Annotated in this window: 105 protein-coding genes (1 of these 105 running past the window's edge); 54 read left to right on the forward strand and 51 right to left on the reverse strand. The window is 71.2% G+C overall.

Going from position 1 to position 114,746, the window contains the following annotated elements; genetic code table 11:
- Positions 1-163 precede the first annotated feature (163 nt).
- The 3 genes from AB0C19_RS22535 to mfd all read right to left on the reverse strand — a co-directional run bounded on the left by AB0C19_RS22535 (position 164) and on the right by mfd (position 5,655).
- Positions 164-1,150: a nucleoside triphosphate pyrophosphohydrolase gene (locus tag AB0C19_RS22535; protein ID WP_357188315.1), complete on the reverse strand. Its 987-nt coding sequence runs from the start codon at positions 1,148-1,150 to the stop codon at positions 164-166.
- A gap of 2 nt (positions 1,151-1,152) precedes the next feature.
- Positions 1,153-1,905 carry a hypothetical protein gene (locus AB0C19_RS22540; protein WP_357188317.1) on the reverse strand — a complete coding sequence of 251 codons (753 nt, stop codon included), beginning with the start codon at positions 1,903-1,905 and terminating at the stop codon, positions 1,153-1,155.
- A 117-nt stretch (positions 1,906-2,022) separates the two neighbouring features.
- Positions 2,023-5,655 (reverse strand): transcription-repair coupling factor, encoded by a 3,633-nt coding sequence (gene mfd / locus AB0C19_RS22545; protein ID WP_357188319.1) that lies wholly within the window; start codon positions 5,653-5,655, stop codon positions 2,023-2,025.
- Between the two features lie 289 nt (positions 5,656-5,944).
- Between mfd and AB0C19_RS22550 the strand changes: the two genes are divergently transcribed.
- Together AB0C19_RS22550 and AB0C19_RS22555 are read left to right on the forward strand one after the other, a co-directional pair.
- Entirely contained in the window at positions 5,945-6,859 is a 915-nt protein-coding gene (locus AB0C19_RS22550; protein WP_357188320.1) for a cyclase family protein, read from the forward strand.
- A complete protein-coding gene (locus AB0C19_RS22555; protein WP_357188322.1) occupies positions 6,859-7,794 on the forward strand; it encodes an AraC family transcriptional regulator in 936 nt (311 codons plus the stop codon). The genes AB0C19_RS22550 and AB0C19_RS22555 overlap by 1 nt, the downstream gene beginning before the upstream one ends.
- Before the next feature lie 248 nt (positions 7,795-8,042).
- Here the strand turns inward: AB0C19_RS22555 and AB0C19_RS22560 are convergent, their stop codons facing one another.
- Together AB0C19_RS22560 and AB0C19_RS22565 are read right to left on the reverse strand one after the other, a co-directional pair.
- Entirely contained in the window at positions 8,043-8,693 is a 651-nt protein-coding gene (locus tag AB0C19_RS22560; protein WP_357188505.1) for a response regulator transcription factor, read from the reverse strand.
- A 5-nt stretch (positions 8,694-8,698) separates the two neighbouring features.
- Positions 8,699-9,934, reverse strand: a complete 1,236-nt coding sequence (locus tag AB0C19_RS22565; protein WP_357188324.1) for a sensor domain-containing protein — start codon at positions 9,932-9,934, stop codon at positions 8,699-8,701.
- Positions 9,935-10,141: 207 nt separating this feature from the next.
- On the opposite strand from AB0C19_RS22565, the gene AB0C19_RS22570 reads away from it, so the two are divergent.
- From AB0C19_RS22570 to ppc, 3 genes are all read left to right on the forward strand, one after another.
- A complete protein-coding gene (locus tag AB0C19_RS22570) occupies positions 10,142-11,314 on the forward strand; it encodes a serine hydrolase domain-containing protein (protein ID WP_357188325.1) in 1,173 nt (390 codons plus the stop codon).
- Between the two features lie 73 nt (positions 11,315-11,387).
- Positions 11,388-12,440: a hypothetical protein gene (locus tag AB0C19_RS22575; RefSeq protein ID WP_357188327.1), complete on the forward strand. Its 1,053-nt coding sequence runs from the start codon at positions 11,388-11,390 to the stop codon at positions 12,438-12,440.
- 129 nt (positions 12,441-12,569) lie between these two features.
- A complete protein-coding gene (gene ppc, locus AB0C19_RS22580) occupies positions 12,570-15,356 on the forward strand; it encodes a phosphoenolpyruvate carboxylase (RefSeq protein WP_357188329.1) in 2,787 nt (928 codons plus the stop codon).
- A gap of 68 nt (positions 15,357-15,424) precedes the next feature.
- On the opposite strand, the gene AB0C19_RS22585 is transcribed toward ppc, so the two are convergent.
- A complete protein-coding gene (locus AB0C19_RS22585; RefSeq protein WP_357188331.1) occupies positions 15,425-16,243 on the reverse strand; it encodes a hypothetical protein in 819 nt (272 codons plus the stop codon).
- 54 nt (positions 16,244-16,297) lie between these two features.
- Between AB0C19_RS22585 and AB0C19_RS22590 the strand changes: the two genes are divergently transcribed.
- Positions 16,298-17,461, forward strand: a complete 1,164-nt coding sequence (locus tag AB0C19_RS22590; protein ID WP_357188333.1) for a DNA recombination protein RmuC — start codon at positions 16,298-16,300, stop codon at positions 17,459-17,461.
- Between the two features lie 149 nt (positions 17,462-17,610).
- Complete coding sequence (locus tag AB0C19_RS22595) at positions 17,611-20,907, forward strand: S8 family serine peptidase (RefSeq protein ID WP_357188335.1); 3,297 nt, start codon at positions 17,611-17,613, stop codon at positions 20,905-20,907.
- A 73-nt stretch (positions 20,908-20,980) separates the two neighbouring features.
- Here AB0C19_RS22595 and AB0C19_RS22600 read toward each other — a convergent pair whose 3' ends face one another.
- The gene (locus AB0C19_RS22600) at positions 20,981-21,415 is read right to left on the reverse strand and encodes a hypothetical protein (RefSeq protein WP_357188336.1); all 435 of its coding nucleotides are present in this window, start codon (positions 21,413-21,415) and stop codon (positions 20,981-20,983) included.
- Between the two features lie 41 nt (positions 21,416-21,456).
- Positions 21,457-22,443, reverse strand: a complete 987-nt coding sequence (locus AB0C19_RS22605; RefSeq protein WP_357188338.1) for a 4-hydroxy-3-methylbut-2-enyl diphosphate reductase — start codon at positions 22,441-22,443, stop codon at positions 21,457-21,459.
- Between the two features lie 174 nt (positions 22,444-22,617).
- Here AB0C19_RS22605 and xseA point away from each other — a divergent pair, with 174 nt between their 5' ends.
- Together xseA and AB0C19_RS22615 are read left to right on the forward strand one after the other, a co-directional pair.
- Positions 22,618-23,865, forward strand: a complete 1,248-nt coding sequence (gene xseA, locus AB0C19_RS22610; RefSeq protein ID WP_357188507.1) for an exodeoxyribonuclease VII large subunit — start codon at positions 22,618-22,620, stop codon at positions 23,863-23,865.
- Between the two features lie 45 nt (positions 23,866-23,910).
- The gene (locus tag AB0C19_RS22615; protein WP_030328827.1) at positions 23,911-24,132 is read left to right on the forward strand and encodes an exodeoxyribonuclease VII small subunit; all 222 of its coding nucleotides are present in this window, start codon (positions 23,911-23,913) and stop codon (positions 24,130-24,132) included.
- 43 nt (positions 24,133-24,175) lie between these two features.
- Here AB0C19_RS22615 and AB0C19_RS22620 read toward each other — a convergent pair whose 3' ends face one another.
- The 3 genes from AB0C19_RS22620 to AB0C19_RS22630 are packed head-to-tail and all read right to left on the reverse strand — an operon-like array spanning position 24,176 to position 25,873.
- Positions 24,176-25,021, reverse strand: coding sequence for a hypothetical protein (locus AB0C19_RS22620; protein WP_357188340.1), 846 nt, complete (start codon positions 25,019-25,021; stop codon positions 24,176-24,178).
- Positions 25,022-25,039: 18 nt separating this feature from the next.
- Positions 25,040-25,171, reverse strand: a complete 132-nt coding sequence (locus tag AB0C19_RS22625; RefSeq protein ID WP_357188342.1) for a hypothetical protein — start codon at positions 25,169-25,171, stop codon at positions 25,040-25,042.
- Between the two features lie 54 nt (positions 25,172-25,225).
- Positions 25,226-25,873 carry a DUF4245 domain-containing protein gene (locus tag AB0C19_RS22630; protein ID WP_357188344.1) on the reverse strand — a complete coding sequence of 216 codons (648 nt, stop codon included), beginning with the start codon at positions 25,871-25,873 and terminating at the stop codon, positions 25,226-25,228.
- Between the two features lie 159 nt (positions 25,874-26,032).
- Between AB0C19_RS22630 and glpX the strand changes: the two genes are divergently transcribed.
- Positions 26,033-27,064: a class II fructose-bisphosphatase gene (gene glpX, locus AB0C19_RS22635; protein WP_091394313.1), complete on the forward strand. Its 1,032-nt coding sequence runs from the start codon at positions 26,033-26,035 to the stop codon at positions 27,062-27,064.
- On the forward strand, positions 27,061-28,047 hold the full coding sequence (locus tag AB0C19_RS22640) for a DMT family transporter (protein ID WP_357188346.1): 987 nt from the start codon (positions 27,061-27,063) through the stop codon (positions 28,045-28,047). The genes glpX and AB0C19_RS22640 overlap by 4 nt, the downstream gene beginning before the upstream one ends.
- Before the next feature lie 53 nt (positions 28,048-28,100).
- On the opposite strand, the gene AB0C19_RS22645 is transcribed toward AB0C19_RS22640, so the two are convergent.
- The 6 genes from AB0C19_RS22645 to AB0C19_RS22670 all read right to left on the reverse strand — a co-directional run bounded on the left by AB0C19_RS22645 (position 28,101) and on the right by AB0C19_RS22670 (position 33,433).
- Positions 28,101-29,069, reverse strand: coding sequence for an NAD(P)/FAD-dependent oxidoreductase (locus tag AB0C19_RS22645; protein WP_357188509.1), 969 nt, complete (start codon positions 29,067-29,069; stop codon positions 28,101-28,103).
- A 106-nt stretch (positions 29,070-29,175) separates the two neighbouring features.
- The gene (locus AB0C19_RS22650; RefSeq protein ID WP_357188348.1) at positions 29,176-29,829 is read right to left on the reverse strand and encodes a rhomboid family intramembrane serine protease; all 654 of its coding nucleotides are present in this window, start codon (positions 29,827-29,829) and stop codon (positions 29,176-29,178) included.
- Between the two features lie 106 nt (positions 29,830-29,935).
- On the reverse strand, positions 29,936-30,613 hold the full coding sequence (locus AB0C19_RS22655; protein ID WP_238684420.1) for a lytic transglycosylase domain-containing protein: 678 nt from the start codon (positions 30,611-30,613) through the stop codon (positions 29,936-29,938).
- Positions 30,614-30,891: 278 nt separating this feature from the next.
- Entirely contained in the window at positions 30,892-32,307 is a 1,416-nt protein-coding gene (locus AB0C19_RS22660; protein WP_357188351.1) for a PhoH family protein, read from the reverse strand.
- Between the two features lie 414 nt (positions 32,308-32,721).
- Positions 32,722-33,057, reverse strand: coding sequence for a hypothetical protein (locus AB0C19_RS22665; RefSeq protein WP_091394339.1), 336 nt, complete (start codon positions 33,055-33,057; stop codon positions 32,722-32,724).
- A gap of 31 nt (positions 33,058-33,088) precedes the next feature.
- Positions 33,089-33,433, reverse strand: coding sequence for a hypothetical protein (locus tag AB0C19_RS22670; protein ID WP_145786311.1), 345 nt, complete (start codon positions 33,431-33,433; stop codon positions 33,089-33,091).
- Positions 33,434-33,697: 264 nt separating this feature from the next.
- On the opposite strand from AB0C19_RS22670, the gene AB0C19_RS22675 reads away from it, so the two are divergent.
- The 3 genes from AB0C19_RS22675 (at position 33,698) to otsB (ending at position 35,549) form a co-directional block, all read left to right on the forward strand.
- Entirely contained in the window at positions 33,698-34,141 is a 444-nt protein-coding gene (locus AB0C19_RS22675) for an XRE family transcriptional regulator (RefSeq protein WP_357188353.1), read from the forward strand.
- A gap of 162 nt (positions 34,142-34,303) precedes the next feature.
- Positions 34,304-34,657 (forward strand): hypothetical protein, encoded by a 354-nt coding sequence (locus tag AB0C19_RS22680; RefSeq protein WP_210784414.1) that lies wholly within the window; start codon positions 34,304-34,306, stop codon positions 34,655-34,657.
- 67 nt (positions 34,658-34,724) lie between these two features.
- On the forward strand, positions 34,725-35,549 hold the full coding sequence (gene otsB, locus AB0C19_RS22685; protein WP_357188356.1) for a trehalose-phosphatase: 825 nt from the start codon (positions 34,725-34,727) through the stop codon (positions 35,547-35,549).
- A 42-nt stretch (positions 35,550-35,591) separates the two neighbouring features.
- On the opposite strand, the gene AB0C19_RS22690 is transcribed toward otsB, so the two are convergent.
- From AB0C19_RS22690 to AB0C19_RS22705, 4 genes are all read right to left on the reverse strand, one after another.
- A complete protein-coding gene (locus AB0C19_RS22690) occupies positions 35,592-36,362 on the reverse strand; it encodes an isoprenyl transferase (protein ID WP_091394347.1) in 771 nt (256 codons plus the stop codon).
- Positions 36,363-36,393: 31 nt separating this feature from the next.
- Complete coding sequence (locus AB0C19_RS22695; protein WP_210784416.1) at positions 36,394-37,536, reverse strand: geranylgeranyl reductase family protein; 1,143 nt, start codon at positions 37,534-37,536, stop codon at positions 36,394-36,396.
- Positions 37,537-37,768: 232 nt separating this feature from the next.
- Positions 37,769-38,626 (reverse strand): hypothetical protein, encoded by an 858-nt coding sequence (locus tag AB0C19_RS22700; RefSeq protein ID WP_357188359.1) that lies wholly within the window; start codon positions 38,624-38,626, stop codon positions 37,769-37,771.
- Between the two features lie 37 nt (positions 38,627-38,663).
- Positions 38,664-40,508, reverse strand: coding sequence for a phosphoenolpyruvate carboxykinase (GTP) (locus AB0C19_RS22705; RefSeq protein WP_357188361.1), 1,845 nt, complete (start codon positions 40,506-40,508; stop codon positions 38,664-38,666).
- A gap of 427 nt (positions 40,509-40,935) precedes the next feature.
- Here AB0C19_RS22705 and AB0C19_RS22710 point away from each other — a divergent pair, with 427 nt between their 5' ends.
- The 3 genes from AB0C19_RS22710 to AB0C19_RS22720 all read left to right on the forward strand — a co-directional run bounded on the left by AB0C19_RS22710 (position 40,936) and on the right by AB0C19_RS22720 (position 42,923).
- On the forward strand, positions 40,936-41,484 hold the full coding sequence (locus AB0C19_RS22710) for a GtrA family protein (RefSeq protein ID WP_357188362.1): 549 nt from the start codon (positions 40,936-40,938) through the stop codon (positions 41,482-41,484).
- 63 nt (positions 41,485-41,547) lie between these two features.
- Positions 41,548-42,255, forward strand: coding sequence for a GtrA family protein (locus AB0C19_RS22715; RefSeq protein WP_238684427.1), 708 nt, complete (start codon positions 41,548-41,550; stop codon positions 42,253-42,255).
- Entirely contained in the window at positions 42,252-42,923 is a 672-nt protein-coding gene (locus AB0C19_RS22720) for a MaoC/PaaZ C-terminal domain-containing protein (protein WP_357188364.1), read from the forward strand. The genes AB0C19_RS22715 and AB0C19_RS22720 overlap by 4 nt, the downstream gene beginning before the upstream one ends.
- Positions 42,924-42,966: 43 nt before the next feature.
- Here AB0C19_RS22720 and AB0C19_RS22725 read toward each other — a convergent pair whose 3' ends face one another.
- Both AB0C19_RS22725 and AB0C19_RS22730 read right to left on the reverse strand, forming a co-directional pair.
- Positions 42,967-43,539, reverse strand: coding sequence for a PH domain-containing protein (locus AB0C19_RS22725; protein WP_238684429.1), 573 nt, complete (start codon positions 43,537-43,539; stop codon positions 42,967-42,969).
- 108 nt (positions 43,540-43,647) lie between these two features.
- Positions 43,648-44,523, reverse strand: coding sequence for a biotin--[acetyl-CoA-carboxylase] ligase (locus AB0C19_RS22730; RefSeq protein ID WP_357188366.1), 876 nt, complete (start codon positions 44,521-44,523; stop codon positions 43,648-43,650).
- A gap of 84 nt (positions 44,524-44,607) precedes the next feature.
- Between AB0C19_RS22730 and AB0C19_RS22735 the strand changes: the two genes are divergently transcribed.
- On the forward strand, positions 44,608-46,191 hold the full coding sequence (locus AB0C19_RS22735) for an acyl-CoA carboxylase subunit beta (protein WP_357188368.1): 1,584 nt from the start codon (positions 44,608-44,610) through the stop codon (positions 46,189-46,191).
- 140 nt (positions 46,192-46,331) lie between these two features.
- Here the strand turns inward: AB0C19_RS22735 and AB0C19_RS22740 are convergent, their stop codons facing one another.
- From AB0C19_RS22740 to AB0C19_RS22755, 4 genes are all read right to left on the reverse strand, one after another.
- Entirely contained in the window at positions 46,332-47,201 is an 870-nt protein-coding gene (locus tag AB0C19_RS22740) for a hypothetical protein (protein WP_357188370.1), read from the reverse strand.
- Entirely contained in the window at positions 47,194-47,694 is a 501-nt protein-coding gene (locus AB0C19_RS22745; RefSeq protein WP_357188372.1) for a SigE family RNA polymerase sigma factor, read from the reverse strand. Before AB0C19_RS22745 ends, AB0C19_RS22740 begins: the two co-directional genes overlap by 8 nt.
- 61 nt (positions 47,695-47,755) lie before the next feature.
- A complete protein-coding gene (locus tag AB0C19_RS22750; protein ID WP_357188373.1) occupies positions 47,756-48,739 on the reverse strand; it encodes a 2-dehydropantoate 2-reductase N-terminal domain-containing protein in 984 nt (327 codons plus the stop codon).
- A 161-nt stretch (positions 48,740-48,900) separates the two neighbouring features.
- On the reverse strand, positions 48,901-49,644 hold the full coding sequence (locus tag AB0C19_RS22755) for a M50 family metallopeptidase (protein ID WP_357188375.1): 744 nt from the start codon (positions 49,642-49,644) through the stop codon (positions 48,901-48,903).
- Between the two features lie 101 nt (positions 49,645-49,745).
- Here AB0C19_RS22755 and AB0C19_RS22760 point away from each other — a divergent pair, with 101 nt between their 5' ends.
- Both AB0C19_RS22760 and AB0C19_RS22765 read left to right on the forward strand, forming a co-directional pair.
- Complete coding sequence (locus tag AB0C19_RS22760; protein WP_357188377.1) at positions 49,746-50,297, forward strand: Uma2 family endonuclease; 552 nt, start codon at positions 49,746-49,748, stop codon at positions 50,295-50,297.
- 126 nt (positions 50,298-50,423) lie between these two features.
- The gene (locus tag AB0C19_RS22765) at positions 50,424-51,176 is read left to right on the forward strand and encodes a GH25 family lysozyme (RefSeq protein ID WP_091394392.1); all 753 of its coding nucleotides are present in this window, start codon (positions 50,424-50,426) and stop codon (positions 51,174-51,176) included.
- Positions 51,177-51,260: 84 nt separating this feature from the next.
- Here the strand turns inward: AB0C19_RS22765 and AB0C19_RS22770 are convergent, their stop codons facing one another.
- Positions 51,261-51,488, reverse strand: coding sequence for a hypothetical protein (locus AB0C19_RS22770; RefSeq protein WP_238684435.1), 228 nt, complete (start codon positions 51,486-51,488; stop codon positions 51,261-51,263).
- 65 nt (positions 51,489-51,553) lie between these two features.
- Positions 51,554-53,566: a serine/threonine-protein kinase gene (locus AB0C19_RS22775; protein WP_357188380.1), complete on the reverse strand. Its 2,013-nt coding sequence runs from the start codon at positions 53,564-53,566 to the stop codon at positions 51,554-51,556.
- Positions 53,567-53,656: 90 nt separating this feature from the next.
- On the opposite strand from AB0C19_RS22775, the gene AB0C19_RS22780 reads away from it, so the two are divergent.
- From AB0C19_RS22780 to AB0C19_RS22800, 5 genes are all read left to right on the forward strand, one after another.
- Entirely contained in the window at positions 53,657-53,851 is a 195-nt protein-coding gene (locus AB0C19_RS22780; RefSeq protein WP_357188382.1) for an acyl-CoA carboxylase subunit epsilon, read from the forward strand.
- Between the two features lie 91 nt (positions 53,852-53,942).
- Positions 53,943-54,401 carry a hypothetical protein gene (locus AB0C19_RS22785; RefSeq protein WP_357188384.1) on the forward strand — a complete coding sequence of 153 codons (459 nt, stop codon included), beginning with the start codon at positions 53,943-53,945 and terminating at the stop codon, positions 54,399-54,401.
- A gap of 1,414 nt (positions 54,402-55,815) precedes the next feature.
- Positions 55,816-56,949: a S8 family serine peptidase gene (locus tag AB0C19_RS22790; RefSeq protein WP_357188386.1), complete on the forward strand. Its 1,134-nt coding sequence runs from the start codon at positions 55,816-55,818 to the stop codon at positions 56,947-56,949.
- A 135-nt stretch (positions 56,950-57,084) separates the two neighbouring features.
- Positions 57,085-57,753, forward strand: a complete 669-nt coding sequence (locus AB0C19_RS22795; protein WP_357188388.1) for a Maf family protein — start codon at positions 57,085-57,087, stop codon at positions 57,751-57,753.
- A complete protein-coding gene (locus AB0C19_RS22800; protein ID WP_357188390.1) occupies positions 57,750-58,403 on the forward strand; it encodes an O-methyltransferase in 654 nt (217 codons plus the stop codon). Before AB0C19_RS22795 ends, AB0C19_RS22800 begins: the two co-directional genes overlap by 4 nt.
- Before the next feature lie 97 nt (positions 58,404-58,500).
- Here the strand turns inward: AB0C19_RS22800 and AB0C19_RS22805 are convergent, their stop codons facing one another.
- The 3 genes from AB0C19_RS22805 to AB0C19_RS22815 all read right to left on the reverse strand — a co-directional run bounded on the left by AB0C19_RS22805 (position 58,501) and on the right by AB0C19_RS22815 (position 60,967).
- Positions 58,501-59,256: an ABC transporter permease gene (locus AB0C19_RS22805; RefSeq protein WP_124823257.1), complete on the reverse strand. Its 756-nt coding sequence runs from the start codon at positions 59,254-59,256 to the stop codon at positions 58,501-58,503.
- 18 nt (positions 59,257-59,274) lie between these two features.
- A complete protein-coding gene (locus tag AB0C19_RS22810) occupies positions 59,275-60,234 on the reverse strand; it encodes an ATP-binding cassette domain-containing protein (RefSeq protein WP_357188393.1) in 960 nt (319 codons plus the stop codon).
- Between the two features lie 121 nt (positions 60,235-60,355).
- On the reverse strand, positions 60,356-60,967 hold the full coding sequence (locus AB0C19_RS22815) for a PadR family transcriptional regulator (RefSeq protein WP_357188511.1): 612 nt from the start codon (positions 60,965-60,967) through the stop codon (positions 60,356-60,358).
- A 150-nt stretch (positions 60,968-61,117) separates the two neighbouring features.
- Here AB0C19_RS22815 and AB0C19_RS22820 point away from each other — a divergent pair, with 150 nt between their 5' ends.
- Positions 61,118-62,866, forward strand: a complete 1,749-nt coding sequence (locus AB0C19_RS22820) for a biotin carboxylase N-terminal domain-containing protein (protein WP_357188395.1) — start codon at positions 61,118-61,120, stop codon at positions 62,864-62,866.
- Positions 62,867-62,881: 15 nt separating this feature from the next.
- Here the strand turns inward: AB0C19_RS22820 and AB0C19_RS22825 are convergent, their stop codons facing one another.
- Complete coding sequence (locus tag AB0C19_RS22825; protein WP_357188397.1) at positions 62,882-63,775, reverse strand: LysR family transcriptional regulator ArgP; 894 nt, start codon at positions 63,773-63,775, stop codon at positions 62,882-62,884.
- 70 nt (positions 63,776-63,845) lie between these two features.
- On the opposite strand from AB0C19_RS22825, the gene AB0C19_RS22830 reads away from it, so the two are divergent.
- Together AB0C19_RS22830 and AB0C19_RS22835 are read left to right on the forward strand one after the other, a co-directional pair.
- The gene (locus AB0C19_RS22830; protein WP_357188399.1) at positions 63,846-64,442 is read left to right on the forward strand and encodes a LysE/ArgO family amino acid transporter; all 597 of its coding nucleotides are present in this window, start codon (positions 63,846-63,848) and stop codon (positions 64,440-64,442) included.
- A 159-nt stretch (positions 64,443-64,601) separates the two neighbouring features.
- On the forward strand, positions 64,602-66,041 hold the full coding sequence (locus tag AB0C19_RS22835; RefSeq protein ID WP_357188401.1) for a GuaB1 family IMP dehydrogenase-related protein: 1,440 nt from the start codon (positions 64,602-64,604) through the stop codon (positions 66,039-66,041).
- A gap of 141 nt (positions 66,042-66,182) precedes the next feature.
- On the opposite strand, the gene AB0C19_RS22840 is transcribed toward AB0C19_RS22835, so the two are convergent.
- Positions 66,183-66,740, reverse strand: a complete 558-nt coding sequence (locus tag AB0C19_RS22840) for a TetR/AcrR family transcriptional regulator (protein WP_357188403.1) — start codon at positions 66,738-66,740, stop codon at positions 66,183-66,185.
- Between the two features lie 83 nt (positions 66,741-66,823).
- Between AB0C19_RS22840 and AB0C19_RS22845 the strand changes: the two genes are divergently transcribed.
- From AB0C19_RS22845 to AB0C19_RS22860, 4 genes are all read left to right on the forward strand, one after another.
- Positions 66,824-67,270 carry a DoxX family protein gene (locus AB0C19_RS22845; RefSeq protein ID WP_357188405.1) on the forward strand — a complete coding sequence of 149 codons (447 nt, stop codon included), beginning with the start codon at positions 66,824-66,826 and terminating at the stop codon, positions 67,268-67,270.
- 25 nt (positions 67,271-67,295) lie between these two features.
- Positions 67,296-67,778, forward strand: a complete 483-nt coding sequence (locus AB0C19_RS22850; RefSeq protein ID WP_124861988.1) for a MarR family transcriptional regulator — start codon at positions 67,296-67,298, stop codon at positions 67,776-67,778.
- Positions 67,772-69,505, forward strand: a complete 1,734-nt coding sequence (locus AB0C19_RS22855) for an ABC transporter ATP-binding protein (protein WP_357188408.1) — start codon at positions 67,772-67,774, stop codon at positions 69,503-69,505. Before AB0C19_RS22850 ends, AB0C19_RS22855 begins: the two co-directional genes overlap by 7 nt.
- A 188-nt stretch (positions 69,506-69,693) precedes the next feature.
- Positions 69,694-71,607, forward strand: coding sequence for an ABC transporter ATP-binding protein (locus AB0C19_RS22860; RefSeq protein ID WP_357188513.1), 1,914 nt, complete (start codon positions 69,694-69,696; stop codon positions 71,605-71,607).
- 39 nt (positions 71,608-71,646) lie between these two features.
- On the opposite strand, the gene thrS is transcribed toward AB0C19_RS22860, so the two are convergent.
- A complete protein-coding gene (gene thrS / locus AB0C19_RS22865) occupies positions 71,647-72,864 on the reverse strand; it encodes a threonine--tRNA ligase (RefSeq protein WP_330439739.1) in 1,218 nt (405 codons plus the stop codon).
- A gap of 508 nt (positions 72,865-73,372) precedes the next feature.
- Between thrS and AB0C19_RS22870 the strand changes: the two genes are divergently transcribed.
- The 4 genes from AB0C19_RS22870 (at position 73,373) to AB0C19_RS22885 (ending at position 75,517) form a co-directional block, all read left to right on the forward strand.
- Positions 73,373-74,002 carry a DedA family protein gene (locus tag AB0C19_RS22870; protein WP_357188411.1) on the forward strand — a complete coding sequence of 210 codons (630 nt, stop codon included), beginning with the start codon at positions 73,373-73,375 and terminating at the stop codon, positions 74,000-74,002.
- 44 nt (positions 74,003-74,046) lie between these two features.
- Positions 74,047-74,415: a type II toxin-antitoxin system RelE/ParE family toxin gene (locus tag AB0C19_RS22875; protein ID WP_357188412.1), complete on the forward strand. Its 369-nt coding sequence runs from the start codon at positions 74,047-74,049 to the stop codon at positions 74,413-74,415.
- The gene (locus tag AB0C19_RS22880) at positions 74,412-74,744 is read left to right on the forward strand and encodes a helix-turn-helix transcriptional regulator (RefSeq protein ID WP_357188414.1); all 333 of its coding nucleotides are present in this window, start codon (positions 74,412-74,414) and stop codon (positions 74,742-74,744) included. The genes AB0C19_RS22875 and AB0C19_RS22880 overlap by 4 nt, the downstream gene beginning before the upstream one ends.
- Positions 74,745-74,896: 152 nt before the next feature.
- Positions 74,897-75,517 carry a DUF998 domain-containing protein gene (locus AB0C19_RS22885; protein WP_357188416.1) on the forward strand — a complete coding sequence of 207 codons (621 nt, stop codon included), beginning with the start codon at positions 74,897-74,899 and terminating at the stop codon, positions 75,515-75,517.
- Here the strand turns inward: AB0C19_RS22885 and AB0C19_RS22890 are convergent.
- Entirely contained in the window at positions 75,495-76,898 is a 1,404-nt protein-coding gene (locus AB0C19_RS22890; protein ID WP_091394456.1) for an NAD(P)H-quinone dehydrogenase, read from the reverse strand. The two genes, AB0C19_RS22885 and AB0C19_RS22890, sit on opposite strands and share 23 nt — an antisense overlap.
- A 106-nt stretch (positions 76,899-77,004) precedes the next feature.
- On the opposite strand from AB0C19_RS22890, the gene AB0C19_RS22895 reads away from it, so the two are divergent.
- The gene (locus tag AB0C19_RS22895; RefSeq protein WP_357188419.1) at positions 77,005-77,460 is read left to right on the forward strand and encodes a gamma-glutamylcyclotransferase; all 456 of its coding nucleotides are present in this window, start codon (positions 77,005-77,007) and stop codon (positions 77,458-77,460) included.
- Positions 77,461-77,535: 75 nt separating this feature from the next.
- Here the strand turns inward: AB0C19_RS22895 and AB0C19_RS22900 are convergent, their stop codons facing one another.
- The 4 genes from AB0C19_RS22900 to AB0C19_RS22915 all read right to left on the reverse strand — a co-directional run bounded on the left by AB0C19_RS22900 (position 77,536) and on the right by AB0C19_RS22915 (position 81,026).
- Positions 77,536-78,495, reverse strand: coding sequence for a GNAT family N-acetyltransferase (locus AB0C19_RS22900; RefSeq protein ID WP_357188421.1), 960 nt, complete (start codon positions 78,493-78,495; stop codon positions 77,536-77,538).
- A 62-nt stretch (positions 78,496-78,557) separates the two neighbouring features.
- The gene (locus AB0C19_RS22905; RefSeq protein WP_357188423.1) at positions 78,558-79,292 is read right to left on the reverse strand and encodes a hypothetical protein; all 735 of its coding nucleotides are present in this window, start codon (positions 79,290-79,292) and stop codon (positions 78,558-78,560) included.
- A gap of 104 nt (positions 79,293-79,396) precedes the next feature.
- Entirely contained in the window at positions 79,397-80,389 is a 993-nt protein-coding gene (locus tag AB0C19_RS22910; protein ID WP_357188425.1) for a hypothetical protein, read from the reverse strand.
- A 4-nt stretch (positions 80,390-80,393) separates the two neighbouring features.
- Positions 80,394-81,026: an MBL fold metallo-hydrolase gene (locus AB0C19_RS22915; RefSeq protein WP_357188427.1), complete on the reverse strand. Its 633-nt coding sequence runs from the start codon at positions 81,024-81,026 to the stop codon at positions 80,394-80,396.
- Between the two features lie 93 nt (positions 81,027-81,119).
- On the opposite strand from AB0C19_RS22915, the gene AB0C19_RS22920 reads away from it, so the two are divergent.
- Positions 81,120-82,082, forward strand: coding sequence for a DUF4349 domain-containing protein (locus AB0C19_RS22920; protein WP_357188429.1), 963 nt, complete (start codon positions 81,120-81,122; stop codon positions 82,080-82,082).
- Here AB0C19_RS22920 and AB0C19_RS22925 read toward each other — a convergent pair.
- Together AB0C19_RS22925 and AB0C19_RS22930 are read right to left on the reverse strand one after the other, a co-directional pair.
- A complete protein-coding gene (locus AB0C19_RS22925; RefSeq protein ID WP_357188431.1) occupies positions 82,039-83,298 on the reverse strand; it encodes an amidohydrolase in 1,260 nt (419 codons plus the stop codon). The two genes, AB0C19_RS22920 and AB0C19_RS22925, sit on opposite strands and share 44 nt — an antisense overlap.
- A 457-nt stretch (positions 83,299-83,755) precedes the next feature.
- The gene (locus AB0C19_RS22930; protein ID WP_357188434.1) at positions 83,756-85,339 is read right to left on the reverse strand and encodes a methylmalonyl-CoA mutase family protein; all 1,584 of its coding nucleotides are present in this window, start codon (positions 85,337-85,339) and stop codon (positions 83,756-83,758) included.
- A gap of 206 nt (positions 85,340-85,545) precedes the next feature.
- On the opposite strand from AB0C19_RS22930, the gene AB0C19_RS22935 reads away from it, so the two are divergent.
- On the forward strand, positions 85,546-87,612 hold the full coding sequence (locus AB0C19_RS22935) for a protein kinase (protein WP_357188436.1): 2,067 nt from the start codon (positions 85,546-85,548) through the stop codon (positions 87,610-87,612).
- A 49-nt stretch (positions 87,613-87,661) separates the two neighbouring features.
- Complete coding sequence (locus AB0C19_RS22940) at positions 87,662-89,329, forward strand: phospho-sugar mutase (RefSeq protein ID WP_357188438.1); 1,668 nt, start codon at positions 87,662-87,664, stop codon at positions 89,327-89,329.
- Between the two features lie 13 nt (positions 89,330-89,342).
- On the opposite strand, the gene AB0C19_RS22945 is transcribed toward AB0C19_RS22940, so the two are convergent.
- Entirely contained in the window at positions 89,343-90,020 is a 678-nt protein-coding gene (locus AB0C19_RS22945) for a GPP34 family phosphoprotein (protein WP_238684464.1), read from the reverse strand.
- 72 nt (positions 90,021-90,092) lie between these two features.
- Positions 90,093-90,725, reverse strand: coding sequence for a uracil phosphoribosyltransferase (gene upp, locus AB0C19_RS22950; protein ID WP_210784459.1), 633 nt, complete (start codon positions 90,723-90,725; stop codon positions 90,093-90,095).
- Between the two features lie 133 nt (positions 90,726-90,858).
- Between upp and deoC the strand changes: the two genes are divergently transcribed.
- From deoC to AB0C19_RS23000, 10 genes are all read left to right on the forward strand, one after another.
- Complete coding sequence (deoC, locus tag AB0C19_RS22955) at positions 90,859-91,818, forward strand: deoxyribose-phosphate aldolase (protein ID WP_357188441.1); 960 nt, start codon at positions 90,859-90,861, stop codon at positions 91,816-91,818.
- A 6-nt stretch (positions 91,819-91,824) separates the two neighbouring features.
- Complete coding sequence (locus AB0C19_RS22960; protein WP_357188443.1) at positions 91,825-93,255, forward strand: aldehyde dehydrogenase family protein; 1,431 nt, start codon at positions 91,825-91,827, stop codon at positions 93,253-93,255.
- Entirely contained in the window at positions 93,248-94,072 is an 825-nt protein-coding gene (locus AB0C19_RS22965; protein WP_357188445.1) for an aldehyde dehydrogenase family protein, read from the forward strand. The genes AB0C19_RS22960 and AB0C19_RS22965 overlap by 8 nt, the downstream gene beginning before the upstream one ends.
- 307 nt (positions 94,073-94,379) lie before the next feature.
- On the forward strand, positions 94,380-94,853 hold the full coding sequence (locus tag AB0C19_RS22970; RefSeq protein WP_357188447.1) for a BlaI/MecI/CopY family transcriptional regulator: 474 nt from the start codon (positions 94,380-94,382) through the stop codon (positions 94,851-94,853).
- Between the two features lie 10 nt (positions 94,854-94,863).
- The gene (locus AB0C19_RS22975) at positions 94,864-95,769 is read left to right on the forward strand and encodes a M56 family metallopeptidase (RefSeq protein WP_350862213.1); all 906 of its coding nucleotides are present in this window, start codon (positions 94,864-94,866) and stop codon (positions 95,767-95,769) included.
- Positions 95,770-96,092: 323 nt separating this feature from the next.
- Entirely contained in the window at positions 96,093-97,346 is a 1,254-nt protein-coding gene (locus AB0C19_RS22980; RefSeq protein ID WP_357188450.1) for a cytochrome ubiquinol oxidase subunit I, read from the forward strand.
- Between the two features lie 10 nt (positions 97,347-97,356).
- Complete coding sequence (locus AB0C19_RS22985) at positions 97,357-98,364, forward strand: cytochrome d ubiquinol oxidase subunit II (protein WP_357188452.1); 1,008 nt, start codon at positions 97,357-97,359, stop codon at positions 98,362-98,364.
- Positions 98,361-100,037 (forward strand): thiol reductant ABC exporter subunit CydD, encoded by a 1,677-nt coding sequence (gene cydD / locus AB0C19_RS22990; RefSeq protein WP_357188454.1) that lies wholly within the window; start codon positions 98,361-98,363, stop codon positions 100,035-100,037. Before AB0C19_RS22985 ends, cydD begins: the two co-directional genes overlap by 4 nt.
- Complete coding sequence (cydC, locus tag AB0C19_RS22995) at positions 100,034-101,809, forward strand: thiol reductant ABC exporter subunit CydC (RefSeq protein WP_357188456.1); 1,776 nt, start codon at positions 100,034-100,036, stop codon at positions 101,807-101,809. Before cydD ends, cydC begins: the two co-directional genes overlap by 4 nt.
- A gap of 69 nt (positions 101,810-101,878) precedes the next feature.
- Positions 101,879-102,553, forward strand: coding sequence for a permease prefix domain 1-containing protein (locus tag AB0C19_RS23000; protein WP_357188458.1), 675 nt, complete (start codon positions 101,879-101,881; stop codon positions 102,551-102,553).
- A 21-nt stretch (positions 102,554-102,574) separates the two neighbouring features.
- Here AB0C19_RS23000 and AB0C19_RS23005 read toward each other — a convergent pair whose 3' ends face one another.
- Positions 102,575-102,913: a helix-turn-helix transcriptional regulator gene (locus AB0C19_RS23005; protein ID WP_238684472.1), complete on the reverse strand. Its 339-nt coding sequence runs from the start codon at positions 102,911-102,913 to the stop codon at positions 102,575-102,577.
- 160 nt (positions 102,914-103,073) lie between these two features.
- On the opposite strand from AB0C19_RS23005, the gene AB0C19_RS23010 reads away from it, so the two are divergent.
- Both AB0C19_RS23010 and AB0C19_RS23015 read left to right on the forward strand, forming a co-directional pair.
- Positions 103,074-104,021 carry a DNA primase gene (locus tag AB0C19_RS23010; RefSeq protein ID WP_357188460.1) on the forward strand — a complete coding sequence of 316 codons (948 nt, stop codon included), beginning with the start codon at positions 103,074-103,076 and terminating at the stop codon, positions 104,019-104,021.
- A gap of 38 nt (positions 104,022-104,059) precedes the next feature.
- On the forward strand, positions 104,060-106,525 hold the full coding sequence (locus AB0C19_RS23015; protein ID WP_357188515.1) for a transposase: 2,466 nt from the start codon (positions 104,060-104,062) through the stop codon (positions 106,523-106,525).
- A gap of 271 nt (positions 106,526-106,796) precedes the next feature.
- Here the strand turns inward: AB0C19_RS23015 and AB0C19_RS23020 are convergent, their stop codons facing one another.
- From AB0C19_RS23020 to AB0C19_RS23035, 4 genes are all read right to left on the reverse strand, one after another.
- Complete coding sequence (locus tag AB0C19_RS23020; RefSeq protein ID WP_007455465.1) at positions 106,797-107,390, reverse strand: ATP/GTP-binding protein; 594 nt, start codon at positions 107,388-107,390, stop codon at positions 106,797-106,799.
- A 1-nt stretch (position 107,391) separates the two neighbouring features.
- Positions 107,392-107,766: a DUF742 domain-containing protein gene (locus AB0C19_RS23025; protein ID WP_124820399.1), complete on the reverse strand. Its 375-nt coding sequence runs from the start codon at positions 107,764-107,766 to the stop codon at positions 107,392-107,394.
- Positions 107,767-107,864: 98 nt separating this feature from the next.
- Positions 107,865-108,269, reverse strand: coding sequence for a roadblock/LC7 domain-containing protein (locus AB0C19_RS23030; RefSeq protein WP_030329023.1), 405 nt, complete (start codon positions 108,267-108,269; stop codon positions 107,865-107,867).
- Positions 108,266-111,925, reverse strand: coding sequence for a nitrate- and nitrite sensing domain-containing protein (locus AB0C19_RS23035; protein ID WP_357188463.1), 3,660 nt, complete (start codon positions 111,923-111,925; stop codon positions 108,266-108,268). The genes AB0C19_RS23030 and AB0C19_RS23035 overlap by 4 nt, the downstream gene beginning before the upstream one ends.
- 502 nt (positions 111,926-112,427) lie before the next feature.
- Here AB0C19_RS23035 and AB0C19_RS23040 point away from each other — a divergent pair.
- Complete coding sequence (locus tag AB0C19_RS23040) at positions 112,428-112,721, forward strand: hypothetical protein (protein WP_357188465.1); 294 nt, start codon at positions 112,428-112,430, stop codon at positions 112,719-112,721.
- 2 nt (positions 112,722-112,723) lie between these two features.
- On the opposite strand, the gene AB0C19_RS23045 is transcribed toward AB0C19_RS23040, so the two are convergent.
- The gene (locus AB0C19_RS23045) at positions 112,724-113,797 is read right to left on the reverse strand and encodes an adenosine deaminase (protein ID WP_357188467.1); all 1,074 of its coding nucleotides are present in this window, start codon (positions 113,795-113,797) and stop codon (positions 112,724-112,726) included.
- A 52-nt stretch (positions 113,798-113,849) separates the two neighbouring features.
- Positions 113,850-114,272, reverse strand: coding sequence for a PPOX class F420-dependent oxidoreductase (locus AB0C19_RS23050; RefSeq protein ID WP_357188469.1), 423 nt, complete (start codon positions 114,270-114,272; stop codon positions 113,850-113,852).
- Positions 114,273-114,329: 57 nt separating this feature from the next.
- Here AB0C19_RS23050 and AB0C19_RS23055 point away from each other — a divergent pair, with 57 nt between their 5' ends.
- A protein-coding gene (locus AB0C19_RS23055; RefSeq protein ID WP_238683578.1) for a MarR family transcriptional regulator crosses the window boundary here: on the forward strand, positions 114,330-114,746 show its 5' portion. The gene runs 72 nt beyond the window's last position; only the first 417 of its 489 coding nucleotides appear in the window; it begins with the start codon at positions 114,330-114,332; its stop codon lies off the right edge, out of view.

The raw sequence follows: 114,746 nt of genomic DNA on the forward strand, positions 1-114,746 counted from the left end.
CCCCGCCCGCCCGCCCGCGCCCCTCCGGCCCCGCCCGCCCGCGCCCCCCCCCGGCCCGCCCCGCCCCGCCCCGCCCCGCCCCGCCCCGCCCCGCCCCGACACGGTCGGGTTGATCAAGAGGTTTGCGTCACGCACGAGCCGAGTTCTGACGCAAACTTCTTGATCAGCGCGGGCTGGTGGGTGGGGGTTCGACGTGGCGGATGGCTTCGGCGTGGGCCAGGGTGGTGCGGCGGAGAGCTGCTTCGGGGTCGATGCCCGCCTCGCGGGCTGCCGCCACCGTTGCCAGCAGGTCTGCGCCCAGCCTTGCCTCGGCATCCGCCTGGGTGTCGGCCGGTGGGAGTGGGACGTCGATGCCCCTGCGAGCGGCGCGATCCAGGATCTGCGTTGCCAAGGCCAGCGCGGGCTGGCTCAGGGCCACGCCGTCCAACGCCGAGTGCCGTGCCTTCTCCGCGCGCTTGATCCGCTCCCAGTTCTCGGTGATCTCCTCCAGGGTGCCCGCCTCGGCACCGGCGAAGACGTGCGGATTACGCCGGATCATCTTGTCGACCAGACCACCGGCCACGTCGTCGATGGTCCACCGCTCGTCCTCGGGCAACTCCTCGGCGAGCCGCGCGTGCAGCACGACCTGCAACAACACGTCGCCCAACTCCTCGCGCAAAGCGTCGGTGTCGTCGGCCCTGATGGCGTCGTACGCCTCGTAGCTCTCCTCCAGCAGGTAACCGGCGAGGCTGCGGTGCGTCTGCGCCCGCTTCCACGGGTCGCCACCCGGAGAGGCCAGTCGATCCAGCACGGCCACCGCGTCGAGCAGCCGGGCACCCGGCGGATCCCACGAGCCGTACATCAGCTCCATCTCGGCCAACCCCGGTTGCCGGGCCAGCCGCAGACCCAACTCCCGGGCCAGCGCCTCGTCACCCGCCGGACCGGCCAGCCACACCACGGTGCCGTGTGCCGCCACCGCGTCCAGCAACAGCTGCGTCGCCGGGCCGTCCACCACAGTGACCTCGGCGCCCGCCTGGCGCACGGCCGTGGTCAACTCGCTGTCCGCGCCGGTCAACACCGGGTGCTGGCGTACGACGTCCCACGCCGCGGCCGTCAACAGGCCGGCGGGCAACCGGGGTGAGGTGACCAGGAGGACGATCCGTGCGGTCATGCTCAGCTGGCCGTGCCCTCGGCCTCCGGCGTCCCGGTCGGCCCCTCCGGGGTGGAAATGTCGGTGACCGCGTCGGAGCCCGGCTCACCCAACGGCACACTCACAGCGGGTGCGTCACCGGAGAAGCTGAGCAGCGGGAACTCAAGCGGACGGTACCGAGGGCTGACTGTGACGTCGTAACGACCGACCGCCTCGGCGAGGATCCTCTTGGTCGCCAGCGCGCCGCGTAGCTGCTCGCCGTCGAGCTGCTGGGCGGCGTCGGCATCAGTCACCTCGGCGGGGATCTTGCCGGCCGCACGCCCGGCGGCGATCACGTCGGCGATCTCTTCCTTGGTCGGCTCGACCGGCTCGGCCGGCAAGCCGGACAGGCACGTGAAGAGCTTCGCCACCTCCCGCACGTGCCCGGTCTCCGGGTCGAGACCGAGCTGCTGGGCGGCCTGGTCGGCCGCCACCTGGCCGCGCGGCTGGTAGTTCTTCTCGGCGGAGAGCTTCTCGCACACCTTGGTCAGCACCATGGTCCGAACCACGTCGGCCACCTTGGGCAGGGTCGGTTGCGGCGCCGCGGGCTGCGCACTGGCGGATGACTCCGGCGCCGGGTTCTTCGTCCGCAGGTCCTTCATTGCGGTGGAAACCTGAACGTCGGTGATGCGCTGGTCACCGATGTAAGCGGCGATACCAGGCTCAGCACGGCAACCGGAGAGGGCGACGAGGCCGAGCGCCACAGTGGCGACGGCGGCAAGACGGCGAGCACGCATAGCCGTCACTCTCTCACGCCGTCACCCGGGGTTGTGACACCCCCCACCTTCGCCCAACCCACGACCAGGGACGGCGTCGACGCGCGACCCGTCCCTGGTCGAGAGCACGCCGCCGGCTCAGGCGCTCGCGGCGACGGTCAGTGGGGCTGGAGCACCGAGCACATCGGAGAGCAGTTGCGCGCACCACTGGAGCAGCGCCTGGTCACGCAGCGGCTCGCCACCGATCCGACGGGTGCTCGGTCGGGGGACGCTGACCTGGTCGGTGGCCTGCTTGTAGACGGCATCCGGGTGGTAGCGCTTGAGCCGCATCTGCTTCGAGTCCGGTAGGGGCAGCGGGCCGAACCGAACATGCTTGCCCTGCACGGACACGTCGCTCAGGCCGTAGCGGCGGGCCAGCAGACGGAAACGGGCCACCTCCACCAGGTTCTGCACCGGGGCCGGCGGCTCGCCGTACCGGTCGGTCATCTCGGCGATCACCTCACCCAGCCGCTCCTCGTCGCGCGCCTCGGCGAGCTTGCGGTACATCTCCAGGCGCAGCCGCTCCACGCTCACGTAGTCGTGTGGCAGGTGCGCGTCGACCGGCAGGTCGATCTTGACGTCGGTCTCCTCCTCCGGCCGCTCACCCTTGAACGCGGAGACCGCCTCGCCGACCATCCGCACGTACAGGTCGAAGCCGACGCCCTCGATGTGCCCGGACTGCTCGCCACCGAGCAGGTTGCCGGCGCCCCGGATCTCCAGGTCCTTCATCGCCACATACATGCCGGCGCCCAACTCGGTGTGCTGGGCGATTGTCGCCAACCGCTCGTGGGCGTGCTCGGTGAGCGGCTTCTCCGGCGGGTAGAGGAAGTAGGCGTACGCCCGCTCCCGGCCCCGGCCGACCCGGCCCCGGATCTGGTGCAGCTGGGCCAGGCCGAGCAGGTCGGCCCGCTCCACGATCAGCGTGTTGGCGTTCGGGATGTCGATGCCCGACTCGACGATCGTGGTGCAGACCAGGACGTCGAACTCCTTTTCCCAGAAGCCGACCATGACCTTCTCCAGGGCGTCCTCGCCCATCTGGCCGTGCGCCACAGCGACCCGCGCCTCCGGCACCAGCTCCCGCAGCCGCCGCGCCGCCCGGTCGATCGACTCGACCCGGTTGTGCAGGTAGAAGACCTGCCCGTCGCGGAGCAGCTCACGGTGGATGGACGCGGCCACCTGCCGGTCGTCCTGCGCGCCGACGAAGGTGAGCACCGGGTGCCGTTCCTCCGGCGGGGTGGCGATGGTGGACATCTCCCGGATGCCGGTGATCGCCATCTCCAGTGTGCGCGGAATCGGGGTGGCCGACATGCTGAGCACGTCGACCGACGCGCGCAGCGTCTTCAGGTGCTCCTTGTGCTCGACACCGAAGCGCTGCTCCTCGTCGACGATCACCAGACCCAGCTGCTTGAAGCGGGTCGCCGTCTGCAACAGCCGGTGCGTACCGATGACGATGTCGACGGTGCCATCGGCAACCATCTCCAGCGTCCGCTCGGTCTCCTTGGCCGTCTGGAACCGGGACAGCTGCCGGATCTGGACCGGGAACTGGCTCATCCGCTCGGCGAACGTGTTGTAGTGCTGCTGAACCAGCAGGGTGGTCGGCACCAGCACCGCCACCTGCTTACCGTCCTGCACCGCCTTGAACGCCGCCCGGACCGCGATCTCGGTCTTGCCGTAGCCGACATCACCGCAGATCAGCCGGTCCATCGGGACGGTCTGCTCCATGTCCCGCTTGACCTCGTCGATCGCGGCGAGCTGGTCCGGCGTCTCCTGCCAGGGGAAGGCGTCCTCCAGCTCGCGCTGCCACGGGGTGTCCGGGCCGAACGAGTGGCCCTTGGACGCCTTGCGGGCGGCGTAGAGCTGGATGAGCTGCGCGGCGATCTCCCGGACCGCCTTGCGGGCTCGAGCCTTGGACTTCTGCCAGTCCGAGCCGCCCATCTTGTGCAGGGTCGGCTGCTCGCCGCCCACGTAGCGGGAGAGCTGGTCGAGCTGGTCGGTCGGAACGAACAACCGGTCGCCGGGCTGGCCCCGCTTGCTGGCCGCGTACTCGATGACGAGGTATTCCCGGCTGGCGCCGTTGACGGTGCGCTGCACCAGCTCGACGTAACGGCCGATGCCGTGCTGCTCGTGCACCACGTGGTCACCGGTCTTCAACTCCAGCGGGTCGATGGTGTTGCGCCGCCGGCTCGGCATCTTGCGCATGTCCCGCGTCGAGGTGCCCCGACCGCCTGTCACGTCATTGCCGGTGAGCAGCACGAAGCGGGACGCCTCGTCGACGAACCCACTGCTCAGCGCACCACAGGTGACCACCAGCTCGCCGGGGACGGGCGCGGTCGGCACCTCCTCGGTCAACCGGGCACCCAGGCCGGCGTCGCGCAGCACCTCCACCGCCCGCTGGGCGGGGCCGTGCCCCTCGAAGACCAGCGCGATCGACCAGCCCTCACCGGCCCAGCGCTTGAGGTCCTCGACGACCCGCGAGGTCTCGCCGTGATAGAGCGGCGCCGGTTGGGCGGACAGGGTGACCGCGATGGCGTCGTCCGGAGTGACGGCGGCCGACTCGGGCGCGTCCTCCCAGGGCTGCCGCGCCTCGGCCGTCTCCCCCTCGACCAACCCGAACGGGGACAGCGTCCACCACGGCTGGCCGAGCTTGCCGGCGGCGGCGCGTACCTCGCCGAGGGTGCGGAAGGCGGCAGCGCCGACGTCCACCGGGGCCTGGCCGCCGACCGCGGCGGCGGCCCAGCTGGCCTGCAAGAACTCCTCCGACGTACGCACCAGGTCGTGCGCCCGCGTGCGGATCCGCTCCGGGTCGCAGAGCAGGACGTGGGTGCCGGCGGGCATGGCGTCCAGCAGCAACTCCAGTGAGTCGGGGCCGACCAGCACCGGGGCCAGCGACTCCATCCCCTCCACCGGGATGCCCTCGGCCAGCTTGTCGAGGATCTCGGCCAGCTCGGGGTGCTGCTCGGCGAGCGCGGCGGCCCGGTCGCGGACCGCCGGGGTGAGCAGCAGCTCGCGACAGGGCGGCGCCCAGAGCAGCGGAACCTGCTCGATGGTCCGCTGGTCGGCGACGGCGAAGGTGCGGATCTCCTCCACCTCGTCGCCCCAGAACTCGACCCGCGACGGGTGCTCGTCGGTGGGCGGGAAGACGTCCAGGATGCCGCCGCGCACGGCGAACTCGCCGCGCTTGGTGACCAGGTCGACCCGGGCGTACGCCATGTCGGTCAGCCGGCGGGCGACCTCTTCCAGGTCCGCCTCCTCGCCGGCGGCGAGCTGCACCGGCTCCAGATCACCGAGCCCTTTGAGCTGCGGTTGGAGCAGCGAGCGGACCGGGGCCACCACCACTCGCAGTGGCCCGGTGCCGCCGTGCGCGTCGGTCGCCTCCGGGTGCGCCAGCCGGCGCAGCACGGCCAGCCGTCGGCCGACCGTGTCGGAGCGGGGGGACAGCCGCTCGTGCGGCAGCGTCTCCCAGGAGGGGAAGACCACCACCTGCTCGGCCGGCAGCAACCCGCCCAGCGCGGAGGCCAGGTCGTCGGCCTCGCGGGTGGTGGCGGTCACCGCCAGCACCGGTCGCCCGGCGCCGTCGTTGTCAGCGGCGACCGCCGCGACGGCGAACGGGCGCAGCGCCGCCGGGGCGGTGATGTCGAGGCCGTCGACCTGGGCGGCACCGGAGCGCGCCAGGTCACGCGCCCGGGTCAGCCCGGGGTCGGCCAGGGCGGCGGTGAACAGACCGGTGAGCAAGGGAATCCTTCCCGGGGAGTCGACGCACACGACGGCGGCCCCTCGTCCAGCGGGACGGGGGGGCACGACAACAAGCCTAGCCCCGTCGACCGACAGTCACCCCCTTCCGCCCAGGTCCGCGCCGCGCGCGTCACCCCTTGTCCCGGCGAGATCGTGCTCGATCCAGGATGTAGTGGCCTCATCGACGCAGCGAGGCCACTACATCCTGGATGTTGCGCGATCTTGGGATCGAGCCCGGCCGCCGCCAGGGGATCTTGACCGGCGTCGGTAGGCGTGGTCGGGTTTCGGTATGGGTGAGCAGTGGAGGGCACAGTTCGACGCGGAGGTGAGCTTCGCCAACGGCGGCGGGCTGCGTACCGAGGGGTTCCGGCTGGACATCCCCGGTCGGGAGATCACCGACGACGACCTGGCGGCGTTGTTCGTCCGGCATCTCGGGCTACTGATGGTCGCCGACGTACGGATCAGCGCCAAGACGATCATCGAGGAGCCGCACAAGGGCGGCCGGGGTGTCGCGGTCGACGAGTCCGGCGCCGGTCGTCGGCTGGTCGAGCTGAGCCACGTGATCAGCGACGGGATGACAACCCTGCCGGGTTGGCCGGGGCCCCGGATCACCGACTGGCTGACCTTCGCGGCATCCCGTGAGCGGTACGCCCCGGGCACCGAGTTCCACGTGGCCCGAATCGACATGATCGCCAACACCGGCACGTACCTGGACACGCCCGCCCACCGGTGGGCCGGGCGGGACGACCTGACCGGAGTGTCGCTGGACCGGCTCGCCGACCTACCGGGGGTGGTGGTCCGGGTGCCGGCCGGCGTCCGCGCGGTGGACCGGCTGATGCTGGCCCCGTACGAGGTGGCCGGGCGGGCGGTGTTGCTGCACACCGGGTGGGACACGCACTTCGGCACCGAGCGGTACAGCGCGCCGGAAGCGCCGTACCTGACCGGGGACGCCGCCCAGGCGCTTGTCGACGCGGGGGCGGCCCTGGTCGGCATCGACTCGATCAACATCGACGACATGAGCCCGGCGGCCGACGGCGTACGCCCCGCGCACAGCGCGCTGCTCGCCGCCGGCATCCCGATCGTCGAGCACCTGACCGGCCTGGACACGTTGCCGCCGAACGGGTTCCGGTTCACCGCGGCCCCGCCGATGGTGGCCGGCATGGGCACCTTTCCGGTTCGCGCCTTCGCCACCGTCAACCCCTGATGCCCGCCGAGGGAACTGGCAGTGATCCGCGTCGCCGCACCACGCCCGCCCAGTGGCGGGTGTTGGGGCACCCGGACCGGATGCTGATTTACCAGGTGCGGTGCATCGTGGAGAACCACGGCTGGACGGAGTCCGTCGCCGAGGACCGCCACAAGGTCATCTTGGGGCGGTCCGGCGTGTACCGCCGTCGGCTCAACGGCGTGGTCGAGCTTTCCGATGCCACGTCCGTGCTGCTCACCCGCCCCGGCGACGAGATGGCCGTGGCGCACCCGTTCGGCTGTGGCGACTCGTACACCTGCATCGAGATCGATCCGACCGTGCTGGCGGACCGGACGGACGCGGCGAGCTGGGTGGACCGGGGCGGTTGGTCCGGGACCTCGGACGCCGCACTGGACCTGGCGCACCGACTACTGGTGGCCGACTTCCGGCGCGGGCTGGACGGGTTCGAGATGGCCGAGCGGCTGCACCGCTTCCTGGCTCGCCTGCTGCACCAGAGCCCTCTCAGCACCGACGACGTGGGCGGCGAGATCGATCGGGCCGTACGTCGGCGACCGGCGACGCTGGCAGCGCACCGCCGGCTGGCCGACCGCGCTCGGGAGGTGCTGGCGAACTCCAGCTTCACCCTCGGATTGGACGAGGTCGCCCGCGAGGTCGGCAGCTCCCCGCACCATCTCAGTCGGGTGTTCCAGCGGATGACCGGCAGCAGCCTGACCGCCTACCGGAACCGGCTACGGGTACGGGAGGTGCTGGACACCCTCGCCGAGCCCGGCGGCCGTCCGCTCGGTGCGCTCGCCAGCGACTACGGCTTCGCCGACCAGGCGCACCTGACCCGGGTGGTCCGGGAGCAGGTGGGCCACCCGCCGGCCCGGCTGCGCCGGCTGCTCACCCCGGTCGACGAAGGCCCGATCGGATCGGCGTCACCGCACGTGGAGTGACCCTGGGGGAGGACGCGCGTCTGCTTGACCGTGCGGCCTCCCCCGGCTCGGGCCGCCTGCGGGCTCGGCCGGGGCATCGGGCCTCCCCGAAAAGGTCCGCGTACCCCGCTCCGCTGCCCGTCCTCGTCGGCGGCGTCCGGATCGACATGAACCATCGTCGGGTCGCCGCGTTCCGCAGTCTTGAAGAAAATTGCTCAAACCGGCCCGGTCCCGCGTGGATCCGAGCAGCCTCGGTCGACAGCGACGCGTCAGCTCCCGGACTGGAGGTAACGCAACACCGCGAGGACCCGACGGTGGTCGGTCTCGGTGGGCGGCAGACCGAGCTTGCCGAAGATGCTGGTGATGTGCTTCTCCACCGCCCCCACGCTGAGGAACAGCGTCGACGCGATCGCCGCGTTCGAGCGCCCCTCGGCCATCAGGGCCAGCACGGTCCGTTCCCGCTCGGAGAGGCCGGCCAGCTCCCCGGGGCCCCGGGCCGCGCCGAGCAGCTGCGTCACCACCTCCGGATCGAGCACGGTCGCGCCGCCGGCGACGCGGGTGAGCGCGTCGACGAACTCGCCGACCTCGGCCACCCGGTCCTTCAGCAGGTAACCGACGCCTCCGGCCCCGCCGGCGAGCAACTGCGCCGCGTACCGGGTCTCCACGTACTGGGAGAAGAGCAGCACCGGCGTACCGGGATGGGCGGCGCGTACGGCGAGCGCGGCCCGCAGCCCTTCGTCGGTGTACGTCGGCGGCATCCGGATGTCGATCACCGCGACGTCGGGCCGGTGCTCGTGCACGGCGGCCCGCAGCGCCTCCGGGTCGCCCACCGCGGCGAGCACCTGGTGCCCTCGATCGACGAGCAGGTAGCTGAGCCCGTCGCGAAGGATCCCGGAGTCCTCGGCGATGACCACGCGCAGGCCGGTCATATCCGCACCGGGAGTTCCAGGGTGACAAGCGTCGGCCCGCCGTGTGGGCTGTCGATCCGCATCGTGCCGTCCACGGTACGGGCCCGGTCGCGCAGCCCGGCCAGCCCGCCGCCGGGCAGCGCGTGAGTCGTCGAACCGAGCGTGGCACCGCCGCCGCCGTCGTCTCCGACCTGCACCCGCAGCAGACCGTCGTGTTGACGTACCTCGACGGTGGCCCCCTGGGCCGTGGCGTGTTTCGCGACGTTGGTGAGCAGCTCGGCGACGCAGTAGTAGACGATCGTCTCGACGGCTGGTGATGGCCGGTCGCGCACCTCGACCCGCAACTGGACGGGTACGGCGCCCCGCGCCACGAGGGTGCCCAGCGCCGCCTCCAGACCGTTGTCGAGCATCGGTGGATGGATGCCCCGGGTCAGGTCACGAAGGTCGGTGATTGCGATTTTCGCGTCCCGGTGGGCGGTCTCCACGAGCGCCCTGGCCTCCGGCGCAGCGTCAACGGAGAGCTTCTCCTTGGCCAGACCGAGTTTCATGGCCAGGGCGACCAGTTGTGCCTGGGTGCCGTCGTGCAGGTCGCGCTCGATGCGGCGCAGCAGCGCGGCGGCGTCGTCCACGGCCAGCGCACGGGCCTCTTCGAGGTCGTCGACCCGCTCGTCGAGGCTGGTCGGGCCGAGCAGGCCACGGATCAGCAGCCCGTCCAGGAGCAGGATCAGACTCAGCAGCCCACGGCCGACGAGAAGCATCCCGGCACCGATCGCCGCCAGCAGGAACGACTTCGGCCAGGTGTCGAAGAAGAAGTCCCCGAGTTGCAGGGCGACCCGGTGCGACCACCAGAGCGGATGGCTGAGCAGGAACAACGGGTAGCAGAGGAAGGCCGCGATCACCGCCGTCGCGACCACTGTCACCGGCAGCTTCACGATCAGGTACGCCAGTGCCCGCCAACCCGTGGCGTCACCGAGGCCGCTGCGCACGTACCCCACTGGACCGGGTCGTCGTCGGACCGGACGGGGGCCCGCGACCCGCAGCCCCAGCGTGGCCCGGGCCAACACGCGGTGCAGCCAGCCCCAACCGCGCGCGCCGAGGACGCCGGAGGACAGCAGCGGCAGGCCGAGCAGCGTCAGCGCGAGCGTGCCGCCGACAACCACCGTGAGGAGGGCGTACGCGAAGCCGACGACCGCCAGCGGCAGGCTGGCCAGCACGTAGCCGACCTGGTTGCGGAGCTGCCGGAGACTCGTCACCTGATCCTCCCGACCGTGCCGGACGACACCGTCCCGGCAGCGAGTGTTCCGGCTCAGCATGCCCGGGTGCGGGCCGTCCGCCCAGCCGGGAGACCCGCCGCGATCCGTCGGGTTAACCCCACCGGATCGGCGGGAGAGCCGCATGTCGCTGCGCCCCGCCCGCCGGCAGGGTCGACGGGAACAACAGTTTCGTCGATTGGAGCAATCATGTCGCGTCTGCTCTGGGCCGTGCTGGTGTCGGCCGGCACGTTGGTCGCCACCCTCGCCGTCCCAGCCCTGCCAGCACGTGCCGAGCATTCCGGGCCGGAACGCCGCGCGCTGGCCGCCGCGCTCGATCAACTGGTCGCGGACGGCTTCCCCGCCGCGGTGGCCTACGGCCGGGTGGACGACCGACGGTGGCAGGTGGCGGCGGGAGTCGCCGATCGGAATACCGGGGCTCGGGCCCGACCGGACGACCGGTTTCGGATCGCCAGCAACACCAAGGCCTTCGTGTCGACGGTGCTGCTGCAACTGGTGGGTGAGGGCCGGCTGACCCTCGACGACCCGGTCGAGCGCTGGCTGCCGGGGGTCGTCCGGGGTAACGGCAACGACGGTTCGACGATCACGGTCCGGCAGTTGCTCAACCACACCAGCGGCATCTGGGACCCGACCGGGCAACGGAGCTTCTGGGCCCCCTACCTCGACGAGCACGACTGGGATCGGGTGATCCCGCCCCGCACGGTGATCGCCGCGGCGATGGCACACCGGCCGGACTTCGCCCCCGGCACCTCGTGGGGCTACTCGAACACCAACTATCTGCTGGCTGGCCTGGTGATCGAGGCGGTCACCGGCCGGGGCGCGGCGAACGAGGTACGGCGGAGGATCATCGGGCCGCTTGGCCTGAGTCAGACCTCTTTCCCGGTCATCGACCCGGAGATCCATGGCCGGCACCTGCACGGCTACGACCTGACCGGCCGGGATGTGACCACGTTCAGCCCGTCGTACGACTGGACCGCCGGGGCGATGATCTCGACGACGGCTGACCTGGCGCGGTTTCATCGGGCGCTGTTCGGCGGGCGGCTGCTCGCGCCGGCTCAGCAGCGGGAGTTGGAGACCGTGGTGCCGATGGACGACTCGCCGGCCGGGTACGGGTACGGCCTGGGCGTGCAGCGGATGACTGTGCCGTGCCCGACCGGCCCCACGCCGGTGTGGATGACCGACGGCGGCGGGCCGGGCTTCACCAGCATCGCGGTGACCAGCCCGGACGACTCCCGGCAGCTCGTCCTCGCCGGCAACGTCTACGACATCGACCGGGACGTCCGGGGGCAGGTTCCGGTGCCGGCGAGCGGGGGTGCGCTGGCCGCCCTGCAGTCGGTTCTCTGCGCCGACGACGTGCGCTGAGTCCGGCGGACCGCAGGGCGACGGCCAATCGGTTCCGCCCTGCGGTCCCCAAAACGGACCATAAGCTAATAAAGTGGACAAAGAATCGCAGGGCACGGCCCGCGACTGGGCGCCTCGCAGCATCGGACTGCTCATCGGCACTCTCGTGCTGGCCACGGCGTTCATCGCGGCCTACGTCGGCGCGTTGCACCAGCCCACACCCCGCGACCTGCCGATCGGCGTCGCCTCCGGCGACCAACGCGCCCGGACGACGCTCGACGCCGTGCGCGGCCAGACCACAATCCTCAAACCCATCGAGTACGACGACCCGAGCGCCGCCGAGCACGGGCTGCTCAGCCGAGCGGTGTACGCCGTGCTCAGCACCGGACCCGACAACGGTCTGCTCCTCACCGTGGCGAGCGCCTCCGGCCCCTCCGCCACCAGCGCGATCAAGGAGGTCCTCGGCACCGCCACCAGCCGCACCGGCACCCCGCTACAGATCGTCGACAAGGTGCCGGTCCCCTCGGCCGACCCGCGCGGGGTGGTGCCCTTCTACCTGAACGTCGGGTACGTGCTCGGCGGCTACCTCGCCTCGACAGTGCTGGGGATATCCGCCGGCACCACCCCGCGTACGGCGCGCCGGGCCGGACTGCGCATCGCCTCCCTGGCGGTGTACAGCGTGCTGCTCGGCATCGCCGGCGCGGTCGTGGTCGGACCCGTCCTGGACATCTGGCACCACGACGTGCCGACGATCGCCGCCATCGGCGCGCTCGCCGTCTTCGCCGCCGCCATGTTCGCCAGCGCCATTCAGGGCTGGCTCGGCGTCGCGGGCACCGCGCTGGTCATCCTGCTGCTGGTGGTGCTCGGCAACCCGGGCTCCGGCGGCATCTACGCGCCCGAGTTCCTGCCCGGGGTGCTGCGCGGTATGCACCGCTGGAACATCCCCGGGCTCGCCAACGACCTGACCAAGGCCGCCGTGTACTTCGACTGGCGATCGGCCGGCTGGCCGGCTTCCGCCCTCGGAATCTGGACGGTGCTCGGCGGGCTCGGACTGGTCAGCGCGAGCCTGGTCCGGGGTCGCCGGGCCGCCTCCTCCGGCTCTGGAACGACCCGCTCCGGCCCCTCGCCGGACCGCGACGGTGGTTGAGATCACCCCGGAAAACAGCCTCCCGAGGGCAGTGGATCACCAGGGGGCCCTCCAGACATCCTCTGCGCGCGGATACCATCCAGTAAGTCGGACAGCGCTGTCCTTCGTATCCACGTAAGGGAGCGCATCGTGACCGACCAGCACGACCATGACGGCCCGGACGCCGCACTGCGCGCCGACATTCGCCGACTCGGCACCCTGCTCGGCCAGACCCTGGCCCGCCAGGAGGGTCGCCCGCTGCTCGACCTCGTCGAGGAGATCCGCGCCCAGGTTCGCTCCGACGCCCCCGCTGCCGCCCAGCGCCTCGGCGGGCTCGACGTGACCACCGGCACCAAGTTGGCTCGCGCCTTCTCCACCTACTTCCACCTGGCCAACATCACCGAGCAGGTGCACCGTGCGCGGGACCTGCGCCGCCGCCGCGCGGTGCAGGGCGGCTGGCTGGACCAGGCCGCCAAGATGATCGCCGAGCGCGGGGTGCCGGCCGAGGAGATCGCCAACGCGGCGCGCCGGCTGGCGGTGCGACCGGTCTTCACCGCGCACCCGACCGAGGCAGCCCGGCGCTCGATCCTGTCCAAGCTTCGGGCGATCGCCGACGAGTTGGACACCGAGACCGCCAACGCGATCCTCTACGGCGCCAGCGACGAGGGCCCGGCCAACCGCCGGCTGGCCGAGTTGTTGGACCTGATGTGGCAGACCGACGAGCTGCGGCTCGACCGGCCGGACCCGACCGACGAGGCCCGCAACGCCATCTACTACCTGCGCGACCTGTACGCCGAGGCCGCCCCGCAGGTGCTCGACGACCTGGCCGACACGTTGCGCACGCTCGGTGTGGAGACCTCACCGACGGCCCGGCCGCTGAGCTTCGGCACCTGGATCGGCGGCGACCGCGACGGCAACCCGTTCGTCACCCCGGCGGTCACCCGCGAGGTGCTGACCATTCAGCACGAGCACGGCATCGCGGCAACCGAGAAGGCGATGGACCACCTGATCAACGAGGTCTCGGTGTCGCGCCGGCTGCGTGGGGTGTCCCTGGACCTCTCCGCCAGCCTCGCCGCCGACCTTGACGCGCTGCCCGAGGTGGCGCAACGCTTCCGCCGGGTCAACGCGGAGGAGCCGTACCGGCTCAAGGCGCGCTGCGTGAAGGCGAAGCTCGCCAACACCCGGCTGAGGTTGCGCCAGGGCACCGCGCACGTACCGGGCCGGGACTACCGGGGCTCCGCCGAGCTGATCGCCGACCTGGACCTGCTGCGCGCCTCGCTGGCCCGCAACTCCGGGCAGCTCACCGCGGTCGGCCGGCTGGCCTCCACCATCCGTACGGTCTCCGCGTTCGGCCTGCACCTGGCCACCATGGACGTCCGGGAGCACGCCGAGGCGCACCACGCGGTGCTCGCGCAGCTCTACGAGGCGGTCGGCGAGGTCTCCGACTACCCGGCGTTGACCCGGCTGGAACGCACCAAGCTGCTCGCCGACGAGCTGACCGGTCGCCGTCCGCTGTCGACAGCGGACACCTCGCTGTCCGAGCCGACCCGCAAGACGTTCGACGTGTTCAGCACCATCCGGGAGGCGCAGGACCGGTTCGGCGCCGAGGTGATCGAGTCGTACATCATCTCGATGACCCTGGGTGTCGACGACGTGCTGGCCGCCGTGGTGCTGGCCCGCGAGGCCGGCCTGGTGGACGTGCACAGCGGGCGGGCCCGGGTCGGGTTCGTGCCGCTCCTGGAGACCCCGGCCGAGCTGAACTCCGGCGGCGAACTCCTCGACGAGCTGCTGTCGCTGCCCGCGTACCGGGCGCTGGTGACGGCCCGGGGTGACGTGCAGGAGGTCATGCTCGGCTACTCCGACTCGAACAAGGAAGCAGGAATCACCACCAGCCAGTGGTCGATCCACCGGGCGCAGCGCGCGCTGCGCGACGTGGCCGCCCGGCACGGTGTGCACCTGCGGCTCTTCCACGGTCGGGGCGGCACTGTCGGGCGCGGTGGCGGGCCGACGCACGAGGCGATCCTGGCGCAGCCGTACGGCACCATGGACGGCGCGATCAAGGTGACCGAGCAGGGCGAGGTGATCTCCGACAAGTACACCCTGCCCTCGCTGGCCCGGGAGAACCTGGAGCTCACCCTCGCCGCGGTGCTCCAGGCGACCCTGCTGCACACCGCGCCCCGGCAGCCGGCCGAGATGTTGGAGCGCTGGGACGCGACGATGGACGTGGTCTCCGAGTCGGCGTTCCGGTCCTACCGTTCGCTCGTCGAGGACCCGGACCTGCCCGCGTACTTCTGGGCGTCCACCCCCACCGAGCTGCTCGGCGCGCTGAACATCGGCTCCCGGCCGGCGAAGCGCCCGAACACCGGCGCCGGGCTCTCCGGGCTGCGGGCCATCCCGTGGGTGTTCGGCTGGACGCAGACCCGGCAGATCGTGCCGGGCTGGTTCGGCGTCGGCTCCGGGCTGGCCGCCGCCCGCGAGGCCGGTCTCGCCGACGTCCTGGCCGAGATGCACCGCAACTGGCACTTCTTCCGCACGTTCCTGTCGAACGTCGAGATGATGTTGACCAAGACCGACCTGAGCATCGCCCGCCGGTACGTCGAGACGCTGGTGCCGAAGAAGCTGCACCCGATCTTCGAGCAGATCGAGCAGGAGTACGAGCTGACCAAGCGGGAGGTGCTGGCGGTGACCGCCTCACCGGCCCTGCTGGAGAACTCGCCGGTGCTCCAGCGGACGCTGGCCGTCCGCGACACCTACCTGGAGCCGCTGCACCATCTCCAGGTGGCGCTGCTGCGGCAGTACCGGGAGTCGGGGGCCGCCGGGCGAGCGATAGCCACCGCACCGGGCGGCCGACGCGCACCGAGCGACGGCACCGCCCTGGAAAGGGCGCTGCTCACGACTGTGAACGGCATCGCCGCCGGGATGCGCAACACCGGCTGATCGACTGGTACGAAAAACGGGCCCCGGTCGCTGCGACCGGGGCCCGTTCCCGTAGGAATGAACGACGGTCAGAAGTCGCCGCCCCCGAAATCGCCGCCGCCGAAGTCGCCGCCGCCGAAGCCACCACCGCCGAAGTCCCCACCGGCGTAGTCGCCACCACCGACGTCCCCACCCTGGTCGCCACCGCCGAAGTCGCCGCCCTGGTCGCCGCCGTCGCCGCCCTGGTCGACACCGTCACCGAAGCCCTCCTGGTAACCGGCGTCGTAGCCGTACCCCGGGTCGGCGAAGGCGGGCGAGAAGAGCGCGTCGGCGATCAGGATGCCGCCGAGCACACCAGCACCGGCACCCAACGCCGTCTTCCACCAGGGCGTCGAATACCAGCCGGCGGGCACCGGTCGACCCTGATAACGCCCACCGGGGTAGTAGTAGGGCGTTTCCCGGCCGGGCTGCGGCCCGGCCCGGAAGGTCTGCCCCTGCACATCGACCTCGCGCTCCTTGGTGAGCTGCCCCACACCGCGGGCGGCGGCCAGTGTCGGCACCTCGGGGCCCGGATCGATGCCCAGCGCCGTACGTGCCGCCCGGATGTACGCCAAACCCTCCAGCGCGGTCTCCCGGGCCAGCCCGAACTGGTGCGGCGTGGACGCCTGCTCCAGCTGGGAGCCCGCCGCGTTGTACCGCTCACCAGCGTCGGCCAGCGCCTGTCGTACCGCTGGGTCGTCGCCCTGCAGGTTCATCAACTGGCCGCCGAGACGCTCGTACCACCGCTGCGCCTCCGCGCGGGCGTCGCCGAGCTCGGTGCGCCGACGGGCACCGGCCTGAGCGCGGACGAGCGCGGCGACGCCCAGCGCGCCGACCAGCACAACGGCGAGGCAGAGCACAAGTTCCATGTCATCGAACGTACCCCCGGGTCGCACGTCGTATCCGTCTGGCAAGCTCCGGTGATGGACGTCTCGACACTGCTCCTGGTGATCGTGTGCCTCGGTGCCGGCGGGGCGGTGGGCTGGCTCGCGGCCCGGTCCCGGTCGGCGGCCGACATCGCCCGCCTGGATGCCACACTGGCCGCCACCCGGGAGGGTGAGGGTCGGCTGGAGCAGTCCATGCGGGCGTTGAGCTACGAGGCCACCGCACAGTCCCAGGAGGCGGTGGCCCGGGCGGTCGCGCCGCTGCACGACACCCTGCGCCGCTACGAGCAGCGGGTGGCCGAGCTGGAGCACGACCGCGTCGACGCGTACGCCGAGCTGCGTGAGCAGGTCCGCTCGATGACCGCAGTCTCCGGTGAGCTGCGCACCGAGACCAAGCAGTTGGTGGCGGCGCTGCGCGCACCGCAGGTGCGGGGCCGCTGGGGCGAGCACCAGTTGCGCCGGATCGTCGAGGCTGCCGGCATGTTGGAGCACTGCGACTTCTCCGAGCAGGTCACCGCCGCCACCGACCAGCAGGTCGTCCGACCGGATCTGGTGGTCCGTCTGCACGGTGGTCGCTCGGTGGTGGTGGACGCCAAGGCTCCGTTCGATGCGTACCTGACAGCCATGGAGGCCCGCGACGAGCGCGGCCGGGACACCCACCTCGACGCGCACGCGCGGCACCTGCGGGGGCACGTCGACGCCCTGGCCGCCAAGTCGTACTGGTCGGCGTTCGACAACTCACCCGAGTTCGTGGTGCTGTTCGTCCCGGCCGACCCGTTCCTCGACGTCGCGCTCCAGCGGGACCCGACGCTGCTGGAGCACGCCTTCACCCGCAACGTGGTGCTCGCCACGCCGGCCACGCTGGTCGCCCTGCTCCGCACTGTGGCCTACTCCTGGCGGCAGGAGGCACTGGCCCGCAACGCGCTCGCCGTGCACACCCTCGCCCGGGAGCTGTACGGCCGGCTCTCCACCCTGGGCGACCATGTGGGCAAGCTCGGGTCCTCGCTGGCCGGTGCGGTGACCGCCTACAACAGGGCGGTCGGCTCGCTGGAGGCCCGGGTCCTGGTCAGCGCCCGCAAGCTCGCCGAGTTGGGCGTCTCCGACGACGAGTTGGCCACCCCGGCGCAGGTCGAGTTGACGCCCCGACAGCCGCAGGCCCCCGAGTTGGCCGATCCGGCCGACGACGAGGTCTCGGCCCGTTAGCCATTTATGTGACAGTGCGTATGCCTGCATATCACGAACTGGTCACAAGGGACTGACCAGTAGTGACAGTGCTTGTCGATACCGCGAAAGATTCTGCTCACCCGAGCGCCCTTCTCTGAAGGGCCCTGTTCTCTGGAGGTAAAGAGAACGTGAGCAGACTCCGAAATTTGAGCCGGCGCACCTCAGCCGCGCTCTTCGCGTCGGTCCTGGCGGCGAGCGCCGTGACGACCATGGGTGGTGCCGCCACCGCGGCCGCCGCTCCCGCCACCACACCGGACGCTTCCCCGGCCACCGCCGCCGAGACGCTGGGCGCCCACGACGCCAAACTGCTCAGCGAGGCCCGCGCCAAGAAGGCCACGACCGTCACGTTGATCGTCGCCACCGAGAAGGGTGAGGCGGGGGACGTCGCCGACAGCCTCACCAAGCTCGGCGGCACTGTCAGCCAGCGGCAGGACCGGGTCGGCTTCGTGCTGGCCAAGGTCCCGACCGACAGTGTCCTCAAGGCGGCGCGACTGCCCGGCGTCTCGGCCGTCGACCTGGACGAGGTCATCCAACTGCCGGACCCGGCCCCGGAGCGCACCGCCACCGGCACCGCCGGCGCGCGGCAGGCCACCGTCGGGGCGCCGGGAGAGACCACCCCGGCCGACAACGCCTACATGCCGACGAACGAGACCGGCGCTGTGGCGTTCACCGCGGCCCACCCCGAGTGGGACGGCCGGGGCGTCACGATCGGCATCATGGACTCCGGTGTGGACCTCGCCCACCCGGCGTTGCAGCAGACCACCACGGGCGAGCGCAAGATCGTCGATTGGGTCACCGCCACCGATCCGCTGGAGGACGGCTCGTGGCGGCGGATGCAGGCCGAGGTCGCAGGCCCGTCGTTCACCATCGCCGGCGGCACCTGGACGGCACCGGCCGGCACGTACCGCTTCAACCTGTTCAGCGAGTCGGTCACCGCCGCGAGCGACGCCCGGGGTGACGTCAACCGCGACGGCGACACGACCGACACCTGGGGTGTGCTCTTCGACCCGGCCACCAACAACATCCGGGTTGACGCCAACCAGAACCTCAACTTCACCGACGACCCGGTCATGCGGCCGTACAAGGAAAAGTACGACATCGGCTACTTCGGTACCGACAACCCGGCGACCCCGGTCGCCGAACGGCAGCCGTTCGTCGTCGAGTTCCGCAAGAACGTCAACACCACGCCGATCGGGCTGCCGGGCACCTACGACTACGTCAGCATCGGCATCGTCGAGAGCACCCACGGCACCCACGTCGCCGGCATCACCGCCGCCAACGACATGCTCGGCAACGGAGCCTTCGACGGCGCCGCGCCAGGTGCCAAGCTGGTCTCCGCCCGCGCCTGCTCCTGGGGCGGCGGCTGCAGCGCGGCGGCCCTCACCACCGGCATGATCGACCTGGTGGCCAACCGTGGCGTCGACATCGTCAACATGTCGATCGGTGGCCTTCCCGGCCTGAACGACGGCAACAACGCGCGGACGAACCTCTACAACGAACTGATCGAGACGTACGGCGTGCAGTTGGTCATCTCGGCCGGCAACTCCGGCCCGGGTCTCAACACCGTCGGCGACCCGTCGGTGGCCAGCAACGTGATCAGCGTTGCCGCCAACATCAGCAAGGACACCTGGCTGGCCAACTACGGCTCGGTCGTCAAGAAGAAGAACGCCCTGTTCAACTTCTCCTCCCGTGGCCCGCGCGAGGACGGCGGCTTCAAGCCGAACATCGCCGCCCCCGGCTCGGCCATCTCCACCGCACCGACCTGGCAGCTCGGCGCCCCGGTCCCCGAGGCCGGATACGCGCTGCCCCCGGGCTACGCGATGCTGAACGGCACCTCGATGGCGTCTCCGCAGACCGCCGGCGCCGGCGCGTTGCTGCTGTCGGCCGCCAAGGCCACCGACCGGGGCGTCAGCCCGGCGGCGTTGCGGCGGGCGCTGTTCACCTCCGCCAAGCCGATCGCTGACGTGCCGACGTACGCGCAGGGCTACGGCATGGTCAACGTTCCGGGCGCCTGGCAGTTGCTGCGCCAGGGCGTCGAAGCCCGGTCGTACGTCTCCGACGCGCCGGTCTGCAGCCCTCTGGCCGAGCAGCTGACCATCTGGAACGGTGTGAAGTTCGTGCCGAACCCGGGTCGGGGCACCGGCGTCTACAACCGCTGCACCTCGTCCGAGGGTGGCCACAAGGTCGGCCAGAGCAAGACGTACCCGGTCAAGCTCACCCGCACCAGCGGCCCGACCGGCACCATCAAGCACAACATCACGCTCCAGGGCAACGACGGCACCTTCAAGGCACCGAAGACCGTCGCGTTGCCGCTCAACAAGGCCGTCACCATCAGCGTCACCGCCAAGCCGGCCAGCGAGGGCGCGCACGGCGCGATCGTGCGGATCGACGACCCGGCCACCAACGTTGTCGACTTCGAGGTGTCCACAGTGGTGGTGGCCTCGAACGACGTGAAGAAGCCCAACTTCTCGTACACCAACGAGGGCTCGGTCGACCGCAACGGCTTCACGTCGTACTTCGTCACGGTGCCCGAGGGCGCCAAGGCCCTCCAGGTGAACCTCTCCGGGATCGCGACGGGTTCGCAGACCCGGTTCATCGCCATCAACCCGTTGGGTGTGCCGGTGGAGGCCACCACCAGCACCGTCTGCTACACCAACTTCTCCGACGTCAACGTCTGCAAGCCGCAGGAGCGTGACTACCAGAACCCGCTTCCCGGGGTCTGGGAGATCGAGGTGGAGTCGCGGCGGACGTCCCCGGCGCTGAACAACCCGTTCAAGCTCCAGGCGCGGGTGCAGGGCCTGACTGTCGAGCCAGCCCTGGTCGAGCTGCCCAGTGTCGAGGCCGGCGAGCCGACCCCGGTGAGCTGGAAGGTCACCAACGCCTTCGGTCCGGTCTCGGTCAGCGGCCGCAGTGGCGCGCTGACCGGTGTGCGGACCGAGCGTCCGACCATCACCGAGGGCGGTCCCAACCAGGAGTGGACAGTCGAGATCCCGGCGGGTACGTCGACGTTCACCGCCCGGATCGGCAACCCCGCCAACGCGGGCGCCGACCTGGACCTGTTCGTCTACCGGGGTACCACCGAGGTCGGTCGGGCCGCGGACGGCGACTCGGAGGAGGCGGTCACGCTGACGAACCCGGCCGCCGGCACCTACCGCGTCGTGGTGGAGCCGTACGGTGTTGACGGGCCGGGCACCAGCACCGCCTACGACTACTACGACGCGTTCGCGTCGGCGTCGCTGGGCACGATCACCGCTCCGGCCGTCGCGGTGCCGCTGATGCACGGCGAGTCGGCCACCATCACCGGCACTGTGACGGCGGTGGCCGTTCCGGCCGACGGGCGTCAGCTCTCCGGTGAACTGGCGATCGTCACCAGCGAGGGTGCGATCGTGGGTCGCGGCAACGTGTCCATCGGTGCCGTGAACTGATCCGTCCGTAACGCCAGCGGAAGCCCGTCCCCAGGTCCGGGGGCGGGCTTCCGCGCGTGAGGGGGGCGAAGGGTCAGGACCGGTGGGCGGCCGTCACGACGAACGGGGTGCCCTGCTGGCAGGTGGTCATCATGCCGGGCTCCACCCGACCGGTGACCTCGACCCGGGCGCCCGGCGTCAGCACCTCACGCGGGCCGCCGAGCAGCAGGTAACCGTCGAGCAGTACGCAGCCGGGCTCCACACCGCCCTGCACGGTGCCGCTCAGTGTGGTGGCCCCGACGCCCGGCGGAGTGCTCGGGCCACCCGGTTTCGGAGTTTTCAGCCCGGGCGGCACGGACCGGGTGACGGTCTCTGGCGAGGGCGTCGGGTCGGGCGTGGGCTGGCTGGTCACCGGCTGCGCTCCCGTCGGTGTCGCTGTGGGTGTGCCGCCCCCGACACCCTGGCCGCCGCAGGCGCTCAGCGCCACGCAGACGGCCAGCGCGGGGACGGCGAGCCGAAGAGTCCTCATGCCGAATCTGACGTACGCCGACCCGAGTTCGTTCCCGCGCTTCAGCCGCGCGCCGCCGCGGCCTTCATGTCCCGCCTCAGCTCCTGCGGAAGCGAGAACGTGAGCCGCTCGTTGGCGGTGGTGATCTCCTCGACGTCGGCGAAGCCGCGGGCGGCGAGGTGGACCAGCACCTCCTGGACCAGGTCGTCCGGGACGCTCGCGCCCGAGGTCAGGCCGACCGTGGTGGCCCCCTCCAGCCAGGCGTCGTCGATCTCGTGCGCGAAGTCGACCAGGTGACCAGCGCGGGCGCCGGCGTCCAGGGCGACCTCGACCAGGCGCACCGAGTTGGAGGAGTTCGTCGAGCCGACCACGATCACCACGTCACAGTCGGCGGCGATCTCCTTGACCACGTGCTGCCGGTTGGAGGTGGCGTAGCAGATGTCGTCGCTGGGCGGGGACTGCAACAGCGGCAGCCGCTGCTTGAGGCGGGCCACCGTCTCCAGCGTCTCGTCGACAGAGAGCGTGGTCTGGGAGAGCCAGACCACCTTCTCCGGATCACGTACGGTGATCTTGTCGGCGCCGTCCGGACCGTCCACCAGTTGGATGTGCGCGGGGGCCTCACCGGCGGTGCCGACGACCTCTTCGTGCCCCTCGTGGCCGATGAGCAGGATGTCGTAGTCCTCGGCCGCGAAGCGCCGTGCCTCGTGGTGCACCTTGGTGACCAGCGGGCAGGTCGCGTCGATCGCCTTCAGCGAACGCGCCTTGGCCTGCTCGTGGACCTCCGGCGCCACACCGTGCGCGGAGAAGACGACTGTGGCGCCCTCCGGCACCTCCTCGTTCTCCTCCACGAAGATGGCGCCCTGGGCCTCCAGGGTCTGCACCACGTGCTTGTTGTGCACGATCTGCTTGCGCACGTAGATCGGGGCGCCGTAGAGCTTCAGCGCCTCCTCCACGGTCTGCACCGCGCGGTCGACACCCGCGCAGTAGCCGCGGGGCTTGGCCAGGAGCACGCGCTTGCCGGTCCGGTGAGTCGCCTGAGCCTCAGTCACCACCCCATCGTACGTGCCACCCCTCCACCCGCCACCGGGCCGCAACCCACCCCCAACCCCACCCCCAACCCCGGGTGATCAAGAGGTTTGCGTCAGAAACGCGCCCAGCGCCGACGCAAACCTCTTGATCACCGGGGAGGTCCGTAGGGTGGGCGGGTGAGCGAGGGTGGGCGGGTGGGAAGCGGCGGAAGCGGCGGAAGCGGCGGGGGCAGCGGCGGCGGGGCCAGCAGCGCTGACGAGCCTTGGCCGGTACGGGTGGTCAGCCAGAAGGTGGGGGCGTGGATCGCCAAGCTGGGCTGGGTGTGGGTGGACGGGCAGGTGGCGCAGATCAGCCGCCGTCCGGGAGCCAGCACCGTCTTCCTCACCCTGCGTGACCCGTCGGCCGACCTGAGCCTGACCGTCACCACCAACCGGGACGTCCTGGACTCCGGCGCGCCGGAGCTGCGCGAGGGCGCACGTGTGGTGCTGCACGCCAAGCCCGAGTTCTACGCCGCCCGGGGCACGCTGAGCCTGCGGGCCGACGAGATTCGCCAGGTGGGGCTCGGGGAACTGCTGGCCCGGCTGGAGAAGCTCAAGAAGCTGCTCGCCGCCGAGGGGCTCTTCGACCGCGCGCGCAAGCGTCGACTGCCGTTCCTGCCCGGCCGGATCGGGCTCATCACCGGTCGCGCGTCGGCGGCGGAGCGGGACGTGCTGACGAACGCCCGACGTCGTTGGCCGGCGGTGGAGTTCCGGACTGTCAACGTGGCAGTGCAGGGCCCGTCCGCGGTGCCACAGATCGTCGACGCGCTCAAGGTGCTGGACGCCGACCTGAGCATCGACGTGATCATCATCGCGCGAGGTGGCGGCGGCATCGAGGACCTGCTCCCCTTCTCCGACGAGGCGCTCTGCCGCGCGGTGTTCGGCTGTCGTACGCCGGTGGTCAGCGCGATCGGCCACGAGACGGACGCGCCCTTGATCGACTATGTCGCCGACGTCCGCGCCTCCACCCCGACCGACGCGGCGAAGCGGGTCGTCCCCGACCTCACCGAGGAGGTACGCCTCATCGGTCAGGCCCGGCACCGCCTCGAACGGGCGGTGCGCAACCTGGTCGACCGGGAGACGCACCGGCTCGACGGGCTGCGTTCCCGGCCGGTGCTGGCCCGGCCCCAGGTGATGGTGGAGCATCGGGCGACCGAGCTGACCGCGTTGCGTCAGCGGGCCGGCCGCTGCCTGGAGCACCGGCTCGGGGCCGCCGAGGATGACCTGCGGCACACCCTCGCGCGGCTGCGCGCCCTCTCCCCCGCCGCCACCCTCGACAGGGGGTACGCGATCGTGCAGCGCGCGGACGGCCATGTGGTCCGCGCGGCGGCGGAGGTCGGCAAGGGCGACCCGCTGCGGGTACGACTGGCCGACGGCGAACTGGCCGCCACCGTCGATGGCTGAGTGGCGACGAGGCGCGGTGGGGAGTGGTGTGCTGAGATGAACGCGATGACTGATGACACGAAGGCCGGGCCGGACGAGCGGCTCAGTTACGAGCAGGCCCGCGCCGAGCTGGCCTCGGTGGTGGAGCGCCTGGAGGCCGGCGGCACGTCGCTGGAGGAGTCGCTGGCGCTCTGGGAGCGCGGCGAGGCGCTGGCGGTGATCTGTCAACGCTGGCTGGATGGTGCGCGGGCGCGGATCGACGCCGCCCGGCAGGAGCCCGCTTCCTGACCAACCGCCGGTGGGGCGGCCGGAGCCGCCCCACCTCGGTACGTCAGTTGAACAGGCTGTACAGCTCGGCCGGTGCCTCGACGACCTGGGCCGCCGGCGGCTTCTGCGCGGCGGTGGCGGCGCCGTAGTCGGAGTAGGTCATCTTGATCTCCTGGGCGGCGGTCTGCCCGGCGGCCGGCAACTGGAGCACCAACTCGCTGAGCCGGCCCTGCGGGTCGACCTTCGCGGTGAACGGGACGGTCTTCGCCTGGGTGCCCAGCGCGGCGATAGTGGCGGCGTTCAACGAGCCCGCCTCGGCGGCCTTGGTGACGTCGATGGTGCCGGCGTACGCGCCGGTGCCGGTGCTGCGGACCTCGGTGATGCCCTGGGTGAGCACCGCGCTACCGGCCGGGTCGACCTTCTCGAAGTCGAAGCCGAGGTTGCGGTTGCCCTTGATCCGGTTCTGGTCCAGGTGCTGGTACTTGCCGAGGTTGAGCTGCTTGATGGCGGGCAGGCTGTCGGCGGTGGGGCCGGTCAGCTCCAGCTTGACCCAACTGTCCGGCTTGAAGTGGACCACGTCGAGCTTCATCGCCAGGTCGGACGACGGGCCACCGATCGCGATCTTCATCGCCGCGCTCTGGCTCGGCTGGTGCACGAGCCCCTCCGCCGTCGAGCCGGCGCCGGCAAGGGTGAACCGGAAGTTCCCGTTGCTGATCTCCTTGGTGGAGTCGAGCAGGGCCTGCTTGGCGTCACCCGCCACCGGGGCACCGGACGGGCTCGCCGTGCCGGACGCACTCACAGTCGGGGACGGAGTCGATCCGGCGGTGCCGGTTCCGCTGGCGCAGGCGGCCAGTGCGGGCGTGATCAGAGCGGCGGCTACCAGGCCGGCGCCGAGTCGTCGAACAGTCATACGTGTCTCCCAAGGGGGTCACCCGACGACCTGGGCGGCGCCGGAAACCGGGCGACGCAGCAGCACCGTCGGCTGCGTCGCGCGACCCGGGCCGAGCAGCGCGCCCGGATCACCCCCTCTTTGTTCCCTGTCGACCGGTCGGACAATCACCCTTCGGGCCTGTTGCCCAGATTCGACGCCGGCGGGCCACCCCACCGGGTCCGGTCAGCGCAGCGAGCCGGCCAGTTCGCGGAGTTCGTTGTCCCGGGCGTCGCCGACGACGATCACCGTGCGGGTCGGCTCCAGCAGGACCAGCGCCTGCTGGTTCCCCCGGGCCGTGTAGAGCTGCCAGGCGCGCCCGGCCAGCTCGGTGGGGCCCTGCGGCTGGCTCTGACTGGTCAGCTCGGCAGGGAGCAGACGGTCCGCCGGGACGCTGCTCTGCAGCAGTTGGACGCCCCGCCCCTCCGGCGTGAGGTAGCCGAGTCGCAGGTTCACACCGCCCTCGACGGCCTGGTAGCGGGCGCTGACCGTCTTCCAGTCGGCGCCGAGCCCCTGCGGCTGGCTCACCGGAAAGACGTTCGCCGAACGTGCCTGCTCGATGGCGGGCGCCGGATCGACTGTGGTGGCCTGGTCGCCGCCGAGGAATCCCCGGTAGAACGCCAGCAGCAGCGCGATCGGGACGAGCAGCACCAGCAGCGAGATCGCCATGTCCTTCGGCGACCGCTCGGACTTGCCGGACACCGCCGGCGGCGGTGGGGTCGGGTCGGTCGCGGCGGGCTCACCACCGCGGCCGGCGGGGACGTCGGCCGGCGGCTGACCGTCGGGCGGCGTGCTGTCGGCGGGTACGCGGTCGGCTGGCTGTGCGGGTTCCACCCCACTATCTTCGCAGCCGCCCGACCGGCGGTATCCGGGCCATCACCGCCCCGCGCCGACGCCCGGTCGGCCATCGTGTGAGGATCAGCGACAAAGCCGGCAGTGGGGGCCTCCCCGCCGCCGGCCGTCCCCGCACCGTCGCGAGGAGGAGTAGCCGTCATGACGAACACCAGGACGCGGATCCCGCAGGATCTCGACCGAAACCTTGCCCTCGACCTGGTCCGGGTCACCGAGGCTGCGGCGATGGCCGCCGGCCGGTGGGTCGGTCGGGGCGACAAGGAGGGCGGCGACGGGGCCGCTGTCGACGCGATGCGCAAGCTGATCAACTCGATCCAGATGCGCGGTGTGGTGGTGATCGGCGAGGGCGAGAAGGACAACGCCCCGATGCTCTTCAACGGCGAACACGTCGGCGACGGCACGGGCCCGGAGGTGGACGTCGCCGTCGACCCGGTGGACGGCACCACACTCATGAGCAAGGGCATGCCGAACGCGGTGGCGGTGCTCGCCGTCTCCGAGCGCGGTGCGATGTTCGACCCGAGCGCCGTGTTCTACATGGAGAAGCTCGCCGTCGGGCCGGCGTACGCCGACGTGATCGACATCAACGCCGGTGTGGCGGAGAACCTGCGCCGGATCGCCAAGGTCAAGGGCACCGACGTCTCCGAGGTGACAGTCTGCGTACTGGACCGGAGCCGTCACGACGACCTGGTCGCGCAGATCCGCCGGACCGGGGCGGGGATCCGGTTCATCTCCGACGGCGACATCGCGGGCTCCATCGCGGCGGCCCGGGGTGAGTCGGACGTCGACGTCCTGATGGGCATCGGCGGCACCCCGGAGGGCATCATCTCCGCGTGCGCGCTGAAGTGCATGGGCGGCGCGATGCAGGCCAAGCTGTGGCCGCGCGACGAGCAGGAGCGGGAGAAGGCGATCGCGGCCGGGCACGACCTGGACCGGGTGCTGGGCACCGACGATCTGGTCACCGGCGACAACTGCTTCTTCGTGGCGACCGGGGTCACCTCGGGCGACCTGCTGCGCGGGGTGCGTTACCGGGCGGGCGGCGCGTACACCCAGTCGATCGTCATGCGCTCGAAGAGCGGCACCATCCGGGTGATCGACTCGTACCACCGGTTGGAGAAGCTGGCGCTCTACTCCGCTGTCGACTTCGACGGTCGTCCGCTGGCCGAGCAGGAGTGACAGCCGCCGACACGGCGACCCCGCAGACCCTGTCGGCCGCCCGCCGGATCACCGGCGTCGCGCTGGCGTCGGCCTCCGGGGTCGCTGTGGCGGTGCAGTCGCGCATCAACGGCGAGCTCGGGGTACGCCTCGACGACGGTTTCGCCGCCGCCGTCGTCTCGTTCGGCATCGGCCTGCTGGTGCTGCTGGTCCTGGTGCCCGCGACCCCCGGTGGTCGGCGAGGGCTGGTCGCGACACGGCGGGCCCTGCGGGCCGGCACGCTGCGGCCTTGGCAGTGCCTCGGCGGGATGTGCGGAGCCTTCCTGGTGGCCACCCAGGGCCTCACCATCGGCACGTTGGGCGTGGCGGTCTTCACCGTGGCGGTGGTCGCCGGTCAGACCGGCAGCAGCCTCGCCGTGGACCGGGCCGGGATCGGGCCGACCGGCCGGCAGCCGATCACCAGGCAGCGGCTGGCCGGAGCGGTGCTCACAGTGCTGGCGGTCGGCCTGGCGGTCGGCGACCGTCTGGGTGACCCGGGTGCGCTGGCGCTGGCTCTGCTACCGCTGCTCGCCGGGGTGGGTATCGCCTGGCAGCAGGCCGTCAACGGCCGGGTCCGCGCGGCGGCCGACAGTGCGTTGACCGCCACGCTCGTCAACTTCGCCGTCGGCACCGTCACCCTGCTCGTCGCGTTCGCGATCGACATCGCCGTACGCGGCTGGCCGGGCGGCCACCTGCCGACCGAACCGTGGCTCTACCTGGGCGGCCCGATCGGCATCGTGTTCATCGCGATCGCCGCCGCGATCGTCCGCTTCACCGGCGTTCTGCTGCTCGGCCTGGCCACCATCGCCGGGCAGATCGTGGGCGCCGTCCTGCTGGACCTGATCCTCCCCACGGCGGCCTCGCACCCGGGTGTGAACACCCTGCTCGGCGCGGCGCTGACAATGGTGGCGGTGCTGATCGCCGCGCTGGCGCCACCCGCCCGCCGACGTGATGTCCGCGTGTGACGGCAGAGGGCCGACCTCGTCAGTGACCGCCGCTCCGCCCTCGATGACGAATGTCAGCCGGCGTCGGAGGAGTGCCCGGGGAAGAGGTGTGCGCTCGGGTCGATGGCGACCGCCGCGTTGTTGACCGCCGTTGCCGCCTCACCGAAGCCGGTGGCGATCAGCCGGACCTTGCCCGGGTACTCGGTGATGTCGCCCGCCGCGAAGACCCGGGGCAGGTTGGTGGCCATCGCGCTGTCGACCAGGATGTGCCGGCGGTCCAGCCGTAGCCCCCACTCGGCGAGCGGGCCCAGGTCGGCGGTGAAGCCGAGGGCGGCCACCACGGTGTCCACCGGCAGCGTCTCGGTAGCGCCGCCGCGCACTGTCACCTCGGCACCGGTTACCGCGCCGTCCCCGAGCAGCCTGGTGACCTCGGCGTTGACCACCACCCGCACCGGCAGGGAGAGCACCCGGGCGACAGTCGAGGCGTGGGCCCGGAACTTCTCCCGGCGGTGCACAAGGGTCACCGACCGGGCCAGCGGTTGCAGCGCCAGCGCCCAGTCGAACGCGGAGTCGCCGCCACCGACGATCAGCACGTCCCGATCGGTCAGCTCGGTCGGCTCGGTCACGAAGTAGACGATCCCCGAGCCGGGGGCGCCGTCGGCGCACGGCAACGGCCGAGGGCTGAAGCTGCCGAGCCCGCCGGTGACCACTATCGCGCCGCACGCGAGCTGCTCGCCACCGGCCAGGCCGAGCACCGGGCGACCGTCGGCGTACGCGAGCTTCTCCGCCCGGGTGCCGAGCAGGTACTGCGGACCGAACGGTGCCGCCTGGGCCACCAGGTTGGCCACCAGGTCGCGGCCCTTGACCGCGGGAAAGCCGGCGACGTCGAGGATCAGCTTCTCCGGGTACATGGCGGTGACCTGACCGCCCGGCTCGGGCAACGCGTCGATCACCGCTACCGACAGCCCCCGGAACCCGGCGTAGTACGCGGCGAAGAGACCGGCCGGACCGGCCCCGATCACGGCGACATCGACCTCGCGCATGGCGTACCGTCGCTTTCCGCTCACGGATCAACGCGTGCTGATCTCGACCGTAAGCGGGCGGTGACGGTCGGGCAAGCACGTCCCAGAGGCGCGCCGGAGAATCGCCTCAGGGCAGGCTGAGCGTGGAGCCCGAGTAGTCCTGGCCGCCCACGGCGGGTCGCCGCCGACGGAACAGGATCGCCGCCACCACCCCGCCGAGCAGGCCGAACAGGTGCCCCTGCCAGGAGATCCGCTCGTCGGTGGGGAGGATGCCGACCAGCTGCCAGCCGTAGAGCAGACCGACAAGGAGGAAGACCGCGAAGTTCCACCAGCTGCGCTCGACGATGCCCCGGGTGAGCAGGATGCCCAGGTAGCCGAAGATGACGCCGCTGGCGCCGACCACCACCGAGTTGGGTGAGCCGGTGAACCACACGCCGAGCCCGCTGACCAGGATGATGACCAGGGTCGACCAGAGGAACCGGCGGGCGCCGGCGGCGAGGACGAAGGTGCCCAGCAGGATCAGCGGGATGCTGTTGCTGTAGAGGTGGTCGAAGCCGTGGTGCAGGAACGGGGAGAAGAAGACCCCGTCGAGCCCGTCGATGCGTTGCGGGATGATGCCGGCGGTGGCGTCCAGGCCGAACTCGAGCCCCTGGTCGACGGCCTCGATGAGAAAGAGGAACGGGACCACCGCGCACATGGCGACGAACGCCCGGCCGAGCGCGGCGTAGAACGCCTCGGTGCCGAACCGGTAGGGGTCGCCGCTTGACGGGTGCAGGGTCACTCCACAACTGCTATCAGCAAAAGCGGCCGACCGCCACTCACGTCCCGTCGGGGTACGCGCGAAGGCGGGGCGAGTGGAGAGCCACCTGCCCCGCCTTCGAGAGCCGTCAGTAGTGGTTGTTGTTCTGGAAGTAGGTCCAGGCGCCGCAGGGCGTCTTGTACCTGCCCTTGATGTAGCCCAACCCCCACTTGATCTGCGTGGCCGGGTTGGTCCGCCAGTCGGACGCGACGGAGCCCATCTTGCTGCCCGGCAGAGACTGCGGGATGCCGTACGCACCGGACGAGGAGTTGTTGGCCTTGTGGTTCCAGCCGCTCTCCTTGGTCCAGAGCTTCTCCAGGCAGGGGAACTCGGCGATGCCGAAACCCGCGCTGATCATCAGGGCGCAGCCAGTCTTGCGGTTGCCGCTGTACTCGGCGCAGGACGCCGGGATCGGCCCGTCGTACGGCTTGGCGGGCGCGTTGGCGGCGGCGCGCTCGCGCTTGCGGGACGCCGCGGCGGCCTCGGCCCGGCGGGCACGCTCGGCGGCTTCCTTGGCGGCCTGCTTCGCCCGCAGCTTGGCCTGGTACTCGGCGGCCCGCTGCTTGGAGAACTGCACCTGGTGGGCGGCCTGCCGCTCGCGCTGGTACGCGAGGTCGGCCCGGTCGACCTCGAGGCTGACCTGCTCGGTCAGACCCTGTTGCTGGGTTTCCCGGTCTTCGCCCAGGTAGAAGCCACCGGCAACGCCCACGGAGAGCAGCGCTACAGCAGCCGTACGGGCGCCCAACCGGCTCCACAGCCGACTCACGAAGTGGTCCCTTCGTCGGGAGCAAGGACGTGGCGCGGCGCAGACCACAGGTGGGCCGTCAGCCGTGCCACGAGCGCCCCGACCGGTTGCCGGTCGCGCCGACGCACCGACCTTCGCCGATGTCGTCCGTCTCGAAGACGAACGATCGCCAACGATTCCGGTGGTGCATGGACGCTCGTGGGACACGATTGCGCACAGTGAGGCTGATGGGAAACCAACCGGGCCGTTTGTGATCTGCGCCACACCAAGAATGCGGACAAAAGCCCACATAACATCCGTCAGATCGGGATGTCCTCCAGTAGGTCCGTGACCATCGCGGCGATCGGAGATCGCTCCGAACGGCTGAGGGTGACGTGCGCGAAGAGCGGATGACCCTTGAGCGCTTCGATGACAGCCGTCACCCCGTCGTGCCGGCCGACCCGCAGATTGTCCCGCTGGGCAACGTCGTGGGTGAGCACCACCCGGGAGCCCTGCCCGATCCGGGACAGCACGGTCAGCAGCACCCCGCGCTCCAGCGACTGGGCCTCGTCCACGATCACGTAGGCGTCGTGCAGGCTGCGCCCGCGGATGTGGGTCAGCGGCAGCACCTCCAGGATGCCCCGCGAGGTGACCTCCTCCAGCACGTTCTCGTGCACCACCGCGCCGAGCGTGTCGAAGACCGCCTGGGCCCACGGCGACATCTTCTCCGACTCCGAGCCCGGCAGGTAGCCCAACTCCTGGCCGCCGACGGCGTACAGCGGGCGGAACACGATCACCTTCTTGTGGCGGCGGCGCTCCATCACCGCCTCCAGCCCGGCGCAGAGCGCCAGTGCCGACTTTCCGGTGCCGGCCCGACCACCCAGTGAGACGATCCCGATCGACTCGTCCAACAGCAGGTCGAGAGCGATCCGCTGCTCGGCCGAGCGGCCGTGCAGCCCGAACGCCTCCCGGTCGCCCCGGACCAGACGCACCGACTTGTCCGGCAGCACCCGACCGAGCGCGGAGCCGCGCCCCGAGTGCAGCACCAGACCGGTGTGGCAGGGCAGCCCGGCCGCCTCGTCGAGGTCGAGCGTCTCGCCGCCGTACAGCTGGCCGATCTGCTCCTCGCTCAACTGCATCTCCGACATACCGGTCCAGGTCGGGTCGCTGGCCTGGCCGTGGCGGTACTCGTCGGCACGCAGACCCACGGAGGCAGCCTTGACACGCAACGGCATGTCCTTGCTGACCAGGGTCACCTCCCGCCCCTCGGCGGCGAGGTTGAGCGCGACGGAGAGGATCCGGGCGTCATTGCTCTCGGTGCGGAAACCGGGCGGCAGGACGCCGTCGTCGGTGTGGTTGAGCTCCACCCGCAGGGTGCCGCCGACGTCGTTGGCGGGCACCGGGCGGTCGAGTCGGCCGTGCCGAACCCGCAGGTCGTCGAGCATCCGCAGCGACTGCCGGGCGAACCAGCCCAGCTCCGGATGGTGCCGCTTGCCTTCCAGCTCGGTGATGACCACCAGAGGTAGCACCACTTCGTGCTCCGCGAACCGGTGGAACGCCGCCGGATCGGAGAGGAGCACCGACGTGTCCAGGACAAAGGCCTGGCCGGCTGGTCGCGGCTCCTTGGGGTCGGCCGGCGCGGCGGCCGCCGAACGGCGGCTCCTGGCGGCTCGGCGGGGCGTGGCAGTCGCGGCCGGGGTCTGGTCGGCACCGGCGATGGTACGGCGAGTCGTCACAGGCCTGCTCCGACGGATGGGCACCCGCCACCCGTGTTCCGCCTCCTCCGGTGCCCGGGGACACGGGGTCGGATGCGGAACCCCATGCGCGAGGTCGCAGATCCGGGCGGACCGGCTGGCTCGGGAGAACCCCGTGCCATGCCTAGACGCTAGCCCCGCCGGACCTTCCCGGCTAGGGGCCGAACGTGGATCTCCCAAGACGCGCTCGTGAACAGGGCTCCGTCGACGCCCGCACCAGCCGAAAGGCATTGTCGCGAACGCGGCGGAACCGGCCGGGATGCATGCCCCCTGCGCGCATCCCGGCCGGGTGGGGCCACCGTCACCGGTCTGACGTGACCCCGACGGTGCGTGTCCGCCGCGGACGACGCACCGCGCTCGTGGCGCCGGTCGGCGGGGCAGCCCCGCCGACCGACCTCAACCGGTACGTCGGACGAGCGTGCCGGTCGGGTGCCGCCCGGTGATCGGGGCGGCCGGCGCGCTGAACGACGAGCCGGTGTACGTGGTGCCGGGGCGTTCGACAGCGCCGGCCGAGCGGACCACGCCCGCTGGTGAGACCGACAGGGCCGAGGCGATCGCCGCCTGGGCGTCCCGACGACGCCGGTTCCAGGCGCCTCGGTCACCGTCGAAGTAGCCCTGCCGGTAACCGAAGCGGTAGCCGATGCGGTAGCTGAGCTGCCCGTGCAGCCGGCCTGCCGCGTAACTGGTGGCACCGAGCACCAGGACGAGGAACACCGCGAGAAACGGGCTCATCGGGCAGCTCCGGCCCAGCCGGGACGCCAGGTCATCGCTCCTCCGGCTCGATCGTGGTGGGGTCGGCGACGAGCAGCCGGTCCAGGTCGTCGGTGCTGACCTCCTCGACCAGCTCGACGCTGATCCGGCAGCCGTCCAGCACGACTTCGGCCACCGAGGAGCGGCGGATCTCGCCGCCGGCGTCGTAGACCCGGACGCTCAGCTCCGGGCAGCCGAGATGGGTACGCCAGGCGTTCCACTCGGTACGATCGCCGACGCTCAGCGACAGGTAGCGGCAGCCTCGGGCGAGGTAGAGCCGCCAGGGGGCGGTCAGCCCTGCGGCGACCCCCTCGGCGATCAGCCCGAAGGCCTGGGCGCGGGTGGCGAGCTCGGTCACCACGACCCCCTGGCACCGGGGGCGTGACGCACGCGAGCACCAATCGTCTCATGCACGTGACACACCGTAGATTGTCCCATGGGCGTGACAGTATCAGCTTTTCGTCCGCTTACGTTTGCCACTACGTTCATCTATTCTGCCCGCGTGACACCCCTCAACAGTGGCACTGACTCGTTTACCGGAAACCCGAACCTCTCGTCACGTCCGCGTGACAGTGGCGAGCCGGGGCGCGCACTCGCAGCCGGCTGGCCTTACCGTCACGGAGTGACCGAGACGGCCAATGCGCGGAAGATCGCCTTCGCCACCTTCGTCCGACGGGCTCTGGACGAGGCGCGGGCGACCCGAGCCTGGAGCGGCACCGAGGTGTCCCGGCGCACCGGCGTCTCCCGGCAGACCATCAACCGCTGGGTCCGGGGGGACTGGGCCAGCGACCCGGAGGCCGAGCGGGTGGTCGCCTTCTGCGAGGGCCTGGGGGTGAACCCGGCCGCGGCCTTCGCCGCGCTCGGCTGGGACCGCGCCGCGGCCGGCCCCCGCGCCGGCCAGGCCGCCCCTCCGATGGACCCCGACGTGGAGGCGCTGCTGCGCCGCCTGGTCGACCCTCAGGTGTCGGACGCGGAGAAGTTCCACATCCGGGAAACCATCAGATACCTCGCATACCGCCCAACGTTGCCGGTCGATGTCCGAAAAAGGGGCAATCAGGCAGGCTAGTTCCTCAGATAGCGAAAGAACGCCTGGTCAGGTTCATTCGTTTGCCTCCGGGGCTGGAACGGGCACGCTAGCGTCCCTATTCGTACTGCTTGGGCTCGTCATCGGCGGGGGGACGGGACAAGGCCGAACCCAGCCCTGCGGGACAGAAGGAGGGGTCTGTCCATGACCCTGAAGTGGTTGGCAGTCGTGGTCGCAACGGTGTCGGTGACACTGTGGGCGACCGGCAACACGGTGACCCTCGCGGTCGACGGCGGGCAGCTGCCGCTGCTCGTCAACCTCTTTGCGCTCATCACCGCCGGCACCGCGGTCGTCCTGGCCGTCGTCGCCGAGCTGCACGAGCGTCTGAACAACCGAATCAGCGCGCTCACCGAGTTCCTGGTGGCACGGCTCAACGAGATCGACAACCACACCGGCGATCGCAACACCGGGTTCGTGGAGGGCTACCTGTTGAGCCATGGCCAGGAGGCGGCGGTGGTGCCGTTCGGCCGGCGCGGACGAGGAGCCGCCGAACGCTGATCCCATACCGCTCAATGGGTCCGCTCGGCCAGGAATGAGCCTGGATCGCCGGGGTACGCTGACGCGCGTGCCGCCGTTGAATCTGGGCAATCAGCAGCCGAGAACTCCGTTGAACGCCGACCAGGCCTGGCGGATAACCGCCAGCCGGGCGGCCGGGACCGTGCTCTTCTTCGACTTCGACGGCACGCTCGCGCCCGTCGACGACGATCCGACAGCGGTACGCCCGGCACCCAAGGCGTTGGCCGCGATCGAGGCGCTCGCCCCGGTCGTGCGGCGGGTCGCGATCGTCTCCGCCCGACCCGTCGAGTTCCTTCGGGATCAACTCGGCGGGCTCGCTGGCGTGGACCTCTACGGCCTCTACGGGCTGGAGCACAGCCACTCCGGCGGCGAAACTGTCACCGAACCGGCAGCACTGCCCTGGGTGCCGACCATGGCGGAGTTGGCCGACCTGGCCCGGGCGGAACTGCCGCCCGGCACGCTCGTGGAGTACAAGCGGCTCTCGGTCGCGCTTCATTGGCGTACCGCCCCGCAACTCGGCGCGACAGTGCAGCAGTGGGGGCAGGCGCAGGCCGACCGTCTGGGGTTGCGCTCGCAGGCCGGGCGAATGGTGCTGGAGCTCAAGCCACCTGTCGACCGGGACAAGGGCATGGTGATCGGCGAGGCGATCAAGGGTGCCACCGGCGCCTGGTACTTCGGCGACGACGTCTCCGACATCAAGGCCTTCGCCGCGCTGCGCGCTCGCGCCGCCGCCGACCCGGACTTCCTCGGTGTCTGCGTGGCGGTGGCCAACCCGGAGACCGGCCAGGAGGTGGCCAACGCCGCCGACCTGACCATCGAGTCGCCGGCCGCCCTGGGCGACTTCCTCACCCAGGCACTGACCCACCTGCCCTGAACCGACCTGGCTCAGGCGGCGACCGACGGCGTCGCCGCCGGGTCAGGCGCCGTAACGGCGTTGTCTGGTGGCGTACGAACGCAGGGCCCGCAGAAAGTCGATGTGCCGGAAGTCCGGCCAGTTGAGCTCGCAGAAGTAGAACTCCGAGTGCGCGGACTGCCAGAGCATGAAACCGGACAGCCGCTGCTCACCGCTGGTGCGGATGACCAGGTCCGGGTCGGGCTGGCCCCGGGTGTAGAGGTGCTCGGCGATGTGCTCGACGTCCAGCACCTCGGCCAATTCCTCGATCGTGCCCCCGGTGGCGGCGTGCTCCAGCAACAGCGAACGGACCGCGTCGGTGATCTCCCGGCGGCCGCCGTAGCCCACCGCGATGTTGACCTCCGCGCCACCGGTGCGCTCGCGGGTGCGCTCCTCGGCGCCCTTGAGCGCCGCCGCGGTCTGCGCCGGCAGCAGGTCGAGCGCTCCGACGATGCGCAGTCGCCAGGGGTTGCCCTCCTCGGAGAGCTCCACCACGAGGTCCTCAATGATCTTGAGGAGCGGGTCCAGCTCGGCGGCCGGACGGCGCAGGTTGTCGGTGGCCAGCAGGTAGAGGGTCACGTGCCCGACGCCGGCCTGGTCACACCAGCCGAGGACATGCTTGATCTTCGCCGCGCCGACCCGGTGCCCGTCGTTCGGGTCGACGAAGCCCATCTCCCTGGCCCATCGGCGGTTGCCGTCGCACATCACCCCGACGTGCCGGGGCACCGGCTTACCGGCGAGCTTCGCCGTGAGCCGGCGCTCGTACACGGAGTAGATAAGGTTCCGCAGCGTCATCACCTAGCAGCGTAGCGACCCTTCAGCCAGTTCACTGCCTCGGAGCCCCATCCCCGCCGCCCAGACCGGCGCCGATCAGTGCGAGCGTACGAGCGGTGAGGCGTCCGTCACCCAGTCCCAACTCGACCACGTCGTAGAACACTCGGTCGTCCCGACGGGCGGCCCGGACCGCCGCGTCCACCACCCGGCGTCGCCGGGCCAACCAGGCCGCTACCGAACTGTGCCGCAGGTGGGTGCCGAGGCGGCGGCGCAACCCGTCGGCGTAACGACCAGCCGCGCCCTCGGGCGACCGGGCCGCCGCCGAGCCGGCGAGCGCGCCGGAGAGCAACGCGTAGAAGATGCCCTCCCCGGTGAACGGATTGATCAGCGACAGCGCGTCCCCGGCCAGCAGCGTGCGCCCTCGCCCCGGCGACGGCCGGTGAGTGGAGAGCGGCAGGTGATGCGCGCGCAACGCGGTCACGGTCGCCAAGTCGGTGCCGGGCAGCAGCGCGGCCAGCCGATCCAGCAGGTACGCGCGGCTCAACGGCTCGCCGCGCAGGACCTCCCCGTACCCGACGTTCGCCCGCCCGTCGCCGATCGGGAACGACCAGGCGTACGCCGGCCAGCGTGCCTTCGATGTGACGATGAGCTGCTCGGACGGGCCGGGCAGGGCCGGGGCGTACCCCCGGATGGCCAGCGCGAGGTGCCGGTCGGGATTCTGCGGATGGCCGAGCGCCCGACGCACCACCGAGCCGGCGCCGTCCGCGCCGATCACCACCCGGCCGGACACCTGCCCGTCGAGCACCACCCGGTCCGCGCGCGGCTCGACCTGGCGCACCGTGTGCCGGCGTAGCTGCGCGCCGGCGGCCACAGCGGCCGCCACCAGCCGCGCGTCGAAAACCTCCCGGGGCACCGTGTACGCGGGTCGGGGCAGCGCCCGAGCCACCGCACCACCACCCGGCGAGATCATGCGCAACGCCGGCAGCGGCGCGTAACCGGCCACCGCCTCGGTCACCCCCAGCTCGGCGAGCACGTCCACCGAGTGCGCGGCGATCCCGTCACCACACGCCTTGTCCCGGGGAAAATCGGCCCGGTCCAGCAGCAGCACGCTGGCACCGGCCCGGCGCGCCGTCAACGCGGCTGCCGCCCCGGCCGGCCCCGCCCCCACCACCACCACGTCGAACTCGTCGTCCACCGCGCGCCTCCCTCCGTTCGGTGGCGGCCCGCTCCTGCCCCGTCCGGCGATCCGCCAGTGCCCCGACGTCGACCACTGTGACCGACACCACCCGCCATCCTGCCCCGTACCGGCGCAGGCAGACCGACCGCGCGGCGCGCCAGCCGGCCCCACCCCGTCGATCATGGAGTTGTGCTGGTTCACAAAAGTGGCAAATGATCGACGCGGGTGGGGGTGGGGTGGGGGGTGGGGGTTAGGCCGGGGCGTGGTCTTCGGTGCGGGCGGCGCGGCGCAGGCCGTAGAGGGCCAGGCCGGCGGCGGCCAGGAGGGGGGCGCCGTCGCGGATCAGGCCGTCGACGCCCAGCAGCCACCAGCACAGCGGCAGGTCCACGGCGAGTACGGCCACGGTGACGACGACCAGCAGGCCACGCGCCCAGTCCTTGCCCCGCATCAGGAACGCCGTGCAGAACAGCACCGCGTAGCTGGCCGTGATGCCCGCGCCGAACCAGAACAGCACCGCCGGCACCGCTGTCAGTCGACCGTCCAGGATGGAACCTCCGGCCACCAGGGCCGGCACCAGCATCAGCGGGCTGTAGGTGAACGCCGCCACCCGGCTGGTCAACAACCAGGCACTGGCCTGTGGTCGACGTGGTGGGGTCTCCCGCCAGGAGATGCCGTCCCGGTCGATGACGAGGCGTGGACGGTGCCGGACCAGGTGCCCGGCCAACGCCGGCGAGCGGTAGAGCAACCAGACCACCGCGACACAGAGCGCCGTGAGAATGGCGAAGCCGAGCAGGCCGGGCAGTGGCGGCACACCCTGCCGGGGCACGATGAGCCGGGCGACCGCGAAGATCGTGGTGACCGCGAGGATCAGCCCGAACGGGCGGGCCGCGGTACGACCCCGTCGCACGTGCCCGATCAGCAGCAGGAAGCCGAACGAGCGCAGCATGGCCCAGCCGGTCCGTACGGCCAGCCCGAATCCCTGCTCGGGGGCGTACCACCAGTTGAGCAGCTCGACCACGACGGTGGCCGCCGCCGTCGTCGCCAGCAGGGTGGTCAGCACCCGGACGGCGGACGGCCGCCGGACCTGGGTCTCGGCGGCCGTCCTCATGAAATCCGATGTTGCCCGCGAAGGGTCTCGTTCACACCTACCGCTGCGGCTGCGCGGCGTCCAGGCGGGCGCGCAGCGCGTCCAGCTCGGCCCAGAGCACGCCGGGCAGCTTGTCACCGAACTTCTCGAACCACTCGGTGATCATCGGCAGCTCGTTGCGCCACTCGTCCGGGTCGACCTTCAGCGCGATCCGAACGTCCTCCGGGGTCATGTCCAGGCCCTCGACGTCCAGGGCGTCCGGAGCGGGGACCATGCCGACCGGCGTCTCGACCGCGCCGGCAGTGCCCTCGATCCGCTCGACGACCCACTTGAGCACCCGGGAGTTCTCCCCGAAGCCCGGCCAGAGGAACGAGCCGTCCGGGTCCTTGCGGAACCAGTTGACGTAGTAGATCTTCGGCAGCTTCGCCTCGTCGCCGTCGGCGCCCTTGCCCATCTCGATCCAGTGCCGGAAGTAGTCACCGGCGTGGTAGCCGATGAACGGCAGCATCGCCATCGGATCCCGCCGGACCACGCCGACGGCGCCGGACGCGGCGGCGGTGGTCTCCGAGGAGAGCGTGGCGCCCATGTAGACGCCGTGCACCCAGTCGCGGGCCTCGGTCACCAGCGGGATGGTGTCCTTGCGGCGACCGCCGAAGAGGATCGCGTCGATCGGCACCCCGTTGGGGTCGAAGTACTCGTCGGCGAGGATCGGGCACTGGGTGATCGGGGTGCAGAACCGGCTGTTGGCGTGGGAGGACAGGCTGTCGCTCTCCGGCGTCCAGTCGTTGCCCTTCCAGTCGATCAGGTGTGCCGGCGGCTCGCCCATGCCCTCCCACCAGACGTCGCCGTCATCGGTGAGGCCGACGTTGGTGAAGACGGAGTTGCCCCGGTCCAGCGTGCGCATGGCGTTGGCGTTGGTCTTCCAGTCGGTGCCGGGCGCGACGCCGAACAGACCGTACTCGGGGTTGACGGCGTAGAGGCGGCCGTCCGGCCCGAACCGCATCCAGGCGATGTCGTCGCCGATGGTCTCGACCTTCCAGCCGGGAATCGTCGGCTCCACCATGGCGAGGTTGGTCTTGCCGCAGGCAGACGGGAACGCACCGGCGATGTGGTAGGTCTTACCCTCCGGCGAAGTGATCTTGAGGATCAGCATGTGCTCGGCGAGCCAGCCCTCGTCCCGGCCCATCACGCTGGCGATCCGCAGCGAGTAGCACTTCTTGCCGAGCAGCGAGTTGCCGCCGTAACCCGAGCCGTACGACCAGATCTCCCGGCTCTCCGGGAAGTGCGAGATGTACTTGGTGTCGTTGCACGGCCAGGCGACATCCTGCTGGCCGGGGGCGAGCGGGGCGCCGATCGAGTGCAGGGCGTGCACGAAGTCCGCGTCGTTGCCCATGGCCTCGAGGACCCGGGTGCCCATCCGCGTCATGATGCGCATCGAGGCGACCACGTAGGGGCTGTCGGTGACCTCGACACCGAACATCGGGGACTCGGCCTCGACCGGCCCCATGACGAACGGGATGACGTACATGGTGCGACCGCGCATGGAGCCCCGGTACAGGTCCGTCATCGTCCGCTTCATCTCGGCCGGCGCCATCCAGTTGTTGGTGGGGCCAGCGTCCGCCTCGTCGACGGAACAGATGTAGGTGCGCTCCTCGACCCGGGCGACATCCGTCGGGTCGGTGCGCGCGTAGAACGAGTTGGGCTTCTTCTCCGGGTTGAGCCGGATCAGGGTTCCGGCCTCGACCAGCTCATCGGTGAGGCGGCGCCACTCCTCGTCGGACCCGTCCACCCAGACGACACGGTCGGGGGTGGTCAGTTCCGCGACCTCACGGACCCAGGCGAGCAGTTTCGGATGGGACGTCGGGGCCTGATCAATACCCCGCACAACAGCCGGAGCAACCATGACACATCTCCTTGTGGTCGACGCTGACCGATCTATGGGATGCACGAGACTCAGCGGCGCGATGCGTCGCCTTCGTGGAAACCTGGGATTGGCCTCAGCGTAAACCGGGCAGCCTTCCGAGTCAGTGGGACAGGTTGTGAAGAACTGCACAAGCTACGGCCTCGCTGCGGCATCACGAGCTGATACCCGCTTTCCCGCGCAGTTTCACGCAAATCTTGTTGTGCACCCCGGCGGACGCTTGTTGCGGTCGGGCCGTGGACCTGCCCCGCCGACCGGTGCGGTGATTCCCGTTCCGCGGCGGCTCAGTCCTCCGAATTGGCTACGCTCTGTGCAGCGGTTACGTACGCGGCGCTGGGCCCCTCCGGGAGACCACGCCCGCTTGCCGTTGCTACCCCTCCGACTGGCCGGCAGCCGGTAGGCTCCCTCCGTGGCCGCCACGATGACCGGGGAACAACCGGGTCCCCGGCAGACCCGACGGGGTCTCGTCGGCTTACTCCTCGACCGCTTCGGTCATCTCATCCGCGAGATGGGCAAGTTCGCCACAGTGGGTGGTTTCGCCTTCCTCGTCGACTTCGCGCTCTTCAACTACCTGACGAGCAAGCACGGCGTCGAAGAGCTGACGGCGAAGACGATCTCCACGGTGATCGCGGCGTCCGTCGCCTTCGTGGGCAACCGGTTCTGGACGTGGCGGCACCGCCAGCGCAACAACGCGGCGCGCGAGTACGCGCTCTTCTTCTTCTTCAACGCCGTCGGTCTCGGCATCACTGTGGCCTGCCTCGCGCTCAGCCGCTACGGGCTCGGAGCCATCTGGCCGGCCGTGTTCCAGACGCGCCTGGCGGACAATCTGGCCAGCTACATCGTCGGCACGGGGTTCGCCACGCTGTTTCGATTCTGGTCGTACCGGCGGTTCGTCTTCGTCGAAGCGGGAACCCCGACCCTTCCGCAGGTGGATCCCGACCGTGACCACAGGGCGTGACCTGCCGCCCACCTCGTTCGGCCGGTGATCGCCGGCCGCACCGACTGCCCTAAGGTGTTTCGCATGCGTCTTGTCCGCCTGCTGCCTGAGCGCTGGCAGAAGTTCATCCACGAGGCGCTCAAGTTCGGCATCGTCGGCGGCATCAACACCGTCATCAATTACGCGGTGTTCAACGCCCTTGCACTGACCGTTTTCGTCAATGGTCAGTTGAAGGCGACAGTGATCGCGACGATCGTCGCCACCATCACGTCGTACCTCATGAATCGGCACTGGACGTACCGCGATCGCCCGAAATCGGCGCTTCGCCGGGAATATCTGCTTTTCTTCCTATTCAACGGTGCTGGCCTGCTCATTGAGCTGGGTGCCGTGGCGGCGGCCAAGTACGGTCTCGGCGTACACGGCCTGCTGGCTCTGAATCTGGCCAAGACCGTCGGCGTCATGCTGGCCACGCTGTTCCGGTTCTGGTCGTACCGCACCTTCGTCTTCCAACCCGTCGCACCGGCCGAGGACGAGGCCGCGAAGCCCGACTCCACCTGGCACGACATTCCGCGCGACGAGTGGGACACGATGGCGGAGATGGACCCGGTCGCCGAGTTGGCGGAGTCGGTGTCCGAGCTGGAGGAGGCGGAGTCCGCGCAACGGCTCGACTCCCCAGCCGGCGCACCGGCTCAGAGCCGGCTCCCACGGCTGAGCGTCAGCCCCGCCGTCGACCTGGACGCGGAACTCGCCGCGGAGCTGCACGTCAGCACCCGTCGCGCGCCCCGCCGGTGACGACACCCGACGCCCGCTCCGGCACGGGGCGACCGGCCGAGCTGTTCTTCGAGGATCTCGTCCCGGGGCTCACCGTCGACCTCGGCGTGGTCACCGTGGACGCCGACGAGATGGTCGCCTTCGCCCGCCGTTTCGACCCGCAGTGGTACCACGTCGACAGCGACCTGGCCGCCGCGAGCCGGCACGGTGGTCTGATCGCCAGCGGCTTCTACACTGTCAGCCTGTTCATGCGCGCGTACGTCGACCACCTGCTGTCCCGGGCCGCCGCCGACGCGTCCCCCGGCCTGGAGGAGCTGCGTTGGCTCGCCCCGGTGCGGGCCGGCGACCGGCTCGCGGTCCGGGTGGACGTGATGGGCGCCCGGCCGTCGACTGCCCGCCCCGGGCTCGGCACCGTCAGTCTCACAGGCACCATGCTGCGCCTTGGCCCGGACGACCGGCCCGAGCAGGAGGTGCTGCGGACCCGCTTCCGCGGCTGGTTCGCCGTGCGACCGGTCGAGGCCGACCCCGCCGAAGCCGAAGCCACCGAAGCCGCACCGACCGACGCGGACCAGCCCGGGGTCGACCAGCCCGACCACGGCCCGACCGAGACGGACCCGTCCACCGTCGGGTCGTCCGTCGGCGACCCGACGGACAGCAGCGGCTCACCCGAGGCCCAGCGGCCCGACTGACCCGCCCCGACCGCGCGGCAGGGGCGGGTTCCAGCCGTCCGGTTCAGGTGGTGGTGTCGCGCAGCGGCTTGCCGTCCTGCATGTCGGCGAGCATGTCGCGCATCTCGCCATCACCCAGCGAGTGCTTGTCGTGCTGTGCCTCAACCAGCTCGTACAGGGTGGTCTGCACCCTTCCGACGTCCGGCACGTCGGCGAGCACCGACTGGCCGCGCTCACCTGCCGACTCGATGGTGAGCGTCCCGCAGCCGAGCAGACGCTCGACGAACCGCTGATTCATCGAGTGGTCGTTGACCCGGGCGAGCGGAAGGTCCCGCCGGTCCCGGGAGAACACACCCTGCTGGAGCAGGACTCGCTCGTTCGTGAACAGGTAGTGGGTGGTGCGCCAGACCAGGAACGGCCACAGGCCGAGCCAGAGCACCGCGACCAGGGCGATCGCCCCGATCACGGCCAGCGCGATCGAACCGCCGCCACTCTCGGGCAACAGGAGCACGCCGACCACCACCGCGGCGATGGCCAGCACCAGCACCGCGATCGGCCGGATCAACGCCTTCCAGTGCGGATGCAGGTGCAGCACGACGTGCTCGTCCTCGGTGAGCACGTCTTCAGGAAACGCCACGGGAACCTCCAACGCGATTTTCTAGACGCGCAGACGGTAAACCCCCCAAGCCCCACCACGACATCCGCCGCGCGGGCCCACTCGGGCTCTTCGTGATCTTGCCCGTCCTCAGCGGAGGTGCAGGACGTCGCCGGCAGCCAGGGTCCGGGCGCCGGTCGACGTGGTGACCATCAGTTGGCCGTCCGGGTCCACCCCGGTGGCGGTGCCGGTCAGGGACTCACCGTTGGGGAGCAGGACGCGTACCTCGCGCCCGATCGTCGCGCAGGCCGCCAGGTAGGCGTCGCGCAGACCGCTGGCCACCGCGTCGCCGCCCGCCGAACGCCAACGGTCGTACCAGTCGGCGACCGAGCGCAACAGCGCCCGCAGCAGCGGATCCCGGTCGGTGGCCACAGCGCCGGCCAGTTGGAGCGAGGTGGCCGGCAGCCCGGTCGGGTTCACCGGCAGCTCGTCGGCGCGCAACGTCACGTTGAGCCCGATGCCCAGCACGATCGCCGGCGGTTGGTCCGGCACACGTCCGGGCACCGCCTCGGCCAGCACACCCGCGCACTTCGCGTCGTCGATCAGCAGGTCGTTCGGCCATTTGAGGGCGGCTTCCAGCTCGGCCAGCCGGGCCACCGCCTCGACCAGCGCCACGCCGGCCAGCAACGGCAGCCACCCGTACCCAGTGGGTGACGCCGGTAGCCAGCCGCGGTCCGGCACTGCCTCGCCGGGCCGCAGCAGGACGCTCGTCGCGATGCCGGCCCGCGCCGGCGACTGCCAGATCCGACCGCGCCGGCCGCGCCCTTCGGTCTGCCGCTCGGCGACCACTACCAGGCCCTCGGGCTCGTCGGCCCGGGCCGCCTCGGCCACGTCGGCGTTCGTGGAGCCGGTCTCGGCACGCAGCTCCAGCCGGGCCCACGGCCCGTTCGGCGCTGTCAACGCGCGGCGCAGCCGGGCCGCCGACAGCGGCGGCCGGTCCAGATCGGTGTACGGGGAGCCCGACATTCCGCCAGCCTACGGCGGTGCTCCGGTCGACACTGAGGCGTACTGCACAGCGGCACCCACCTGAACCATCGTTATATTCCCTGGGTGACTACCGAGACCGGGACCAACATGCACAGCACCGCGGGCAAGCTGGCGGACCTGGAGCGCCGGGTCGACGAGGCGGTGCACGCCGGGTCGGCCCGCGCCGTGGAGAAGCAGCACGCGCGCGGCAAGAAGACCGCCCGCGAGCGGATCGAGATGCTGCTCGACGAGGGCTCCTTCGTCGAACTCGACGAGCTGGCCCGGCACCGGTCCACGGCCTTCGGGCTGGAGCGAAACCGCCCGTACGGCGACGGTGTGGTCACCGGCTACGGCACGGTCGACGGCCGGCAGGTGTGCGTCTTCGCGCAGGACTTCACCGTCTTCGGTGGCTCGCTCGGCGAGGTCTTCGGCGAGAAGATCGTCAAGGTGATGGACCTGGCCATGAAGATCGGCTGCCCGGTGGTCGGCATCAACGACTCCGGCGGCGCGCGCATCCAGGAGGGCGTCGTCTCGCTCGGTCTCTACGGCGAGATCTTCTTCCGCAACGTGCGGGCCTCCGGCGTCATCCCGCAGATCTCACTGGTGATGGGCCCCTGTGCAGGCGGCGCCGTCTACTCCCCGGCGGTCACCGACTTCACTGTGATGGTCGACCAGACCTCGCACATGTTCATCACCGGCCCCGACGTGATCAAGACGGTGACGGGCGAGGACGTCGGCATGGAGGAGCTGGGCGGCGCGCGTACGCACAACACCCGCAGCGGCAACGCGCACTACCTCGCCAGTGACGAGGAGGACGCTGTCGACTACGTCAAGGCGCTGCTGTCGTACCTGCCGTCGAACAACCTGGACGAGCCGGTAGTCGTCGACGCCCCCGCTTCGCTTGAGGTCACCGACGAGGACCGGGAGTTGGACACCCTGATCCCGGACTCGGCCAACCAGCCGTACGACATCCGCACGGTGATCGAGCACGTCCTCGACGACGGGGAGTTCCTCGAGGTCCAGCCGCTCTACGCGCAGAACATCGTGGTCGGCTACGGCCGGGTCGAGGGGCGACCGGTCGGTGTGGTGGCCAACCAGCCGATGCACTTCGCCGGCACCCTGGACATCGCCGCCTCGGAGAAGGCCGCCCGGTTCGTGCGCACGTGCGACGCGTTCAACATCCCGGTGCTGACCTTCGTGGACGTGCCCGGCTTCCTGCCCGGCACCGGTCAGGAGTGGGACGGCATCATCCGCCGGGGCGCCAAGCTCATCTACGCGTACGCCGAGGCGACCGTCCCCAAGGTCACCGTGATCACCCGCAAGGCGTACGGCGGGGCGTACGACGTGATGGGCTCCAAGCACCTCGGCGCGGACCTGAACTTCGCCTGGCCGACAGCGCAGATCGCGGTGATGGGCGCGCAGGGCGCTGTGAACATCCTCTACCGCTCCGAGCTGGCCGGCGCCGAGGACCCGGCGGCGGTCCGGGCCGAGAAGATCGCCGAGTACGAGGACACCCTGGCCAACCCGTACGTGGCCGCCGAGCGCGGGTACATCGACTCGGTGATCGCTCCGCACGAGACGCGCACCCAGATCGTCCGGGCGCTGCGCGTCCTGCGGACCAAGCGGGAAACCCTGCCGCCGAAGAAGCACGGCAACATTCCGCTCTGAGCCTTTGTGGCGGCCCCTGCGGCCCCTGATCCGCGCAACTTCAGCGTTGTTGCTGCCTCCGGGCGCCGGGAGGCACCAACATCCCTGATGTTGCGCGGATCATCGCCGCATGTTGCTCGGGTCGAGCGCCTCGGTTGGGGTCAGCAGGCCGGGTTGGCGGCGGCGCACATCCGGGCTGCCGCCGCCACGGCGAGCTGGCGGAGTTTCGCCTCGGTGCCGCCATCTGCAATGCGGAGCAGCGAGACAGTGTCACCGACCCGGACGATGGCCAGGAGGGTCGGCGGCGGTGCATTGCCGAACGTCTGCCCGGTCTGCACGTCCCGAGCAGCCGTGAACGTGTCCCGCAGGATGGCGGCGTCGTCCCCCGCGAAGCCCCGCTGCACCACCGCCCACCGGTGGATCACCTCCACGGTGTGGGTGCTGTCCACCGTCTCCGTGCCCGCCAACCCCCACTGCTCGACGCTTCGCCACTCGGCGCACGGCGCGACCAGGTCGTCCAGACTGGTGAAGAGCTGTCGAGCCGTCTGTGGTTCCAGCCTGAAGAGATCCTGCATGGCCAGGGCGTCGCCCGGCACCAGGACGCCCTGAGTGGCCTTCCGCATGAGGGTCTGTGAACGGGACAGGATGGACATCTGCCAGCCGTCCGATTGCCCCTGGCTCGTCCGGCAACGGCCGAGCGTATCGTCCAGCCGGACCGGCTCGCCCAGACCTGCCTGGCTGAGCTGCACGTAAACCGGCTCCGGCAGGTCGGCCGGCTGCAGCAGGGCGTCGGTGGTGATCTCGTGCCGGGTGGGCGAGGCGGAGGCTGCCGGCTGAACCAATGGCGGGGACGTCCTCGGCGCGGCGACCGCCACGGCGGAAACCCCGGCGAGGGCCAGCACGACGGTGGCCACCACGACCTTGCGCTGGCTGCGGCGGCGGGCCCGGGAGCGGATCTCCTCCGGGCCGAGCCAGCGCACGTCGAGCAGGTCCCGCCGGACGTGTTCGACGAAGGTCGGTTCGTCACGCATCGGTGGCCTCCTCCAGGTCAGAGACGGCGAGCAGACCGGCGAGCGCGGCGCGCCCCCGGGAGAGTCGAGCCTTGACCGTGCCCACCGGGGCCGCGGTCTCCCGCGCGACCTCGGCGACCGGCATGCCGACCAGGTAGTACAGGGCGATGGCGACGCGTTGCTCCTCGGGTAGCAGACGCAGCGCGGCGACCACATCGACGGTGTCGGTGCCCGGGCCGGGAACGGTCTCGACGGCCCCGTGTCGCAGGTACGCGCGAGCACGACTGCGCAGGCTGCGCCACCGGCTGACCGCGATGCGGCTGGCCACGACCCGCACCCACGCCTCCGGTTCGTCGTACCGGCTCACCGTCGACCAGCGCTGCCACGCCCGGACGTACGCCTCCTGCACCGCGTCCTGCGCCTCACCCCGATCGCCGGTGAGGGCGTAGACGAACCCGAGGAGTCGTTGCCGACTCCCCTGGTAGAACTCGTCGAACCCGTCGACGTCCGGCACCCGCTACCTCCCCGTGTCGGTCGCTGGGAACACGCACCGGCAAGGGCCGTTGGTTGCCCGGTCAGGCGATCGACTTTTCCAGCTCGCTGAGCGGGAACGCGCCGGCCCCGATCCGCTCTCGGACCGCCCTGCGTACGGCCCGCTGCACTGCGACGTTGACCGGCGTCGGTACGGCGTGCAGCCGGCCGAGCAACGCGATCTCACCGTTGAGGTGGTCGACCTCGGTCGAGCCGGTGCCCCGGGCCAGGCTCTGCCAGGTGGAGCCGCCGGAACGGGCCTCGCCGTCGACCGGGCGTTGCCCGACCAGGTCGCCGCGTTCGGCTTTCTCCTCCTCGGGCGAGGTGTGTGCGATGCCGGCGGCGGCGAGCGCGGCGACGCCCTCGGCGCGTACCCGCTCGACCAGCGCGTCCGGGATGTCCTGGCCGAGCAACGCCTGTAGGCCGTTACCGAGGTTGCTGAGCAGCTTGCCGTACTTCCAGCGCAGCACGTCGGTGCGGACCGGGGCGACGAAACCGGCGGCGGTCAGGTCGGCGGCGATCGCCCGGTCGGTGCCGTCGGCGCCCCCGGGGTACCGCCCGATGTGGAGCATCCCCGGATGCGGGTACCCGTTGGCGACCACCACACCCGGTTCCAGGTGGGTGGCCGGCAGCCAGACGCAGACCGGGTGCACGTCGGCGAAGAGGCGCAGCGCGGCCCGCTCGTTGGCCACCCCGTTCTGCGCTGTCACCAGCGGCAGACGCTCGCCCGCAGTGCCGCCGCCGACCACCGGCGCGTCCACCCAGGCGGCAAGCGCGCCGGCGGTGTCCTGCGACTTCACGGTGAGGATCAGCACGGTGTCCGCCGGCAGAGGCTGGTCGGTGGGCCGGTCCACTGCCGCGAGCCGGGCGGTGACCTCACCGTCGGGCTGCCGCACTGTCAGACCCCGCGCACGGATCGCGTCCAGGTGGGCGCCGCGGGCCACCAGTGTCACGTCCCGGCCGGCCTGGGCCAGCCGTACGCCGATGGTCCCGCCGACAGCACCCGCGCCGATGATCACGTATCGCATGGCCCCATTCTGCCCGCCCGCGCCTCTCCAGCCCGTGCCCCTCCGCCACCCCTTCCCCCGCCGATCATGGAGTTGTGGTGCCTGACTGCGGGGGTATTGCGGCTTTCGCGCCCCACCACAACTCCTTGATCGACCCGGGCGGAGGCGGGGTTGAGGCGGGGTTAGAGCGTCAGGCCGGCGCTTGCGAGCATCGGGCCGGTTAGCAGCAGGGCGCCGGCGATCAGGGCCGCCAGGTTGACGAGGGCGAAGACGCCAACCCAGAAGAGCGGCGGGAACGGGGTGAGCCCGGCCAACTGGTCGGCGTCGGAGGCGGGCATCCGACCCCGCGAACGCTGCCGTTGCAGCTCGACTACCGGCCGCACCCCACCGAGCAGCAGGAACCACACCCCGGCGTACGCGAAAGCGGCCTGGACCTGCGGCGTCGCGTACCACGAGACGGCGAACACCAGCGCCCCGGTGATCAGCAACGACACCACGCCGAAGACGTTTCGGATCATGACGAGCATGGCCAGCAGCAGCGCCACCGCCACCCAGAGCAGCAGGGTGATCCGGTTGCCGCCGAGCAGCCAGGCGCCGGCCAGCCCCACCAGCGGCGGCGCGACGTATCCGGCGAGCAGGGTGAGGATCATGCCCGGCCCGGTGGGACGGCCGGCGGAGAGCGTCAGCCCGGACGTGTCCGAGTGCAACCGGATGCCGTGCAGCTTGCGGCCGGTGAGCAGGGCGATCAGGGCGTGCCCGCCCTCGTGCGCGATGGTGACGGCGTTACGGGCGATCCGCCACGGCAGCCGGGTGGAGACCACCACCAGCGCTACGGCCCCGGTGATCAACACCAGCAGCGCGGGCGGGTCCGGCTGCGCGCCGAACAGCGTGTCCCACAGGTCGCCCAGCCCGTCGATCGACATCATGGGGCGCGAGCCTACCGGCGGCGTTCCGTGTCGCTCCCGAGGCACCGGCTCGTATCCTGTGAAACTGATCGGGTGGCGAGTGAAGCGGGAGGTGGACGCAGGTGAGCGCAGCCCCCCTGGAGCCGCACGTCGGCCTGTGGACCGAGGCCGACTACTTCGCCTTGGGCGAGACGCCTGACCGGATCGAGCTGCTCGACGGGAGCCTGCTGGTGAGCCCTGCACCGAGCCGACGGCACCAGCGGGTGTCGCGCCGGCTGGCGAACAGCATCGAGGCAGCAGCAGAGCCTCGCGGTCTCCTGGTCTATGACGCGATCAACGTCCGGCTCGGCGTCGACCGGGTCGTCATCCCGGATCTCGTCGTCACCGACGCCGACGACGACGGCACCTATCTCGACTCCGACCGAGTGTCTCTCGTCGGTGAGGTCGTCTCGCCGGGCAACGCCGCAGCCGACCGCCTGCTCAAGATGCAGCTCTACGCCATTGCGCGAATCCCCTGGTATCTGCTTGTCGAGCAGGATGGGGACGCTCACTCGTTGCGGCTGTTCCGGTTGGATGGTGAGCACTACGTCGAGGACCAGGTGGCCAAGCCCGGCGAGACGCTGACCGTCGTCGAGCCGTTCCGCTGGCAACTCGACCCGGCCACGCTGCGCTGATCCGTCCGGTCTCGGCCAGCGGTCCCGCATGGCGCGTCGATGAAGCTTTTTTCCGGTCACCCTTGTGATCTAGGGCACTTACCTCCAAAGATGAATGTCGATAGAGCGACGTCCTTGGAGGCACTCATGGCCCGTACCCGATCATCGCTGCGCCGCGCGCTCGCGGCCGGCCTCACCGTCCTCGCCACCGCGGCGGCGGCCCTGGTCGCGACCGCCGGACCGGCGGCCGCCGCCACCACACCCGGTGTCGACGTCTCCCGCTATCAGGGCACCATCAACTGGACCAGCGTCCGCAACGCGGGCATCCAGTTCGCCTTCATCAAGGCGACCGAGGGCACCAGCTACAAGGACCCGAACTTCAACGCCAACTACGTCAACTCGTACAACGCCGGGGTGATTCGCGGGGCGTACCACTTCGCCCGCCCGAACATCTCCGCCGGCTCGACCCAGGCCAACTACCTGGCCTCCAACGGCGGCGCCTGGTCCGCGGACAGCCGCACCCTGCCGGCCGCGCTGGACATCGAGGGCAACCCGTACGCCGGCGGCTACTGCTACGGGCTCAGCACGACCGGGATGCGCAACTGGGTGCAGGACTTCCTGAACACCTACCGCTCCCGCACCGGCCGGTACGCGGTCATCTACACCACCACGAGCTGGTGGAACCAGTGCACCGGTAGTTGGACCGGCCCGTGGGCGAACCACCCGCTCTGGCTGGCCCGCTGGTCGAGCACGCCCGGGGCCCTGCCGGCCGGCGCGTCGGTGTGGAGCTTCTGGCAGTACACCAGCACCGGCGCGGTCTCCGGGATCAGCGGCAACGTGGACCGCAACTACTGGAACGGCGACCGGAGCCGCCTGATCGCGTTGGCCAACAACACCTGACCGGGCCGTTGGCGGCAGCGGGATCGACGGTCACCATCACGGTCGACAATCGGTCCGGCTGCCGCCACACCACCGGGTACGGGGTCAAGCCCGCCGCCGGCTCAGGGCCGGCACCACAGCATCCTCACGAGCCAGCGCGCCCCGGCGGGTCAACCGCCAGGCAGCCACGCCAAAGCCGGCAACGATCGCGACGCCGAGCAGTGCGATGAGCACCGAAACCCCCGCGCTGACCAGCAGCAGGATCGCGTCGCCGAGCGCCACGAGCATCCACAGTGCCAGCCGGGGCCGAGCGTCCCTCCGTCGGTAACCCATGTCGTGCCTCCTTCCGTCGTCGAAGGTCAAGTACCCACGACGACGCAAGGTCATGCGAATGAGTTTCAGTCCTGACGGTCGGGCACGAAACCCTTGGCGATCCGGTCGAAGTTCGGCAGGTTGGCCTGCCAGTCCTTCTCCGCGATCTCCCACCGCAGGGCGTAACCGCGGTTCTTGGCCGTCACGAACCCCCGGTTGCGGACGTGGATCCGCTGCCCGTCCCGGGTCTCCAGCCACTCCCAGTCGCCGCAGGTCTTCCAGAAGTCGCAGCCCACGATGCTGAGTTTTTGGTAGTTGTTGACGCGGCTAGCGCGCCGCGGCTCCTGCTCCCGCCAGTCCGCGACCGCATCCTTCGCCGGCCTGTCGGTCCACTGCACCAGCAGCTCGCCCGGTCCGTTGGGATCCTCGAAGACGACAGTTTTGTCGGGGGGCGTGCTACGCACCCAACCGTCGGGGATCGGCAGGGCGAAGCCGAACGGGTCCCGGTGCAGCTTCCAGCCCGCCGGCAGCGCGTTCGGGTCGACCGAGGGGGTGGCCGACGGCGTCGCGCTGGGGGCACCGGTGGTGGGCGCCGGCGCGGCGGAGGTCGGCGCGGGCGCCGAGGTCGCGGCAGCGCTGGTCGGGTTGGCCTGCGGGGTCTTGTCGTCGTCAGTGGTCAGCATCGGCACGACCACCACGAGGCCGATCAGCAGCAGGGCGACAACGGCGCCGATCAGCAGGTTACGTCGGGTGTTGTTCGGCTTCGTGCCATCCGAGAGCGGCACCGCAGCGCGGCCGGCCGGACTCACCGGCGGCATGAGCGACGTCGGGGTGGTCGGCTTCCGCTGCTCCGGAGCCACCGGCGGGCCGTCGACAACGGTCGGCTCGTCGTCGACGTTCGTCGTACCGTCGCCGCTCGTGTCGGGTGCGGCCGTGACCTTCGCGGTCGGCTCGGCATCTACCGGCTCGACCTCGGACGGGCGGTCGATCGTGGCGGTCGGCTCCGCCGGTGCGGCTGCGGCCGGCTCGGTGGGCACCAGCGCGGTCGGGTCGGCGGCCGCGTCGGAAGAGACGACGGCCGTCGGCGTGGCATCGGCGGTGGGGGTCGCGGCGGCAGCGGAGGTGGCGGCCGAGGTGCTCGCGGCGGCGGCCGGCGGCGACACCGGCCGGTCGACACTCTCGGCCGGTCGCGGCGCCGGCACGTGCGGCGGGCGCGGCTCACGCGGGCCGTTCGGCCCAGGCCGGCGTACGCCATCAAGCAGGGAGATGCCGCGCGACCGCTTGCCCCCGGCGCGGCGCAGCAAGCGCTCCGCCACCTCGGCGGTGATCCGCTCGTTCGGGTCCTTGCGCAGCAGCCCGTTGAGGACGGCCTTGAGTGGGCCGGCGTTCTTCGGCGGCGGAATCGGCTCGGTGGCCAACGCGGCCAGGGTGCCGATCGCCGACGGCCGGGCGTACGGCGACTTGCCCTCGACCGCCGCGTAGAGCGTCGCGCCCAACGACCACAGGTCGGCCTCCGGACCGGCCGTGCCGTCCCGAGCCCGCTCCGGCGAGATGTACGCGGGTGAGCCGAGCACCATGCCGGTGCGGGTCACATTGGGGTCACCGGGGATCGTGGCGAGACCGAAATCGGTCAGCACCACCCGGCCGTCGTCGCCGAGCAACACGTTGCCGGGCTTCACGTCGCGGTGCATGACACCCGCCTTGTGCGCGGCGCTGAGCGCGCCCAGCACGCCCAGGCCGATCTCCACAGTGCGGGCCACCGACACCGGGCCGTCCTCGGCGAGAGTGTCCTGCAACGACTTCGACGCCACGTACTCCATGACGATCCACGGATCGCCGTCGGTGCGCAACACGTCGAAGATGCGGACGACGTTGGCGTGGTTGAGCCGGGCGATGGCCCGCGCCTCCCGCAACGAGCGCTCGCGCATCTCGCGGCGCTCCTCATCGGTGAGACCGGGCGGCGGCACCAACTCCTTGATGGCGACGTCCCGATGCAGCACCTCGTCGCGCGCCTTCCACACCCGGCCCATGCCGCCCTGGCCGAGCGGCGACAGAAGCCGGTATCGGTCAGCGACGAGTTGGGGAAGCGCGTTCGACATCGGTGAGACGGTACCCGGACCCGCTGACGCTCACACCGCCGGCACGCCACTGTGCGCTTCGGGTAACTTCGCGCCGCGTACCCTGGCGGCATGTCTGCCGAAGAGCCGCTGTTCCGGGTCGTCCGCGGCGTGCCCACCGCCGAGGAGTTGGCCGCTCTGGTGGGGGCGATCATCATCCGGCCCCGTCCGTCCGCCGCCCCCGTGCCGACGACCCCGTCCGCCTGGGCGCGCAGCGGTCGACCCGGGGGCTCCCGCGGGTGGCGCGCCGCCGGCCTGCCCCGATAACCCGAGACCTACCGGTACGGGGGCTGTCAGGGTGGCGTTGAGCCGTTAACCTCACTCAGGGAAACGGTTCCGCTACGGGTAGGGAGGATCCATGATCCCCGAAGAGGACCGGCCAGCACCCTGGCTACGCGGTTACGGCGGCATCGAAGCCGACATCAGCCAGCTCAGAGAGTTCGCCGACCGGCTCGCCGCCGAGGTCGAGAGCAACTACGCGCCGCACCTGTCGTACATCGCCGAAGACATGTCCGCGAAGCTGCCCAACCCCTGCGACGCCTTCATCGAGCTGGTCACCTTCCTGCACGCTCACCACGAGACGCAGCAGGCCACCGCCGACATGGTGTACGCCGTCCGAGGCGCCACCGGCCACCTCGCCGCCGCCGCCGACCAGGTCGCCACCCACTACGCCGACAGCGACGCCTTCACCGCCGCCCGAGTGGTCGACGTGCAACGAGCCCTCGCCAACCCGGCCAGCGTTCTCCCCGGCGGCCCGACGCCGACCCTGAGCGACCCGACCAGCCCCGACGCCGCAGGGCCGGTGGTGCTGCCGTGATCGAACGGGGCACCGGCCGCACGTCCGGCCTCACCGACTGGCACCTCATGGACGTCAACAGCATGTGGGCCTGCCTCCAGGACCACGACACCGCCAACCACTGGAAACAGGTCGCCGGCTGGCGCAAGGTCTGCGACCTGGCGCAAATCCACCTCGGCCGCCTCCAGCAGTACCGACGCGGACTCGCCGAGGCATGGCCCCCCGAAACCAGCGCCGCCTCCCGCACGTACCTCGCCGAACTCGACGAACTCATCGACAAGGTGCAACGCACCCACGACGCCGCCGCCGCGAACTACACCGCACTGTCCGCCGCGACCCAGGCCATCGGCACCACCCGCGCCGCACTCCGCAAGATCTACGAGGAGTACGCGACCAAGTTCCAGCAGAAGCAGGCGTACGAGTCGATGGTCGCCGACCCGAAAGCGGTGATGGGCAACCGGGCTGCCACGCCGCCCGTTGCTGATGGTGAGTTGGAACGACTCAACGTGCAGGCCCGATCCATGATGTTCAACCTGAGCGGCGAACTCCAACAAGCCCAAGCAACCCTCCAAAAACCACCCCCGCCGCCACGTCGACCCGGCCATCAGCCAAACGATCCTGACGTTTATGACACGAGCGCGCAGAGTCCGGTCATTCCCCCGGTCGTCGCAGTGCCGATGGCGCCAGCAGTTCCGCCATCGCAACCTCCGACAACGGCTCCTGCAGGACCTACGCCTGCCCTGACTCCCCCGAGCGTCGGGCCAATACTGGGTGGGGTGGGTACGGCTTTAACGCCGAGCACGCCAAACCCAAGTCCAGCTGGGTTGGCGAGCCCTCCGCCAGCGTCCCCCGGCGCCCCCATAGGCCCGCCGCCCGGCATCTCAATGCGACCCGTTGGCGAGTTGGCCCCGCACTCGCCGCCAGGGTCAATCGGCAGGCCGCAGGCTGGGGCCGAAAGCCATGCCCATCGATCTACACCACCGGTTTCTAACAAAGCCATGCCGCCGGGAGGCATCATCGGAGGTCCACCACCAATCGGTTTGGGCCAGCCCGGGTCAGGGTCGAACTCAGCTCGCCGCGTCAACCCGATTGGCGGCGTGATTGGGGGTGGGGGTGCGGGCACAGCACCTAGCGGAGGAGCTGGTTCTCGACCTGGCGCGGGTCGCAACTTTTCAGCGGCACAGAGCATCCCACCGATCGGCGGTGGCCCCAGTCTGACGAGTCCCGGTTATATGCAGTCAAACCCTGCGCGGCCGAGCGCCCGCAGGCAGACTGATAACAGCTCACGCCACTGGGACCCCGATAACCCGTGGGAGGTCGAAAAGGGGGTGACTCCGGTAGTCCGGCCACCCGACGACGAAGGACCCATTGATCCAGGCCCAGCTATCGGCTTTTCGCGATAATGCGACTCATTACCCGAACGATTCTGGTCACAATGGTCCTGCCAATCGCGGGCCTCGGGACGACCACGGAGGATCGGCCGCATTCGGCACACGGCACGGTAGGGCCCGACCAAGCCGAGCGCATTCGAGACGACCAGTGGCACCTTCGCTTTCTGAATGTCTCCCGAGCACATGCGGTCAGCCAAGGCGAGGGAGTCATTGTCGCGGTTCCGGACACCGGCGTCGATCCTCACCCCGACCTAAGAGAGAATCTACTCAAGGGCACAGACACCGTGGCGGGCGGTTCGGGAGATGGCCAGCAGGACCCGAACAGTCACGGCACGAGCATGGCAGGGTTAATTGCGGCGCACGGCAGCGGCACAGGTTTAGGCGCACTCGGCATCGCACCTAAGTCCAAAATTCTCCCGATAAAGGCGGCCAGCGCCGATAATTTCGGCGAAGCTGATGATCTCGCTGCGGCCATAGAGTATGCGATCGCCAACAGCGCTCAAGTCATTAGCATTTCAAGCGGAGGCGCATCGACACCGAGCCTCGTCCGGGCAATCAGATCCGCCCTCGCAGCGAACATCATAGTTGTGGCTTCAGTGGGTAACTCACCCCACAGCCCAACTGCGTATCCGGCCAGCGAAGAGGGTGTTATCGCGGTCGGCGGTGTCGATCGCACTGGACAACATGCTGCCATCTCGGTCACCGGAGCGAATATCGATGTGGTCGCTCCTGCGGTTGACATCTACAGCACCAGCTACGGCGGGAAATACTCGAAGGGGACTGGCACATCGAGCGCAACGGCGATCGTGGCGGGCGCGGCTGCGTTGATCCGGTCCAAGTACCCGTACCTGCCGGCCCGAGAGGTAGCGCACCGGCTCACGGCCACCGCCGTCGACAAGGGCCCTCCGGGGCGTGACGACGAGTACGGCTATGGAGTGATCGATCTTGTGGCGGCGCTGACGGCAGACGTACCGCCGCTGGGGTTTGAATCGGTGAGCGCTCCGGCCGGTGCTGGCCCGACGACGACGGCTGGCGCTCAGCCGGGTGATGCGAGCGGTAGCGCGACCGCGCGTGGGCTGGCCACGCTCGGGGTGCTCGTGGCTGCCGGGGTCGGGTGGGCCGTGATAGCGCGGCGACGCCGGCGTGGTGATGATCCACCACCCAGAATCAGTCGCTGAATGATCAACGAAGCGCTGGCCGCCCGGCCGCCCCAAGGGCGCCCGACCACCCGGCCGGCCAAGGGCGCCCGGCCACAGGGCCGTGCTGGGCGGGGTGTCGGTCTTGGAGGGGGGTTGGGCGGTAACGTCGGGGTGGTGTCTGAGACTTTGCCGCTCCGCCTCGTGCTCGCTTCGGCGAGCCCTGCCCGTCGTAAGTTGCTCCAGGCTGCCGGCGTCGAGCCGGAGGTGCTGGTCAGCGGGGTGGACGAGTCCCTGGTGGTGACCGAGCGGGCCGAGGAGTTGTGCCTGGAGTTGGCTCGCCTGAAGGCGCAGGCGGTGTTGACCCGGCTCAACGCGACCGCCGATCAGCGGACGTTGGTGATCGGCTGCGACTCGGTGCTCGCCTTCGACGGGGAGATCCTCGGCAAGCCGGCGGATGCGGCTGACGCGACCCGGCGGTGGCTGCGGATGCGGGGACGCAGTGGCGTTCTGCACAGCGGGCACTGCCTGGTCGACGTTAGTGCGGGCCGGCGCGCGGAGGCGGTCGCGTCGACAACTGTCCACTTCGCTGACATCAGTGACGACGAGATCGCCGCGTACGTGGCCACTGGTGAGCCGCTGGCGGTGGCCGGTGCGTTCACTATCGACGGGCTGGGTGGGCCGTTCGTGGAACGAATCGAGGGTGACCCGGGGACTGTGGTCGGGCTGTCGATGCCGCTGCTGCGCCGGCTCCTCGCCGAGCTGGATCTGCGGATCACCGACCTGTGGACGACTGTCGCGCCGGGCGGCCAAACTGTCGAGCCGCTCGGTAACGTCCGGTCATGACCACCAAGTCGATCCCGCTCACCAACGAGCTGCACGCCTATCTGGTCGCACACGGCTCCCCGCCGGACGAGATCATCAATGACCTGGCCGAGGAGACCCGGTCGGTGCTGCCGGAGCACGCCACCATGCAGGTGGCTCCGGAGCAGGCCGCGTTCCTGACGTTCCTCACCCGGCTGCTCGGCGTGCGGCAGGCCGTCGAGGTCGGCACGTTCACCGGGCTCTCGTCGCTGGCGATCGCCCGCGGGTTGCCCGAGGGTGGGCGACTGACCTGCTTCGACATCTCCGAGGAGTTCACCGGCATCGCCCGGCGCTACTGGGCGCGGGCCGGCGTGCAGGATCTCATCGACCTGCGCATCGGCCCGGCGGCGGACGGGCTGCGGGAGTTGCCGCACGAGCGACACCTGGACTTCGCGTTCATCGACGCGGACAAGACCGGCTACCCGATCTACTGGGCGGAACTGGTGCCCCGGATGCGTCCGGGTGGGGTGATAGCCGTCGACAACGTGTTGCGGGGCGGGCGGGTCATCGCCCCGCAGGACGCCAATGACCGGGCCATCGCCGCGTTCAACGACGAGGTCCTCGCCGACGTACGGGTGGACCCGGTGATGCTGCCGATCGCGGACGGCCTCACCCTCGCCCGGGTCCGCTGAGGGTCAGCGACAGCCGGACAGAGCGACCTCCGAAAACGGATATCGGGGTGTCCCCGACGAAGGGACACCCCGATAACCAGGAACAGCCGACCCAGCGTCAGCGGACGCTGCGGGCGAACTGCCGGGCGGCCCAGTAGACGCCCAGCGCGGCGAGGACCGCTGTGATGCTGAGGCCCTGCCAGACCTTGTCGCTGCCCAGGTCACCGGCGAACAGTGCCCGGGTGCCGTCGACAGCCCAGGAGAACGGGTTCCAGTTGGCGATGCCCTGCAACCAGCCGGGTGCGAAGGTCAGCGGCAGCAGGATGCCGGAGAGCAGCAGCACCGGCTGCGCCACCGTGTTCATCAGCGGGGCGAGCGCATCCTCGCTCTTGACCTTGAGGGCGACGCCGTAGGAGACGGCCGAGGTCATGAGGGCGATCAGGGCGAGCATCAGGTACGCCAGCAGCAGGTCCCCGATGAACACCCGCAGGTCGAAGATGAGCGCCAAGAGCGTGATGATGACCGCCTGCACAAGGAGCGAGACCACGTCGCGCAGCGAGCGGCCGAGCAGCAGGGCGAGCCGACTGATCGGGGTGACCCGGGAGCGTTCGATGACGCCGGCTCGCAGCTCGGCGATCAGGCCGAAGCCCTGGAACAGGCCACCGAAGATGGCCAGCAGCACCAGCAGACCCGGTACGAAGATCTTGTAGGCGGCGGCCTGGGTGGGCGCGTTAAGTGCGGGCTTGAGCAGCGGGGCGAAGAGCAGCAGGTACATGACCGGCTGGAACACGCCGACGAAGACCCAGACCGGGTTGCGTAGCAGGAGTTGGATCTGGCGCTGGAAGATCAGCCACGTGTCACGGGCGAATTTCATGAGAGTCGTCTCCGGTGGTCAGGACTCGCGCAGCGAGCGGCCGGTCTTGGTGAGGAAGACGTCGTCCAGGCTGGGTCGGTGCAGCTCGATCGAGCGCAGCTCCAGCCCGGCGTGGTCGAGTCGGCGCAGCACCTGCGGGATGGCGGTGGCGCCCTCGTCGACGTAGAGGCGCAGGCCACCCTCGTCGACAGTCTCCAGCTTGTTGACGTACGGCTCGCCGTCGAGCGTCTGGGCGGCCTGCGGGGTGGCGGCCAGGTCGAGACCGACCAGCACCACGTCGCCGGAGATCTCCCGTTTGAGCTCGGTTGGTGTGCCCTCGGCCACCACCTCGCCGTTGTCCATGATCGCGATCCGGTCGCAGAGCGCGTCGGCCTCGTCCAGGTAGTGGGTGGTGATGAAGACGGTCATCCCGTCGGCGCGGAGCCGCCGGATCTCGTCCCACATGTGGGCGCGGCTCTGCGGGTCGAGGCCGGTGGTCGGCTCGTCCAGGAAAACGATCTTCGGCTCGTGGATGATGCCGAGGGCGATCTCCACCCGACGACGCTGGCCGCCGGAGTAGGTCTTGCACTTGCGGTCGGCGTACTCGGTGAGCTGGAAGGCGTCCAGGGCGCGGGCGGCGCGCCGCTGCGCGTCGACCTTGCTGATGCCGTACATCCGGGCGTGCAGCACCAGCTCCTCGCGGGCGGTGGACTCGTCCCAGGTGCTGCCGCCCTGCGGGACGTACCCGATGCGGCGGCGCACCTCGGCCGGGTCCTTGCGCAGGTCGGCGCCCGCGATGGTGGCTTCGCCGCCGTCCGGCTCGATCAGCGTGGCGAGCATCCGCAGCGTGGTGGTCTTGCCGGCGCCGTTCGGGCCGAGGAAGCCGAAGATCTCGCCCTTGGCAACGTCAAGGTCGACGCCCCGCACGGCGTCCACCGTCTTCGTCTCTCGACCCGCGCGGGAGCGGAACGACTTCCGCAGCCCCCTGGTCTCGATCATTTCTGCTCCTGGTCGTTCGGGCCGGTCGGGCCGGCCATCGAGTGGGCGAACGCCGGACGGCGCACTCCCCCGCTGTGCCGCCAGCAGGCTAACGCGATATAGCTTTTTTAGTCAACGTTGATTATTCCGCGTTGGTGTCGGGCGGCTCCACGCCGTCCCTCCACCCCGACCAACCCTGCGCTTCATCCAGCTCAGCAGGCAGGTACGACACTCCGGAATCGATCCGCTCCGCGATCCGCTCGCACCAGCTCATCTCCGCCTCCGCCCGCGCCGACCACAGCTCGAACATCCAGCCCACGTGCACAGGCTTGCGGTTGCGCACCCAGTCCGACTCCAACGAGGCGCGCATGGACTCGACGCCGGCGCGCAGCAGGTTGGCCCGGTTACGCAGGGCGGCGGCCGCCTCGGCGCGCGGCATGGCCGGCAGGAAGGAGAAGGCCGCCACGAACGGGTCGGCGGGCTCGGTGATGGTCCACCAGGAGTTGCGCAGCAGCGTCTCGAACTCGTCCTCCCCCTTGACCGTCACCTCGTACGTGGTCCGCGCCGGACGGGCGCCCACCTGCTCGGTCGCTACGGCGCGGAGCAGTCCTTCCTCGGTGAGCTTGCGCAGGGCGTGATAGATCGATCCGGGCTGTACGTTCGCCCACTTGTCGGCGCTCCAGCTCAGCAGCTCACGGCGCACGTCGTAGCCGTGCACGGGCTGCATCCACCGCACCAGACCGAGAATCATCATCCGAGTCGAAGACACCCGATAAGCGTAATAGACAAGTTTGACTAAACCGTGGCGGATGCAGTGCGGCATCCCACACTGAGCGATCGTTAGGGCCGCCGTGGGCGGCCGATACACTCCCCGTCAGTAACCTGCCCGGGAGGAGCCACGAAGGTGCGCAAGGTACTCATCGCCAACCGCGGCGAGATCGCCGTCCGGGTGATCCGCGCGTGCCGCGACGCCGGCCTGGGCAGCGTCGCCGTGTACGCGGACTCCGACCGCGACGCCCTGCACGCCACCCTCGCGGACGAGGCGTACGCGCTCGGCGGGGACAGCGCGACCGAGACCTACCTGCGCATCGACAAGCTGCTCGACGTCGCCGCTCGGGCCGGCGCTGACGCCGTACACCCGGGTTATGGCTTCCTCAGCGAGAACGCCGACTTCGCCCAGGCCGTCATCGACGCCGAGCTGACCTGGATCGGCCCCACCCCGCAGGCGATCCGCGACCTGGGCGACAAGGTCACCGCCCGGCACATCGCCCAGCGGGCCGGCGCGCCGCTGGTCCCCGGCACCCCGGACCCGGTGGCCAGCCCGGACGAGGTGATGGCCTTCGCCGTCGACCACGGCCTGCCGGTCGCCATCAAGGCCGCCTTCGGTGGCGGTGGGCGCGGCCTCAAGGTCGCCCGCACGATGGAGGAGATCCCGCAACTGTTCGAGTCGGCCACCCGGGAGGCGGTCGCGGCGTTCGGTCGGGGCGAGTGCTTCGTCGAGCGGTACCTCGACCAGCCCCGGCACGTCGAGGCGCAGGTCCTCGCCGACCAGCACGGCAACGTGATCGTGGTGGGCACCCGGGACTGCTCGTTGCAGCGACGTCACCAGAAGCTCGTCGAGGAGGCGCCCGCGCCGTTCCTCACCGACGCCCAGCGCGCGCAGATCCACGAGAGCGCCAAGGCGATCTGCCGCGAAGCCGGCTACCACGGCGCCGGCACCGTGGAATACCTGGTCGGCGTCGACGGCACGATCTCCTTCCTGGAGGTCAACACCCGACTCCAGGTCGAGCACCCGGTCACCGAGGAGACCGCCGGCATCGACCTGGTCCGCGAGCAGTTCCGGATCGCCGACGGCGAGAAGCTGCGGATCACCGAGGACCCGACGCCGCGCGGGCACGCCATCGAGTTCCGGATCAACGGCGAGGACCCGGGCCGCAACTTCCTGCCCGCCCCCGGCACTGTCACCGCGCTGCGCCTGCCCAGCGGGCCGGGTGTGCGGGTAGACACCGGCATCTCGGCCGGCGACGTGATCGGCGGCAACTTCGACTCGCTGCTCGCCAAGGTGATCATCACGGGTGAGACGCGGACCGAGGCGCTGGAGCGCGCCCGCCGCGCACTGGACGAGATGGTCCTCGACGGGATGGCCACCGCGCTGCCGTTCCACCGGCTCGTCGTCCGGGACGAGGCGTTCACCGCCGAGCCGTTCACAGTGCACACCCGGTGGATCGAGACCGAGTTCCACAACACCGTGCCGCCCTTCACCGCCGCCGCCGGCCCCGCCGAAGCGCCGGCCGAGCGCGACACCGTCGTGGTCGAGGTGGGCGGCAAGCGCATCGAGGTCAGCCTCCCCGCCGGCTTCGGTGGGAGTACGACCACAGCGGCACCCGCCGCCCGCAAGTCGACCCGGCGCGGCGGCGCCAAGGCCGGGGCTCCGGTCGGCGGCGACGCGCTCACCTCGCCGATGCAGGGCACCATCGTCAAGATCGCGGTGGCGGACGGCGACACGGTGGCCGAGGGCGACCTGGTCGTGGTGCTGGAGGCGATGAAGATGGAGCAGCCGCTGCACGCGCACAAGGCGGGTACGGTCAGCGGTCTCAGCGCCGAGGTCGGCGCCGTGATCACCGCCGGTGCGCCCATCTGCACCATCGCCTGAGCGCCCGGCGGGAAGTCAGCGCAGGGTTTCGGCGGCAACCGCGCGGACGGCGGCGGTCAGGGCGTTCAGCACGTCGGACTCCAGCCGCCAGTGCTGCCAGTACAGGGGCACGTCGAGGTGTCGACCCGGTGCGAGGTCGACACAGTGACCGGCGGCCAGGTCGGCCCCGGCGATCTGTTCCGGCACCAGGCCCCAGCCCAACCCGAGCCGGATCGCCGCACTGAAGGCCGGCACCGACGGCACGTAGTGCACCGGCGGGTCGAGCGGTCGACCGACCACCGCCCTGATGAACCGGTGTTGCACCCGGTCCTTCCGGTCGAAGACGGTCAGCGGCGCACCCGCCAGCGCGGACGCGGTGAGTCCCTCATCGAAGTGGGAAGCAGCGAATTGCGGCGTGGCGAGCGCGCGGTAGCGCATGGCCCCGAGCCGCAGCACCCGGCAGCCCTGCACGGCCTCCCGCTGGGCGGTGACCGCCGCCGTCACCGAACCGTCGCGAAGCAACTCGGCAGTGTGGTCCTGATCGTCCCGCCGCAGGTCGAACGAGAGCCCGGCCCGCTGCGGCAGCCGGGCCAGCGCGGCGGGGAACCAGGTGGCCAACGAGTCCGCGTTTACCACCACGGCGACCCGGATCAGGCCACCGCCGGCCAGCGGGCTGCGAGCATCGGCCAGCGCCTCCCGTTCGAGCAGCGCGAGCTGGCCGGCCAGGCGCAGCAGCGGGCGGCCGGCGTCGGTTGCCACGCACGGACGGGCGCGGCGGACCAGGACCTGGCCGACCGTCTCCTCCAGCGCCTTGATCCGTTGGCTCACCGCCGACGGCGTGACGTGCAGCAGCCGGGCCGCCGCGTCGAAGCTGCCCTCCGCCACCACCGCCGCGAGTGTCCTTAGCTGCGCCGAATCGAGACCATCCATTAGCTGAGCTTAAGTTGCGTCAGAATCTTTAGTTGGACTGGTGCCAGCCGACAGCCCTAGCGTCGACTCCGTGCTCACTTCCGCCGTCGCCGGCTTCTCGATCTCCATCGCGCTCATCGTCGCCATCGGCGCCCAGAACGCCTTCGTCCTGCGCCAGGGCCTGCGACGCGAGCACGTCGTACCCGTGGTGCTGACCTGCGCCGCGTCGGACGCGCTGCTGATCATGGCGGGAGTGGCCGGGGTCGGTTCGCTGGTGACCGGCCGACCGGGCCTGCTGATGGCGATCCGCTGGGGCGGTGCGGCCTTCCTGCTCTGCTACGCGGGGCTCGCCGCCCGCCGCGCCCTGCGTCCCGGCGCCCTGCTGCCCACCGAACGGCCGCCGGCCACGTTGGGGGCGACACTGCTCGCCTGCGCCGCCTTCACCTACCTGAACCCGCACGTCTACCTGGACACCGTGCTACTCCTGGGCAGCGTGGCCCAACAACACCCGCACCGGTGGGTCTTCGGCGCCGGCGCCGTTCTGGCCAGTGTGGTCTGGTTCACCGCGCTCGGCGTCGGCGCGCAGCGCCTCGCGCCGCTGCTCGCCCGCGCCATCGCCTGGCGGGTGCTGGACGCGGTCATCGCCGTCGTGATGGCCGGGCTCGCCGCAGCCCTCCTGCTGGGCTGACCGGTTCGTACCCGGCCGTGCTCGCCGTGGCACTTCCGCCGGGCTGCGCGACAATCCGGCGAGCACCGACGACGCCACCGGGACCACTACCAACGACGGTGCGAGTGTTTTCCGCGACCACCGGCGGTGGAATGGACCGCGAGCGGGAATGATTGCCGGGTGCGGTTCCTTCACGGCGCGGCTCCCGCGCACGACCTGACCTATACCGACGTCTTCATGGCGCCGGCCCGCTCCGACCTGGGCTCCCGGCTCGACGTCGACCTCGCCACCGGCGACGGCACCGGCACCACCATTCCGTTGGTGGTGTCGAACATGACAGCCGTCGCCGGACGGCGGATGGCGGAGACGGTCGCCCGCCGGGGTGCCATCACGGTGATTCCGCAGGACATTCCGATCGAGGTGGTGGCGAATGTCGTCGCCTGGGTCAAGCAGCGCCACCTGGTCTACGACACGCCCATCACGCTGGGCCCGACCGAGACCGTTGGCGATGCCATCCACCTACTGCCCAAGCGCTCGCACGGTGCGGTGATAGTGGTCGATGACGCCGGCCGGCCGATGGGTGTGGTCACCGAGGCGGACACCACTGGCGTGGACCGCTTCGCGCAGCTGCGTCACGTGATGTCCACCGAACTGCACACCGTCCCGGCGGACGCGGATCCTCGTACCGGTTTCGATCTACTCTCGGCGGGCCGTCGCCGACTCGCCCCGGTGGTGGACGCCGAGGGTCGGCTGGTCGGGGTGCTGACCCGACAGGGCGCGCTGCGCGCCACCCTCTACACACCGGCCGTGGACGACAGGGGTCGGCTGCGGATCGCGGCGGCCGTCGGGATCAACGGGGACGTGACCGGCAAGGCCGCGGCGCTGCTCGAGGCGGGGGTGGACACGTTGGTGGTGGACACCGCGCACGGCCACCAGGCACGGATGATCTCCGCACTTCAGGCGGTCCGGAAGCTGGACCCGGGGGTGCCGGTGGCGGCCGGCAACGTGGTGACCGCCGAGGGCGTACGCGACCTGGTGGAGGCTGGGGCGGACATCATCAAGGTCGGCGTCGGCCCGGGGGCGATGTGCACCACCCGGATGATGACCGGCGTGGGTCGACCGCAGTTCTCCGCCGTGCTCGACTGCGCGGCCGCTGCCCGCCAACTGGGCCGGCACGTGTGGGCCGACGGCGGGGTGCGGCACCCTCGGGACGTGGCGCTCGCGCTCGCCGCCGGGGCGTCGAACGTGATGATCGGCTCCTGGTTCGCCGGCACCTACGAGTCCCCGGGTGACCTGTACACCGACGCGGACGGCCGGCGGTACAAGGAGAGCTTCGGAATGGCGTCGGCTCGGGCGGTCAGCGCCCGAACCGCCGACGACAGCCCGTACGACCGGGCCCGCAAGGCGGTGTTCGAGGAGGGCATCTCCTCGGCCCGGATGCACCTGGACCCGGCCCGCCCCGGTGTCGAGGACCTGATCGACGAGATCATCGCGGGGGTACGCAGCGCCTTCACCTACGCCGGCGCACGCGACCTGACCCAGTTCCACGAGCGAGCCATCGTCGGCGTGCAGAGCGCCGCCGGCTTCACCGAAGGAATGCCCCTCCCCACCAGCTGGTAACCCACCCACCCACCGGCCCCGGCCCCGGCCCCGTCCGCCCCGACGCGTCGATCATGGAGTTGTGGTGCCTCGCAAAAGGGGCGGCGATGAGCGAATCGCCCACCACGCCTCCATGATCGACGCTGCAGGGCGGGGTTGCTGTCAGGTTGACAGTCGGCGTAGGACGGCGCGGGCTGCCTCGCGAGGATTGTTGCCCACGCGGTCGGGCAGTGCGCCGGCCAGCCAGAGGGTGGCGAAGCCGTGCGCTATCGACCAGGCCGCGAGCGAGTCCCGGTCGGTGTCGGCGGGCGCGCCGCCGCTGGGCAGCGCCGCCACCCCGGAGCGGAGCGCGGCGCCGGCCCGAACCCGAGCCGCGTTCAGCTCGGTGTCGTCGGCCCGGTAGAGCTCCGGCCGGAACATCACCTCGAAGTACGCCCGGTGCGTGACGGCGAAGTCGACGTACGCGACGCCGGCCTCCAACAGGTCGTCCGCCTCGGACAACGCCTGGGCCAGCTTGTCGAAGCCCTGCGCGGCGAGCGCGGTGAGCAGGCCCGCCTTGTCGCCGAAGTGATGTGCGGGCGCGGCGTGCGAGACACCGGCCCGCCGGGCCAGGTCGCGCAGGCTCAGCGCGGCGGGTCCGACCTCCCCGACGGCCTCCAGCGCCGCGGCGAGCAGGGCGCGGCGCAGATCGCCGTGGTGGTAGGCGCGGGTGTCGGTCATGGGCGAATCTTATCTTGCCATTGACAAGATGCACCCCTGGCACGCAATCTTGTCACTGGCAAGTTTCACAGAGGAGGATTCCGATGGCACCCCTGATCGCCTTGATCGTCGGCACCGCACTGACTCGAATCGCCGGCCTGGCCGGCATCACCGCACTGGACGGCTGGCATCCCGCGCTGCGCGTCGGGCTGGCCGTGATGTTCACGCTCACCGCCGTCGCGCACTTCGTCGGCCAGCGGCGCGCCGACCTGATCGCGATGGTCCCGCCCCGACTACCCCGGCCGGACCTGCTGGTCACCGTCACTGGCGTGCTGGAACTGGCAGGCGCCGTCGGTCTCCTGGTGCCGGCGACCGCCCGGGTCGCGGCAGCCGGGCTCGGCCTGCTCATGCTCGCCATGTTCCCGGCCAACGTCTCGGCCGCCCGGCGCGAACTGACCCTCGCCGGCAGCCCGGTCACCCCACTCGCACAGCGAACGGTGCTGCAGATCGTGTTCGTGGCCACCGCTGCGGTTATTTCGTTTGGCCCCTGACTATCAGGGAGCTAACCTGCCTGTTGTGGAACTCGTGACCCTCCAGGACGTGCCGCTCGGCCGGCTGCTGGTGGTGGCCGGGCACCTGGTCGGGCAGCGGTGGAACCGCTACCTCGCCGAGGAGCACGGTCTCACCCAGGCCGGCATGATCACCCTGCTGACGCTCGCCCGACACGGCGAGTTGCCGCACCGGGCGGTCGCCGAGAAGGGGTTCGTCCGCCCGGCGACCCTGACCGGCATCGTCGACACGCTCGAGCGCGACGGCCTGGTCGAGCGGCAGCGCGACGACAACGACCGACGCAGCATCCGACTCGCCATCACCCCCGCCGGGCGGGAACGGGTGGCCGCGCTCGGCGCGCTCATGCACTCCGGACGGCCCCTCACCTCGGTCGACGCCGACCCGGCGAAGGCCCAGGTGATCCGGGAGTTCCTGCTTGAGGTCATCGGCAGCGGAGACGACCCGCGGATGACCGGACGCCCTACCGAAACGAAGGACCCGGCGTGCTGATCAGACTCCTGCGCGGCCAACTGCGCACCTATCAGAGACCGTTGCTGGCGGTCGTGCTGCTCCAGTTCGTGGGCACCATGGCCTCGCTCTACCTGCCCAGCCTCAACGCGGACATCATCGACCAGGGTGTGGCCCGGGGCGACACCGACTACATCGTGCATACCGGCGGCTGGATGCTGCTGGTCAGCCTGATCCAGATCGTCTGCTCGATCGCCGCCGTCTACCTGGGGGCCCGGGTCGCGATGGGCTTCGGCCGCGACGTACGCGCCGAACTGTTCGGGCACGTCAACCGCTTCTCCGCCCGCGAGGTGGCCCGGTTCGGGGCGCCGTCGCTGATTACCCGCAACACCAACGACGTGCAGCAGGTGCAGATGCTCGTCCTGATGAGCTGCACGATGCTCGTCGCCGCACCGATCATGAGCGTCGGCGGCGTGTTCATGGCGTTGCGTGAGGACGTCGGGCTCTCCTGGCTGATGCTGGTCAGCGTGCCGGTGCTGGCCATCGCCCTCGGCGCGATCATCCGTCGGATGGTGCCGGGCTTCCGGCTGATGCAGACCCGCATCGACACCGTCAACCGGGTGCTGCGAGAGCAGATCACCGGCATCCGGGTGGTTCGTGCGTTCGTCCGCGAGCCGTACGAGACGGACCGCTTCGGCGTCGCCAACGCCGACCTGACAGCGACCGCGCTGCGTACCGGTCGGTTGCTGGCGTTGATCTTCCCGGTGGTGATGCTGGTGCTGAACGTCTCCAGCGTGGCGGTGCTCTGGTTCGGCGCGCAGCGGGTGGACGCCGGCGCGATCCAGGTCGGCGCGCTCACCGCGTTCCTGCAGTACCTGATGCAGATCCTGATGGCGGTCATGATGGCCACCTTCATGCTGATGATGGTGCCGAGGGCGGCGGTCTGCGCCGAACGGATCGTCGAGGTGCTGGACACCGACTCCTCGGTGGTCCCGGCCGCCGCGCCGGTCACCGAACTGCCCACCCGAGCCGAGCTGGAGCTGCGCGGGGTGCGCTTCCAGTACCCGGGCGCTGTGGAGCCGGTGCTGCGCGACATCTCCTTCCGGGCGATCCCGGGCACCACCACGGCGATCATCGGCAGCACCGGCGCGGGCAAGACGACGCTGCTGTCGCTGATCCCCCGCCTGGTCGACGTCACCGACGGCGCGGTGCTGGTCGACGGGGTGGACGTGCGGGAGTTGGCGCCGGACGAGCTGTGGCGACGCATCGGCCTGGTGCCGCAGCGGCCGTACCTGTTCACCGGGACGGTCGCCAGCAACCTGCGCTACGGCAACCCGGACGCCACCGACGAGGAGCTGTGGGCGGCGCTGGAGATCGCCCAGGCCCGGGACTTCGTGGCCCAGATGCCCGGCGGGCTGGACGCCCCGATCGCGCAGGGCGGCACCACAGTCTCCGGTGGGCAGCGGCAGCGCCTGGCCATCGCCCGGGCCCTGGTCCGGCAACCGGAGATCTACCTCTTCGACGACTCGTTCTCCGCGCTCGACCTGGGCACCGACGCGCGACTGCGAGCGGCACTGCGGCCGGTCACCGCGCAGGCGGCGGTGGTGATCGTGGCCCAACGGGTCTCCACGATCATCGACGCCGATCAGATCATCGTCCTGGAAAACGGAGGGGTCGTCGGAGTGGGACGACATGCGGAGTTGTTGGACACCTGCCCGACGTACGCCGAGATCGTGGCCTCGCAACAGACCTCTGAGGTGGCGGCATGAGCGAGCGTGACGAGCCGCGCACAGCGGCCGTACCCAGTCAGAAGCCGGCCGGCGACGGACGGACGCCCGATGAGACAGCGCAGCAACCCGGCGGGGGACCCGCGGCGGAGACCGGCAGCGGCGCGGCGACGCCGAAGCGGCTGCCGCCCGGCCGTCAGGGCGGCGGCCCGGGATGGATGAGCGCCGGAATGCCCGCCGAGAAGTCGATGAACTTCGGGCCGTCGGCCCGACGGCTCCTCGGCCGGCTGCGCGCGCACCGACTGCACCTGGCCGCGATCATCACGTTGGCAGTGGTGAGCGTCGGGTTCAGCGTGGCGGGGCCGAAGATCCTCGGCCACGCCACCGACCTGATCTTCACTGGGGTGATCGGTCGGCAACTGCCCGCCGGCACCACCGCCGAGCAGGCCGTCGCGGCGGCCCGGGCCAGCGGCAACGACAGCTTCGCCGACATGCTGGCCCGGATGGACGTGGTGCCCGGGGTGGGCATCGACTTCAGCGCCCTGAAGCGGGTGCTGCTGCTGGCGCTCGGGCTCTACCTGGCGGCGAGCCTGCTGTCCTGGTGGCAGGGGTGGCTGCTCAACGGGGTCGTCCAGCGCACAGTGCTGCGGCTGCGCGCCGAGGTGGAGGAGAAGCTCAACCGGCTGCCGCTGCCCTACTTCGACAGGCAGCCGCGCGGTGAGTTGCTCAGCCGGGTCACCAACGACATCGACAACATCTCCACCAGCCTCCAGCAGACCCTCAGCCAGCTGCTCACCTCGCTGCTGACCGTCGTCGGCGTGCTGGCGGTGATGTTCTGGATCTCGCCGGTGCTGGCCCTGGTGGCCCTGGTCGCGGTGCCGTTGTCGGTGCTGGTCACCCAGCGCATCGCCAAGCGCTCGCAGAAGCAGTTCATCGCCCAGTGGACGCACACCGGCGAGTTGAACGGCCAGATCGAGGAGGCGTACACCGGTCATGAGCTGGTGAAGGTCTTCGGCCGGCAGCGTGAGGTCGAGGCCGCGTTCCACGCGAAGAACGAGGAGTTGTTCCGCGCCAGCTTCGGGGCGCAGTTCATCTCCGGGATCATCATGCCGTCGATGATGTTCATCGGAAACCTGAGCTACGTGGCGATCGCCGTGGTCGGCGGGCTGCGGGTCGCCTCCGGCACGATGAGCCTCGGTGACGTGCAGGCGTTCATCCAGTACTCCCGCCAGTTCACCCAGCCGCTCACCCAACTCGCCTCGATGGCCAACCTGCTCCAGTCCGGGGTGGCCTCGGCCGAGCGGGTCTTCGCGGTGCTCGACGCGGCCGAGCAGACCCCCGACCCGGTCGCGCCGGCCCGGGTCACCGACCCGCACGGTCGGGTCGAGTTCGAGCACGTCTCGTTCCGCTACGAGCCGGACAAGCCACTGATCGACGACCTGTCGCTGGTCGCCGAGCCCGGACACACGGTGGCCATCGTCGGCCCCACCGGCGCCGGCAAGACCACGCTGGTCAACCTGGTGATGCGGTTCTACGAGCTGGACGCCGGCCGGATCACGCTCGACGGGGTGGACATCACCACGATGCGCCGCGACGACCTGCGCGGCCGGATCGGCATGGTGCTCCAGGACACCTGGCTGTTCGGCGGCACCATCCGGGACAACATCGCCTACGGGCGGCCGGACGCCACCGAGGAGGAGATCCTCGCCGCCGCCCGGGCCACCTTCGTGGACCGGTTCGTGCGCAGCCTGCCCGACGGCTACGACACCGTCATCGACGAGGAGGGCAGCAACGTCAGCGCCGGCGAGAAGCAGCTCATCACCATCGCGCGGGCGTTCCTCGCCGAGCCGTCGCTGCTGATCCTCGACGAGGCCACCAGCTCGGTGGACACCCGCACCGAGGTGCTGCTGCAACGGGCGATGGCCGCGCTGCGCTCGGACCGGACCAGCTTCGTGATCGCGCACCGGCTCTCCACCATCCGCGACGCCGACCTGATCCTGATGATGGAGGACGGTCGTATCGTCGAGCAGGGCACCCACGAGCAGTTGCTCGCCGCCCAGGGCGCGTACCACCGGCTCTACCGCTCACAGTTCACCGGCGCGGTGGTCGACGAGGAAGCGGCCGCCCAACCGGCGTCGGTCTGAGGTCGGGCGGCCGTGCGCGCGAGACGATCGGTGGGCGTGTCAGTCCGACGGCAGCAGGTCGGTCGCGCGGGCGGCGACCTGCCCGCCGATCAGGGCGAGAGCGGCGGCGGCGGGCATCGGGGCCAGGGCGCGGCCGCCGCGCAGGCGCAGCGCGAGTCGCCCGTCGGCCACCTCCCGGGCACCCAACACCCCGAGGTACGGGACGCGGCGGCGGGCCGCGTCCCGTACCCGGGCGCCCAGCGAGCCGGCAGCGTCGACCTCGACCCGGAGGCCGGCGTCGACCGCCCGCCGGGCCAGGTCGGCCGCCGCGTCGGCCTGGCCGTCGTCGACCGGCAGCAGCACCAACTGGACGGGTGCGTACCAGGCCGGGAACGCCCCCTCGTGCACCTCGATGAGGTACGCGAACAGCCGCTCCATGCTGCCGACCAGGCTGCGGTGCACCATGACCGGTCGACGCCGGCTGCCGTCCGAGTCGGTGTACGACAGGTCGAACCGTTCCGGCTTGTCGAAGTCCAGTTGAATGGTGGAGATGGTCGATTCCCGGCCGGCCGCGTCGACGATCTGGATGTCGATCTTCGGACCGTAGAAGGCAGCCTCCCCCGGTGCCTCGACGTACTCCACCCCGGCCAGCGCCTCCCGGAGCAACTCCTCGGCGCGGGCCCACTGGGCGTCGTCGCCGACGTACTTCTCACCCGGCCCGCGCAACGACAGCCGGAACCCGGCCGGCCGGACGCCGAGCGCGGCGTGCGCGGCACGGATCAGCCCGAGGATCTCGACGACCTCCGCGCCGACCTGCTCGGGGGCGCAGAAGGTGTGCGCGTCGTTGAGCGAGATGGCGCGTACCCGGGACAGCCCACCGAGCACACCGGAGCGCTCCGAGCGGTACATCCCGCCCAGCTCCGCGATCCGCAACGGCAACTCCCGGTAGGAACGGCCCCGCGCCCGGAAGACCAACGCGTGGTGCGGGCAGAGGGCCGGCCGGAGCACGAACTCGTCGTCGGCGCTGAGCCGCATCGGCGGGAACATGTCGTCGGCGAAGTAGCCGAGATGGCCGGAGAGCTCGAAGAGTTCCCGCTTGCCCAGCGGCGGCGAGTAGACGTGCTGGTGGCCGGAGCGGCGCTCCAACTCCCTGACGTACTCCTCGACGGCGTGCCGGGCGGCGGCGCCGGCCGGCAGCCAGATCGGCAGGCCGGCGCCGGCCAGCGGGTCGGAGACGAAGAGGTCCAGCTCGCGGCCGAGCCTACGGTGGTCGATCATGTCGGGCTCCTGGATCGGGTACGACCCGGAGGCGACCTGAGCTCCGTTCGGCGCACTGCCCACCGGGGCGGATCGCCCCGGGGCCTGGTCGACGGTGTTTACGTCAGAGCGGCGCGCCGGGGACACCCGGCGTCGTGGTCATCACTACCGCGCTGCGCATACGGCGACCGTACTCGCGCGACTATCGGGGATGCACCCGGATTTACGGCGGAGGGGTGGGCCGCCGGCGCGGGACCCGCCGGCGGCCCTGGCGGCCGAATCGTCAGGAACGGGGGACCCGACGGGCATGGCCGCGCCGACAACGGTACGCCGACGAACGCCGTTCTGCCGCCCGCCTCGAACGGGTGCAACGGCCTCCGGACCCGTCACCCGGCAGCGACCGGCCTCGTTGTAGCTGGGTGGCCCAGTCGTGTCGACGGTCACGACGGGCCGGGGCCGTCCACCGTGACGCCGGACACGACGTCAGGCTCAAGACACCCAATCGGCCGCATTCGGCGAGGTGGCAGGCGTGCCCGAACTTCTGACTGACGTCGCATCGCCGACGTGGGCGTACCTGGTGCTGCTCGCGCTGCTGATCGCGGACGCCTTCGTGCCGGTGATCCCCACCCAGGTCGTCATGATCACCAGTGGTGCGCTCACCGTCTACGGCGGGCTCAGCCTGCCGGTCACCATCGCCGTCGGAGCGCTCGGCGTATTCGTCGGCGACCTGGCCTGCTACCTGCTGGGGCGCAGCGCACCGGACCGGCGGCCACCCCGGCACGCCGAGCTGAGCCGCGCCCGCCGGGTGGCCAGCCGGGTCACCCAGGGGCTGCGACAACCCGGGCCGCTGGTCATCCTGCTCTGCCGGTTCGTGCCCGGCGGCCGGATGGCGGCCTGCTTCTCGGCCGGGCGCAGCCGCTACCCGTACCGCCTGTTCGTGCTCTACGAGGCCGTCGCCGCGCTCGGCTGGGCCACCTACGGCGCGCTGGTCGGACACCTGGGCGGCACCGCGCTGACCGAGTCGGCCTGGCGGCTGGCCATCATCGCCACCGCCGCGGCAGCCGGCTTCGCCGCGGCCGGATGGGCGATGACAGTGGTCAGCGCCCGCCACGCCCGCGCCACCGCCGCGGTCGCAGCGGTCGAGGTCCCCGTCGACTGAGTGTCGTTACATCTGCGGGTATAAGCTCCACTTATATTGGCAGCATGTGGGACGTCAAACTTCATCCTCAGGTCGAGGAGTGGTTCCTCAACCTCTGCAAGACGGATCCCGCCAGCGCCGACCTCATCAGCGAGGCCATCGACCTCCTCGCCGAACACGGGCCGGCGCTCGGGCGTCCCCTGGTTGACCGTCTCAAGGGCAGCATCTTCCACCACATGAAGGAGTTGCGGCCTGGGTCGACCGGCTCCACCGAGATCCGGATGATCTTCGCTTTTGATCCAGTTCGAGAAGCTGTTTTTCTGGTTGCTGGCGACAAGTCGGGCCAGTGGCAGACTTGGCACAAGACGGCGGTCCCGTTGGCGGACGACCGGTTTCAGGAGCACCTCTCCAGGCTGAGGGAAACACAGAGATGACCGATGGAGCTGACTGGCAGGACGTCAAGGCGAAGGCCCGCGCGCTCGACCCTTCCTGGGCAGATCCGGACCGGGTCTCCCGACGCGCTCAGCACCGTGAGCAGATGCTGGCAGCGGTCAGTGGGGCGCAGCTGGCAGAGATCCGCAAGCACCTGGGTATGACTCAGGTACAACTGGCCGAGGCGGCGGGGCTGACGCAGGCGAGGATCAGCCAGATCGAGAACGGCGAGCACACCAGCCTGGGATCACTCCGCGCCTACGTCACCGGCCTGGGTGGTCATCTCGACGTCGTCGCCCGCATTGGGAACATCCAGCTGAACGTCGCCTGACCTGGCGAAGGTCTTCGCGACCATCGGACGTTCACGGATGCGCGGAAGCACGTGACGGCCGCATCCCGGAAGGCCTCTAGGGGTGGTCCCGGGGAACGATTTCGGTGGCTGTCCCGGATTCGGCTGGGGTGTCCGCGGCGACAGGCTGAGGCATGCCTGTTACCCGGAGTACCGGCCTGCTGGCCCTGGGCGGGATCGCCCTGGCTGCGCTGCTCACCGTGATCGGCCACCTCGAAGTCAACGACGACCTCAACCCGTGGGCGTTGACCATCAGCGACTTCGCGGTCTCCGACCGCGGCGGCGTCATCGACATCGCCATGGTGGTGCTCGCGCTCGCCACAGTGGCGTTGCTGTACGGACTGCGCCGCGCCAGCCCACCCCGACCGCGCTCCGGCCGTACCGCCGAGCTGCTGCTCGGCGCATGGGTGGGTGGGCTGCTGCTGGCCGCCTTGGTGCCGACGAACGAGCCGGGCACCGCCATGACCACCGCCGCCTACCTGCACCGGTACGCGTCGGTGATCGCCTTCCTGGCGTTGCCGGCGGCCGGTTGGCTGCTCGCCCGCCGACCTGACCTGACGCCAGCCGCCCGGACGCTACGCGCCCTGGTCCTGCTGAGCCTGGCCCTGGCAGCGGCGATGATCTGGTCCGCCTACCCCGGCGACCGGATGCTCATCGGCCTGGCCGAACGCCTCCTGATCCTCACCGAGGTGGCCGTCCTGGCCACCGTGGCGCTGCTCCAGGCCCGGCAGGTCACTCCAGCTCGTGCAGCATGAGCTGGCGGGCCGCCTCGGTGATCGAGCCGGACAGCGAGGGGTAGATGGTGATGGTCTGGGCCAGCTCGTTGACTGTGAGGTTGTTCTCCACCGCCATGGTGATGGGCAGGATCAGCTCGCTGGCCTTCGGAGCGACCACCACGCCGCCGATCACCTGACCGCTGGCGGGACGGCAGAACAACTTCACGAAACCGTCGGAGAGGTCGTCCATCTTGGCCCGGGCGTTGCCGGACAGCGGCAGCATCACCTGCCGGGCCGGCACCTTGCCCGCGTCGACCTCGTCCTGCGAGACGCCCACGGTGGCCAGCTCCGGGTCGGTGAAGACGTTCGCCGCGACGGTACGCAGCCGCAGCGGGCGGACCGCCTCGCCGAGCGCGTGCCACATCGCGATCCGGCCCTGCATGGCAGCGACGCTGGCCAGCAGCAGGACGCCAGTGCAGTCGCCGGCGGCGTAGATGCCTGGCACGTTGGTCCGGGAAGCCCTGTCGACAGTCAGGTAGCCGCCCCGGCCCAGCTCCACCCCGTACTCGGTGAGACCCAGGTTGGCGGTGTTCGGGATCGAACCGACGGTGATCAGCGCGTGTGAGCCGGTCACCTTGCGGCCGTCGGAGAGCTCCACCTCGACGCCGTCGGCGGTACGCCGGACCGCGTCGGCCCGCGAGTTGTTGAGGATCTCCATGCCCCGGTTGCGGAACACCCGCTCGATGGCGGAGGCGGCGTCGGCGTCCTCGTGCGGCATCACCCGGTCCCGGCTGGAGACCAGTGTCACCTCGACCCCCATCGCCAGGTACGCGCTGGCGAACTCCGCGCCGGTCACGCCGGACCCGACCACGATCAGGTGCTCGGGCAGCTCCGGCAGGTCGTACACCTGTCGCCAGGTCAGGATGCGCTCACCGTCCGGTACGGCGGTGGGCAGCTGGCGGGGCGTCGAGCCGGTGGCCACCAGCACGGTGGACGCGTCGATCGAGTACTCCTCGCCACCGTCGGCGGGGGTGACGACGACCCGGTGGGTGTGCCCGAGGGAGTCCTCGCCGAGCCGGGCGGTGCCGGCCACGAAGGTGACCCCCGCCTTCAGCAGCTTGGCGTGGATGTCGGCGGACTGCGCCAGGGCCAGCCGCTTGACCCGGCCGTGCACCGCCCGCGCGTCGACGGTGACCGCCTCCAGGCCGTCCGAGTGCACCCCGAACTCCTCGGTGTCGCGGTAGCCGGTGACCACCTGCGAGCTGGCGATGAACGTCTTCGACGGTACGCAGTCGGAGAGCACGCAGGCGCCGCCCGCACCGTCGGCCTCCACCACTGTGACATCGGCGTCGAGCTGGGCGGCGACCAGCGCCGCCTCGTACCCGGCCGGCCCCCCACCGATGATCACGATCCGGCTCACAGCGTTCGCCCTTCGTTGATGCTCACAGTGACTTTCTTCTCCCGAGCGCATTCGACACGCACTGTCGTATTCTCCCCCACCCGTCGGCCGGGCTATCGTCATCGCCGTGCGTCATCACGCCGCCTACGGCTCAAATCTCGACCCTGCCCGGATGCGCGCCTACTGTCCGCATTCGCCGATGGTGGGCACCGGCTGGCTGGAGGGCTGGCGGCTGACCTTCGCCGGGGCGGACGTGATCGGCTGGGAGGGTGCGGTGAGCACCCTTGTCGAGTCTCCCGGTGAGCGGGTCTTCGTGGCGCTCTATGACATCCACCCCTACGACGCGGGCCAGCTCGACGAGATCGAGGGGGTGACCGCCGGCACGTACCGCAAGCTGCACGTGCGGGTCTCCACCCTCGACGGCGACGTGACCGCGTGGATCTACGTCTTCAACGGGTACGAGGGTGGCCTGCCGACCTCGTGGTATCTGTCGGAGATCGCGAACGCCGCCGAGAAGGCGGGCGCCCCGGACGACTACGTCACCGAGCTGCGGGCCCGCCCCACCGGCACCGCCTCGGCGTAGCAGCGCGTATCGCACCCCTCCAGTCTGCTCCCGCTGTCGAGCGGAGCGCCGGTCGGGCCGGACCGGGGTCGTCAATCACACACCGGCCGCCGGAACGGAAAGCTCGTACATGTCGGCCCACAGGGTTTCCCGCAGGCCCACCGACTCGTACAGCGACAGCGGGGCGGTCGGGTTGGTGAGGTCGACGCCGAGGCCGGCGGACCGCCGCCCCTTCTCGGCGTAGCGGGCGAAGGCGCTGCGCAGCAGCGCCGCACCCACACCCCTGCGCCGGTACGCGGGCAGCACCGACAGACTCTTCACCCAGCCCTGCTGCTGGTCGACCGCCTGGTCCGAGGACCGCAACGCGCCGACCGGCACCCCGTCCACCTCGGCGACGAACCACTCGTCCCAGGCGGTCAGGTCACCGATCCGGGCCCGCCACCGCTCGTACGACAGCGGCTCGTGATCGGCGGTGTCGGCGAAGGCGGTATCGGTGATCCGGTGGAACTCCCGCAGGTCGGCCTCGTCGTCCGGGCGGACCTGCCGCACCGTCACTGCCGATGGACCGGCCGGCTCGTCGGGCAGGTCGTCCAGCGGCCCGCTCATCCGGACGTACCTCTTGACGAGGGTGAACCCGACCTCGCGCAGGGTTCGCGCCCAGTCGCGTTCCGGCGCGAAGACCGCGCAACGGACGGTGAGCGATGGCAGCCCCCGCTCGGCGGCGCGCTCGGCGACCCGGTCCAGTTGTCGAGTCAGCAGCGATGCCCGAACGGTCGCGGCGCGCACCGGGTCGACGTGGATCTCCACGAACTCCCGGCCGACGCCGGTGGGGTTGTCCACCGTCGCCCAGCCGACCACGTCGCCCTCCGGGTCGACCGCCAGCCAGGAGTCCCGGGCCGGGTCGAAGTGGGGGGCGGTCAGCGACGCTGCGACGTCCTCGGCGTCGAAGTCGGGATGGCCGATGGCGAAGGTGTCGGCGGCGTGCACCACAGCGAGGATCGCCGGCACGTCGTCGAGGGTGGGTCGGCGCGTCGTCCAACCAGCGGGAAGGGTCACGGCAGGACATCCTGGCAGCCGATCCGCTCCGACGCCGCCCATTTTTCCGGCCGGCGGGAGGCTCAGCCGAGGTCGACCCGGGTGCGGTGCAGCAACTCCACCAACTCCGCGCCGTCGGCGGGGCCGAGGGCCGTGAACGCCGGCGCGGCCAGCCGGTTGGTCACCGCCTCCGCCCAGAGTCGGCGGCGCACCAGCGGCCCGATCGGCGGGTACGGCGGCGGCCAGCCACAGGCCACCGCCCCGGCCTCACCCTCCGGCCCGGACAGCACTGCCTCCAGCGGGGTCATCCCGGCGGCCCGTACCGCCAGCAGGTAGGCGCCGGTGAAGTGTTCCCGGAGCAGCCGCAGCCCGGCGGCGCTGCGAGCCCCGGGCGAGAGATCCGGAAGCGGCATCGCCCGCCACGCGGCGAAGAGCGGCATCCCACTGGCCTCCGCCGCCACCACGGCCCGCTCGACGAGCGCCGACAGGCGCTCGGTGCCGGGCAGGGGGCCGAGCTGCTGCGCCCCCCACCGGCAGCATTCGGCGAGGCTCGCGGCGGCCACCTCGAACGGCGGAACGACCCGGGCGGCGGCGTCCCAACCGTCGGCGACCGCGTCCGGGGCGATGAACCCGAGGGCGGCGGCGGCGGTCTCGGCCCGCACACCGCCGAGCGCGCCGGCCCGGCCGCTGATGTAGAAGGCCCAGCCGGAGATGCCGAGCAGTCGGGCCCGGCGCAACGTGGTCGGGTCTCGACTGAAGGCGTCACCCAGGTCGAGCACGACGGGCTTACTGGCGGCCGCGACCTGCTCCGGAGTCACAGCGCCGCCCCGTTCGGGCAACCCGAACCGGCGACCACGACAACGCCCCGACCCGGGGCCACTCGCCGTGTACGGCCCGCACACTCGTCGTCGTCCATCGATGGTCAGTCTGCCGCGCCACCGCCCGCGTCCGCATTCCCCTCTTCGGCCGCCAGTGCCTCGACCGCCGCCTCGACCTCACCGGCACGCCGCCGGGCCACTGTGACCGCCCGCTCGGCGGCACGCCGGGCGAGCTTGGCCCGGCTGAGGTCCTGCTCGGCGACCGCGCGCCGCCGCTCCAGCTCGGCCAGCTCGGCCTCAAGGCGATCGAGTACTGCCGCACCGTCGCGCTCCTGCCCGGTCGCCTCGGTCAGCTCGGTCTCGGCCCGCTCCTGGTCGGCCTGGGCCTTCGTCAACTCCCGGTCCAGGGCGCGGCGCTGCCGGGCCAGCTCGGCTCGGGCCGCTCGCTGAGCGGCACGCTCGGCCTGCTCGGCACGCTCGGCCTGCTCGGCCGCCCGGTCCGGACGGGGGGCCGCCTCGGGACGGCCCCGTTGGGGGCCGGGCCGGCGGGCCGGACGCTCCTCCTCGCGCTCCTCGTCATCGTCGGTGACCAGCCGCAGTTGCGGCCGGGGCACCTCACCGAAGCCGGCGTAGCTGGCCGCCCGCAGCAGGCGGCCCGCCCGCACCTGCTCGGCGACCTCGACGTCGGAGAACGCCGCGTTCAGCGTCGCCTCCACCTCGGCCAGGGGCAGTCGGCTCGCCGGTGGCGCGTCCGGCTCGGCCGCGGCGAGCTTGCGAACCTCGGCGACCAGGGCGCCGACCACAGCCCGGCGCTGCGCGGACAGTTCCCGCAGTCGGGGCCCGCGCAACTCCCGCTGGGCGACTCGCAGGGCGTCGGCGAGCTGCACCAGATCGGCGACCAGCTCCGGGCGTCGGATGGCGAGCAGGTTCACCAACCAGGCGGCCACCGTCGGGCGACGCAGCCGGGCCAGTTGCCGGGCGGTGCTCGGGTCACCGGCCCGGCGGGCCTCGGCCACAGCGGCGTCCCGGGCGGCCACGAACCGGTCCGGTGGGGTGCGGTAGAGCTGCTGCACCAGCTCCGCGGAGAGGCCGGGCATCGGGTCAGACGTCCACCCGGCTACCGGGCTCCAGTCGCTGGTATTCGGTGCCGGACAGCGCTGTGTACTGCCTGTCGAGCACGCCCAGCCCATTGTCGTTGAGCAACGCGTCGTGCAGGGCGTACGCGCGCCGCGGTGCGACAGCGCGGATGAAGTCGACCACCTCGGAGAACTTCGACCAGGGCGCGTGGATCGGCGCGAAGAGCGTGTCGACGGGTGTCTCGTCGGGCACCACCAGGGAGTCTCCCGGGTGGTAGACCACGTCGTTGATCAGGTAACCGAGGTTGTCGATCACCGGGATGTCGGGGTGGATCACGGCGTGCCGCCCCCCGTAGGCGCGTACCGCGACCCCGGCGGCGGTGAACGACTCACCGACGCTGACCGGGCGCAGAACGTCGGCCACGTCGCCCAGGGTCTCGCCGAGCGAGGCGGGCCCGTGGATCGGGAACGGCTGTCGGTCGAGTTGGAGACGCACCGCTGCCAGATCGAGGTGGTCGGGGTGTTCGTGGGTGATCAGCACCGCGTCCGCACCGTCCAGCGCCGCCGCGGCGTCGCTGAACACTCCGGGGTCGACGACGAGCACTCCCCCGTCGTGTTCCACCCGAAGGCAGGAGTGGGCGTACTTGGTGAGCCGCATCGTGACTCCTCGATTATCGAATCGTGACGTCCTCAGCGCAGTCTGCCGGAACCAGCCGGTGTGCGCGTCGCGTCCGAGCTATCGCCACACCGGTTGACGACGATGGGAGCGGGGATGGACGGACAGGTGGGACGACGCCGCGGTGCGCTGCTGGCGGCCACGACACTGGCGGCGGCCCTGGCGCTGACGGGGTGCGGCGCTGGCGACAGCGGGGCGCAGGACAGCGCGGGCACGGCGGCCGAGGCGCCGGCGGCCAACGGCGGCGAGGCGGGCCGGGACGCCGCCGCTGGTGCGCCGGAGGGGGCCGGCGCTGGCGTTCCGGACCTACGGGTCGACCAGCGGGCGATCATCTACACCGGAAGGATGCGGGTGCAGGTGAACGATGTGGACTCGGCCGCCCGCGAGGCCACCGACGTCGCCACCCAGGCCGGCGGCTTCGTCGGCGGCGACCAGCGGCGCAGTGCCGACGCCGACGCGGTGGCGGAGTTGGAGCTGCGGGTGCCGGCGGCGAAGTTCACAGGCGTGGTGGAGGAGATCGCGAAGCTCGGTCGACAGCAGAGCCGGCAGATCGACACTCAGGACGTCACCGAGGAGACCGTCGACCTGGAGGCCCGGATCACCAGTCAGCGGGCCCGGGTGGAGAGCGCCCGCCGGTTGCTGTCCCGAGCCACCTCGATCACCGACCTGGTGTCGCTGGAGAACGAGTTGGGTCGACGGGAGGCCGACCTGGCCTCGCTGGAGGCCAAGAAGCGGCGCCTGGCCGACCTGACCGCCCTCTCCACGATCACCGTGTCGCTGGCCGGACCGGCGGCGAAGGACACCGAGGAGGAGGCCGAGACCGGCTTCCTGGTCGGGCTCAGGGGCGGCTGGAAGGCGTTCGTCGTCTCGATGACCGTCCTGCTCACGGTGCTGGGCGCGTTGCTGCCCTGGCTGGTGGCGCTCGGCGTACCACTGGTGGTGCTGCTGGTGGTGCTGCGCCGACGGCGCAAGTCCCCGGCCCCGGTCGGGCCGGTCAGCGCGCCGCCGCCAGTGCCCGCAACGCGGTCTGCACCATGACGCGGACGCCGACCGCGATGGACCGCTCGTCCACGTCGAAGCTCGCCCGGTGCAGGTCGACGTTGGGGCCGGAGCGACCCACGCCGAGCCGGGCGAGGGCGCCGGGGACGTACTCCAGGTACCAGGAGAAGTCCTCGCCGCCCATGCTCTGCGGTGTCTCGGCGATCCCGTCCGGGCCGAGGGCGGCGGCGGTGGCGGCGGTCAGCACCTGGATGGCGTGGGAGTCGTTGCACACCGGCGGCCGGCCGCGCAGGTATTCCAGGTCGACGGTGGCACCGGTCGGCGCGATCACGTCCCGCACCACCTGAGCGACGATCTTGGGAGCCTGCTCCCAGGTGTCGCGGTCCATCACCCGGAGGGTGCCGGAGGCGCTCGCCTCGGACGGGATGACGTTGTAGCGGGTGCCGGCCGAGGCGTGGCCGAAGACCAGCAGCAGGCCGCTGTTGGCCGGCACCCGGCGACTGACCAGGGCCGGCACCTCGGTGATCAGCCGACCGAGGGCGTCGACCATGTCGACGGTCAGGTGCGGGCGGGCGGTGTGCCCGCCCGGGCCGGAGAGTCGAACTGTCACGTTGTCGGCGGCCGCGGTGATCGGGCCGACCCGCAGGCCGACCTGGCCCACCGGCAGGTTCGGGTCGCAGTGCAGCGCGAAGATCTGCACCACGTCGTCCAGGCCGCCGGCCTCGATGACCTCCAGCGAACCGCAGGGCAGGATCTCCTCGGCCGGCTGGAAGATGAGCCGGACCCGACCGTCCAGCTCACCGAGGTCGGCGAGCTGGGCCAGCAGCATGCCGACGCCGAGCAGGACCGAGGTGTGCACGTCGTGCCCGCAGGCGTGGCAGACGCCCTCCACTGTCGACCGGTACGGGACGTCCTTGGGGTCGTCCAGCGGCAGGGCGTCGATGTCGGCGCGCAGCGCCACGACCGGGCCGTCCGGCCTGCCGTTGACGTCGCAGATCACGCCGTTGCCCTTGGGCAGCAGGCGCGGGTTCAACCCGGCCAGCGACAGCTCCCGGGCGATCAGCGCGGCCGTCTCGAACTCGTTGCCGGAGAGCTCCGGGTGCGAGTGGAGGTGACGGCGCGTAGCGATCAGCCCCGGTACCCGGAGGGCGAGCAGGTGGTCCAGCTCGCGGGGCAGGGGCTGGGATCCCGGCGGCGTCTCCGGCCAGGACGACGCCAGCGGGCCGCTTGTGGGCAGCGTCAACGCACTCGTCACGTCGAATTCTCGATCACTAGGAATGGACGGATCATCGGGGACAGCAGACAGCCTAGACCTCCGACGGTGACGCTGCGCAACCTCGTTACGGTAATGATCGGACCGCGCAGAGTCACGTATGCCCTGCTGGGGGCGCTCGTCAAGGCGGGGGACAGCAGGTAGATCACGGTCGAATGCCGTCATCAGCCCCTCACCTCCTACAACGCGTAACCGATCGCGGCGGTCACGAATCCCGGCGCCAGCCGGAACCCCGTTGCCAAATTGTCGCATTAGTCGGGGTGGTGAACTGACACTCCGACAATTAGCCGACCACGCACCGCAACGAGCCGGATAAGGACGCTCACACGCACCCACCCACCGTGGGCGCACACGGTGTGCGTCCCGGCTCAACCGACCGGATACCCGCTCAGAGCGCCGGACACACCGCGCCCCGGGGCCGCGGTCGCGGCCGGGCGCTTCAGAATCGGTCGGTGGGTCGGTACAACCCCCACACCTCACGCAACGTCCCGCAGACCTCACCCACTGTCGCCCGGGCCCGCAACGCCTCCTTCATCGGGTACAACACGTTCTCCGTTCCCTCGGCGGCGGCCCGAAGATCGGCGAGCGCCCGTGCCACCGCGTCGGCGTCCCGCTCGGCGCGCAGCCGGGCCAGCCGGTCGGCCTGGGCCGCCTCGATCGTCGGATCGACCCGCAGCGGCTCGTACGGCTCCTCCTCGTCCACGGTGAACCGGTTGAGCCCGACCACCACCCGTTCCCCCGAGTCGATCTCCTGGGCGATCCGGTACGCGGACTGCTCGATCTCCCGCTTCTGGAACCCAGCCTCGATCGCGTCCACCGCCGAGCCGTGGTCGGCCACCCGCTCCATCAACTCGACGGCGGCGGCCTCGATCTCGGCGGTCATCGCCTCCACCACGTACGACCCGGCGAACGGGTCGACGGTGGCGGTCAGGTCCGTCTCATAGGCCAGCACCTGCTGGGTACGCAGCGCGAGCCGGGCCGCCTTCTCGGTGGGCAGCGCGATCGCCTCGTCGAAGCTGTTGGTGTGCAGCGACTGGGTGCCACCGAGCACGGCGGCCAGACCCTGCACCGCCACCCGAACCAGGTTCACCTCCGGCTGCTGGGCGGTGAGCTGCACACCAGCGGTCTGGGTGTGGAACCGCAGCATCATCGACTTCGGATCCTTGGCGCCGAAGTCGTCCCGCATCAGCCGGGCCCAGATCCGCCGGGCGGCGCGGAACTTCGCCACCTCCTCGAGCAGCGTGGTGCGGGCCACGAAGAAGAACGACAGCCGGGGTGCGAAGTCGTCGACGGCGAGGCCGGCGGCCAGCGCCGCCCGTACGTACTCCACACCGTTGGCCAGCGTGAACGCGATCTCCTGCGCGGGCGTCGCGCCGGCCTCCGCCATGTGGTAGCCGGAGATCGAGATGGTGTTCCACTTCGGCACCTCGCTGCGGCAGTACGCGAACGTGTCGGCCACCAGGCGCAGCGACGGCTTCGGCGGGAAGATGTACGTCCCCCGGGCGATGTACTCCTTGAGGATGTCGTTCTGGATGGTGCCGTTGAGCGCCGTACCCGGCACCCCGTTCTCCTCGGCGACGAGTTGGTAGAGCAGCAGCAGCACCGAGCCGGGCGCGTTGATGGTCATCGACGTGGACACCTTGTCCAGTGGGATGTCGGCGAAGAGCAGCCGCATGTCCTCGATGGAGTCGATCGCGACACCCACCTTGCCGACCTCGCCGTGCGCGATCGACTCGTCCGAGTCGTAGCCCATCTGCGTCGGCAGGTCGAACGCGACCGAGAGGCCCATCGTGCCGGCCCGCAACAACTGGTGGTATCGCGCGTTGGACTCGGTGGCGGTGCCGAAGCCGGCGTACTGGCGCATGGTCCACGGGCGGGAGGTGTACATGGTGGGGTAGACACCCCGGCTGTACGGAAACTCGCCCGGGCTGCCGAGCCGGGAGTCCAGGTCCTCCGGAAGGTCGGCCTCCGTGTAGACGCCGTTGATCGGGAAACCGGACTCACTTGACCGCCGTTGGTTCATCCCCGGATGGTAGGACGCCTGGCCACGTCGTCGGGTGAGGGATACCGCACAGTGCGTCCCGACCGGTCGACACCAGGTGAACGACAGGGCACGTTCTGTCGACTTCGATAAACGTCCGCCGCGTCGGCTTTCGCATCGGGCGTCGGAACCAGCAAGATAGGGGGGTTGTGTCCCAGCCCCCCTCGATTTCCCCCGGTGGCTTTTCTGTGACTCAGATCCCGACGTGGAGCGGCGGACCAGTTAGTCCCGCCAACGGACGAGCGGCGCCCGGCACCACCATTGGTGGCCGGTACTCGCTGCGGTCCTCGGTGGGCAACGGCGGCATGGGCACGGTGTGGCGCGCCACAGACACCCTGCTGCGCCGCGACGTGGCGGTGAAGGAGGTCGTCCTGCCCCCGGGGCTGGCCCCCAGCGACCGCGACGCGATGTACGAACGCACCCTGCGCGAGGCCCGCGCCGCCGCCGCCATCCAGCACCCCGCCGTGGTGCAGGTGTACGACGTGGTCACCGAGGCCGGGCGGCCGTGGATCGTGATGGAGCTGCTGGACGCCCGCAGCCTCGCCGACATGGTGATCGAGGACGGGCCGGTCGCGCCCCGCGCCGTCGCCAAGATCGGCATCGCGCTGCTCGGCGCGTTGGAGGTCGCGCACGCGATCGGCGTGCTGCACCGCGACGTCAAACCCGCGAACGTGCTGATCTGCACCGACGGGCGCTGCGTGCTGACCGACTTCGGGGTCGCCCGGATGCCCACCGACGTGCAGCTCACCACCCCCGGCATGGTGCTCGGCTCGCCGCACTTCATCTCGCCCGAGCGGGCCATGGGCCAGGAGTTCGGCCCGCCCAGTGACCTCTTCTCGCTGGGTGTGACGCTCTACACCGCCGTCGAGGGGCGGCCCCCGTTCGACAAGGGCGACCCGATCGAGACCATGCACGCCGTGGTGGAGGACCCGCCCGCCCCACCGCAGCGCAGCGGCCCGCTGACCCGGGTGCTGATGGGTCTGCTCGAGAAGGACCCGGCGCGCCGACTCGACGTGCACACCTCCCGGGCCATGCTGCGCGAGCTGCTCGCCGGCCCGCTGGGCAGCACGGCGACGGCTGTGCACTCGGTCACCGACCCGTACGCAGTGGTGCCGGTGCAGCAGCGCCCCATCCCCGTCCTCCCGCCGGCCCAGCCGGAGCCGAAGCCGGACAGCCAGATCGGTGGCCCGGCGATGCTGGCCCCTGGTGAGTCCCTGACCGACCGGCTGGCCTCGCTACGCCGGGGCGAGCGCCCGCAGGCAGCTCGCCCGGCCGGCACCACCGGTGGGCTCGACGAGACCAGCGCCGACGCGTTGGCCGGTCCGCTGCACACGCCGACCGGCGCGATGCCGACTCCCGGCCGACCGGCAGCCGGGCGCACCTACGGCGGCAATGCGGACGCCACCCAGCGGGTGGACGCCGGCGGGCACCCCGATGCCACCCAACGGGTCAGCTACGGCACCCCGGCCGATGCCACCCAGCAGGTCGGGTACGGCGGCGCAGCACCGGAGGCCACCCAGCGTGTCGGCGGCACCTACGGCGGCGGCAACCAGTGGTCGGTGCCGGGCACCGGTCAGCCCTGGGCGACAACGCCCGCCGCGTCGGGCGGCAGCGCGCTGGACAAGGTCCGGGCCACCGGTGGTCAGCTCGTCACCACCGTCAAGGGCTGGCCGCGCAAGGTGCAGCTCGCCGCGGCCGGCGGGTTGGTCGTCGTGCTGCTGATCACCGCGGTGGCACTCTCCGGCGGCGACGACGCCCCGCCGAGCACCCCGGCCGCACAGCCCACCCCGTCCGCCCCGGCGGCCCCCACCGTCGAGATGCAGGAGCACACGGCCCGCGGGATCCAGGTCATGGTGCCGAAGGGCTGGAAGAAGGCCACCGGCGGCTCGTACACCGACTACATCGACCCGGCGGACAGCGGCCGCAAGGTCCGCATCATCACCGAAAAGTGGAGCAGCAGCTCCGTCCGGTGGGCCGAGACGGCCGAGAACGGCCTCAAGACCCGGAGCACCTCCTGCGTCAAGCCGTACAACCAGATCTCCTCCACCGAGACCGAACTGGCCAGCAAGCCGGCAGCCGAATTCGAGTACACGTGCGGCGCTGGTGACGCGATGCGGCACGGCGTCTGGCGGGGCGTCGCGGAGGACGGCAAGGCGTACTCGTTCTACCTCACCGCCACGGACGCCAAGTTCGCGGAGAGCAAGCCGATCTTCGACGAGATGGCACGGACGTTCCAGCTCACCGGGAACGGCTGAGCCGGAGGGAACCCACAGGGGTGATCCGCCGCCGTGCTATCAAAGGGGCATGGCGGCGGACAGCACTGACATCGACGACATTCGCGAGCAAGCCCGGCGCTGGCTGGCCGACGACCCCGACCCGGCCAGCCGGGACGAGCTGACGGCGGTGCTCGATGGCCTCCCGGCGAGCGCCCCGGAGCTGGCCGACCGGTTCGCCGGCCCATTGACCTTCGGCACGGCGGGCCTACGCGGCCCGCTGCGTGCCGGCCCGAACGGCATGAACCTCGCCGTGGTCACCCAGGCCGCTGCCGGCCTGGTCACCTGGCTCGCGGCCCAGGGCGGCACCGGCCCGCTGGTGATCGGGTACGACGCCCGGCACGGTTCCCGACAGTTCGCCGAGCGCACCGCCCAGGTGGCCACCGGCGCTGGCCGCCCGGCGCTGCTGCTGCCCAGCCCGCTGCCCACCCCGGTGCTGGCGTACGCCGTGCGGCACCTCGGCGGTGTCGCCGGAGTGATGGTCACGGCCAGCCACAACCCGCCGCAGGACAACGGCTACAAGGTCTACCTCGGCGCGGAGCTGGGCGGCGAGTTGGGCGCCGGCGCGCAGATCGTGCCCCCAGCCGACGCCGGTATCGAGGCGGCCATCCGATCGGTCGGGCCGCTGGCCCAGGTGCCGTTGGGCGAGCCCGGTCTGGTGCTCGGCGACGACCTGGTCGCCTCGTACGTCGAACGGGCCACCGCGGTGATCGACCCGGACGGGCCACGGGACCTGACTGTGGCGTACACCCCGCTGCACGGGGTGGGCGCGGCGGTGCTCACCGCCGCCTTCGCCCGCGCGGGCTTTCCGACCCCCGGGGTGGTGCCCGACCAGGCCGAGCCGGATCCGGCGTTCCCCACCGTGTCGTTCCCCAACCCGGAGGAGCCGGGTGCTGTGGACCGGCTGATCGCCCTGGCCGACTCCACCGGCGCGGACCTCGCCATCGCCAACGACCCGGACGCCGACCGTTGTGCGGTGGTCGTTAGGGACGACAGCGACGGCTGGCGGATGCTGCGCGGCGACGAGGTGGGCGTCCTGCTCGCCGATCACCTGATGCGCCGGGGGGTGACCGGGCTCTACGCCACCACTATCGTGTCGTCGTCACTGCTGCGGGCGATGTGCGCGGCCCGGGGGCTGTCCTACGACGAGACGCTGACCGGGTTCAAGTGGATCGTGCGGGCCGGCGGCGGAAGCGCGCCGCTGGTCTTCGGCTACGAGGAGGCGCTCGGCTACTGCGTCGCCCCGGAACACGTCCGGGACAAGGACGGCATCACCGCCGCGCTGACAGTGGCCGAGTTGGCCGCCGGCCTGAAGACGCAGGGTCGTACGCTGACCGACCGGCTGGACGAGCTGGCCGCCGAGTTCGGCGTGCACCACACCGACCAGCTCTCCGCCCGGGTGGACGACCTGCGGGTCATCGCCGACGCGATGGCCCGGATCCGGGCGGCCACCCCGGCCACACTGCTCGGGCAGCCGGTGGACAGCGTCCGGGACCTGCTGCCCGAGTCGGACGTGGTGATCCTGCGGACCGCTGCGGTCCGGGTGGTGATCCGCCCGTCCGGGACCGAGCCGAAGCTCAAGGCGTACCTCGAGGTGGTGGAACCGGTAGTGGACGGTGACGTCCGGACGGCCCGCAGCCGGGCGGCGGCGGCGGTCGCCGCCCTGCGCGGCGAGATCGCCGCAGCTCTGGGGCTCTGACCGGCGCGCTGGGTCAGCGGCGCGGGCCGAGGGCCTGGTCGACGGCCCTGGCCAGGGCGGCGACGACCAGGCCAACCGACGGGCGGACCACCGAGTCGTCGGTGCTCACCTCGCCGGAGAACCCGGCGCCGGTGGCGATCTCCGTCAGCCGGCGGCGGGCGTCGGCGGCGGCCTCGCCGCTCACCCCGAGCGCGGACTCCATCCGGAGCACCACTACCAGGGTGGCCAGCGCGGCGGTCCGCTCGTCCGGGGCTGCCGCGCCGGTCAACGCCTCGGCCAGCCGCTGGCGGGTCTCCGCCTCGACGGAGGTGTCCACGACCGGGTAACGGTGCACGTGGATGAAGCCCAGCTCGGTCTCGTCGACGTCCCGGACGACGCCCTGCCGGCACAGGTCGGCGAGGATCCGGTCGCGCAGGCCGTGCCGCAGACGCTGCACCCAGGACGCCGGGGTGTGCGGGGTGTCGGCGGCGATCCGGCTGAGGACATCGTCGCTGAACGGCTCGCCGGTCGGCGTCGGGTCGATAACCGTCAGGGACCCGTCGGCGTACGCGATCCGGCCGGCCAGAGCCAGCTCGACCAGCACCGCGGCGGCCATGCCGAGGTCGAGGCTGATCCGTGGCATGGTCGCCTTGCCGGTCGTGTCGTCGTAGGCGAGGAGCAGCAACTCCTCGGCGAGCGCAACACCAGTCATGGCCGGAGACGGTAGCGGGTCCGCGCACCGCGCGCACGGACCCGCCGGACCCGGCACCGACCGGGTATCCCCTCAGAAGCGGGGCATGCCACCGAACTGGCGGTCGCCGGCGTCGCCGAGGCCGGGGACGATGAACATGCTGTCGTTGAGCCCCTCGTCGATCGAGGCCGTGACCAGGCGCAACGGCAGACCGGAGCGTTCCAGCCGCTCGATGCCGACCGGCGCGGCGAGCACGCAGAGCACTGTGATGTCGGTGCAGCCCCGGTCGGCCAGCAGTCGACAGGAGTGCTCCAGCGAGCCACCGGTGGCCAGCATCGGGTCGAGCACCAGCACCGGCAGACCGGCCAGATCGCGGGGCAAGGACTCCATGTACGCGCGTGGCTCGTAGGTCTCCTCGTCGCGGGCCAGGCCCACGAAGCCCATCGACGACTCCGGCAGCAGGCCGAGCGCGGCGTCCGCCATGCCCAGGCCGGCGCGCAGCACCGGGACCAGCAGCGGCGGGTTGGCCAGCCGGGTGCCCTCGGTGCCGGTGACCGGCGTCTGCACCGGGTACCGCTCGACGGGGAAGGTGCGGGCCGCCTCGTACACCAGCATGGTGGTCAGTTCGTGCAGCGCCGCCCGGAACGTCGAGGAATCGGTGCGCGCGTCCCGCATGGCGGTCAGTCGAGACTGGGCCAGCGGGTGGTCAATGACGTGTACGTCCACGATCGCTCAACCTACCGGTCCGTACCGCGTGGCGGTGCGGGTGCGGTCGGACCAGGGACGCCGCTCACGTCGGCACGTCGTCGAGCAGTCGTGAGCAAGATCACTCGGCGGTCTCGTGCGTAGACTTCTCGGCATGACGGCGACAACGACGTCGGCCCGGTCGGAGCTCTCCGAGCTGGGACGATCCGAGACCGCTCTGCGGACCTTCCTGCACGGCCTGCCCGGCGTGGACCAGGTCGGCGCGGAGCAGCGGGCGGCACAGCTCGGCACCCGCTCCATCAAGACCACCGCCAAGGCACAGGCGATCGACCTGGCGATCCGGATGGTCGACCTGACCACCCTGGAAGGGGCGGACACCCCGGGCAAGGTGCGCGCGCTCGCCGCGAAGGCCATTCGTCCGGACCCGGCCGACCCGTCCTGCCCGCACGTCGGCGCGGTCTGCGTATACCCGGCCATGGTTCCTCACGTGGCCGAGGTGTTGCGCGGATCGGGCGTGCACCTGGCCAGCGTGGCGACCGCGTTCCCGTCGGGTCAGGCGCCGCTGGAGATCAAGCTGGCCGACACCCGGGCCGCCGTCGCGGCCGGCGCCGACGAGATCGACATGGTGATCAACCGGGGCGCGTTCCTGTCCGGGCGGTACAAGGAGGTCTACGACGAGATCGTGGCCACCAAGGAAGCCTCCGGGGATGCCCACCTCAAGGTCATCCTGGAGACCGGCGAGCTGGCCACCTACGACAACGTCCGGCGGGCCTCCTGGCTGGCCATGCTGGCCGGCGGCGACTTCATCAAGACCTCCACCGGCAAGGTCCCGATCGCGGCGACGATGCCGGTGAGCCTGGTGATGCTGGAAGCGGTCCGCGACTTCCGCGAGGCGACCGGGCGGCAGGTGGGCGTGAAGCCCGCCGGTGGCATCAAGACCACCAAGGACGCGATCAAGTACCTGGTGATGGTCAACGAGACCGTCGGCCCGGACTGGCTCGACCCGGACTGGTTCCGCTTCGGCGCGTCCAGCCTGCTCAACGACCTGCTGATGCAGCGCACCAAGCTGACGACCGGCACCTACTCCGGTCCCGACTACTTCACCCTGGACTGATAGCCGATGTTCGAATACGCCCCCGCCCCCGAGTCCCGTTCGGTGGTGGACCTCAAACCCTCGTACGGGCTGTTCATCGACGGCACGTTCGTCGACCCGACCGACGGTGACAGCTTCAAGTCGATCAATCCCGCCTCCGAGGAGGTGCTGGCCGAGGTCGCCGAGGCCGGCCCCCAGGACGTGGAACGCGCGGTGCGCGCCGCCCGGAAGGCGTACGACAAGGTCTGGGGCCCGATGTCGGGCCGGGACCGGGCGAAGTACCTGTACCGGATCGCCCGGCTCATCCAGGAGCGCTCCCGCGAGCTGGCCGTCCTGGAGTCGCTGGACAACGGCAAGCCGATCCGCGAGTCCCGCGACGTCGACCTGCCGCTGGTCGCCGCGCACTTCTTCTACTACGCGGGCTGGGCCGACAAGCTGGAGCACGCCGGGTTCGGCGCGAACCCGCGGCCCATCGGCGTGGCCGCGCAGGTCATCCCGTGGAACTTCCCGCTGCTCATGCTGGCCTGGAAGATCGCCCCGGCGCTCGCCGCGGGCAACACCGTCGTGCTGAAGCCGGCCGAGACCACCCCGCTGACCGCGCTGCTCTTCGCCGAGATCTGCCAGCAGGCCGAGCTGCCGGCCGGTGTGGTCAACATCCTCACCGGCGCCGGCGACACCGGCCGCGCGCTGGTCGAGCACCAGGGCGTGGACAAGGTCGCCTTCACCGGCTCCACCGACGTGGGCCGGGCCATCGCCCGGTCGGTCGCCGGCACCAGCAAGAAACTCACCTTGGAACTGGGCGGCAAGGCCGCCAACATCGTCTTCGACGACGCACCGATCGACCAGGCCGTCGAAGGCATCGTGAACGGCATCTTCTTCAACCAGGGGCACGTCTGCTGCGCCGGCTCCCGACTCCTGGTTCAGGAGAACGTGGCCGACCGGGTGCTGGAGTCGCTGAAGCGACGGATGGCTCAGCTGCGGGTCGGCGACCCGTTGGACAAGAACACCGACGTCGGCGCGATCAACTCGGCCGCCCAACTGGAGCGGATCCGCGAACTGTCCGACGCCGGTTCCGCCGAGGGCGCCGAGCGCTGGTCACCGCCGTGCGACCTGCCCGACCGGGGCTTCTGGTTCGCGCCGACCATCTTCACCGGCGTCACCCAGGCACACCGGATCGCCCGCGAGGAGATCTTCGGCCCGGTGCTGTCGGTGCTCACCTTCCGCACCCCGGCCGAGGCCGTGGAGAAGGCCAACAACACGCCGTACGGGCTGTCGGCCGGGATCTGGACCGACAAGGGTTCCCGGATCCTGTGGATGGCCGACCGGCTGCGCGCCGGCGTGGTCTGGGCCAACACCTTCAACAAGTTCGACCCCACCTCGCCGTTCGGTGGTTACAAGGAGTCGGGCTACGGTCGCGAGGGCGGCCGGCACGGGCTGGAGGGCTACCTCAATGTCTGAGCGGGTCGCGGTACGCAAGACGTACAAGCTCTTCATCGGCGGGAAGTTCCCGCGCAGCGAGTCGGGACGGTCGTATCTCGTGCAGTCCTCGAATGTGTCACTGGCCTCCCGCAAGGACGCCCGGGACGCGGTGGTCGCCGCCCGCGCCGCCGTCAAGGGCTGGGCAGGCGCGACAGCGTACAACCGGGGTCAGATCCTCTACCGGGCCGCCGAGATGCTGGAGGGCCGCCGCGAACAGTTCGTCGCCCTGGGCATTCCCGGCGACGAGGTGGACGCCGCTGTCGACCGCTGGGTCTGGTACGCCGGGTGGGCCGACAAGCTGGCCCAGGTGTACGGCGGCGCCAACCCGGTCGCCGGCCCGTACTTCAACATCTCCGCGCCCGAGCCGACCGGCGTGGTCGCTGTGGTCGCCCCGGAGCGTCCGGCGCTGCTCGGCCTGGTCAGCGTGATCGCTCCGGCGATCGTCACCGGCAACACAGTGGTGGTGGCGGCGTCCCCGAGCGAGCCGCTGGCGGCGGTGACGCTGGCCGAGGTGCTGGCCACCTCCGACCTGCCCGGCGGTGTGGTCAACATCCTCACCGGCGCGATCACCGAGACCGCGCCGACGCTGGCCGCGCACATGGACGTCAACGCGATCGACCTGACCGGGGTCACCGACACCGCGCTCGCCACCGATCTGGAGGTCAAGGCGGCGGAGAACCTCAAGCGGGTGCTCCGACCGGCCCCGGCCGACCACGACTGGACCGGTGACCCGGGGGTGGCTCCGATGACCGCGCTGTTGGAGACGAAGACGGTGTGGCACCCCAAGGGGGTGTGATCGCTCCCTGCCTTTGGGGTTTTCCGGGGGAGCCCCGCCCGCTCCGGGCGGTCAGGCTTGATCCCTGCGCGGGCGGGGCTCCCCCGGAAAACCTGACGTGGACCGGGTCCGTCGGTCGGGTCAGCTCACTGGTTCTGCCTCGGGGTGGGTCATCAAGATCTGCGCAACGTCAGGGTTGTTGCTGCCTCACGCGTGCCTGAGGCAGCAACAACCCTGTTCTTGTCCGGATCTTGCGCCAATCGGGGGTGGGTCCGGGTTGGGACGGCTGGGTGGGTGGGGGGTCTACTACCGGGGGTAGGATTGGTCCGTGACTCGGTTGGGCGATCTTGAGCGTGCGGTGATGGACGTGCTGTGGGACGTGGTTCCCGGCACGTCGGACGGGGTGACCGTGCGCGAGGTGGCCGACGCGCTCGATGGCCGTGAGCTGGCGTACACCACTGTGATGACAGTGCTGGACCGGCTCGCCGGCAAGGGCATGGTGCAACGGGAGCGAGAGGGTCGAGCCTGGCGGTACCGCCCAGCGGCCAGCCGCGAGGCGCACATCGCTCAACTCATGCTCGACGCCCTCGACCTGGGTGGCAGCCGGGACGCCGCGCTGGTGCGTTTCGCCCGCTCGGTGACCGGCACCGAGGCCGAGGTGCTGCGAGCGGCCCTGGGCAGCGAGGCCGGCCTGACCGGGCCTGGCTCCACCGGTGGCGACGCGGGCGCGGCCGATGCCCTGACCGACCGGGTGGACGGGCCGGCGGGCCGACGACCCGCCGGCGAGGCAGCGGAGCGGTAGGGCGCGCGCCATGGCCTACGCCGTGCACTTCGCCGCCACGATGCTGGCCTGCTATCTGACTGCCCAGGTGTTGGCCCGCTCCACCTGGACGTGGCGCAGCCCCCGGGTGGCGATCATCTGCTGGCAGGCCGTCGGGCTGGCGTTGGGCCTCTCGGCGATGGGCCTGCCGATGGCGCTCGGGTTGAGCGCGTACGACCGGCCGACCGGCAGCGCACTGCTCGCCCTGGCCAACGACCTCGCCCACGGCGCCCTGCCGATCGGGGTGGGCACGTTCCACCTGGCCGGCGTCGGCGTGGGCTTCGGCATCGGGGCGGTGCTGGTCACGACGACGGTGCGCAGCATCCATGGCACCGTACGCGCCCAGCGTCGCCACCGGGACCTGCTCTCCCTCGTCGCCCGGAACGACCCGGCCGCGCCGGGCGCGCTGGTGTTGGATCATCCGAGCGCCGCCGCGTACTGCCTGCCGGGCGTGAAGCCGCAGGTGGTGGTCAGCGCCGGCACCCTGAGCCTGTTGGACCGGGCCGAGCTGGCCGCGGTGCTCAGCCACGAGCGTGCGCACGCCCACGAGCGGCACGACCTGGTGCTGCTGCCGTTCACCGCCTTGTGCCGGGCGCTGCCGTGGTTCGGCTGGGTGCGCGACGCGCACGAGCGGGTCGCCCTGCTGGTCGAGATGCGCGCCGACGACAAGGCCCGTGAGCTGCACGCCGAGGCCCCGCTGGCAGGGGCTCTGCGCCGGTTCGCCGCCGCCGGGCACCGGATCACCCCGGCCGGCGCGCTCGGCATGGGCGACCGGGATCTCGACGTACGGGTGCAGCGCCTGCTGGTCAGCGACCGGCCGCCGCGGGTTCTCGGTGCCACCGCCCTCGCGGTTGCCACCACACTGGTCGCCCTCCCGGTCACCCTCTTCCTGAGCTGACGCGCCAACCCCGTTCCACGCCACTGACCGGGTGACGGCGTGTCGCCGGCCGGACAGGCAGGTGTTCGAGTCCCCCTTTGCTCTGCTTCAACCCACGCACCACCTTCGCGGCAGAACCGTTGCGTGGGTTGAAGCAGAGCAAAGGCGGCGAAGCGGCATAGGCCGCCCCCTCGCCCGGCGTTGCCTCGCCGCACCACCCAGCAAACGCAGCTACTACGCATCGTCGTAGTATTGTCTACTACAAGGCGTAGTAGAGTTTTTATGTAGGCTAGCTACGTGTAGGGTGGCTACGACAAGGGAGCCAACGCTATGGAGGGCTGGTCATGGACACCCTGCTCCTCGCCCGCCTGCAGTTCGCCACCACCACCTCGATCCACTTCCTGTTCGTGGTGGTCACGCTCGGACTGGTCACCCTGCTGGTCGGCATGCAGACCGCGTGGGCGCTCACCGGCAACCCGAAGTGGGAACGGCTGACCCGCTACTGGGGCCAGCTCTACGTGATCAACTACGTCCTCGGCATCGCCACCGGCATCGTGATGGAGTTCCAGTTCGGGCTGAACTGGAGTGGCCTGTCGCGCTACGTCGGCAACGTCTTCGGCGCGCCGCTGGCCATCGAGACGCTTGTGGCGTTCTTCCTGGAGTCCACGTTCCTCGGGATGTGGATCTTCGGCTGGCACCGGCTCGGCAAGCGCGTCCACCTCGCGCTGCTCTGGGGCGTGGCGATCACCGCGTACGCCTCGGCGTTCTGGATCATGGTGGCCAACTCCTGGCTCCAGAATCCGGTCGGCTACGAGGTCCGCGACGGGATCGCCCACCTCACCGACTTCGGCGCGCTGCTCACCAATCCCAGCCTCGGCATGGCCTTCGGGCACGTGGTCTCGGCGGCGCTGCTGGTCGGCGGGATGCTGATGGCGGCGGTCAGCGCCGGGCACCTGATCCGGCGTACCCCTGACTTCGCGCTCTTCCGCACCTCGCTGCGGATCGGCCTGGTCACCGCGGCACTGGCCATCACGATGGTGCAGGGCTTCGGTTTCGCCCAGTTCGGCCCGGTGGGCTCGGTGCAGCCGACCAAGTTCGGCGGCAACGGCCCGGAGGCCCAGGCGCTGATCGCCGACTGGACCACGCGGTTCGGCCCCGGCGACTACACCCCACCGGTGCTGGCCAGCGTCGGGTTGGGCTTCATGATCCTGATCGGCTTCACCCTCGGCTGCGTCTGGCTGCTGCTACCCCTGCTCTTCCGGGACTGGGTCATCCGACTGCGCTTCCCGCTCTGGCTGATCCTGCTCGGACTGCCGCTGCCGTTCATCGCGGTGATCCTCGGCTGGATCTCCCGGGAGGTCGGCCGTCAACCCTGGGTGGCGTACGGGCTGCTCCCCACCGAGCAGGCCGTCTCCCCGGTCAGCGCACCGCTGATGCTCACCTCGCTGATCGGGTTCAGCCTGCTGCTGGGCACCCTCGCCGTCACCAACTGGGTGCTGCTCGCCCGGCACGCCAGGCGTGGCGCGGCCGACCCGGCGCTCGGTCGGCCACCGGCGCCGCCCAGCGAGCCGGCCCACCCCGAACCCGCCCTCCTCTGAGGAGTAGACAGTGGACCTCGCCTGGTACGCCCTGCTCGGCCTCTTCTTCGCCAGCTACCTGGTGCTCGCCGGCTACGACTACGGCGTCGGGCTGCTGCTCGCCCGCGGCGTCGGTCCGGCCGGGCGGCGGGAGGCGCTCACCGCGCTCGGCCCGTTCTTCCTCGGCAACGAGGTCTGGCTGGTGGCGGCCGTGGGCATTCTCTTCGGCGCGTTCCCCCTCCTGGAGGGCGAGTTGCTCGCCGGCTGCTATCCGGCCGTCGCCGGTGCCCTGGTCGGCGTCATCCTGGTCACCGCCGGGGTGCAACTGCGCAGCCGGCCCAGTGACGAGCGGATCCGCGCCCGCTGGGACCGCGTCGTGGTGATCGGCAGCGCCCTCGCCGCGCTGGGCTGGGGTGTGCTGCTCGCCGCGCTGTTGCAGGGCGTACCCCTCCAGGCCGACGGGCACGTCGCCGGGGTGACGCACCTGGCCACCCCGTTCGCGGCCGCCGCCGGGCTGGCCATGGTCACAGTGGTCGCGGTGCACGGGGCGACATTCCTCACCCTACGACTGCCGGCCGAGGCCGCCGCCGTGGTCGGTCGCACGGCCCGCCGGCTGGTGCCGGTGGCGCTCACCGCTGTCGCAGTGGCCACCGTCGTGGGCCTGCTCTCCGCCCGGGTACGCGACGCAGTGCAGCGGCCGGCGGTGGCCGTACTCCTGCCGGTGCTGCTCGTCGCGGTGCTGCTGGCTGCCCGCGCGGCGCTGGCTCGGCGGCGGCCAGGGTGGGCTCTGGTCGCCACCGGCGCGGCCCTGGCGCTGCCGGTGCTGCTGGTCGGAGCCGCTCTCTGGCCCTACGTGTTGGTGTCCACGACCGATCCGGACGCCTCGCTGCGGGTGGCCGACGCAGCCGCCAGCGCACCGACACTGCGGCTGCTGGGCTGGGTGGCGCTGCCGCTACTTCCGGCCCTACTAGGCTTCCAGGCGATGTGCTGGTGGGTTTTCCGAGGACGGACCGACGGTAGGGCACCGGTGTACTGGTGAGCCGCCGTCCGTTCGACCCGCGTCTGCTGCGCCGGGTCCCTGCGGCCCGGGGCGATCTTGCCGTGCTCGGGCTCCTGGGGGTGCTGGCCGCCGGGTTGATCGTGGCGCAGGCCACAGCGCTCGCGTCGCTGCTGGCCACCGCGATCGACGGTCGGCTGGATCGACCGGCGCTGGCCGGCTTCGTGATCGCTGTCGCCGCCCGCTCGGCACTGGTCTGGGCGCAGGGCACGGTCTCGGCGCGCGTCGCCGCCACGGTCAAGGCCACGCTGCGGGCCGACCTGCTCGGCGCCGTGGGCCGGCACGGGCCTGGCTGGGTGGCCGGGCAGCGGGCCGGTGAGATCGCCACCCTGGCTGGGCGTGGGCTGGACGCGCTGGACGCGTACTTCACCGGGTACCTGCCGCAACTGGTGCTCAGCGTGACGGTGCCCCTCGCGGTGCTGGCGCGGGTCGTCTTCGCCGACTGGAGCTCGGCGGTGATCATCGCGCTGACCCTGCCGCTGATCCCGGTCTTCGGAGCGCTGCTCGGCTGGCAGGCGCAGGCCGCGACCGAGCGGCAGTGGCGGCGGCTCGCGTTGCTCGGCGGGCATTTCCTGGACATGGTCGCCGGGCTGCCCACGCTGCGCGCGTTCGGGCGGGCCCGGGCACAGACCGACGTGGTACGCCGGATGGCCGACGGTCACCGCGTCGCCACAATGAAGACGTTGCGGATCGCGTTCCTCTCCGCGCTGGTCCTCGAACTGGTCGCCACCCTCTCGGTGGCGCTGGTAGCGGTGCCGGTCGGCATCCGCCTGCTCGGCGGCGGGCTGGCCCTGCAGACCGCGCTGCTGGTGCTGCTGCTGACCCCGGAGGCGTACCTGCCGTTGCGGGCCGCCGGTAGCCGCTTCCACGCCAGCATGGAGGGGCTGGCCGCGCTGGACGAGGCGTTGACAGTCTCCGCCGCACCCACCGCGCCACGGGCCACCGAGGGCGCCTCCGTCCCCAACGCTCGGGCCGAGATCCGGTTCGAGGGGGTGACAGTGGCGTACGAGCGGACCACAGCGCTGCGCGACGTCACGCTGACCATCCGGCCCGGCGAACGGATCGCCATCATCGGTCCCAGTGGCGCCGGCAAGAGCACGCTGCTCGGCCTGCTGCTGGGTTTCGTGGTGCCGACCAGCGGCCGGATCACGGTGGACGGGGTCGACCTCGCCACCGCCGACCCGGACGCCTGGCGTCGGCAGCTCGCCTGGGTGCCGCAGCGGGCCCACCTCTTCGCCGCCTCGCTGGCCGACAACATCCGCCTCGGCGCGCCGGACACCCCGGCCGACGTCCTCACCGCCGCTGTGCACGATGCCGCCCTGGACGACGTGGTGGCCGGCCTGCCCGACGGCCTGGACACCGTGCTCGGTGAGCGCGGTCACGGGCTGTCCAGTGGGCAGCGGCAGCGGGTGGCGCTGGCCCGGGCGTTCCTGCGCGCCGCCCCGGTGGTGCTGCTCGACGAACCCACAGCCCGACTCGACACGGCGGCCGAGGCGGTGGTGCTCGACGCCACCCGTCGCCTGGTCGCCGGCCGGACGGCGCTGCTGGTCGCGCACCGACCGGCGTTGCTGGCCGACGCCGACCGGATCCTGCGCATCGAGGACGGCCGGGTCACCGAGTTGACGCCCGAACCGACCGGGAAGGCCGCGCGATGACCGCCGAACACGGGCCAGCGGCACCGGCCGGGCGGGCCGCCGCCGAGCGGGCAGTGCTGCGACTGGCCCGGCCGTACCTGGGCCGCCTGGTCGGAGCCGGGCTGCTGGCGGCCGCCACCGAGTTCGCCGGCCTGGCCCTGATGGCCACCGCCACCTGGCTGCTGATGAGCGCCGCCGGTCAGCCTCCGCTGGACCGCCTCACAGTGGCGATCGTCGCGGTCCGGGCGCTGGCGATCAGCCGGGGCGTGTTCCGCTACACCGAACGGCTCGCCGGGCACGACGCGGTCCTCCGCATGATCACCGACGTCCGAGCCCGGGTCTTCGCCACCCTGGCGGCCCGCCGTGGCACGGCGCACCGCTCGGGTGACGTGCTGAGCCGACTGGTCTCCGACGTGGAGGCCGTCCAGGACCTGTTGCTGCGGGTGCTGGTGCCCGCCGCGGCGGCGGCAGTGGTCGGCGTGTCGGCGGTCGCCGTGGCGGCGCTGATCTCACCACCGGCCGCCGGCGCGCTCGCCGTCGGGCTGCTGGTCGCCGGGGTGGCGCTGCCCGCGTTGGCCACCGCTGTCACCCGCCGCAGCGCGGCCGAGGTGGCCCCCCTGCGGGGTGCGCTGGCCACCGACGCGATCGACCTCACGCACGGCGCGGCCGACCTGGCCGCGTTCGGGGCGACCGACGTCACGCTGCGCGCCGCCGAGCAGCGCGCCCACCGGCTGGCCCGGCTGGAACGTCGGCTGGCCGCCACCGGGTTCGCTGTGGACGCGGCCGGCGTGCTGGCCGCCGGCGCGACCGCGGCAGCGGTGGTACTGGTGGCGCTCGCCGCCGACGTGTCGGGCGTGCTGGTGGGCGTCCTCGCCGTCGGCACACTGGCCGCCGTCGAGGTGACGCTGGCGTTGGTCGCCGCGGCCCGGCAGTGGACGCAGCTCCGGCCCGGCCTGACCCGGGTGGCCGACCTGCTCGACACCGACCCGCCGACCGCGCCGCCGACGACCGGTCCAACGGACCTGACCGGCCCGCACAAGCTGCGCTTCGACGACGTGACAGTGCGGTACCGGGCCGGTGCGGCACCCGCCCTGGACGGGGTCAGCCTGGACCTGCCGGCGGGACGCCGGATCGCTGTCGTCGGCCCGAGCGGCGCCGGCAAGAGCACACTGGCCGCCGTGCTGACCGGCACCGTCCGGCCCGCCTCCGGCCGGGTCACCCTCGACGGTCACGACCTCTCGGCGTACGCCGAGGAGGCGCTGCCGCGCGCGGTCGGCGGGCTGCTGGCCGAGGCGTACGTCTTCCATGCCACGGTGCGGGAGAACCTGCTGCTCGGGCGGGCCGGAGCGGGCGAGGACGAGCTGACCGCGGCCACCGCCGCCGCCGGCCTGCTGGACTGGGTCCACGCGCAGCCGGCGGGCTGGGACACGCTTGTCGGCGAGGAGGGCGGGCAGCTCTCCGGCGGGCAGCGGCAGCGACTGGCGCTCGCCCGGGCCCTGCTCGCGGCGCCGCCGGTCCTGGTGCTCGACGAGCCCACCGAAGGTCTGGACCCGACCGCCGCGGACGCGGTGCTCGCGTCCGCCCTCGCCGCCACCCCCGTCGGGCACTCGGTGCTGCTGATCAGCCACCGGCTCAGCGGGCTGGCCGACCTGGACGAGATAGTGGTCCTCGACGGCGGTCGGGTGATCCAGCGCGGGCGGCACGCCGAGTTGGTGGCGGCCGCGGGCTGGTACCGGGACCAGTGGCTGCTCCAGGCCGCTGCCGAACGGGGTTACCTGGCGCTCGCCCCCTGACCCGACTCCGGGGGCGGACCAGGGTTCTCCCGGACGTCGACCGGCGGGAGTCCGTGGCAGTGTGGTGCCATGGGGCGCGGTGAGGACGTGATGGTCGACGAGCACCTGCGGGAGCTGGCCGCTCGGTTGCAGGGGCCGGCGCGGCTCAAGACCGACCTACTGACCGAGGCCCGGCACGGGTTGCTGGACGCCGTCGAGGCGTACCGCGAGAGCGGGGTGCCACCCACCGAGGCGCAGCGTCGGGCGGTGGTGGAGTTCGGCTCACCGGCGCAGGTGCTCCCGTCCTGGCAGGCCGAGCTGGCGGTGGGCGCCCTGCGTGGGCTCTCCCTGCGGATGCTGGCGATCGCCGGGGTGGGGGTGGTCGCCGGTGATCTGACCTGGCGGGGGTCGAGCTGGAGTGGCGGCCCACGTCCCCCGGCCGGCTATCTGCTGCTCTCCAACTCGGTCGACTGGATCTGGATGAGCGCGCTGGCGCTCTCGGTGGCCGGTCTGCTGGTGGTCTGGGCGACCGCGCGGGCGCCCCGGCCGGGCCTGGCTCTGGCCCAGCGTGCCGTGGGCGCCGGCCTGACCGGCGTCCTGATCCTCGGCATAGTGGCCGGCAGCGCCCTCTTCACCTGGTCGCTCAACCTCTGGGACGCGGCGGCGCACTGGCCACCGATGATCATCGGCGCGGTGTTGGTGGGCGGCGCCTACTTCTCGCTCACCCGCGCGGCTCGCGGCTGGCTGCTGGCCGCCACCCGCTGATCGGCGGCGGAGCCGAGAGGGTCAGGCCGGGGTGGGCGGGCTGCCGGGATCGAGGAACCGGCCGACTGTCAGTTGGAACTCGCGCCAGCCGGCCCGCTCCCCGGCCAACGCCCGCCGGCCGGAGTCGGTGAGCTGGTACGTCCGCCGTTCCCGGCCGCTGACAGTGCTCCAGGTGCTCGCCACGTGGCCGGCGCGTTCCAGGCGACGGAGCGCCGGATAGATGGTGCCGGTGGGCAGATCCAGACTGCCGTCACTGCGGGCGCGCAACGCCTCGATGATCGCGTAGCCGTGCAGCGCGCCCTGTTCGAGCACGGCGAGCAGCAGAGCGTCGAGATGGCCGTGCAGTTCCTGGGCCTTCATGCGTAGCTACGCTACTTGTCGAACCGCCGCTTCGCCAGCGGTGACGACCAGCAGGTCGGACCCGTGCGCCAACCGGCCACCGGGGTGCGGGCATCGGTCACCCAGGGCTGCCGACTAGGGTATGTGCCCAGAGTCACTCGCCGGTCAGAGACCCCGGTGGGTGGGCAACCCGAAGCACACGGAGGTCAGCGTGGCCCGCCAGTCGCCCCAACGGCCCGACGCCGACGAGCCCGAGCTCGACGACACCACCGGCGCGGCCGAGCCAGACGAGACCGAGCGCCCATCGGTGTCGACCGACCGCTCACTCTGGGACGAGCTGCGCATCGACCCAGTGGAGATCGCCCTGCCCGCCGGCACCGGCTTCACGCTCCGGGCCTACCGACCGGCCAGCTCGCTGACTCCGACCGACGTGACCGAGCGCGACCAGGACGACCCGTTCCTCGCGCGCCGCCAGGCGATCGAGGAGGAAGAGGACGACGAGACCGTCGTCATCCTCGACGAGGAGCTGGCCCAGGAGTTCGCCGACGAGGACGACGAGTCGAAGCACCGCCGGGACGGCGCCGCCACCGACACCGAGACCGACGACGAGTCGGACGAGGCCGTCACGGACGAGGCGGACGACGAGGAGGTGCCGGTCTTCCTCAGCAACCGAGGCAAGCTGCTGCTGTTCAAGACCCCCGAGTCGCTTGTCAGTTTCATCCGATCCGGTGCGCCAAACGATCTGTCCCAACTGGACAGCTGGAATGAATTGTCCGAACGGGTGGAGCCGGCAGATATCGCTCCGCTCGACGAGGACACCTACGAGCTCGACCTGGTCGTGGAGAACCTGCGCGGCGGGCACGACACGTGGGATTCGACCCTGCTGATCGAGGCGGGCGAGGCCGCGCGTGACCTCTCGTACGCATTGCGGCTGCCTGCGGTACTCGACATGCTCTCCGCCGGCTCCAGCCTCGACGACCTGGACGAGGCGCTGCGTGGCACCGCCAACGGTGGAATCGGCGCGTTCATGGCTCGGCGACGGCTGAAGAAGATCGGGGCGCAGACCGCAAGTTTGGGTTGGCGCACCATTGTCGGCAAGATCTCTGCGGTGGTGGACTGGCGCGACTGACCCGTACCGGGGAGCATCAGTTGCTGGCAGAGGAAGACCTGTCCCGGGAGGAGGACGACGCCGTGGCGCTCGTGCGCGTTTACTGCGGTCTGGCCTCGGCGGATCCGGCTGACCGACCGGCCTCCGCCGGTTCGACGCTGACGTCCGCTGTGGTCGACGACGCAGGCCGTCTGCTGCATGTCTGCGAGATCAGCGATGACGCCGCTGGCTACGCCCAGCTCGTCGCGCTGCTCGTGGAGCGGTCGGGCGGGCCGAGCGGTGCGGCCATCGCCGCCGACAGCGACGACCACACGGTCACCTCGCTGCTGAGCGCGGCGGGGCGACCCCTGGCGATCGCCGACGACGACTCGGTGGACGACTTCGCCGAGCGGTTCGCCGACGACGACTCCCTTGAGGAGATGCAGTCGCCTCCGGCCGAACGACAAGCGGTCGGCCTCGCCCGCGCGTTGCAGGCGGGGGCGCTCTCCGCCGTCACCCTGCCGGCACCCCGGGACCTCGCCGGTTACAAGCAGGTGCTCTCCGCGCACGCCGCGCTGGCCAGTGGCCGACACTCCGCCGCCGTGGCGCTGCGCGAAGTTCTGCGTGAGCTCTACCCGGCGGCCCTGCGCGCATACCCGGACCCGGCCGAGCCGGTCTCCCTGGCCGTGCTGGACGCGCTGCCCGAGCCGGGCATGCTCGGCGGCACCGTGGCCCGGGGCCGCGAGGTGTCGGTCGCGGCGGATGCCATCGCCGCACACCTCGCCGCGGACGGGGTCGCCGACGCCGAAGAGATCAACGAGGCGGTCACCGCCCTGCGGGTCGCCATCTCCGAGACACCCCGACGTGCCGCGGTCAACCGGGCGCTCACGTCCGCGGTGGCCGAGACGGTCCGCCAGGCCGTCGCCTCCGTACGGGCCTGCGACGCCGGGTGTGAGGCGCTGGTCAGCGCGCTCAGCTCACGGGTCACCACGCCCGTTCAGGCACCCGGCCGCCGGGCCGCGGCCCGCCGTGGCGAGTCCGTCGGCGAGTTGACCGGCCTGGCCGGCGCCAACGCCGGGATGACCGGCCTCGCCGGCACCAACGCCGGGTTGCGGTCGGTCCGCCCCAACCCGCCAGCCGCCGACCCGGCACCCGCTGTCGGGCGGCGCAGCCGTCCCGAGCCGGTCCCCGGTAACGCGCCGTTGGCGTCGCCCCGCCCGCTCGGGCCACCGCCGGTCGCCCCCGCGCCGGTCACGCCGCCGCCGGTCGCCCCCGCGCCGATGACTCCGGCGGCGATGGCTGGTCCGCCGGCGTCCACGCTGCCCAGTCGTAGCGAGCCGCTTCCGAGCCGGATCGACGGCCCGACCAACCGGCCCGTCTCCTCGCCGCCGCCTCCGCCGCCCGGGATCACCCCGATCGCGCCGACGCAACGCGGCATGGTGCCGCCAGCCGAGGCCGGTGAGCCGTTCCGGCCGACGCTGACCACTGCCGCGATCAACAACGCGCGGGCCGAACGGCAGCGGACTGTCATTCCGCCCCGCCCCAAGACCAACGGCGAGCCCCGGCCGAGCCACCAGCAACGCCCTGTCGACGAGCCGCCCACCGGCGGGTTCAGCGCCACCGACCTCAGCATTCCGGTGCCGACCCCCCGACCGGGGCAGGAGACCGCACCGCCCGGCTCCCGAGCCAACTGGCCGCTGGTCAACAACCCGGAGGACCCCTCCGACAGCTCACCGAACAACCCGGTGGCCTACTCGTACGGCGGCAGCCGCGGTGTCGACGCCCCCACCGACCCGGGTCGGGCCGACGGTCGGGTCACCCCGCCGTGGTTGGCGGACGACCTGCCACCGGAGCCGCCGATGCTGCGGCTGGTGGAGCCACCGCCGCTGGCCGACCGGGCGCTGCGCGAGGGGCTCAACCCTCCCGTGGACCAGCACCTGGAGACGCCGCCGCTGCGCCTGGTCGACCGCGAGCAGGCCGCTCGCAACGGTCGGGCGGCCGCCCGCACCGAACGCGCCGCCGAGCACCGGCCGTCGCCGCCGGTCGAGCACCGGCCACCGCCGATGGAGCACCGGCCGCCGCCCATGGAGCACCGGCCGCCGCCGGTCGCCGACGAGGGCGACGGCGATCTGCTGATCTTCGCGCAGGCCAAGTCGGCCTGGTTCGTGGGGCAGGCCGAGGAGTCCGACCTGGACTGGTCGACCACTGCCGACACCGGCTGGCAGGCCGCAGAGCAGGCCGCCCGCCCGGCGGTGGGCGCCGAGACCAACGCAGGGCTGCCCAAGCGCGTGCCGCAGGCCAACCTGGTGCCGGGTTCGCCGCTGCGCGAGGAGCGCCCATTGCGGATAGTGCGTGATGCGGCAAGCCTCGCGGAGAACACGACAGGCTACTTCCGTGGCTGGCGCCGCGGCCAGGAGATCGGCGGTTTCGCTGTGGGTGGTCGGCCCGGTCGCGAGGCGGCCGGAGGCTGGGACTTCAGCCGCGACCACGGGGACCGCGACGACGACCGGGAGTACGAGTACCGCTCGGCGGGCTACCAGTCCTGATTCCCCTCTCACACGCGGAAGCGCCCCCAGCCAGCTGGCTGGGGGCGCTTCCGTCTCAGCAGGGCGATCCCCCGGGCACGCAGAAGCCGCCTCGCGAGGACCGTGGCTGGCCTGTGCCCCGGGGAGGGGCTGACAGCTTCCAGGTCGTCAGGAGGCGGCTCGGCGGCGCGCCGGGTCGTCTGAGCGACGAGCCAGCGCGGAGGCACTCACCGGGGCGGCTGGCAGCGCCCGGTGGCGGCCGGAGCCACCACCGGGGCGTGCAGCGCCGCGATCAGGCCGGGGCGACGGCGCGCGTACGGCGCATGGTGAGCACGTACTCGACCAGCGAGATCAGCACGTGCTTCGTCGACTCCCGGTTACGGGCGTCGCAGGCCACCACCGGCACGTCGCTCGAGATCGCCAAGGCGTCCCGGACGTCCTGCGGGTCGTGGTACTGCATACCGTCGAAGCAGTTGATCGCCACCAGGTACGGCAGGCGTCGGTGCTCGAAGAAGTCGATCGCCGCGAAGCAGTCGGCCAGCCGGCGGGTGTCCACCAGCACGACCGCACCGATCGCACCCCGCACCAGTTCGTCCCACATGAACCAGAAACGGGTCTGACCCGGCGTACCGAACAGGTACAGAATCAGGTCACGGTCGATCGAGATCCGGCCGAAGTCCATGGCCACCGTGGTCGTCGTCTTGCCCGGCACCTGCCGGGTGTCGTCGACGCCCACGCCAGCGGAGGTCATGATGGCCTCGGTGGTCAGCGGCGTGATCTCCGAGACCGAGCCGACCAGCGTCGTCTTACCGACGCCGAATCCACCGGCGATAACGATCTTCGCCGACGTCACGCGGCCGCTCGGGTTCGGCGGGCGGTGCGACATGTCAGAGCCTGCGAAGTCCACTCAGCACCCTCTCCAGCAGTTCAGTGCCCACCGCGTCGTCGGAGTCGTCCAAAATGGTCGGCTCGTGGACCGCGACCAGGCCGTCCGTCGCCATGTCGGCGATGAGCACCCGGGCCACACCGAGCGGGAGCTGCATCCGCGCCGCGATCTCCGCGAGCGATTGCACGCGACCGTCACACAGCGCGGCGATGTACTGGTGTTCGCGGCCACCACCGTTGCCATTGGCAGCGGTACGGCCGCGCACCGTCGTCTCGACGAGCGCCTCCAGCGCGATGTCGAGCCGGGGACGGGTGCGACCACGGGTCACGGCGTATGGACGGACCAACGCTCCGGTCGGTTCGTCACGATCGGCCATCTCGCCGCTCACCTCCTTCGCACCCGTTACCGGCTCCCACCGGTGAAACCCGTCGTTGTCGTTGTTGCAGTCGTGCCGACCTCACGATCGGCTAGACGTCAGCCCAGCATGCCCGCAGCCGCACGCGGCTGCGGGGTCAGTGCGTCGCCCACCCGGTCGACCAGCAGCGCCATCTCGTAGCCAACCTGGCCCACGTCGGAGCTGCGGGCTGCCAGCACGGCGAAGGACGAGCCGTCCGAGATGGACATCAGGAACAGGAAGCCATTGTCCATCTCCACGACGGTCTGCAACACCGCGCCTCCCTCGAAGCAGCGTGCTGCCCCCTGGGTCAGGCTGACCAGACCCGAAGAGATCGCGGCGAGCTGGTCTGCCCTGTCGCGCGGCAGATCCCGTGACGACGCGAGGAGTAGGCCGTCCGCCGATACGGCGACCGCATGCGCGACGCCGGGCACCCGGTCGGCGAAGTTGGCCAGCAGCCAACCAAGATCCTGCGTAGTTGTCATCCTTCTTGCTCCTTCTGCCCGCTCCCGGCCACCGGGCCTGAGCCAGACTGCGAGGATTGCCCTCCCGGAGTTGCCTCCGGGCTGGTCGGGTTGTCCGAGGTGCTACGCCCTCGCTGCACGCCCCGGTGGTAGGCGGAGAGCAGGCCACGAACCGCCTCCGGGGAGCGCCGCTGGACCGAAGTGGTGGGCTTTTCTACCGCACCGGGTACCAGCTGCGCCATCGGCTTGCGCTTCGGCAGACCGGTAGTGGTGGTCTCGCTCACCGGCGCCGCACCGGCCGCTGCGGAGGCAGCACGCCAGCCGTCGTCGGCGGCGGTCTGCCAGCCGTTGCTCTGCGGTTGGGGCCGGCGGTTCGGCAGGCTCTCGGCGAGGCTCGGGCGAGCGCCCTCGTTCGCTGTGGAGCCGTTGTCCCGCGGCGCTCCTCCGACCGTCGGAGTGTCTGCCATCGGTGTGTTACCTGTCGTCCCGGGTGGTGTCTTGTGGACTGCCCGACCGGTGGCCTCGACCGTGGCGAACTGCTGGGTCGCGGAGTCGCCGTTCGTCGCTGGCTGAGCGCCGGCCGCGGTCTCCTCGGAGCCCGGGCGACGGGTACGGAACCAGGCCGACTCGAGCTCCCGGAAGATCGGCAGCTCCATCGTCTCATCCGCGTACCGCTGACGGTTCTGTGCCTGCGGCTGCTGCGGTGCCGGCCGAGCCTGCGGAGCCGGAGCCGGAGCCGGAGCCGGAGCCGCTGCCGGAGTCGGCGCAGGAGCCGGAGGCTGGGCTGCGGCCGGCTGCTCGCCGGGTCGCGGCACCCGCGGCAGCTCCGTCGTCATGTCCAGCGCGGCGGCGAGCCGCTCGGGCACCGGCGGGGTGGCCGTGTCCCGGTCGCTACCCGGCACTGGCGGCCAGGCCGGCGGCGCCGGGGCGTTGGGTGCCTGCGCGGGCGGGGCGGACCGGGGCGCGAAGCCGCTGAACGACTGGCTGGACGCCGGCGGCGCCGAGTACGGCTGGTTCGAGTACGGCTGACCGGACGCCGGCGAGGCCGAGACCGGCGACGCGGACACCGGCGGACCGGCGTACGGCTGCCCGGAGGCCGGAGCGGCGGACACCGGCGCGCCGCCGTACGGCGCACCCGAGTAGGGCTGCCCGGAGTACGGCTGGCCGGAGGCCGGCGAGGCGGAGACCGGGGCACCGGAGTAGGGCTGCGCGGAGACGGGCGGCGCCGAGTACGGGTGCGTTTCGGGGCTGCTCGGCAGCTGACGCGGGATGGACGGCTGCTGGCCGGTGGTCGGGGTCTCGTCCCCGGCCCGGCGCTGCGGCAGCGGGTCGATGCCCTGGCCGTTGGTCGACCGGGGGGTGAACCCGTCGCCACCGTTGACGCCGTTCGTCCCGGCCGCGCCGGTCAGATCGGACCAGGCCGGCATCGACCGGTACGCACCACCATTGGCCGGGGTGCCGGCACCGTTGCGCGTCGCGGGGTCGAACGGGCGACCGCCCAGGGTGACCTGGTTACCGGACTCGCTCGGGCGGGGGCCGTTGCCCAGCGCGGGCAGCGCGCCGAAGACCGGCGCGGGCCCACCGGACTGGGGACCACCGAACTGGGGAGCACCGGACTGCGGACCACCGAACTGGTGAGTACCGGCCGCCGGCAGCGCCGGAGGCTGCTGCACCCGACCGGACAGCGCCCGGGGCACCAGCACCGAGGTGGGCAGGCTCACTTCGGCGACCGTGCCGCGATCGCTGCCGGGGCGCAGCTCGACCCGGACACCGTGCCGCGACGCCAGCCGGGCGACCACGACCAGGCCCATCATCCGGGAAACTGCCACATCCACCTGGGGCGGCGTCGCGAGCCGCTCGTTGAGGTCGTGCAGCTGGTCGGCGCTGATGCCGATGCCGCGGTCCTCGACGTACAGCGAGGAGCGGTCGCCGACTCGGCGAGCCTCGACCATGACCTGCGAGTCGGGCGGGGAGAACGCTGTGGCGTTGTCGAACAGCTCCGCGACGAGGTGCACCAGGTCGTTGACCGCGTGCGCGGCGACCTCGATGTCGCGGTCGATGACACCGAAATCGATCCGGGTGTAGTGCTCGACCTCGGATTGCGCGGCACGCAGCACGTCGATGAGGGCGGCCGGCTCACGCTGCACACGGGTGGAGTCGGCACCGGCGAGCACCAGCAGGTTCTCGTCGTTACGGCGCATCCGGGTGGCCAGGTGGTCGAGCTGGAACAGCTCGGCCAGCCGGTCCGGGTCCTCCTCGCCGCGCTCCAGCCGGTCGAGGTGCCCGATGAGGCGGTCGACCAGGATCTGGGAACGGCGGGCCAGGTTGACGAACATGGTCGCGACGGAGGCACGCAGTGCCGCCTGCTCGGCGGCCGTGCGGACGGCTTCCAGGTGGACGGCGTTGAACGCCTCGGTCACCTGGCCGAACTCGTCCTTGCTGCGCACCGGCAGCGGTTCGGCGATCTGGTTGGCCAGCTGCACCGGGGAGAGCTGCCCGACGACCTGCGGGTCGCGCAGACGGGCCACCGCCTGTGGCAGGCCGTACTGGGCCACGGAGAGCGCGCCCTGCCGCAGCTCACGGAGTGAGCGGGCCATCGAGCGGGCCACCAGGTAGGCGAAGAGGATGGCCAGCAGCAGCATGCTGAGCAGCAGGCCGGTCTCCAGGAAGACCTGGCGCTGGACGTCCGAGCGGAGCGCGTCGGCCTGGTTGACCACTTCACTGTCGAGCTTCACCTCGACGGTGCGGATCAGCTTGGCGTTGGCCGTCATGGCGGCTTCCCACTGGTCCGGGCCGAACGGCGCACCGCGCATGTCGCCGGTGGTGTTGCCGTCGATCCAGCCGGTGTAGTTCTGTGCCTGCCGGCGGTCGCCGCCCGCGACCGTCTGGTCGTGGAACTTCGCGTCGTCAGGGGTGGCGACGGCCTTGAAGCTCTGCAGAGCCTGCTGCTGGCCGGTGTCACTGGCGACGTAGTCCCTGCGCAGTGCCGGGGTCAGGCGCTGTCGGCCCTGAACGCCCAGCGCGCGGTGCACGACGACCCGGCGTACGGCCAGGAACTCCTTCTCCCGGGCGACCGCCGCGGCGGCGCGCATCCGGTCGCTGAGCTGGTTGTCACCGGCGAGCTGCGTGGACGAGTCGCGGATGGCGAGCAGGTCACTGATCAGACCCTCGTACGCCTGCACGGTCTCGGTGAGCGCGAGCTTTCCGTTGAACACCTGGCTGCGGACGCCCGCCAGGTCCTGAAGGTTCTGGTCGATGCTGTCGAGCAGGCCCTCGAGGCTGCTCGGCAGGTCCTCGACCTCGGCCCGCTGCTGCCGGTACGGGGCCGCGTCCTGATCCACCCGGGAGTTCACCCGGTTGTAGGCCTCCTGGTACTGCGCCGTCGGCTGCGTCCCGTTCGCGCCCAACAACAGCACGGCGGCGGTCCGCTCGTCCTGCAGGCTGTCGACCAGGTCACCTGAATAGCTCGACAGATTCGCCAGGTCGCCAGCTCGGTTGGCATTGTTGAGCGTCTCCACGTGGTCGATAAGACCACTGGTGCCCACCACGACCGTGGCGATGGTCGGCACGATCATGATGAGACCGAGCTTGGACCAGATCGGCATGTCCCGGAGCCGGCTGGCCGGCCGGCGCAGCCGCGACAGGAAGGAGCCCGCCGTCTTTGGCCGTTTGCTCACGTCACCGCCCTCGCGATTACAGCTTGAACGCGTTGCCCCGGGCAACGCCCAGCGTCCGACCCGGCGGGTCGGACCCCCGAGATTCCATCACGACGGTCGACAAGAAGAAAGCCCAGGTTGTCCCAGACCGAAGGTGTGATGAGATGTTGATGCGATTTGATAGCAGTCTGTCTGGCCGGAGTAACTGAAGGTAATGGAACATCCGCACCGAGTTGTCCTACTGGCCGGCCCATCGGGGTCCGGAAAGTCGTACATAGCGCAGCAAACCGGCTTGCCGGTGCTTTGCTTGGACGACTTCTACAAAGACGGCGATGACCCTACGTTGCCGAGACGAAACGGCCAGGTGGATTGGGAATCGCCGCACTCCTGGGACGCCCCCAGTGCGGTGGAAATCATTGCCCAACTTGCCCGTGAGGGCCGAGCCGATGTGCCGGTTTATGCGATCGGCGCCGATCGACGGGTGGCCACCCGGCCATTTGATGTCGCCGGATCGCCACTTTTCGTGGCCGAAGGGATCTTCGCCGCCGAGATCGTCGAGGAGTGCCGTCGCCGCGGCCTGCTCGCCGGGGCGTACGCGCTGCGCCGCCCGCGCGGGGCCACCTTCCTACGCCGGCTCGCCCGCGACCTGTCCGAGCAGCGCAAAGCACCCCGGGTGCTGATTCGGCGCGGGGTGGCGCTGCTACGGGCCGAGCCCGCGGTGCTGCGTCGACAGATGGGCCTCGGCGCGGAGGCGGCCCGGGCCCGGGAGGTGCTGCGCCGGGTGGCCGGGCTGCTCGCCGGCCACCCACATGACTGAGCTCAGGCGAGCAACTTCGCGTACGCCGGCTTGATCACGTCATCGATGATCCGCAGCCGCTCGTCGAACGGGATGAACGCGCTCTTCATCGCGTTGATGGTGAACCACTGCAACTCTTTCCAGCCGTAGCCGAACGTCTCCACCAGCAGCGACATCTCCCGCGACATCGACGTGCCGCTCATCAACCGGTTGTCGGTGTTGACGGTGGCCCGGAAGCGCAGGTCCCGCAGCAGGCCGATCGGGTGGTCCGCGATCGAGGCCACCGCGCCGGTCTGCACGTTCGACGAGGGGCACAGCTCCAGGGGGATCCGCTTGTCCCGGACGTACGCGGCCAGCCGGCCGAGTGAGCCGTCGGGGGCGATGTCGTCGACGATCCGCACCCCGTGGCCGAGCCGGTCCGCCCCGCACCACTGGATCGCCTGCCAGATCGACGGCAGACCGAACGCCTCGCCGGCGTGGATGGTGAAGTGGAAGTTCTCCCGCTGGAGATACTCGAAGGCGTCCAGGTGCCGGGTGGGCGGAAAGCCCGCCTCGGCCCCGGCGATGTCGAAGCCGACCACCCCGGCATCCCGGTGCCGCACGGCCAGCTCGGCGATCTCCTGGGAACGGGCGGCGTGCCGCATCGCGGTGAGCAGGGTGCCCACCCGGATGGTCAGGCCCGCCTCGACCGCCTGGGCGGTGCCCTCGGCGAACCCGGCCAGCACCGCCTCGACCACCTCGTCCAGGCTGAGGTCCCGCTCCAGGTGCTGCTCCGGGGCGAACCGCACCTCGGCGTAGACCACGCCGTCGGCGGCCAGGTCCAGGGCGCACTCGCGGGCCACCCGACGCAGCGCGGGCGCGGTCTGCATGACCGCCACCGTGTGTGCGAACGTCTCGAGGTAGCGCTCCAGGGAGCCGGAGTCCGCCGCGTCCGCGAACCAGCGTCCGAGCGCCTCCGGGTCGGTGGTGGGCAGTTCGTGGTCCACCTCGGCGGCCAGGTCGACGATCGTCGCCGGCCTCAGCCCGCCGTCGAGATGATCGTGCAGCAGCGCCTTCGGGACCTTGACGATGTCCTCGTACCGGATAGTTGCGACCATGCTCAGACCCTAGTCAGCGGCCTGGGCGCACCGGTACGGGACCGGCCGGACGTCACGGCCGCCAGCCGTACACCCGGTGCACGTCGAGGCGGATCACGAGCCGTCCGTCGGCGACCATGGCGGCGCGGTAGTCCGCCCAGTCCGGGTGGTCGCCGCGAATCCTGCGGTAGACCTCGACCAGCTCGTCGACCGTCTCGTCGGTGGTGGCCACTGCCGGCTCGCTGAGCGTCACGGTGCCCTCCGCGACCGCGTACGCGCCGCCGTCCGGAGTGGTCACGTGGAAGCTGGCCCGGGGATCACGGCGCAGGTTGCGCACCTTCGCCCGGCCCCCGGTGGTCGAGCAGCGGATCAGCCCCGGCTCGGCCAGGTAGTCGAGGTTGGACAGCTGGGGCCGCCCGTCCCGGCGCAGCGTGACCAGCACTCCGCGCCCTCGCTGACCGAACAGCTCCCACAGCCTTTCGGAGTTAGTTGACATGTCATCGAATCTATAGGCAGGTCGATGACGTGTCAACGAAAGCGCTAGACTCTGCGGATGGACGCACCCCGGTGGCTGGACGAGCGCGAGGACCGCGCCTGGCGCGGCTACCGCCGGATGCGTCGACTGCTCGACCTGGAGCTGGCCCGGGAGCTGGCCCAGGACGCCGGCCTCTCCGAGCCGGACTACGACGTGCTGTCCGACCTCTCCGAAACACCGCATGGGCAGCTTCGCCTGCGGGAGCTGGCAGACCGCATGCTGTGGTCGCGCAGCCGGCTCTCCCACCACCTGACCCGGATGCAGCAGCGCGGCCTGGTGACCCGCGAGGAGTGCGCCGACGACGCCCGGGGCTCGGTCGTCGTCCTCACCCCCGCTGGGCGGCAGGCCATCGAGTCCGCCGCCCCCGGCCACGTGGCCGCCGTCCGCCGGCACCTGATCGACCTGCTCACGCCGGCGGAGATCGACGCCCTCGGC

Source organism: Micromonospora sp. NPDC048842 (assembly GCF_040649935.1).
Taxonomy (GTDB): domain Bacteria; phylum Actinomycetota; class Actinomycetes; order Mycobacteriales; family Micromonosporaceae; genus Micromonospora; species Micromonospora hortensis.

Coding starts and splice junctions, on each gene's coding strand:
- AB0C19_RS22535 (WP_357188315.1), bottom strand. CDS start 1,150: ATGACCGCACGGATCGTCCTCCTGGTCACCTCACCCCGGTTGCCCGCC.
- AB0C19_RS22540 (WP_357188317.1), bottom strand. CDS start 1,905: ATGCGTGCTCGCCGTCTTGCCGCCGTCGCCACTGTGGCGCTCGGCCTC.
- AB0C19_RS22550 (WP_357188320.1), top strand. CDS start 5,945: ATGGGTGAGCAGTGGAGGGCACAGTTCGACGCGGAGGTGAGCTTCGCC.
- AB0C19_RS22555 (WP_357188322.1), top strand. CDS start 6,859: ATGCCCGCCGAGGGAACTGGCAGTGATCCGCGTCGCCGCACCACGCCC.
- AB0C19_RS22570 (WP_357188325.1), top strand. CDS start 10,142: ATGTCGCGTCTGCTCTGGGCCGTGCTGGTGTCGGCCGGCACGTTGGTC.
- AB0C19_RS22585 (WP_357188331.1), bottom strand. CDS start 16,243: ATGGAACTTGTGCTCTGCCTCGCCGTTGTGCTGGTCGGCGCGCTGGGC.
- AB0C19_RS22590 (WP_357188333.1), top strand. CDS start 16,298: ATGGACGTCTCGACACTGCTCCTGGTGATCGTGTGCCTCGGTGCCGGC.
- AB0C19_RS22600 (WP_357188336.1), bottom strand. CDS start 21,415: ATGAGGACTCTTCGGCTCGCCGTCCCCGCGCTGGCCGTCTGCGTGGCG.
- AB0C19_RS22615 (WP_030328827.1), top strand. CDS start 23,911: ATGACTGATGACACGAAGGCCGGGCCGGACGAGCGGCTCAGTTACGAG.
- AB0C19_RS22620 (WP_357188340.1), bottom strand. CDS start 25,021: ATGACTGTTCGACGACTCGGCGCCGGCCTGGTAGCCGCCGCTCTGATC.
- glpX (WP_091394313.1), top strand. CDS start 26,033: ATGACGAACACCAGGACGCGGATCCCGCAGGATCTCGACCGAAACCTT.
- AB0C19_RS22645 (WP_357188509.1), bottom strand. CDS start 29,069: ATGCGCGAGGTCGATGTCGCCGTGATCGGGGCCGGTCCGGCCGGTCTC.
- AB0C19_RS22665 (WP_091394339.1), bottom strand. CDS start 33,057: ATGAGCCCGTTTCTCGCGGTGTTCCTCGTCCTGGTGCTCGGTGCCACC.
- AB0C19_RS22680 (WP_210784414.1), top strand. CDS start 34,304: ATGACCCTGAAGTGGTTGGCAGTCGTGGTCGCAACGGTGTCGGTGACA.
- AB0C19_RS22690 (WP_091394347.1), bottom strand. CDS start 36,362: ATGACGCTGCGGAACCTTATCTACTCCGTGTACGAGCGCCGGCTCACG.
- AB0C19_RS22700 (WP_357188359.1), bottom strand. CDS start 38,626: ATGAGGACGGCCGCCGAGACCCAGGTCCGGCGGCCGTCCGCCGTCCGG.
- AB0C19_RS22705 (WP_357188361.1), bottom strand. CDS start 40,508: ATGGTTGCTCCGGCTGTTGTGCGGGGTATTGATCAGGCCCCGACGTCC.
- AB0C19_RS22715 (WP_238684427.1), top strand. CDS start 41,548: ATGCGTCTTGTCCGCCTGCTGCCTGAGCGCTGGCAGAAGTTCATCCAC.
- AB0C19_RS22730 (WP_357188366.1), bottom strand. CDS start 44,523: ATGTCGGGCTCCCCGTACACCGATCTGGACCGGCCGCCGCTGTCGGCG.
- AB0C19_RS22740 (WP_357188370.1), bottom strand. CDS start 47,201: ATGCGTGACGAACCGACCTTCGTCGAACACGTCCGGCGGGACCTGCTC.
- AB0C19_RS22750 (WP_357188373.1), bottom strand. CDS start 48,739: ATGCGATACGTGATCATCGGCGCGGGTGCTGTCGGCGGGACCATCGGC.
- AB0C19_RS22755 (WP_357188375.1), bottom strand. CDS start 49,644: ATGATGTCGATCGACGGGCTGGGCGACCTGTGGGACACGCTGTTCGGC.
- AB0C19_RS22765 (WP_091394392.1), top strand. CDS start 50,424: ATGGCCCGTACCCGATCATCGCTGCGCCGCGCGCTCGCGGCCGGCCTC.
- AB0C19_RS22770 (WP_238684435.1), bottom strand. CDS start 51,488: ATGGGTTACCGACGGAGGGACGCTCGGCCCCGGCTGGCACTGTGGATG.
- AB0C19_RS22775 (WP_357188380.1), bottom strand. CDS start 53,566: ATGTCGAACGCGCTTCCCCAACTCGTCGCTGACCGATACCGGCTTCTG.
- AB0C19_RS22780 (WP_357188382.1), top strand. CDS start 53,657: ATGTCTGCCGAAGAGCCGCTGTTCCGGGTCGTCCGCGGCGTGCCCACC.
- AB0C19_RS22785 (WP_357188384.1), top strand. CDS start 53,943: ATGATCCCCGAAGAGGACCGGCCAGCACCCTGGCTACGCGGTTACGGC.
- AB0C19_RS22790 (WP_357188386.1), top strand. CDS start 55,816: ATGGTCCTGCCAATCGCGGGCCTCGGGACGACCACGGAGGATCGGCCG.
- AB0C19_RS22800 (WP_357188390.1), top strand. CDS start 57,750: ATGACCACCAAGTCGATCCCGCTCACCAACGAGCTGCACGCCTATCTG.
- AB0C19_RS22805 (WP_124823257.1), bottom strand. CDS start 59,256: ATGAAATTCGCCCGTGACACGTGGCTGATCTTCCAGCGCCAGATCCAA.
- AB0C19_RS22810 (WP_357188393.1), bottom strand. CDS start 60,234: ATGATCGAGACCAGGGGGCTGCGGAAGTCGTTCCGCTCCCGCGCGGGT.
- AB0C19_RS22815 (WP_357188511.1), bottom strand. CDS start 60,967: ATGATGATTCTCGGTCTGGTGCGGTGGATGCAGCCCGTGCACGGCTAC.
- AB0C19_RS22825 (WP_357188397.1), bottom strand. CDS start 63,775: ATGGATGGTCTCGATTCGGCGCAGCTAAGGACACTCGCGGCGGTGGTG.
- AB0C19_RS22840 (WP_357188403.1), bottom strand. CDS start 66,740: ATGACCGACACCCGCGCCTACCACCACGGCGATCTGCGCCGCGCCCTG.
- AB0C19_RS22845 (WP_357188405.1), top strand. CDS start 66,824: ATGGCACCCCTGATCGCCTTGATCGTCGGCACCGCACTGACTCGAATC.
- AB0C19_RS22860 (WP_357188513.1), top strand. CDS start 69,694: ATGCCCGCCGAGAAGTCGATGAACTTCGGGCCGTCGGCCCGACGGCTC.
- thrS (WP_330439739.1), bottom strand. CDS start 72,864: ATGATCGACCACCGTAGGCTCGGCCGCGAGCTGGACCTCTTCGTCTCC.
- AB0C19_RS22875 (WP_357188412.1), top strand. CDS start 74,047: ATGTGGGACGTCAAACTTCATCCTCAGGTCGAGGAGTGGTTCCTCAAC.
- AB0C19_RS22880 (WP_357188414.1), top strand. CDS start 74,412: ATGACCGATGGAGCTGACTGGCAGGACGTCAAGGCGAAGGCCCGCGCG.
- AB0C19_RS22885 (WP_357188416.1), top strand. CDS start 74,897: ATGCCTGTTACCCGGAGTACCGGCCTGCTGGCCCTGGGCGGGATCGCC.
- AB0C19_RS22910 (WP_357188425.1), bottom strand. CDS start 80,389: ATGCCCGGCCTCTCCGCGGAGCTGGTGCAGCAGCTCTACCGCACCCCA.
- AB0C19_RS22915 (WP_357188427.1), bottom strand. CDS start 81,026: ATGCGGCTCACCAAGTACGCCCACTCCTGCCTTCGGGTGGAACACGAC.
- AB0C19_RS22930 (WP_357188434.1), bottom strand. CDS start 85,339: ATGAACCAACGGCGGTCAAGTGAGTCCGGTTTCCCGATCAACGGCGTC.
- AB0C19_RS22940 (WP_357188438.1), top strand. CDS start 87,662: ATGGCGGCGGACAGCACTGACATCGACGACATTCGCGAGCAAGCCCGG.
- AB0C19_RS22945 (WP_238684464.1), bottom strand. CDS start 90,020: ATGACTGGTGTTGCGCTCGCCGAGGAGTTGCTGCTCCTCGCCTACGAC.
- deoC (WP_357188441.1), top strand. CDS start 90,859: ATGACGGCGACAACGACGTCGGCCCGGTCGGAGCTCTCCGAGCTGGGA.
- AB0C19_RS22960 (WP_357188443.1), top strand. CDS start 91,825: ATGTTCGAATACGCCCCCGCCCCCGAGTCCCGTTCGGTGGTGGACCTC.
- AB0C19_RS22965 (WP_357188445.1), top strand. CDS start 93,248: ATGTCTGAGCGGGTCGCGGTACGCAAGACGTACAAGCTCTTCATCGGC.
- AB0C19_RS22975 (WP_350862213.1), top strand. CDS start 94,864: ATGGCCTACGCCGTGCACTTCGCCGCCACGATGCTGGCCTGCTATCTG.
- AB0C19_RS22980 (WP_357188450.1), top strand. CDS start 96,093: ATGGACACCCTGCTCCTCGCCCGCCTGCAGTTCGCCACCACCACCTCG.
- cydC (WP_357188456.1), top strand. CDS start 100,034: ATGACCGCCGAACACGGGCCAGCGGCACCGGCCGGGCGGGCCGCCGCC.
- AB0C19_RS23000 (WP_357188458.1), top strand. CDS start 101,879: ATGGGGCGCGGTGAGGACGTGATGGTCGACGAGCACCTGCGGGAGCTG.
- AB0C19_RS23005 (WP_238684472.1), bottom strand. CDS start 102,913: ATGAAGGCCCAGGAACTGCACGGCCATCTCGACGCTCTGCTGCTCGCC.
- AB0C19_RS23020 (WP_007455465.1), bottom strand. CDS start 107,390: ATGTCGCACCGCCCGCCGAACCCGAGCGGCCGCGTGACGTCGGCGAAG.
- AB0C19_RS23025 (WP_124820399.1), bottom strand. CDS start 107,766: ATGGCCGATCGTGACGAACCGACCGGAGCGTTGGTCCGTCCATACGCC.
- AB0C19_RS23030 (WP_030329023.1), bottom strand. CDS start 108,269: ATGACAACTACGCAGGATCTTGGTTGGCTGCTGGCCAACTTCGCCGAC.
- AB0C19_RS23045 (WP_357188467.1), bottom strand. CDS start 113,797: ATGGTCGCAACTATCCGGTACGAGGACATCGTCAAGGTCCCGAAGGCG.
- AB0C19_RS23050 (WP_357188469.1), bottom strand. CDS start 114,272: ATGTCAACTAACTCCGAAAGGCTGTGGGAGCTGTTCGGTCAGCGAGGG.